This window comes from Nitrosomonas sp. (assembly GCF_024282095.1).
GTDB lineage: Bacteria > Pseudomonadota > Gammaproteobacteria > Burkholderiales > Nitrosomonadaceae > Nitrosomonas.
Window position 1 is genome coordinate 1 of record NZ_JAMWZS010000005.1, and the last position, 93,050, is coordinate 93,050.

78 protein-coding genes, 1 tRNA gene, 5 pseudogenes, 1 riboswitch and 2 other annotated features are annotated in these 93,050 nt (G+C 44.7%); of the genes and pseudogenes, 48 read left to right on the plus strand and 36 right to left on the minus strand.

Annotated elements, in window-relative coordinates; all coding sequences use genetic code 11:
* Positions 1 to 244 precede the first annotated feature (244 nt).
* The 13 genes from Q0K92_RS02460 to Q0K92_RS02520 all read left to right on the plus strand — a co-directional run bounded on the left by Q0K92_RS02460 (position 245) and on the right by Q0K92_RS02520 (position 11,544).
* Entirely contained in the window at positions 245 to 997 is a 753-nt protein-coding gene (locus Q0K92_RS02460; RefSeq protein WP_297324225.1) for a hypothetical protein, read from the plus strand.
* Positions 998 to 1,076: 79 nt separating this feature from the next.
* Positions 1,077 to 2,984 carry a threonine--tRNA ligase gene (thrS, locus tag Q0K92_RS02465; RefSeq protein ID WP_297324226.1) on the plus strand — a complete coding sequence of 636 codons (1,908 nt, stop codon included), beginning with the start codon at positions 1,077 to 1,079 and terminating at the stop codon, positions 2,982 to 2,984.
* Between the two features lie 140 nt (positions 2,985 to 3,124).
* Complete coding sequence (gene infC / locus Q0K92_RS02470; RefSeq protein ID WP_297324294.1) at positions 3,125 to 3,682, plus strand: translation initiation factor IF-3; 558 nt, start codon at positions 3,125 to 3,127, stop codon at positions 3,680 to 3,682.
* Between the two features lie 114 nt (positions 3,683 to 3,796).
* Positions 3,797 to 3,994 (plus strand): 50S ribosomal protein L35, encoded by a 198-nt coding sequence (rpmI, locus tag Q0K92_RS02475; RefSeq protein WP_110342024.1) that lies wholly within the window; start codon positions 3,797 to 3,799, stop codon positions 3,992 to 3,994.
* A 12-nt stretch (positions 3,995 to 4,006) separates the two neighbouring features.
* Positions 4,007 to 4,366, plus strand: a complete 360-nt coding sequence (gene rplT, locus Q0K92_RS02480) for a 50S ribosomal protein L20 (protein ID WP_110342022.1) — start codon at positions 4,007 to 4,009, stop codon at positions 4,364 to 4,366.
* 113 nt (positions 4,367 to 4,479) lie between these two features.
* Complete coding sequence (gene pheS, locus Q0K92_RS02485) at positions 4,480 to 5,499, plus strand: phenylalanine--tRNA ligase subunit alpha (RefSeq protein ID WP_297324227.1); 1,020 nt, start codon at positions 4,480 to 4,482, stop codon at positions 5,497 to 5,499.
* Positions 5,500 to 5,543: 44 nt separating this feature from the next.
* Positions 5,544 to 7,910, plus strand: coding sequence for a phenylalanine--tRNA ligase subunit beta (pheT, locus tag Q0K92_RS02490; RefSeq protein ID WP_297324228.1), 2,367 nt, complete (start codon positions 5,544 to 5,546; stop codon positions 7,908 to 7,910).
* A gap of 172 nt (positions 7,911 to 8,082) precedes the next feature.
* Complete coding sequence (locus Q0K92_RS02495; protein WP_110342016.1) at positions 8,083 to 8,391, plus strand: integration host factor subunit alpha; 309 nt, start codon at positions 8,083 to 8,085, stop codon at positions 8,389 to 8,391.
* Positions 8,369 to 8,749: a MerR family transcriptional regulator gene (locus tag Q0K92_RS02500; protein WP_297324229.1), complete on the plus strand. Its 381-nt coding sequence runs from the start codon at positions 8,369 to 8,371 to the stop codon at positions 8,747 to 8,749. Before Q0K92_RS02495 ends, Q0K92_RS02500 begins: the two co-directional genes overlap by 23 nt.
* A 62-nt stretch (positions 8,750 to 8,811) precedes the next feature.
* Positions 8,812 to 8,888, plus strand: a tRNA-Pro gene (locus Q0K92_RS02505).
* Positions 8,889 to 8,986: 98 nt separating this feature from the next.
* Positions 8,987 to 9,730, plus strand: a complete 744-nt coding sequence (gene surE, locus Q0K92_RS02510) for a 5'/3'-nucleotidase SurE (protein ID WP_297324230.1) — start codon at positions 8,987 to 8,989, stop codon at positions 9,728 to 9,730.
* Between the two features lie 46 nt (positions 9,731 to 9,776).
* Positions 9,777 to 10,439, plus strand: coding sequence for a protein-L-isoaspartate(D-aspartate) O-methyltransferase (locus Q0K92_RS02515; RefSeq protein ID WP_297324231.1), 663 nt, complete (start codon positions 9,777 to 9,779; stop codon positions 10,437 to 10,439).
* 19 nt (positions 10,440 to 10,458) lie between these two features.
* Positions 10,459 to 11,544, plus strand: coding sequence for a peptidoglycan DD-metalloendopeptidase family protein (locus Q0K92_RS02520; protein WP_297324232.1), 1,086 nt, complete (start codon positions 10,459 to 10,461; stop codon positions 11,542 to 11,544).
* A 272-nt stretch (positions 11,545 to 11,816) separates the two neighbouring features.
* On the opposite strand, the pseudogene Q0K92_RS02525 reads toward Q0K92_RS02520, so the two are convergent.
* Positions 11,817 to 12,719, minus strand: a pseudogene (locus Q0K92_RS02525) (IS256 family transposase).
* Between the two features lie 730 nt (positions 12,720 to 13,449).
* Positions 13,450 to 13,536, plus strand: a riboswitch (cyclic di-GMP riboswitch).
* Positions 13,537 to 13,645: 109 nt separating this feature from the next.
* Between Q0K92_RS02525 and Q0K92_RS02530 the strand changes: the two are divergent.
* Complete coding sequence (locus Q0K92_RS02530) at positions 13,646 to 14,833, plus strand: glycoside hydrolase (protein WP_297324233.1); 1,188 nt, start codon at positions 13,646 to 13,648, stop codon at positions 14,831 to 14,833.
* Between the two features lie 800 nt (positions 14,834 to 15,633).
* Here the strand turns inward: Q0K92_RS02530 and Q0K92_RS02535 are convergent.
* On the minus strand, positions 15,634 to 16,197 hold the full coding sequence (locus Q0K92_RS02535; RefSeq protein WP_297324234.1) for a hypothetical protein: 564 nt from the start codon (positions 16,195 to 16,197) through the stop codon (positions 15,634 to 15,636).
* Between the two features lie 20 nt (positions 16,198 to 16,217).
* The gene (locus tag Q0K92_RS02540; protein ID WP_297324235.1) at positions 16,218 to 18,239 is read right to left on the minus strand and encodes a CopD family protein; all 2,022 of its coding nucleotides are present in this window, start codon (positions 18,237 to 18,239) and stop codon (positions 16,218 to 16,220) included.
* A gap of 433 nt (positions 18,240 to 18,672) precedes the next feature.
* Here Q0K92_RS02540 and Q0K92_RS02545 point away from each other — a divergent pair, with 433 nt between their 5' ends.
* On the plus strand, positions 18,673 to 19,065 hold the full coding sequence (locus Q0K92_RS02545) for a hypothetical protein (protein WP_297324236.1): 393 nt from the start codon (positions 18,673 to 18,675) through the stop codon (positions 19,063 to 19,065).
* 91 nt (positions 19,066 to 19,156) lie between these two features.
* On the opposite strand, the gene Q0K92_RS02550 is transcribed toward Q0K92_RS02545, so the two are convergent.
* From Q0K92_RS02550 to Q0K92_RS02570, 4 genes are all read right to left on the minus strand, one after another.
* Positions 19,157 to 20,533 carry an ammonium transporter gene (locus Q0K92_RS02550; RefSeq protein WP_297324237.1) on the minus strand — a complete coding sequence of 459 codons (1,377 nt, stop codon included), beginning with the start codon at positions 20,531 to 20,533 and terminating at the stop codon, positions 19,157 to 19,159.
* Between the two features lie 424 nt (positions 20,534 to 20,957).
* Complete coding sequence (locus Q0K92_RS02555; RefSeq protein WP_297324238.1) at positions 20,958 to 21,476, minus strand: CNP1-like family protein; 519 nt, start codon at positions 21,474 to 21,476, stop codon at positions 20,958 to 20,960.
* Entirely contained in the window at positions 21,473 to 23,470 is a 1,998-nt protein-coding gene (locus tag Q0K92_RS13020) for a DUF3501 family protein (RefSeq protein ID WP_366083946.1), read from the minus strand. The genes Q0K92_RS02555 and Q0K92_RS13020 overlap by 4 nt, the downstream gene beginning before the upstream one ends.
* A 115-nt stretch (positions 23,471 to 23,585) precedes the next feature.
* Positions 23,586 to 24,005, minus strand: a complete 420-nt coding sequence (locus Q0K92_RS02570; RefSeq protein ID WP_297324239.1) for a rubrerythrin family protein — start codon at positions 24,003 to 24,005, stop codon at positions 23,586 to 23,588.
* Positions 24,006 to 24,507: 502 nt separating this feature from the next.
* Between Q0K92_RS02570 and Q0K92_RS02575 the strand changes: the two genes are divergently transcribed.
* Together Q0K92_RS02575 and Q0K92_RS02580 are read left to right on the plus strand one after the other, a co-directional pair.
* Positions 24,508 to 24,789 carry a hypothetical protein gene (locus Q0K92_RS02575; protein ID WP_297324240.1) on the plus strand — a complete coding sequence of 94 codons (282 nt, stop codon included), beginning with the start codon at positions 24,508 to 24,510 and terminating at the stop codon, positions 24,787 to 24,789.
* Positions 24,790 to 25,225: 436 nt separating this feature from the next.
* Positions 25,226 to 26,077: a glycosyltransferase family 25 protein gene (locus tag Q0K92_RS02580; RefSeq protein WP_297324241.1), complete on the plus strand. Its 852-nt coding sequence runs from the start codon at positions 25,226 to 25,228 to the stop codon at positions 26,075 to 26,077.
* Positions 26,078 to 26,119: 42 nt separating this feature from the next.
* Here Q0K92_RS02580 and Q0K92_RS02585 read toward each other — a convergent pair whose 3' ends face one another.
* Positions 26,120 to 28,642 carry an EAL domain-containing protein gene (locus tag Q0K92_RS02585; protein ID WP_297324242.1) on the minus strand — a complete coding sequence of 841 codons (2,523 nt, stop codon included), beginning with the start codon at positions 28,640 to 28,642 and terminating at the stop codon, positions 26,120 to 26,122.
* Positions 28,643 to 29,047: 405 nt separating this feature from the next.
* Here Q0K92_RS02585 and Q0K92_RS02590 point away from each other — a divergent pair, with 405 nt between their 5' ends.
* Both Q0K92_RS02590 and ftsH read left to right on the plus strand, forming a co-directional pair.
* Positions 29,048 to 30,349, plus strand: coding sequence for an outer membrane protein transport protein (locus Q0K92_RS02590; RefSeq protein ID WP_297324296.1), 1,302 nt, complete (start codon positions 29,048 to 29,050; stop codon positions 30,347 to 30,349).
* A gap of 127 nt (positions 30,350 to 30,476) precedes the next feature.
* Positions 30,477 to 32,297, plus strand: coding sequence for an ATP-dependent zinc metalloprotease FtsH (ftsH, locus tag Q0K92_RS02595; protein ID WP_297324243.1), 1,821 nt, complete (start codon positions 30,477 to 30,479; stop codon positions 32,295 to 32,297).
* Positions 32,298 to 32,312: 15 nt separating this feature from the next.
* On the opposite strand, the gene Q0K92_RS02600 is transcribed toward ftsH, so the two are convergent.
* The 4 genes from Q0K92_RS02600 to Q0K92_RS02615 all read right to left on the minus strand — a co-directional run bounded on the left by Q0K92_RS02600 (position 32,313) and on the right by Q0K92_RS02615 (position 36,454).
* Entirely contained in the window at positions 32,313 to 33,314 is a 1,002-nt protein-coding gene (locus Q0K92_RS02600; protein WP_297324244.1) for a diacylglycerol kinase family protein, read from the minus strand.
* A gap of 17 nt (positions 33,315 to 33,331) precedes the next feature.
* Positions 33,332 to 34,375, minus strand: a complete 1,044-nt coding sequence (locus Q0K92_RS02605) for an MJ1255/VC2487 family glycosyltransferase (RefSeq protein WP_297324245.1) — start codon at positions 34,373 to 34,375, stop codon at positions 33,332 to 33,334.
* Positions 34,376 to 34,642: 267 nt separating this feature from the next.
* Positions 34,643 to 35,557, minus strand: a complete 915-nt coding sequence (locus Q0K92_RS02610) for a patatin-like phospholipase family protein (protein ID WP_297324246.1) — start codon at positions 35,555 to 35,557, stop codon at positions 34,643 to 34,645.
* 87 nt (positions 35,558 to 35,644) lie between these two features.
* Positions 35,645 to 36,454, minus strand: a complete 810-nt coding sequence (locus tag Q0K92_RS02615; protein WP_297324247.1) for a UDP-2,3-diacylglucosamine diphosphatase — start codon at positions 36,452 to 36,454, stop codon at positions 35,645 to 35,647.
* 208 nt (positions 36,455 to 36,662) lie between these two features.
* Here Q0K92_RS02615 and Q0K92_RS02620 point away from each other — a divergent pair, with 208 nt between their 5' ends.
* Positions 36,663 to 37,691 (plus strand): M14 family zinc carboxypeptidase, encoded by a 1,029-nt coding sequence (locus tag Q0K92_RS02620; RefSeq protein ID WP_297324248.1) that lies wholly within the window; start codon positions 36,663 to 36,665, stop codon positions 37,689 to 37,691.
* Positions 37,688 to 38,434 (plus strand): alpha/beta hydrolase, encoded by a 747-nt coding sequence (locus Q0K92_RS02625; protein ID WP_297324249.1) that lies wholly within the window; start codon positions 37,688 to 37,690, stop codon positions 38,432 to 38,434. The genes Q0K92_RS02620 and Q0K92_RS02625 overlap by 4 nt, the downstream gene beginning before the upstream one ends.
* A gap of 7 nt (positions 38,435 to 38,441) precedes the next feature.
* On the opposite strand, the gene Q0K92_RS02630 is transcribed toward Q0K92_RS02625, so the two are convergent.
* The 4 genes from Q0K92_RS02630 to Q0K92_RS13030 all read right to left on the minus strand — a co-directional run bounded on the left by Q0K92_RS02630 (position 38,442) and on the right by Q0K92_RS13030 (position 39,292).
* Positions 38,442 to 38,654 (minus strand): type II toxin-antitoxin system HicB family antitoxin, encoded by a 213-nt coding sequence (locus Q0K92_RS02630; protein WP_297324250.1) that lies wholly within the window; start codon positions 38,652 to 38,654, stop codon positions 38,442 to 38,444.
* Positions 38,655 to 38,657: 3 nt separating this feature from the next.
* Positions 38,658 to 38,762 (minus strand): type II toxin-antitoxin system HicA family toxin, encoded by a 105-nt coding sequence (locus Q0K92_RS13025; protein ID WP_366083949.1) that lies wholly within the window; start codon positions 38,760 to 38,762, stop codon positions 38,658 to 38,660.
* A 67-nt stretch (positions 38,763 to 38,829) separates the two neighbouring features.
* Positions 38,830 to 39,075 carry a DUF2442 domain-containing protein gene (locus Q0K92_RS02635; RefSeq protein WP_297324251.1) on the minus strand — a complete coding sequence of 82 codons (246 nt, stop codon included), beginning with the start codon at positions 39,073 to 39,075 and terminating at the stop codon, positions 38,830 to 38,832.
* The gene (locus tag Q0K92_RS13030; protein ID WP_366083951.1) at positions 39,056 to 39,292 is read right to left on the minus strand and encodes a DUF4160 domain-containing protein; all 237 of its coding nucleotides are present in this window, start codon (positions 39,290 to 39,292) and stop codon (positions 39,056 to 39,058) included. The genes Q0K92_RS02635 and Q0K92_RS13030 overlap by 20 nt, the downstream gene beginning before the upstream one ends.
* A gap of 340 nt (positions 39,293 to 39,632) precedes the next feature.
* Between Q0K92_RS13030 and Q0K92_RS02640 the strand changes: the two genes are divergently transcribed.
* The 4 genes and pseudogenes from Q0K92_RS02640 to Q0K92_RS02655 all read left to right on the plus strand — a co-directional run bounded on the left by Q0K92_RS02640 (position 39,633) and on the right by Q0K92_RS02655 (position 46,041).
* Positions 39,633 to 41,390: a lysophospholipid acyltransferase family protein gene (locus Q0K92_RS02640; protein ID WP_297324252.1), complete on the plus strand. Its 1,758-nt coding sequence runs from the start codon at positions 39,633 to 39,635 to the stop codon at positions 41,388 to 41,390.
* Positions 41,391 to 41,992: 602 nt separating this feature from the next.
* Entirely contained in the window at positions 41,993 to 42,856 is an 864-nt protein-coding gene (locus Q0K92_RS02645) for a DNA adenine methylase (protein ID WP_297324253.1), read from the plus strand.
* 624 nt (positions 42,857 to 43,480) lie between these two features.
* Positions 43,481 to 44,611 (plus strand): DUF3616 domain-containing protein, encoded by a 1,131-nt coding sequence (locus tag Q0K92_RS02650; protein ID WP_297324254.1) that lies wholly within the window; start codon positions 43,481 to 43,483, stop codon positions 44,609 to 44,611.
* 210 nt (positions 44,612 to 44,821) lie between these two features.
* Positions 44,822 to 46,041 (plus strand): annotated as a pseudogene (locus Q0K92_RS02655) (IS3 family transposase).
* Positions 45,100 to 45,216: a sequence feature (AL1L pseudoknot), on the plus strand. It overlaps the preceding pseudogene by 117 nt.
* Positions 46,042 to 46,122: 81 nt before the next feature.
* Here Q0K92_RS02655 and Q0K92_RS02660 read toward each other — a convergent pair.
* Positions 46,123 to 46,404, minus strand: a complete 282-nt coding sequence (locus tag Q0K92_RS02660) for a transposase (protein WP_297324255.1) — start codon at positions 46,402 to 46,404, stop codon at positions 46,123 to 46,125.
* A gap of 67 nt (positions 46,405 to 46,471) precedes the next feature.
* Here Q0K92_RS02660 and Q0K92_RS02665 point away from each other — a divergent pair.
* Positions 46,472 to 47,037 (plus strand): annotated as a pseudogene (locus tag Q0K92_RS02665) (transposase); the annotation flags it as partial.
* Between the two features lie 415 nt (positions 47,038 to 47,452).
* Here Q0K92_RS02665 and Q0K92_RS02670 read toward each other — a convergent pair.
* From Q0K92_RS02670 to Q0K92_RS02690, 5 genes are all read right to left on the minus strand, one after another.
* Positions 47,453 to 48,670 (minus strand): class II fructose-bisphosphate aldolase, encoded by a 1,218-nt coding sequence (locus Q0K92_RS02670; RefSeq protein WP_297324256.1) that lies wholly within the window; start codon positions 48,668 to 48,670, stop codon positions 47,453 to 47,455.
* 38 nt (positions 48,671 to 48,708) lie between these two features.
* Positions 48,709 to 49,053, minus strand: a complete 345-nt coding sequence (locus tag Q0K92_RS02675) for a hypothetical protein (protein ID WP_297324257.1) — start codon at positions 49,051 to 49,053, stop codon at positions 48,709 to 48,711.
* A gap of 22 nt (positions 49,054 to 49,075) precedes the next feature.
* Positions 49,076 to 50,017, minus strand: a complete 942-nt coding sequence (gene cbbX / locus Q0K92_RS02680; RefSeq protein ID WP_297324258.1) for a CbbX protein — start codon at positions 50,015 to 50,017, stop codon at positions 49,076 to 49,078.
* Between the two features lie 158 nt (positions 50,018 to 50,175).
* A complete protein-coding gene (locus Q0K92_RS02685; RefSeq protein ID WP_297324259.1) occupies positions 50,176 to 50,610 on the minus strand; it encodes a ribulose bisphosphate carboxylase small subunit in 435 nt (144 codons plus the stop codon).
* A gap of 20 nt (positions 50,611 to 50,630) precedes the next feature.
* Entirely contained in the window at positions 50,631 to 52,091 is a 1,461-nt protein-coding gene (locus tag Q0K92_RS02690) for a ribulose-bisphosphate carboxylase large subunit (protein WP_366083963.1), read from the minus strand.
* A gap of 179 nt (positions 52,092 to 52,270) precedes the next feature.
* Here Q0K92_RS02690 and Q0K92_RS02695 point away from each other — a divergent pair, with 179 nt between their 5' ends.
* From Q0K92_RS02695 to Q0K92_RS02705, 3 genes and pseudogenes are all read left to right on the plus strand, one after another.
* Positions 52,271 to 53,224 carry a LysR family transcriptional regulator gene (locus Q0K92_RS02695; RefSeq protein ID WP_297324261.1) on the plus strand — a complete coding sequence of 318 codons (954 nt, stop codon included), beginning with the start codon at positions 52,271 to 52,273 and terminating at the stop codon, positions 53,222 to 53,224.
* A gap of 122 nt (positions 53,225 to 53,346) precedes the next feature.
* Positions 53,347 to 53,619: pseudogene (locus Q0K92_RS02700) on the plus strand (transposase); the annotation flags it as partial.
* Positions 53,604 to 53,716: a sequence feature (AL1L pseudoknot), on the plus strand. It overlaps the preceding pseudogene by 16 nt.
* Positions 53,655 to 53,981 (plus strand): IS3 family transposase, encoded by a 327-nt coding sequence (locus tag Q0K92_RS02705; protein WP_297324262.1) that lies wholly within the window; start codon positions 53,655 to 53,657, stop codon positions 53,979 to 53,981. (Overlaps the previous feature by 62 nt.)
* Positions 53,982 to 54,047: 66 nt before the next feature.
* On the opposite strand, the gene rapA is transcribed toward Q0K92_RS02705, so the two are convergent.
* Both rapA and Q0K92_RS02715 read right to left on the minus strand, forming a co-directional pair.
* Positions 54,048 to 56,948 (minus strand): RNA polymerase-associated protein RapA, encoded by a 2,901-nt coding sequence (gene rapA / locus Q0K92_RS02710; RefSeq protein WP_297324263.1) that lies wholly within the window; start codon positions 56,946 to 56,948, stop codon positions 54,048 to 54,050.
* A gap of 265 nt (positions 56,949 to 57,213) precedes the next feature.
* Positions 57,214 to 57,969 carry a DUF2490 domain-containing protein gene (locus tag Q0K92_RS02715; RefSeq protein WP_297324264.1) on the minus strand — a complete coding sequence of 252 codons (756 nt, stop codon included), beginning with the start codon at positions 57,967 to 57,969 and terminating at the stop codon, positions 57,214 to 57,216.
* Positions 57,970 to 58,811: 842 nt separating this feature from the next.
* Between Q0K92_RS02715 and Q0K92_RS02720 the strand changes: the two genes are divergently transcribed.
* Positions 58,812 to 59,123 (plus strand): cytochrome c, encoded by a 312-nt coding sequence (locus tag Q0K92_RS02720; RefSeq protein WP_297324265.1) that lies wholly within the window; start codon positions 58,812 to 58,814, stop codon positions 59,121 to 59,123.
* A 43-nt stretch (positions 59,124 to 59,166) separates the two neighbouring features.
* On the opposite strand, the gene hemN is transcribed toward Q0K92_RS02720, so the two are convergent.
* Entirely contained in the window at positions 59,167 to 60,600 is a 1,434-nt protein-coding gene (gene hemN / locus Q0K92_RS02725) for an oxygen-independent coproporphyrinogen III oxidase (RefSeq protein ID WP_297324266.1), read from the minus strand.
* A 206-nt stretch (positions 60,601 to 60,806) separates the two neighbouring features.
* On the opposite strand from hemN, the gene fnr reads away from it, so the two are divergent.
* From fnr to Q0K92_RS02795, 14 genes are all read left to right on the plus strand, one after another.
* Positions 60,807 to 61,547 carry a fumarate/nitrate reduction transcriptional regulator Fnr gene (gene fnr, locus Q0K92_RS02730; protein ID WP_297324297.1) on the plus strand — a complete coding sequence of 247 codons (741 nt, stop codon included), beginning with the start codon at positions 60,807 to 60,809 and terminating at the stop codon, positions 61,545 to 61,547.
* Positions 61,548 to 61,841: 294 nt separating this feature from the next.
* The gene (gene rpsB / locus Q0K92_RS02735) at positions 61,842 to 62,564 is read left to right on the plus strand and encodes a 30S ribosomal protein S2 (protein WP_297324267.1); all 723 of its coding nucleotides are present in this window, start codon (positions 61,842 to 61,844) and stop codon (positions 62,562 to 62,564) included.
* A gap of 150 nt (positions 62,565 to 62,714) precedes the next feature.
* Complete coding sequence (tsf, locus tag Q0K92_RS02740) at positions 62,715 to 63,596, plus strand: translation elongation factor Ts (protein WP_297324268.1); 882 nt, start codon at positions 62,715 to 62,717, stop codon at positions 63,594 to 63,596.
* A gap of 37 nt (positions 63,597 to 63,633) precedes the next feature.
* Positions 63,634 to 64,350 (plus strand): UMP kinase, encoded by a 717-nt coding sequence (pyrH, locus tag Q0K92_RS02745; RefSeq protein WP_297324269.1) that lies wholly within the window; start codon positions 63,634 to 63,636, stop codon positions 64,348 to 64,350.
* Between the two features lie 52 nt (positions 64,351 to 64,402).
* Positions 64,403 to 64,960, plus strand: coding sequence for a ribosome recycling factor (gene frr / locus Q0K92_RS02750; RefSeq protein ID WP_297324270.1), 558 nt, complete (start codon positions 64,403 to 64,405; stop codon positions 64,958 to 64,960).
* 1 nt (position 64,961) lies between these two features.
* A complete protein-coding gene (gene uppS, locus Q0K92_RS02755; protein WP_297324271.1) occupies positions 64,962 to 65,729 on the plus strand; it encodes a polyprenyl diphosphate synthase in 768 nt (255 codons plus the stop codon).
* A gap of 14 nt (positions 65,730 to 65,743) precedes the next feature.
* Positions 65,744 to 66,568: a phosphatidate cytidylyltransferase gene (locus Q0K92_RS02760; protein ID WP_297324272.1), complete on the plus strand. Its 825-nt coding sequence runs from the start codon at positions 65,744 to 65,746 to the stop codon at positions 66,566 to 66,568.
* The gene (gene ispC / locus Q0K92_RS02765) at positions 66,565 to 67,752 is read left to right on the plus strand and encodes a 1-deoxy-D-xylulose-5-phosphate reductoisomerase (protein ID WP_297324273.1); all 1,188 of its coding nucleotides are present in this window, start codon (positions 66,565 to 66,567) and stop codon (positions 67,750 to 67,752) included. Before Q0K92_RS02760 ends, ispC begins: the two co-directional genes overlap by 4 nt.
* Positions 67,753 to 67,899: 147 nt before the next feature.
* Positions 67,900 to 69,267, plus strand: a complete 1,368-nt coding sequence (gene rseP, locus Q0K92_RS02770) for an RIP metalloprotease RseP (protein ID WP_297324274.1) — start codon at positions 67,900 to 67,902, stop codon at positions 69,265 to 69,267.
* 3 nt (positions 69,268 to 69,270) lie between these two features.
* Positions 69,271 to 71,589 carry an outer membrane protein assembly factor BamA gene (gene bamA, locus Q0K92_RS02775; RefSeq protein ID WP_297324275.1) on the plus strand — a complete coding sequence of 773 codons (2,319 nt, stop codon included), beginning with the start codon at positions 69,271 to 69,273 and terminating at the stop codon, positions 71,587 to 71,589.
* Positions 71,590 to 71,649: 60 nt separating this feature from the next.
* Positions 71,650 to 72,153, plus strand: a complete 504-nt coding sequence (locus Q0K92_RS02780) for an OmpH family outer membrane protein (protein WP_297324276.1) — start codon at positions 71,650 to 71,652, stop codon at positions 72,151 to 72,153.
* A gap of 61 nt (positions 72,154 to 72,214) precedes the next feature.
* Positions 72,215 to 72,658 (plus strand): 3-hydroxyacyl-ACP dehydratase FabZ, encoded by a 444-nt coding sequence (gene fabZ, locus Q0K92_RS02785; protein ID WP_297324277.1) that lies wholly within the window; start codon positions 72,215 to 72,217, stop codon positions 72,656 to 72,658.
* A 35-nt stretch (positions 72,659 to 72,693) separates the two neighbouring features.
* Positions 72,694 to 73,353, plus strand: a complete 660-nt coding sequence (rnhB, locus tag Q0K92_RS02790) for a ribonuclease HII (RefSeq protein ID WP_297324278.1) — start codon at positions 72,694 to 72,696, stop codon at positions 73,351 to 73,353.
* A 278-nt stretch (positions 73,354 to 73,631) separates the two neighbouring features.
* Positions 73,632 to 74,117: a peptidylprolyl isomerase gene (locus Q0K92_RS02795; protein ID WP_297324279.1), complete on the plus strand. Its 486-nt coding sequence runs from the start codon at positions 73,632 to 73,634 to the stop codon at positions 74,115 to 74,117.
* A gap of 37 nt (positions 74,118 to 74,154) precedes the next feature.
* Here the strand turns inward: Q0K92_RS02795 and mutS are convergent, their stop codons facing one another.
* The 4 genes from mutS to Q0K92_RS02815 all read right to left on the minus strand — a co-directional run bounded on the left by mutS (position 74,155) and on the right by Q0K92_RS02815 (position 78,009).
* A complete protein-coding gene (gene mutS / locus Q0K92_RS02800) occupies positions 74,155 to 76,749 on the minus strand; it encodes a DNA mismatch repair protein MutS (RefSeq protein ID WP_297324280.1) in 2,595 nt (864 codons plus the stop codon).
* A 144-nt stretch (positions 76,750 to 76,893) separates the two neighbouring features.
* The gene (locus tag Q0K92_RS02805) at positions 76,894 to 77,268 is read right to left on the minus strand and encodes a YceK/YidQ family lipoprotein (RefSeq protein ID WP_297324281.1); all 375 of its coding nucleotides are present in this window, start codon (positions 77,266 to 77,268) and stop codon (positions 76,894 to 76,896) included.
* Positions 77,252 to 77,599, minus strand: a complete 348-nt coding sequence (locus Q0K92_RS02810) for a nucleotidyltransferase domain-containing protein (protein ID WP_297324282.1) — start codon at positions 77,597 to 77,599, stop codon at positions 77,252 to 77,254. Before Q0K92_RS02810 ends, Q0K92_RS02805 begins: the two co-directional genes overlap by 17 nt.
* The gene (locus Q0K92_RS02815) at positions 77,596 to 78,009 is read right to left on the minus strand and encodes a nucleotidyltransferase substrate binding protein (protein ID WP_297324283.1); all 414 of its coding nucleotides are present in this window, start codon (positions 78,007 to 78,009) and stop codon (positions 77,596 to 77,598) included. The genes Q0K92_RS02810 and Q0K92_RS02815 overlap by 4 nt, the downstream gene beginning before the upstream one ends.
* A gap of 301 nt (positions 78,010 to 78,310) precedes the next feature.
* Here Q0K92_RS02815 and Q0K92_RS02820 point away from each other — a divergent pair, with 301 nt between their 5' ends.
* On the plus strand, positions 78,311 to 81,064 hold the full coding sequence (locus Q0K92_RS02820) for a TIR domain-containing protein (RefSeq protein WP_297324284.1): 2,754 nt from the start codon (positions 78,311 to 78,313) through the stop codon (positions 81,062 to 81,064).
* A 20-nt stretch (positions 81,065 to 81,084) separates the two neighbouring features.
* On the opposite strand, the gene alaS is transcribed toward Q0K92_RS02820, so the two are convergent.
* From alaS to recA, 4 genes are read right to left on the minus strand one after another with little or no spacing between them, the layout of a single operon-like run.
* Positions 81,085 to 83,673, minus strand: a complete 2,589-nt coding sequence (gene alaS, locus Q0K92_RS02825; protein WP_297324285.1) for an alanine--tRNA ligase — start codon at positions 83,671 to 83,673, stop codon at positions 81,085 to 81,087.
* Positions 83,670 to 84,038, minus strand: coding sequence for a hypothetical protein (locus Q0K92_RS02830; protein WP_297324286.1), 369 nt, complete (start codon positions 84,036 to 84,038; stop codon positions 83,670 to 83,672). The genes alaS and Q0K92_RS02830 overlap by 4 nt, the downstream gene beginning before the upstream one ends.
* Positions 84,035 to 84,493 (minus strand): recombination regulator RecX, encoded by a 459-nt coding sequence (gene recX, locus Q0K92_RS02835; protein WP_297324287.1) that lies wholly within the window; start codon positions 84,491 to 84,493, stop codon positions 84,035 to 84,037. The genes Q0K92_RS02830 and recX overlap by 4 nt, the downstream gene beginning before the upstream one ends.
* 5 nt (positions 84,494 to 84,498) lie before the next feature.
* The gene (recA, locus tag Q0K92_RS02840) at positions 84,499 to 85,557 is read right to left on the minus strand and encodes a recombinase RecA (RefSeq protein WP_297324288.1); all 1,059 of its coding nucleotides are present in this window, start codon (positions 85,555 to 85,557) and stop codon (positions 84,499 to 84,501) included.
* A 223-nt stretch (positions 85,558 to 85,780) separates the two neighbouring features.
* On the opposite strand from recA, the gene adk reads away from it, so the two are divergent.
* From adk to Q0K92_RS02855, 3 genes are all read left to right on the plus strand, one after another.
* The gene (gene adk / locus Q0K92_RS02845; RefSeq protein ID WP_297324298.1) at positions 85,781 to 86,434 is read left to right on the plus strand and encodes an adenylate kinase; all 654 of its coding nucleotides are present in this window, start codon (positions 85,781 to 85,783) and stop codon (positions 86,432 to 86,434) included.
* 138 nt (positions 86,435 to 86,572) lie between these two features.
* Positions 86,573 to 87,832: a 6-phosphofructokinase gene (locus Q0K92_RS02850; protein WP_297324289.1), complete on the plus strand. Its 1,260-nt coding sequence runs from the start codon at positions 86,573 to 86,575 to the stop codon at positions 87,830 to 87,832.
* A gap of 228 nt (positions 87,833 to 88,060) precedes the next feature.
* Positions 88,061 to 90,118 (plus strand): sodium-translocating pyrophosphatase, encoded by a 2,058-nt coding sequence (locus Q0K92_RS02855; protein ID WP_297324290.1) that lies wholly within the window; start codon positions 88,061 to 88,063, stop codon positions 90,116 to 90,118.
* Between the two features lie 92 nt (positions 90,119 to 90,210).
* Here the strand turns inward: Q0K92_RS02855 and Q0K92_RS02860 are convergent, their stop codons facing one another.
* The 3 genes and pseudogenes from Q0K92_RS02860 to Q0K92_RS02870 form a co-directional block, all read right to left on the minus strand.
* On the minus strand, positions 90,211 to 90,933 hold the full coding sequence (locus Q0K92_RS02860) for a Crp/Fnr family transcriptional regulator (RefSeq protein ID WP_297324291.1): 723 nt from the start codon (positions 90,931 to 90,933) through the stop codon (positions 90,211 to 90,213).
* Positions 90,934 to 91,039: 106 nt separating this feature from the next.
* Positions 91,040 to 91,510 (minus strand): hypothetical protein, encoded by a 471-nt coding sequence (locus tag Q0K92_RS02865; protein ID WP_297324292.1) that lies wholly within the window; start codon positions 91,508 to 91,510, stop codon positions 91,040 to 91,042.
* A gap of 12 nt (positions 91,511 to 91,522) precedes the next feature.
* Positions 91,523 to 93,050: pseudogene (locus Q0K92_RS02870) on the minus strand (TonB-dependent receptor); the annotation flags it as partial.

Genomic DNA, 93,050 nt, shown 5'->3' on the forward strand with positions numbered 1-93,050 from the left:
GATGTACAGTTATCCCCAGAATTCATCGTATAGCAAGAGCATCATAAAGAGAAAAAATCTTTTTCGATAGAATTTGTACTGAATTATGTTTCTTTATATTGTGTTTCAATAATTGCTTTCTGTGCACTGGTAGTTTCTTAGTGCCACAGAGGAGAATATCCCTTCAGCTTACTTCGTAACTCAGGAAAAACTGAATAACCCGCTGATGGCGGGTTTTTTATTACAATGTAGGGTTTTTTGTATTATGTTTGACCATTTTCCTAAACCTGATGTGGCTTATCCACATAGAAATCGGGATTATTTTATTGCTGGTTTTACATTCTTTTGTGTAGCGGTAAGCTTGGTAATTGATGGAAGTGCGAGTATTCAAGTCCAGAACCTATTGGGTGTTATTGCTTGGATTTTTCTAATCGGATTATTAATTGGAGAGAATAGAGAAATAAGAATGCAGGTCATTATTGCTGTGGCATTTGCTACTGCAGGGGAACACTTTGCATCTATTTATATGGAAGGCTATACCTATCGATTTGGAAATGTACCGTATTATGTACCTCCGGGACATGGAATGGTCTATCTGACAGCTGTTAAGCTTGCACGCTCAAGATTTTTCTTAATGAATGCAAAAAAACTGGCTTTCTTTGTGATAGCGATTGGTGGATTATGGTCGCTATGGGGTATTAGTGGGATACCTGAACAAGGAGATCAAGTGGGTGCATTTTTGTTTTGTATTTTTGTTGTTTGTATTTTTAAAGGGCGGTCACCGATGGTTTATCTTGGTGCTTTCTTTATTTGTACTTGGTTGGAAATTATTGGTACGGCAGCCGGAACATGGAAATGGGCATCTATTGAGCCGATTTTTAATTGGACGCAAGGAAATCCACCTAGCGGTGTGGCTGCTTGGTACTGTTTGGTTGATGCAGTGGCTATTGGTTTTGCTCCAAAACTTCTAAATGGTTTGCAAAAAATGAATAACTGGTATAAAACAATTGCTCATTGAAGAAAAGTTTTTACGAATTACAAGGTAATTAATAGAAGTCATTGTTTTGTTGAATAACTGTGAGACGGAAGGAATATTTGTGACTGTTGTTCGTTTACCAGATGGCTCTGAGCGCATTTTTGATCAGCCTGTAAGCGTTATAGACGTGGCTTCAGCAATTGGATCCGGTTTAGCTCGTGCAGCGATAGCAGGGAAGATGAACGGTAAGCTGGTTGATGTTTACAGTCAAATTGACGGGAATTGTGAGCTTGCCATTATTACGGAGAAAGATGCTGAAGGATTGGAAATTATTCGGCATTCCTGCGCTCATTTGCTTGCTCACGCTGTCAAGGAATTATTTCCTGATGCGCAGGTTACCATTGGACCTGTAATTGATGATGGATTTTATTATGATTTTTCTTATAAGCGCGCATTTACTCCTGAAGATTTGATTGCTATCGAGAAGCGCATGCTTGAAATCAGCAAACGAGATTTAAAGATAGAACGAAAAGTATTGGAGCGTTCTGATGCGATTGACTTCTTTAAACAGCAAGGGGAACACTACAAAGCACAGATCATTGAGTCCATACCAGGTGATGAGGATTTGTCGCTTTATTCTCAGGGTAATTTTACAGATCTTTGTCGAGGGCCGCATGTTCCTACGACTTCAAAGATAAAAGTTTTTAAACTCATGAAAGTGGCAGGAGCTTATTGGCGAGGTGACTCCAATAATGAAATGCTACAACGTATTTATGGAACAGCCTGGACAAACAAGGATGATCAGAAAGACTATTTACATCGTTTAGAAGAAGCGGAAAAGCGAGATCATCGGAGACTTGGAAAACAGCTTGACCTGTTTCATGTACAGGATGAAGCGCCGGGCATGGTATTCTGGCATCCCAAAGGATGGACACTATGGCAACAAATTGAACAATATATGAGAAGTATATTGAATCAAAATGGCTATCAGGAAATACGAACACCACAAATACTGGATAAGAATTTGTGGGTACGCTCTGGGCATTGGGAAAATTTTCGTGAAAATATGTTTACTACGAATTCGGATGAACGAGATTTTGCCATAAAACCAATGAACTGCCCGGGGCATGTTCAAATATTTAATCAAGGTTTGCGAAGCTACCGGGAACTACCGATAAGATTGGCTGAATTTGGTTCATGCCATCGGAATGAAGCATCCGGCGCACTACATGGTATTATGCGGGTGCGTGCATTTACACAAGATGATGCGCATATCTTCTGTACAGAAGATCAAATACAAGATGAGGTTGTAAGATTCATTGATTTACTGAAATCTGTTTATGCTGATTTTGGTTTTAAAGAGCTCTTGGTTAAGCTTTCAACGCGTCCACAAAAGCGTGTAGGATCAGAAGTACAATGGGATAAATCTGAAGCAGCACTTGAGGCAGCTGTAAATGAGGCTAAGCTTGAATGGGAGTTGCAGCCTGGTGAAGGTGCATTTTATGGACCCAAAATTGAATTTTCTCTAAAGGATTGCATTGGGCGTGTATGGCAATGCGGTACATTGCAACTGGATTTTTCTATGCCCGACCGTTTAGGCGCGGAATATGTAGCAGAGGATAATTCGCGCCAAGTACCAGTTATGCTGCATAGAGCTATTTTAGGGTCTCTGGAGAGATTTATCGGCATACTGATAGAAAACTATGCAGGTGCGTTTCCGCTATGGTTGTCACCCGAGCAAGTTGTTGTATTAAATATTTCCCGGGGACAGGCTGATTATGCTCAAGAAGTAGCTACTCAACTGAAGTATCATGGAATTAGAGTCGGATTAGACTTGAGAAATGAAAAGATAACCTATAAAATTCGCGAGCATAGTTTACAGAAACTTCCTTATCAGATTATTGTTGGAGATGAAGAAGTACGAACAAATAAAGTTGCTGTTCGTAATCGTGTAGGAGAGGACCTTGGTCAAATGACATTACAAGCCTTAATAGAGCGCCTTAAAGAAGAACTTTCCTCGAAAGTATAAATTTTCTTTTAATTTCATCAGGGTTTATTTCGCCGCTCCTTGTGGAAGAGGGACGGTAGAAAATCAGCAGCCTGAAGAGTGCTCTTAAAACCTCGCTGCTGAGCGGGGTGCTTTATTAAACTAAACTTAGGGGATTTACCATAGCTCAGGAAAAAACAGCGCGCGTCAATCATGAGATAGATGTGCCAGAAGTACGCTTGATTGGTGTGAATGGGGAGCAAGTAGGTATCGTTGCACTTGCTGATGCAAATGCATTAGCAGATGAAGCAGGAGTTGATCTGGTTGAGATCGCGCCGACAGCGCAGCCCCCTGTTTGTCGCTTGATGGATTATGGCAAGTTTCGCTACCAGGAAAGTAAGAAAAAACATGATGCGAAGCTGAAGCAGAAACAAGTTCAGATCAAAGAAATTAAGTTTAGACCGAATACGGATGAAGGCGACTACAATATAAAATTAAGAAATTTAACTAATTTCCTTAATGAAGGGGATAAGGTTAAAGTGACACTACGCTTCCGAGGACGAGAAATGGCGCATCAGGAATTTGGTATGCGCTTATTAGAGCGTGTGAAGGATGACTTAGAGTCATTTGCAGTGGTGGAACAGTTTCCTAAAATGGAAGGTCGGCAAATGGTTATGGTGTTATCACCGAAGAAAAAAGAGCCTAAAGTAAAGATGGAAACTTCGACCACAGTATCGTAGTTCTTGTCTTAGTAATTTTCTGTTGTCAATGTGGTGAAATAATAAGTGATCACTAGGTTGGAGAAGTTTTTCAATAATGAAAACACCTAGCTTCATGTTAAATAGGGAGTATTTATGCCAAAAATGAAAACCAAGAGTGGCGCGGCGAAACGCTTCAAGTTTCGAGCAAATGGAAGTATTAAACGCTCACAAGCTTTTAAGCGTCATATCTTGACAAAAAAGACGACCAAAAATAAGCGTCAATTACGAGGTGTGGTTAGTGTTCACTCCACTAATGTAACTTCAGTGCGCGCTATGATGCCGTACGCATAAAGGAGAACGATCATGCCAAGAGTTAAACGTGGTGTAACCGCTCATGCGCGGCACAAGAAAATATTAGATCTGGCTAAAGGATACCGTGGACGTCGTAAGAACGTCTATCGTATAGCTAAGCAAGCTGTTATGAAGGCTGGTCAATACGCCTATAGAGATCGCCGTCAACGTAAAAGACAATTTCGGGCTCTATGGATCGCACGTATTAATGCGGCTGCTCGTGAATGTGGCTTGTCGTATAGCGTATTTATGAATGGTCTTAAAAAGGCAAGTATCGAAGTAGATAGAAAAGTATTGGCTGATTTGGCTGTATTTGATAAGAAAGCTTTTGAGAGTATTGCGGAGCAAGCAAAAGCCAGTTTGGCCACATAACTAACTGTAATGAAAAAAATATCGGGAGGTCGGGGTATAAACCTGAGCCTCCCTTTTTCTTGTTAAATGTAATGATCGTAATTCTGCTCATTAACGCTAAATGTTGAATTTACATGAAAAACCTGGAAGAAATAATTAGTGAAGCAACAGATTTGCTGGAGGGTATTGAAGACCCTGCTGAGTTAGAAAATGTCAAGGCGCGCTATCTTGGTAAGGGCGGTGTACTGACAGAATTACTTAAAGGATTAGGAAAGCTTCCTGCTGAGGAGCGTCCTGCTATGGGGAGTCGGATAAACCAAGCAAAAGATCAATTAGAGGCAACGCTTAAGACTCGGCGAAATGCGATACAAGCAAAAGAGCTGGAAGCCAAATTGACTGAGGAAGCATTGGATGTCACGTTACCTGGCAGAGGACTGAGAGTGAGTGGTTTACATCCAGTAACACGAACTTTGCAGCGTATTGAAACATTGTTTCATTCAATCGGTTTTAATGTGGCTTCAGGTCCCGAGATCGAAACGGATTTTTATAATTTTACTGCGCTGAATATTCCAGAGAATCATCCTGCGCGAGCAATGCATGATACTTTCTATATTGATAATGGCAATTTGCTGCGCACACACACATCGCCAGTCCAGATTCACTATATGCAAAATAATGAACCCCCGATCAAGGTAATTGCACCCGGGCGTGTCTATCGGTGCGATTCTGACGTAACGCATACGCCAATGTTCCATCAGGTTGAAGGGCTATGGATCGATGAGAATGCCAATTTTGCTGCATTAAAGGGTGTTTTGGCTGATTTCATGGCGCGTTTCTTTGAGCGTGGCGATTTACCTGTAAGATTCCGACCATCCTTTTTTCCGTTTACTGAGCCTTCTGCTGAGATGGATATTGGTTGCGTGATGTGTGACGGAAAGGGATGTCGTGTTTGTAGCCATACCGGTTGGCTAGAAGTGCTGGGCTGTGGAATGGTTCATCCTAATGTTCTCAAGCATGTTGCAATTGATAGTGAACGATATATTGGATTTGCTTTTGGTATGGGAGTGGAGCGCTTGGCTATGCTTAGGTACGGCGTCAATGACTTAAGATTATTTTTTGAAAATGATTTGCGTTTTCTTAAACAATTTAATTAAACCTGATTAACTTACTTATCTGTTGTAATTCATAGTAGATTCACATGAAATTTTCTGAAAACTGGCTACGTACCTTTGTTAATCCACCTTGCTCAAGTAATGAACTGGCACATGCGCTAACCATGGCGGGGATTGAAGTTGAAAGTATCCAACCGGTAGCGGCAATCTTTGATAAAGTTGTTGTGGCTGAAGTGCTTTCGGTCGAGAAGCATCCTACCGCAGATCGATTGAAAGTCTGCAATGTCAAGACAGGAAATGCCGAGACAGACTTGCTGCAGATTGTCTGTGGCGCACCTAATGTCAGCGTCGGTGTGAAAGTGCCTTGCGCACTGATTGGAGCGACTTTGCCGGGTTTTACGATCAAAAAAACGAAGCTGCGTGGCATTGATTCTGCCGGTATGTTGTGTTCTGCCAAGGAATTGGGTATTACTGATGCGACTGACGGCTTGTTACTGCTTCCTGAGAATGCTGCGGTAGGCGCAGATTTTCGTAGTTATTACGGACTTGACGATAATGTTTTTACGCTGAGTCTGACGCCCAATCGTGCTGATTGTCTTGGCGTGTTGGGTGTGGCGCGCGAGGTGGCTGCTATTACAGCTGCTGAGTTAACCTCGCTAGCGATAGATCGGGTTCCTGGAGAAATTGAAAATACACTGAATGTGAACGTGATGGCTCCTGCAGCCTGTCCCTTGTATTGTGGCCGGATAATACGTGGCGTCAATCTCGATGTATTAACGCCACTATGGATAACGCAGCGGCTGGAGCGTAGCGAGATACGATCTATCAATCCAATCGTCGATATCACTAATTATGTACTGCTGGAAACGGGTCAGCCCATGCATGCTTTTGATATGGCCAAGATCGCGGGCGCTATTCAAGTCCGTTACGCACTGCCGCATGAAAAGATGCAATTATTGAATGATAGCCAGGTAAACCTAACTTCAGACATGCTGTTAATCGCTGATGAACATAAACCGCTCGCACTAGCCGGTATTATGGGTGGACTGGACAGCGGTGTAACGTGCGGTACAACAGACATTTTTTTAGAAAGCGCATTCTTTAACCCGAATGTGATCAGCGGCAAATCATTTCATCTTGGATTCAGTTCCGATTCTGCTTATCGTTTTGAACGTGGTGTAGATTTCGCCGCAACCAGAGATGCATTGGAGCGCGCTACCTATCTGATACAGGCGATATGTGGCGGTAAAGCAGGGCCTGTGACCGAGGTGAGACATGCATTGCCGCGAAGATATTCTGTAAATGTACGCGTCGATCGAGTAAAGCGAGTATTGGGCATTGATATGACTAAACAACAAATCAGTGACTACTTTAAACGCTTGGGATTTGAGTTCTCGATAAGAGAGGATATTTTCAATGTTATACCTCCAAGCTATCGTTTCGACTTAGTGATTGAAGAAGATTTTATAGAAGAGCTGGCACGCATTTATGGATATGATCACATACCTATTCATTTCCCGCGCGCCGATATGGCGATGCTGCCGACATCGGAAGCCAAGCATTCCACAGCAGAGATAAAGCAGTTACTCGTCGTTCGTGATTATCAGGAAGTCATTAATTATGCGTTTGTAGATGCAGAATGGGAACTTGATTTTGTGGATAATGGTAAAGCGATTGCATTAAAGAATCCGATTGCGAGCCAGATGAGCGTGATGCGCAGTACATTGATTGGTAGCTTGATATCCAACTTGCAATTTAATTTAAATCGTAAGCAAATCAGAGTGCGTTTGTTTGAAATGGGGTGTTGTTTTGTCAGGAGTGATGTAAGTGACTGTGAGCAGATAGAGAAACTTGCGGGGCTCTGTTATGGAGATATGGCGTTTGAGCAGTGGGGCATGCCGGCTAGAAACGTTGATTTCTATGATGTCAAAGCAGATATAGAAGCTTTGTATAGAAATCAGAATATTCAGTTCAAGAGATTCTCTCATCCGGCGTTGCATCCTGGAAAAGCAGCACAAATCTGTATTGATGATCAAGCAGTTGGATGGCTGGGAGAACTGCACCCGCGTTGGCAGAAGAAATATGGTTTGCAAAAGAATGCAATAGTATTTGAAGTGAGTTCAGAGAGCCTGATACCGAAATCATTACCCGTTGCTAAGGAAATTTCTAAATTCCCGCCAGTGCGGCGCGATATTGCGATAATCGTTGACAATGATGTTACGGTGCATTCATTGTTAACCAGTATGTACGCAGAAAAATCAGCGATTGTAGCGGATATTTCATTGTTTGATATTTATCGCGGCAAGGGTGTGGAAAACACCAAAAAAAGTCTTGCATTCCGTGTGTTGTTACAAGATACTGAGAAAACATTGACCGATGAAGAAGCTGATTTTGCAGTAACAAGCTTGATAAAAATTTTGGAAAATAAGTTTTGTGCAACATTACGTAACTGATGATCATTCAAAAGTTGTATTAATTAGTCTATATGGGGCGAAGTTTATTCTTCGCAAGCCTAGTATATGAGATGAGTGATTAATCAGTTTTTATTAAAAGTGCTACTGTTTGATGAATTTAGCTATAAATGAATTAAAAGTTACAAAAATTGATGACTAAATGGAGTGAAGTATGGCGTTAACGAAAGCTGAATTAGCAGATTTATTATTTGAGAATGTAGGGCTTAATAAACGTGAAGCAAAGGACATGGTTGAGTCTTTTTATGAGGAAGTACGTAATGCTTTGCAAAATAACGAAGGTGTTAAGCTCTCAGGATTTGGTAACTTTCAATTACGAGAAAAACCCCAGCGTCCTGGTAGAAATCCTAAAACGGGAGAGGAAATTCCTATTACCGCACGCCGCGTGGTTACATTTCATGCCAGCCAGAAACTAAAAACCTTGGTTGAAAAGAATTATCATGGAAAACAAAAAACCAAGTAATGTATCACTTCCAATCCCGGCAAAACGTTATTTTACAATTGGCGAGGTAGGCACTCTTTGTGGTGTTAAACCGCATGTATTACGCTACTGGGAGCAGGAGTTTACACAATTAAAACCTGTTAAACGTCGCGGTAATCGACGTTATTATCAGCATCAAGAAGTATTATTAATTCGGCGTATTAGAGAACTGCTTTATGATCAAGGTTTTACGATTAGTGGGGCACGTAACCGACTCGATCATAGTGAAGATAAATCAACGCATATAAAATCAACCGATATCAATATATCTCCTTCTAGCGCAGATTTACAACACATTCGACATGAGATTAAAAGTGTGATGTCACTACTTCTTTCCTAAGGAATATGTTTTTCAGCGTTAGTTTAGAAGTTAGAGCGTTTAATTTGTTATAATTTCCTGTTCGGGGCGTAGCGCAGCCTGGTAGCGTACTTGCATGGGGTGCAAGTGGTCGGAGGTTCAAATCCTCTCGCCCCGACCATTGGGTAGGTAACGCTCAATTTAAATAGAATTGATACTGAGTTTACTGTGCAAAAAGTATTTATTTGACTATTCACTGATTATCATGGCCTTATAGAAATGCGCATATTACTTAGTAATGATGATGGATATTTTGCACCTGGTCTTGCATGCCTTGCTGAATTACTTTCTGAAGTTGCTGAAATCATTGTAGTTGCCCCTGAAAGGGATCGCAGTGGATCCAGCAATTCACTCACATTAGATCGTCCACTAAGCTTACATAAATCCCATAATGGTTTCTATTATGTCAATGGAACCCCCACGGATTGTGTGCATCTTGCTGTTACCGGTATGCTGGATGTTATGCCAGACATGATAATTTCGGGTGTGAATAGTGGCGCTAATATGGGCGATGACACAATTTATTCAGGTACGGTGGCTGCGGCGACAGAAGGCTTCTTGCTGGGAATTCCCTCGTTAGCTGTTTCTTTGGTCGATGCATCCAAGGGAAATTTCGTGACAGCAGCCCGTGTTGCAGTTGATATGGTAAAGCGGTTCCGAGAAAATGAAATTCATGACCCAGTTTTATTAAATATCAATGTGCCGGATATTGCATATCAGCAACTGGAAGGGATTGAAGTTACCCGATTGGGCCGACGCCATAAAGCAGAACCAGTCATTAAATCGCAAAGTCCGCGTGGTGAAAGTCTATATTGGGTTGGTGCGGCGGGTGCTGCGCAGGATGCAGGTAAAGGTACAGATTTTTATGCTGTGCAGCATAACCGGGTTTCGGTAACTCCATTACAGATTGATTTGACTCGATACGATCAATTGGATCTTATAACAAGGTGGCTTAATAATTAGGTACTTGTTGTGTTTCAGTAATATAAAATTTTATGGATACTAATTGGTGAGTGTTCGTCATTCTGGAATTGGTATGACTTCGCAGCGCACACGAATGCGAATGATTGAGCGTTTACGCACATTGGGTATTGCTGATGAAGTGATTTTGTCTGCCATGGGCGCTGTTCCCCGTCATATTTTCGTTGAAGAAGCCCTGGCAAGTCGTGCTTATGAAGATGTTTCTTTACCGATCAATTATGGGCAAACCATATCCAGTCCTTGGATTGTTGCACGCATGAGTGAGTTATTGCGTGCTCATTCTGATTTGGGAAAAGTCCTGGAGATTGGCACCGGCTGTGGTTATCAGACGGCAATATTGGCACAAATTGCGCAGAAAGTTTACTCAATCGAACGTATTGGGCCATTATTGACCCGCACCCGGATCCGATTGCAGGAATTGCAGATCAGAAATGTGCATATGAGACATGCCGACGGTCTGCACGGATTAGCGGAAGCTGCGCCATTTGATGGTATTATCATGACAGCTGTAACGACGCATGTCCCTGCTTTGTTGTTGGAACAATTAGTTGTGGGGGGTAGAATGGTTTTTCCCAAAGGAACTCAGAAACAGAATTTGTGTATTATTGAACGGAATTCCCAAGGTTATACTGAAACCATACTGGAAGAGGTAAATTTTGTACCCTTATTATCTGGTGTCGTAAAGAAATAACGATACAGGGAATATTAAAATGACAAACAATCCAACCGGGCTAATCGATATTGCTATCAGTAGCTGTACCATCAAGGTAATTCGCCCTTTGAAAAATCGGTCGCAGGCACTATCTTTGAAGCGCTACTTGTTGCTATTTATGATCTGTTTTGTACTGATTGGCTGTAGCACAACGCAGCCTCCGGTACCCGTGGTGGATCGCGTAAAAACTGACTCGTCTGGATTAGCGAATAAAGCAACCGAAGCAAATAATCTAAATAATCAGTTTTATATCGTACAGAAAGGGGACACGCTATACAGCATTGCACTGAATCATGGTATCGATTTCAAGAAAATAGCGGAATGGAATAACATTGCCGACCCCAAAGCCATTAAACCAGGGCAGAAAATAAGTTTGTTTGCTCCGGAAAATGAGGCCCGCCCTGTTTTATTTGCGCTACCTCAGCAACCCATAGAAACAACGATCGAACCCAACGAACAGCCCTTCGCGGCGGTTCCTGAAGAAAGCGAGAGTCGTGCCGGCAGTAATGTGAAAGCAAACCTGAAAACAAGCCCTAAAGCGCTCAAGTTGCCGTTCTCAGAACAGAATGTGGCACAGTTAAGAAAACCAGTAAATGCATCGTCTGCGGCAGTGGCGCCTTTACCTTCTCGGCCGGTGGAAGTAGCAAAAAATAACAGGATTGAAGTTGCTCCTCAGCCAGAACTGCAAAAATCTGCTGATAAGGCGGCTAATCAATCTGATACTGAATGGATATGGCCGACAACGGGTAAATTACTATCGTCCTTCTCAAAAAACTCCAAAGGTGTAAAGATCTCCGGTCAGGCTGGGCAGCCGATCCTGGCATCTGCTGCCGGTGAAGTGGTTTATAGTGGTCATGGATTGCGTGGTTATGGAAACTTGATCATCATTAAACACAATAATACTTTCCTAAGTGCCTATGCGCATAATAGTAAGATACTGGTGAAAGAAGGAGAAGCGGTGACAAAAGGTCAAAAAATTGCGGAAATGGGTAATACCGATACAGATACAATACAACTGCATTTTGAGATACGGAAACATGGCAAACCAGTCGATCCGATGGAGTACCTGCCTAATCAGTCGTGATAGTAGCTACCAATGTAAGCGTCCAGCGCAACTACCTGTCATTCATTCAGTTTAAGTGATTTAATAAATTCCGGCATTAGAGGCACCACAATTCGTCGATACGGCTATTCGGTCGGGTGGGGAGTTTTATGAGCGTGTTTTGGGCCATGAGGGAGGATCGATACCGTTGAGCTGGGCGGTGTCGAGCAGGGTTTGCATTAGCCGGTCGTATAATGCAGCGAATACCGGCAGGCTTTTCTCAGGGGGTTTCCTAGATTTTGTGTAAACGGAGTTTAATAGCGGAGGGGGATTCTCTCCTCGAATTGAATAGTAAACCTGTTTAACGCAGGCTTCCAATCTTTAATTGGCATAGACCATTTTTTGGCGATATTGCTGAGAGCCAAATAGAACAATTTGATTACAGCGTTATCGTTAGGAAACGATCCGCGGTTTTTGCTGACTTTGCGTAGGCTTATGTTGACTGATTCAATCGCTTCCGGAAAGCCCTTCAAGCCATCAACACAGGCGATAAAGATATCCTGCACGCCACGGTTCTTGAGTTCAGTGACAACGCTGAGCCAGAACTTGGCACCCTCGGCCTGAGCAATCCATAAGCCCAGTATTTCTTTATGGCCCTCCATATGTTATGCCGATCGCCAGGTAAATCGCTTTGGTACGAACGCTACCCGCGTCACGAACTTTGGCATGGATGCAGTCAAGATAGATAACAGGATACACCGCATTGAGAGGCCGAGATTGCCAGTGACCGTAGAAATAAGCGAAGGCGATACTTTCGGCGCCATACATTTCGGTGAAGTGCTGCTGGGTCTCACGCACTGTCATGCCACGGGCATACAGCGAAAGAATCTTGTCATCAAATCCCGCCCAGCGGGTTTGATGCTTGGAAATGATTTGCGGTTCAAAACGGTCTTCACGGTCACGGGGAATCTCGATGGGCAATTCACCTTCAGGGTCTTACGACTTTTACCATTTCTGGCAGTGCCAGTGGGATTGGTTACCGTTTCGTAGTTATCGTGACCAAGATGCTCGATCATTTCTGCTTGCAGAGCACGCTCAACCAGCGCTTTGGTGAGTTGCTTGAGAACACCATGCTCACCGATTAAATCTTGCGGTTTTTTGTAATCGGCCAGCAGGCTATCAATTAAGTCGGTCGACAGGGATTTGGGGGTAGTCATTTTTACTCCCAAAAAAGTATATAAGCAGTTTCCATGCTAAATGGCCATCTACACAAAATTATTTACACCCCCATTCCAACATCAGTGGGCGTCCATTCCATTACTTCACCTCCTGAAAATAACCTGAAGATATCAGGAGTGATTTTTGATTTTTAGACGGTGAGGTTGGATGCTTACAAAATACTCCTATTTTGTCGGTAAGTAACAAAAAGCGTCATATTGCCATCTGAGTATTCGTCAATATCTATTTTCTTAGATATCGCGCAGAATTATTCAAATTGATATCTGGCGTATTAATTAAAATGAATTTATTTATCATTCACAATTCCATCAACTGATTGAATCATTGCTCTTTGATAAAAGAACTCCGCCATACCATCCGAGTGATAAAGTCTGTTACATAACCGCATTTAAACACATCAATATTACTTTACTCACGCTAAAGAGCAATCCAATCTGTTCGAGCGCCGCTTCAAAACTCTCCCCAACTACCTATCTAGGACGGTGCCCTGCTACGTAATCCATATCGATTCTCACAGCTCGTATCAAACAGATATACCCAGCAGCCATATTGTCCATAGCGCAAATGGATTAATAATTACCTCAGCTACGCTGAAAAGCTTATAACACGCATTCCAGCTTATACAACTGCAATATCCAAAGTTACTAGTTGTAGTTATTTATCACAATAATATTATATTGGCACAATTTGTGCTTTATTAGCACTGCAGTATGAAAAAGGCAAACTCTGCGAAAGCAGAGGACGCAAAGTCACTGATCTAACGGGCAAATGCCCCATGATGGCAGGACTGCCAGATAACGCCACTCGTCTTATCGCACATGTGATTTGGTGAGTATCGAGCAATAAAACTTCGATACACGTATCCGCGCAGTTCCGTCCTTTTAATTTTAAGGAGGAATCTAATATGAACACCAGTAATAAAGCACTACTGACTACCAGCTTGCTACCACTTGCTACCATAAAACCCAATCTGCTCATTGCACATAAAAAAGCGCATCAGGCCATCCTGATTGCACTTATGTGCTTTATTAGCATGATCTCCATGTCTTGGGAAACAGCGCATGCCGGTGCTACAACACCGCCAGTAACCACGCCAGTTAAATGGCACCCAGGCCATTATTACTCGCTTATGGATCATGGAAAAGATGCTTCTTGGTATTTGTCGATGGTGTACAAAGAACTCAAAGCAACGCCAGCGTTACGTGGAATACATATTCGTTACTCATGGGCAGAGCTAGAAACATCTGAAGGCGTATATAATTTTTCGTCGATTGCAAAGCGTCTTACTGAGCTCAGTGCAATAGGCAAGCGCCTGATTATTATGTTGGATATGAGAACCTTCGATCCTTTAGAAGAGCTCGTGCCTGACTATGTAAAAACGGCTAAGTACGAAGAAGGCGTATTTACTTATGATAGTGTCAATCAAGAAGGTCAACAAGGGAGTAATATTAAGTTGTGGAATCCGCTAGTACGTGACCGCTTGACCGCACTAATCCGTGCATTGGGAAATCGTTTCAATTCTAACGCTTACTTTGAAGGCATCGGCTTAACCGAAACTGCTATGGGACAGGCAGTAATACCATTAACCAGTGCTCAAATAAACGACTATTACGCCAATATGCTCAACCTGCAACAACAGATGCGTAATTACTTCCCCAATACGGTGACATTCCAGTTCACGAATTATCCACGCCCTATTCTAGAATCATTTATCGGCAGCTTGAATACAATGGGAACAGGGTTGGGTGGACCGGATGTTTTCCTAGAAGAACCAGGACTTCAGTACCCAGGCACTCCAAAAGGAGTCTACAACTACTATCCTGAACTTTCCGGGGTTGTGCCTCTAACGCCTTCGGTAATGTCAGGTAATTATAAAAATACCAGAACCGACGGAACTGGTTATCAACCTACCATTTCAGAACTCCTAACTTTTGCTCGGGATACGTTGAAAGCTAACTACATTTTCTGGACACGCAATCCAGATTATTATTCCAAGGTACTGGAAACGTTGAATATGAAAGCTCAGAAGATCACACCTTCAGGTGGATTGGATGCAACTTGTCCCAGTACTTATTCCTCTTGCGTCAACTAGAAATTTTCTGAACGACCTTGCTGCGAAGAACATACTTCCCAAAGTATGTTCTTCATCTTGATTATTGAGCCAGCCATTAAATAGTCGCCCCTGCAAAATTTACGCAGTCATGCCAGCATAAGGTTTTTCTGCGTAAAAGCTATTGATCAGCAAAAGCAATGCAAGCTGCAATAAAGCATTCTTTAGACCCAAACGGTGTATTGTTCTCTTCAGTTGCACAAGCTGTAACTTGCCGCATATACCGCAGAGCGCAGTACATTACCCAACTTGCCCGGTAAACCAACGGCGATCCATTCGATGACCCGATTTCAGATGTCCGATTGCAGGTTCTATGATCTATCTGCGCTTGAGCCGCGATCCTGCGATTTCATCAACGACTTGTACTTGCCACGAGTGATTTCCAGTAATCGGCTATCCATCGGATGGCAATCGCCTTTTCCTGGATTGCCGTATCAACAATGACTCGTTTGAATTCGGCTGGTTTGATCGCCTGGGGTGTGCACCGCAGTGTCAATAGCTGCCTTCGGCAGTGCTTTTAACACCGGCCTCACCAATGATGGCGCGGAACAACTGATCTGTGTGGCATCGCAGGGCAATTTCGGTATGAAGTACTCCTGGCTTCAAACACCTTTTTGCCAGTCTCAAATAACTCTCGTGGTTGTGATATAAGGTCAAGTGCAATTCCCTTTTAAAGTGCTTTGGGATTTAATTCTCCGCTCTTTGGAGTTAAGGCTGGTAAAAAAACGGCGATTTGAAGTGCGTTTTCAATATTGCGTTGGTTGCGGCGAGGTGCTTTATTATTACTTGGTGTACTTTATTTCGATTATTGTGCTTGCATCCGTTGCGTCGAGTAAAACAGCAAAACGTTCATCAATATAGATAGATTGACCATGACCAAATCGGATACTGCTTGGTGTTGGCGATTCGCAGAATCTTTCTTTTCGTATTTTTTCTGACATATCGGTACAGACAGACTGATACAGTTGTTGCGCCATACCGATTTCAGCAGCGGGAACCGGTGCATCGCGAACAGCGGGACTTTTTACCCGCCCGCCGCCAAGGCTTCTGGAATAAGTGATTTGATGGAATATGGCATTGTTTTCGGTGGTTATGCGATAGATGGCGTTACGCCCGTTTTGCAGTTGTTCTTGTTTGGTATACAGGGACTCATTGACCGGTGTGTAGCCTTGCGCCTGCAGAATCCCTGCAATCATTTCCGCTGGTGTACTCATAGAGATACCTGCGATTTCAATTGCTTGTAATGGTTGTTCTGCAATGTTGCCAGCATGATTGTGAGACGTAAACACGAACAATGCTGCAACCATCCATCGCAACAAAGGCCTCGGTAGTTGAATGGGGTTCATGATGAAATCCTTGGCAAAAATTAGTGCGCATGCTCACCGGGAGGTGGCATGATTTCATTTTCCTGATTGAGTTGGGTCAACTGCAGAGTCATGGCACCTACGTTTTGCCAGCCGTATCCCTCGAATTGAGCGACCCATCGTGCACGCAAATATCCGAAACGATCGGTTATAAATTCCATATGCCCCGGAAACATACCTTTACCCGATAAATCGGGGACGGTCCTGACCCGCCGGTATAACCAATAACTGTCTTTGATTTCCGGCCACCCTTCAGTGATGATTGGAAAAGGAACAATCTCGGCAATTTGTTCCAATTCCTGCTCACTGAGCGCACGAATCGGGATCGCCAGGATCTCAGTGTTGAGCGCTTGGATTCTGTCATAAGCCGCGGCCAGCTGGAAAAAGCGTTCCTTGGATTGCGGCCAGGAAAACAGCACCATCAACACATTTTTTTGCAGGCGGAAATCCTTTAAATTACCGCTGGAACCATCATGCGCAGAATAGTTGAATACAGGCGATGCAATCGCCGGATTCTCGGGGACGATCATACTACCGAGTAAGCGCGCATCAAAGCCGCGTGACAAGGCGTGGAGATAATTGATGAGATCCCAGCGATTTTCTTCCGACAGTGTGGTGGAAAAACCGGGCATAGTAGTTCCCGGAATTCCATGCGATAACTGGTGAAAAATGTTGCCGACGGTATATTTCGCGGTATGTGGTTCGGTCAACAGATCCGTTGGGTCTTTTATTTCCGGATCGGTAATCACCCCAGCGCCCTTGCCTTGCGGGCCATGACAACTGGCACAATGTGCAGCAAATAACTGAGAGCCATTGGATATTGAAATGACATCAAAGGGGACCGTCGGTTTGAGGTAGGTTTCGGGGTAAGCTTCAATCGCCAGGGGCGGTAAAGCGATTGCCATTGAACCGATTCCCAGCAAGCCCGGTATCAGGATTTTTTTCGTACTATTCCAGTTGCTTCGTATGCCTAGCCAAACCATACCCAGTGCAACAAAAAACAATGCAATACCAGACCACACCATTTCCTGCACATTCGGCTCATCCCACGTTGCATTCAACGAGAAACGGAATGGATAAGGCCAGTTATCAATCATGGTATGCTTGGCGGGAAGCGTATTGGCCAGAATGGTTGCCAGTAGTACTAGGAGTAGTGCCAAAATAAATTCAACACTGACCCATTTTTTTAAATGAGCCGCACTTCCATCGCTTTGCTGAGTATCTTCCTTGGAAAGTATGGGAAGCCACTGATAGCGTGCCCGATAGGCGATCACCAAAATAATTGCCAAAATACTGAGCTTGGCATTTAACAGCCAACCGTAAGGACTGGCAACCAACGTATGATAATAGGTCTCAACCAAGCGATCAGTGACAATTAAACCGGTTACCGCCAGCAGTACCATCACCGGCAATGCAATTGCCGAGAATTTCGTTAGATAGGCTGCGGTTGTCAGATTCGATGTTTTGTCGGATTTGCGATGATCGCTCAATAGAATAAACAAAAAAGCCGGCAGCGCGCCAAACCATACTCCTGCTAACAAGATATGCAGCGCATACGGCGCGACTGCACTAAACGACATTTCATCCGCGCTGGAGTGACTCATCAGCGTACCTGCTATCAGGGGCAGCGCTGCGGCGGCGGCACACAAACCGTAATGCCATCGCTGCCGATCCATACGTCCGATAACCAGAGTGACGCTCAATAATAACACCGCTAGTAGCGCCCGAGCCGCCCAGATATATCCGATCTGTGTCTGTTGCACGATTTCAAACCATGCGTGCGGGTTCCAGACGTTGGAAACTTCCCCCGTTGCTTCACCGGTTGTGGTGGCTAAAATTCCCACTAATCCCAGCAAGATTACACCTGCCAGCCAGGGAAATCCCTTTTCCAGGCGGATCGCCCAGGAAGCCTCAAACACAGTCTTTTGCTGTCCGACGATGACGAGAAAAACACAACTGCCAAACAAAATCAGATTGGCGGTTAGTTGCGACCACCGGGCAAAAGTAGCAATGATTTCAATCATGATTTTGCGCCAGGAATATTATCAATATCAGTGACATAGGTTGTAATGGTGTCAGTCAATTCAGCAGGCAATTTGCAACACTCTGGATTCAGAAGAAAATTCTCAGAATATTTTACCTTGAGTTAAAGGATATTCAAATCGGTTTGCAACATCATGGAATCAAATGAATGATCACGGACGAGCTGGCAATATAAATAATGTCGTCAATAAATTTGTTACGGACAGTGGCTACAATCAATTCTAATTTGGCTATAATTATGAGGCTTTACGTTGTTTAAAGTATAAGAATTATCAGTAATTTGAATGTGGAATAGCCGGTATTCTCTTAAAGTAAAGCAGAATTTATCAATCGGCAAATCTCTATAGAATACGCGCATCAATGATCTATTGATTAAGTTTGCATTGTCATCATTTATTTTAAAGGAAGAGAAATATGAGTATGGAAAGTGAGATTAAAACGAGATTTGGAGGTTTCTGGAATTCCCTTATTCTCTTTGTCGTGATTGTGATTTGTCTGCGCTTCTCAAGTCTTGAGCTAGCTGCGGAAAGTTTAGCGGAAAGGGTTCATTGCGCGATACACCTGTTCTTGGGATGTGTGGCGGCCGGTGTTTTGCTCGGTATATTAAGAATATTTCTGGCGTTCTCGAATCAAACCTATACACGTGCACCTGCATCAGCGAATTTTGTGTCAGGATTGAAATATGGCATAGTCGGTGGTGGTTTATTGATTCTGATTGTGGGTGTGCTGCAATTGAATAATTTCTTGGGTGTATTTCAACCGATAATCAATGGATTATTGGCAAAATTAACCAGTATTTTTGCATAAAAACAAATCAGGGTCAGCAATTCACTGACCCTGAGTGGATACTCACTGAACAACCTCGTCTCAAGCAACGAGGAATTCAACGCTTATAAGATTAATGCTGAGGTTCCGGTTTTTCTTCGATATTTGAAGTTTGTGTAGCTGCAGCTTTCCCTTCCAATACCATGATGCGGGCTTCCAGTCTTGCCACCAACGCTCTTGTTTCAGGTGATTCAACCGGAGCTTGTGGTTTTATCGTAGCAGCGCGGGTTTCCAAAACTTCTATGCGTGTTTGTAATTGCTGTGGCAGATCTTCCGACTCAGGTCCTGCCAGGTGTGTAAATTCCACACTGTCTTCATAAGGCTCACGTGTGGTACCGGTCGCTTTGATGATCGCACCTGCAGTCAGCCCCCCCACGATTGCTATGACGAGGGTAATGGCTATGCCGTTGAATTGCGCGATTGCAATGTCGGGGACAACCAAGAAAGCACTGAGACCTCCTAATAATCCGGGCATGCCGTGCAAATTGTGAACGCCGCAGGTATCAACGATTTTGAATTTTGACTCTAATAGGGGTTGCAGGAAAACATAGCCCAGCACGGAAACTGTACCTGCCAACAAGCCTATACCAAATGCACCGGTTGGCGACACGACGTCACACACGGAACCGATGGCTACCCCTCCGGCCAGTGCGGCATTGGCCATATCGACCATGGATGTCTTGCCATGATGCAACTTGGAACTGAGAAAATAAGTGGCAATGGTGGCACCTGATAACGCGAGTAATGTATTGGCTACAGTCTGTGGCATATTTTCCAAAGGAACCAATGCAGTGGCAAAGCTTGGCCAGAATAACCAAAGTACCATTGAACCCAGCATCGCGAAGCGATCAGAAGTGTGGTCCGATTCGATGGGCTTGCTGCGCTGATAGACTGTGGTCAGGACAATAGACATACTCAGTCCAAAATAGGCACCAAATGCATGGATGACGATTGAGCCGGCTGAATCTTTGAATCCGGTGGTATAGCCTATTGCATCATCAAGCACAATCCATTCGTTCAATAGATACAGCGGAACAACCAAGAGTGCTAGCAATGCATACTGGAAAACGCGTAAACGGCCCAGTACAGCGCCCATAGCAATTAATGATGTTGCTACCGATAGCTCGGCAAACAGTAATGCATCAAGCGTATGCGGTGACAATTGATGACCGAAAATACCGTTTGCGCGTAACAGGATATAGAGTGGAAGTCCAACTGCAACGACCAAATAGGTGCCGGTTACCGCACCAAATCCATAACGACGAACAAATACCATCAGAAAACCGAACCCGACCAGCAACATGGCCAGGATATGGATAATGTAATTATATTGCGCAACAATGCGTGCTTCACTCAAAGCCGGTGCAGCTTCGGCACTCACCCAACTACTGAAACTTAGGAGAAACAGGCTTATTGCTCCTTGCAATAACAAGCTAAAGCTTTTCTTCATGTGATTCTTCCTTATTTTAGTGATGTTTCGGGTTATTCCTCGGTGAGATCCTGAGGAAGGAAATATACCTACCAGCCCGTTGAAAAACGATCTGCGCTGCTACGGTGTTAAAAACAGGCTCAAGAATGCGCATGCATCACGCATAAACTGCGTTTTATCGCCGTTTTTGGCCTGGTACCGGCTGCCTCGAAAAAGTTCTTCAACGGCCTGCTACATGCAGGTTGTTTCCCCGACGAAGTGTGAGCTTTAATTACCATAAATACAATGGGGTTTAAGTAACTAATTATTGTTAATGCTTGCGTGCTGGAAAGAATAGCGATCCGTTATCATCCAAATTAATGGATATATATATTAAAAACAGATGGTTGTGGAATGATTGCGATGTCGGAGCAGACTGGTTGGCGCGGCGATACTGTATTTTGTGTCAGCGAATTATGCTGCGATGCATACCTGCTTGCAGAGCCTGAATAGCTTCTTCAGTGTTGCTGACAATTTGTCGATGCGGACAGAAGATATTTTTTGCGAGTTCTCGCTGCGCATAAAATTGTCGGACAAAATCGAGTTTTTGCCATTCCGATGCGCGGGGTTGGATCCAGGTTTTGTTATCTCGTCCCAGTGCATATAATTTTCTTTCGCCGGTGGCGCAGCGAATACCTTCATAGCTGACATTCATAGCAGCTGCAGAGGATTTAATAACCAGAGTAAAGCGGATGACGCCATCTTCGCCTATCTTGATGGAAGTTGTATCAACCAAATATTGATTACTGGTGGCAGAACCGGCGTCGAATGCCAGCAGATTTTTTACGTCCGGGTAGGCGGGCAGTTGTGTCAGTTGCTCGATCCAGGGTTTATCACTTTCAAATTCATCCTTGAATGGTTGCTTACCGGCACAAGCCGTCAGCAACGAAGTGCAAATCAGTGCAAGGAGTATGATTTGCTTCATGTGATGGATAAATCGTTCAATAACGAGGTACGAATGTTGACATCAACGATATCAGTCGATGCCTGATACGCAGGATGATCGACACCCATACTGAGCGCGGCACCCTGATGCAATGACTGGATCATTTCGGAGGTAAGCTCAAAGCGCAGGAAATGAACCGACGAAGTTTTTTCGCTGGTTTCCCGTTCCAGATCTTCATCAGCAATCGCGTAAACTGGTGCAAATCCGGCAATTCTGACCCAGACCTTATCTTCGATGCCCACCATAGTGGCGAGTTTGGCTGCACGTATCGCCGGATCGGGGTATTCGATCATCATGGTGGTCTTCCAGTTGCTGCCATTGGGGATTAATGGAGTATAAGTTTCAAATTCATGAATAATTTCTTCTTCCTGAAATATACGTTCTACGTGCAACATCTCCTGAATTTGGTAACGAATGGTTAGCGCATCTTCAAAGATCAGCGTGATGTTTTCTCCCAGAAAGATTTTGCGGTTTTTTTTATGCGTCATTACTTGAGCGCGGAAATCCTTGCGTATTTTGGCATAGGCTTCCAGCGTCAACAGGCTGTCACGGGTCATTGGGGTCATGAGTTTTTCATCGCGTTGAATGGTATTGATAACGGGTGGATCAGAATCGACCGGCAGCTGGTGATCGGTATTGTCGGTATTGGTGCTATAGGCCATCCATAATAACGTGAGCGGGTGTAGCTTCTGCGCTTTACTTTCACCGATGCCTTGTTCGATATGCCGTGCGGCAATCGCACAATCCGAACTGATGTAATCCGGATTTGAAGCAGCCATTTGTTTGAAAACCGGGCGACCGATTTTCATCGAGTCTGCGAAGTGTTCGCTTTTTACACCCCAGGTACCATCATGGCCTGAGCAACGCTCGACGACATTGATGGTGGTATCCGGTATAAGCTGCAAAATATCGCGGGTTTTCTTGCCAATATTTTGTACGCGTTGATGACAGGGGATATGATAAGCCACAGTGCCCAGTGATTTCTTGAAATTCGTTTTGAGTAAATTATCCTGGTTTCGTAACGACAAGTATTCAAACGGATCAAACATGGCGGCAGCAACAGCCTGAACCGATTCATCATCAGGAAACATGAGCGGCAATTCTTGTTTGTACATCAATGTGCAGGAAGGTACTGCGGAGAGAATGGCATAGCCTTCTTGCGCGAATTTCAGTAAATGGGGAATGTTTTTGTTTTTAAGTTTTTCCACCGTTTCCAAATCGCCCAGTTCCAGTTTCGGCATGCCGCAACAAGCCACTTTCTCTACCAGACAGGTTGGAATTTCGTTGTGTTCCAGTATCTTGAGTAAATCATGCCCGATGCCGGGTTCGTTATAATTAACGTAGCAAGTGGCATAAATGGCAACTTTTCCGGGCGTGCGTGCGCCATTGATGACTGCAAAAGTATCGTTAGGATGCGCGCTGGAACGAAATTTATCCGCTGCATACTCGGGCAATTTTCTATCGGCATGAATTCCCAGCATGCTATCCATTAACTTGCGGGTAGCCGGTGTTTTGTTAATGGCATTGACTGTTTGAACTACCACTGGGATGGTTGCCAGCTTGCCCATCAAATCGGTGTTAGAGAGTAATTGGTCGCGAAAACCGGCACCTTGGTTTTTATATTTAACTGCTTTGGCGCGCAGCATCAGATGCGGGAAATCAATATTCCATTCATGCGGAGGCACGTAAGGGCACTTGGTCATGAAACACATGTCGCAGAGATAGCAGCGATCGACAACCTCTCCGAGCTGATTTTTATCGACACCATCGAGTTCGCCGGTGGCGCTTTCATCAATCAGATCAAACAAGCGCGGGAAAGCTGTGCACAGATTGACGCAACGCCGGCATCCGTGGCAAATATCGAAAACCCGTTCCATTTCCTGATTCAAACTGAGTTCGTTATAGAAATCAGGATTCTTCCAGTCGATCGGGTGACGTTTGGGGGCTTCAAGACTGCCTTCACGAGTAGCCATAGATGAATATCATTGTGTCAGAAATTGTTGAACCAAACTGGGATTTAACCGAATGACACGATGCCATGGATAAACCCCAGTGCTGCTAAGTACGACGATCTTGCTGTGTGACGGACTAATCGGCCAAGCTATCCAATGCGCGTTGGAAGCGGTTGGCATGAGAACGTTCAGCCTTGGCCAGCGTTTCAAACCAATCAGCAATTTCATCAAATCCTTCATCGCGTGCTATTCGTGCCATGCCTGGATACATATCAGTATATTCGTGCGTTTCACCCGCGATAGCTGTTTTCAGGTTGTCACGGGAAGCGCCGAAAGGCATACCGGTTGCCGGGTCGCCGCAGTTTTCCAGATATTCCAGATGACCGTGCGCGTGGCCGGTTTCGCCTTCAGCGGTGGAGCGGAATACAGCGGCTACATCATTTTGCCCTTCCACGTCGGCTTTAGCTGCAAAATATAAATAACGGCGATTGGCTTGAGATTCACCGGCAAAAGCGGCTTTCAAATTTCCTTCGGTTTTAGATCCTTTGAGTTCCATAATTTTCTCCTTTTTAATTGTACGAGCTTAACTATATTTATTATTAGCAAGCCGTTGAAAAACTATCTGCGTTGCCGCTACGGTGTTAAAACAGGCTCAAAATGCTCATTTATACGCATAAACTGCGCTTTTTCACCTGCTCTTGCCTGGTACCGGCTGCCTCGAAAACGTTTTTCAACGGCCTGTTAGTCACACAAAAAACAATTTTGATTAGCTGAGAAACGCAGACATGAAGTGATGAGTGTGCATCTTGCCAACGTTAGCTTCAGTGTAATCAGAGCATGGCGAGTGCGTAAAAATACAAAGTTTAGTGCGTGCGAAGAGACTATCGAAGGGCTTATGGATTGTCAACTATTAGCGTTGTTTCGATGTGTTTTACCGTAGAGAGATGGCGAAGAAATTGTGCTTGATACGCAAATTATTTGAGACAGAATGGTATCGTATGATGTAATTGGTTATCTTGTTAGGGTTTTTATTAAATAATTTATAGGGTATTGCACGGATGCAACCCACCGTAATCATCGATCAACATCGCCATACGGCAATAATCGTTGCAGCACAAGGCAAAAATTTGCTTATTATCAAATTAGGCAAGGGGAAACTGACAGTCACCCCACTGTCTCCGGAAAAAATTAAGATTCAGGGCTATACGACCAGTGATTATTCACCGAAACTTGCGGCACAGTCTTATTTGCAGCACGGAGCAGGCGTGAGCGAGAGAGCCAAAAAATATCTTGAAAAGATTGCCTGTGGAGAATATTCCAATAGTTTGATATTTACTTAAATCTTGTTGGATTATATTTGCTGTTGTTTATAGTCCGCGTAGTCACATGGTTACAAAGCATGCTTGACTAAACATCTACCCCTACGTATATTGGTCTTGCAGAAGGGATTGTTTTTCATGCAATTCTTTTGTTTTTCCAAAGAAAACCATGACACAACAGAATTCAAGTCCTATGATATTAGGCGTATAAAGCCAGAGTATTTTTAGATATTTCAGTTTACTTCGTACTGCCAATTACACGATACAATGAAGCTGTTACTAGTGAGCGGCGGCCTATTTTTCCGAAAAGGATACCTGCGAATTCCATCCTAGTTACGTCCAGGATCCCGGCAACAATGCAGAATGAAACCAGGATGGCTGTAAGAGAGGGATCCGGGTAATTCAAGGAAACACTTAGATGCTTTCGTTACCCGAACTTCATGTCTAATGCCTCATGATGAGAAATTCTAATTTATATAAAAAGTATGTTCGCCCGCATCGTGGTTCTAGGACCGGGCCATGGCGATTGCTTTTTGGTACCAAGAGAGCGTTGCAATCGGTGTTTTCAGCCGGGTTGCTAGCATTGGATCGCTTGCGTTTTGCTTTGGGGCGAGATGACATCAAATTGTTATATGCGCAGACCGATTCGATTAACTTCGACATCACTTGCATTAATCTGCTTCGCAGGCCGGACAAGAGACAGTTTATTGAGAAGCAACTTGACGGAGCGGGTTTTAATTTTAAAATTTTTCCTGCAATCGATGGATTGGAAATTGATACCGATCAATTGATAAAGGATGGCATATTAGCACCTGATAATTTTTGTCCGGCCACAGGTATACCGCTGATTCCAGCGCAGATAGGCGCATATCTTTCTCACTACGAATTGTGGAAAGCAACGCTCAACTCACCCAATAAAGTATCGCTCATTCTGGAGGATGATGCCTTATTGGTCTGTGATAAGCCGACGCTGGAAGAGTTTGTGCGTCATATCCCGGCAGATACCGATTTGTTTTTTATAAACCGTAGAAAAAATAAAATAAAGCATATTAGTTTGCATGCATCGAAATTTGCATGTGATTTTTGGGGACTGACTGCTTATTTTCTGACCAAACAAGGCGCGGAGAAGCTCATAAACTTAGCGCTACCCATTTATACAAGCGCTGATGAATCAATTAGTGAGCTAAACAAAAGCGGCATGATCAACTGCTATTGTTCACGGCAGGAACTGGTAGTGGAATGCAGCAACTCCAAAGATGCGCAGAACTTTCGTTTTGCCAGCGATATTATCGATCGAACGGGAGAATGATTTCCGAGGATTTGCCAGTGCTGTAGAAGTGATAGGGAATGTTCATTTTTCGGCTGCCTTTAAAGGTTTGGCAGACTCTGATCGAAACAGATAAGGCGTGGCGAGTTCGTATCCCTGAACATAGTCGACACCGATTTCTTCAAGTAACTTTAATGTTTCCGCATTTTCAACCCATTCAGCGATTGTTTTCAATCCCATCACGTGCCCAATGTGATTAATGGACTCGACCATCGCCCGGTCAACTGGATCGCTGAGTATGCCTTTAACCAGCTGCCCGTCAATTTTGAGGTAATCCAGCGGAATATTCTTCAAATAACCGAATGACGATAAGCCGCTACCGAAATCATCCATCGAGAAATGACAACCCAGTGCTTTAAGGGTCGAGATGAATTTCATGACATGTTGTAGATCCGCCAGTGCAACATTTTCGGTAATTTCAAAACAAATGCTGGATGGATCGCTGTTGTGGATCTTCAGATTCTCTACTACAAAATCAAGAAAATCTTCGTTTCCCAATGCATGCGCTGATAGATTGATCGCGTACATATTTTTGGACCGGCGCTGCGAACGAGTTTTGAGTAGCTTAAGTGATTCCTCGATTACCCAACGGTCAATCGCCAGCATTTGATCATATCGTTCGGCAGAGGGGAGAAATGAACCGGGAAAGATCAATTGATTGTGCTCACCTCGTAGCCGCAGCAGAAATTCACCGTGTTCTTCAAGCTCATTCTTATTGGAAATGGCGATGATCGGTTGAAAATATAAACATAGCCGCTGATTTGCGATAGCTTTTTGCAGGCGTGGTAACCATTGCATTTCGCCGGATCTTTTTTGCAACACATTATCATCGGATTGATAAATATGAACTCGGTTCCGCCCTCGATCCTTGGCAGCGAAACAAGCGCTATCCGCTGCACTCAATGCGCTCACTAGGCCTTCATTATTATGGGTAATCGGGAACAATCCGATACTGACGCCAATTGTGAAAGTTTTATCCTGCCACTGAAAGCGGAAGTTTTGCACTAATTCACGCAGTGCATTGGCAACTTGTACCGCTTCATTTTTCGGGCAATGCTCCAAAATGATTCCGAACTCATCACCCCCTAGTCGTGCCAGAGTGTCGCGCGCGCGCAGCTTGGAATGTAACAGTGCCGTTACCTGACGCAGCAATTCATCACCTGCGTTGTGTCCACAGGTATCATTGATGACTTTAAACTGATCCAGGTCGAGATATAACAGTGCGTGGATATCGTGTTTACGAGTCGATGTTAGAATTTTGTTGAGGCGATTTTCAAATTCATCGCGATTTAACAAGCCGGTTAAGGAATCATGTGCTGCTTGATAAGCAAGTTTTTGCGTCAATTTGCGTTGTTCCGTGACATCCCGAAAAGTCAATACAGCACCGATCACGTCTTTCTTATGATTTAAAATCGGCGCTACGGAATAATCGATAATGCACTCCTGTTTATCTTTTTGGACCAGTAGGCATTCTTGGTTTCTACCGGATTTGTCGGATTTATTCAGGCAATCCGTGAGTGGGTTTTCGATCAACACCTGTGTCGTCACATCTTTAATACGAAAAATATCCTGTAACGAAGCACCATGTGCATCGCTATTACGCCAGCCGGTAAATAATTCCGCAATTGGATTCAGATAAGTGATCTTTCCTAAAGAATCGGTAGTGATGACTGCGTCACCAATACTGGCCAATGTGACCTGAAAGAGTTCTTTTTCCTGATGCAGGATTTCATTGGATAAGGCAAGTGCTTCAGTGCGCTCAGCCACGCGTTGTTCCAGCTGTTCCTTGGCGTCTTGCAAGGCTTTCTGTGTAAGATCCTTTTCCGCGATTTGTGTTTGCAATTCCTGATTCATCGCATTCAGATAATCTTTGGCCCGGAGTAAGCGGTTTAATAGATCGAAATTATCAAATCGAAATTTAAGGGCATCGATAATGGTGTAGTGCAGTTGACGCGAAATCTTGCCTATCAGGATAATAAAAAGTAGATACGTGCATGCTATTGCAATATAGGTATCACTTTCATGGGTGACTACTTGGTAGAGATAAGGAAAAATAACGGGTACTGAGAAAACCAGAAAAGCATTTTTGTACGATGATAAGGTAGACATCGCTCCCGCGATCATGCCGCCAAGCAGGAAGGCCAGGAATAATTGGTGAACCGCGCTGTCTTCAACAAAAAAAATGCCTCCCGCTATACTCCAGACTACGCTCGAAAGAAATACACCTAATACAAAGAGGCGGCCCCAAGCGGCTGACTCGGCTACCGAAGGATTTTTTCGAAAATATGCCCTGACGAGCAGGAATCTGACAAAAGTAAGTAGACAGACCGTTGTTAACCACCCCAGAAGCCAGCTCTTGGGAACATAATCCCAAAAAACCAAGACGAGCGCCAACGCGATGAAGAGCGTACCAAGAAAAGCAGATGTAGCTTGTTGGTGAAGCAGCTTTATCTGTTCTGCAAGCAGGGCGGCAGAGTAATTGGATTGCTGAAACTGAGAATCTTCGTTATGGTTGTCCAACATTGATCCCTTGTAATCATTTTTCATTGTTGGTTGGTGATATAAATTGTACGCATTTTGCTGATCAATTTCCTATTAATCCGCGCAATTAATAAGGAATTAATTGAAATGAAAACAGGCTTAATCTAAATTAGGCGAATTGAGTTGTTAAGAAGTATAGCCATAATCAAATTAAGCCGCTCTCGCGAAATAGGTTGATTTTATACTTCTGATTGTCGGATATGTCTTATTGACAATAGGAAAATTATACCCAAGAATTCCAAGCAATGACACAGCCGATCAGATGATCAGCGATCTTAAGAAAGTCGTTGTGCGGTCATGCTGATTGTTTCGCATGATGACGAGTAGAAAAACTACGGGGAGTAAAATCTCAAATTGAATAATGCTACAGCTCGTTTTTCTCATAGTGGTATCTATTTTATAAGTTTTTTTATCGTTTTCTTTTCGATACCGACAATGAGTGCCGGTATCGCAGTAATGGAGCAGAGTGTTAAAGAACTGGGACAGGCATTTTCCGGCGCTCCGACCAACATTACTGACGGCAGCATGGTGTTTTTTAATCCCGGTGCGATGAGCCAGGTTCGGGGCAGATTAGCCTCGATGGCAGGCTATGTTGTCGCACCGTCTGCAACCTTTCACAACAGCGCTTCACAGTTGAGTCCGGCACTTGGCGGCGCGCCGCTCAGGGGAAATGAAGGGGGTGATGCAGCGAATCTGGTATTTGTTCCCAATATTTATTATGTCCAGGAATTGACCAAGCGGGTGGCATTCGGCTTTGGAATTAATACGCCTGTTGGTATGCGAAACAGCTATGACTCTGGCTGGAAAGGGCGCTATCAAGCGCTTGACTCGGAAATTGCAGTGCTGAACTTTAATCCATCCCTATCCCTGAAAGTAACAGAGAAGCTTTCACTGGGCGCCGGTTTTAATGTGCAGTACCTGCGAACCAGATTAACCAATGCCGTTGATTTCGGATCCATTTGCCTGCAAGCTTTGGGGCCGGCGCCTTGTGCCGGTCAGGGGTTGCTACCGCAAGCAGCGGATGGACATGCCTCACTCAAAGGCGATAGTGTAGGGTTTGGTTATAACTTTGGCGCTTTTTATGCGTTGAATCAAGATACGCATTTGGGTGTGAGTTATCGTTTTAGAGTTGCGCATGACGTGCATAGCAATGCAAATTTCTCTGTACCCGATAGTGCCGCAGTATTAACACAGGGCGACCGTTTTGTTGATACGCATGCGCGCACCTCGGTCACACTGCCCGATAATGTATTGTTTGGTTTTTCTCATCGCCTCAATCCGCGCTGGGCAATTTCTGCAGATGCTTTGTGGACACATTGGAGTCTGGTGCGCGAACTCAGAACGGATTTTTTATCGGCGCAACGCGATGACGTGGTGGATATGAAATGGCAGGATACATGGCGCTATGCCTTTGGTATCAATTATCTGTCCGAAGGCAATAAATGGATGCTGAGAACCGGATTTGCATACGACCAGACACCGGTTCCGAATGCGCAGCACAGATCGCCAAGAATCCCTGACAGCAGTCGCTACTGGTTAACAGCAGGTGTGACGTATGCAGTGCTGAAAAATGTCAATATACACGCTGCTTATGCACACTTGTTTATGGACGATGCCACGATTAACCGGCGCGGAGCAACCGCAGACCTTCTTGCCGGGCAATATTCCGAACAAGTCAATATCGGCGGTCTGCAGATGGATTGGCGTTTCTGATTTGAGTGTCGATACATCACATCAATCAATGGATTGCTGAAAATTATCACTGATTGAGGTATCTTATTGTGCCAAGGGATTCTGGCATGACAGGAAATATGATCACCGATAAAAATTGAGGCAATCCATGGATAAAAAAGCACAAGTCAACTTCTGGTTTATCATTGTGGCGGTACTGAGTTTGCTGTTGATACAGAATTTATATACGCAATACACTCAGATTAAGCCTATTCCGTACAGTCAATTTCAACATTTCCTGGAACAGGGACGTGTTGCCGAAATCGCAATTACGCAAAATCAGATCTATGGCACGCTCAAGGAACAGCATGCAGACGGATTTAAGGATTTTGTGACTACGCGCGTAGAGCCTGGGTTGGCTGAGATACTGGACAAACACAACGTGGTTTATACCGGAGTTGTGCAAAGCACTTGGTTGCGCGATTTACTTTCTTGGATTGTACCCACGGCCATTTTTATCGGTATTTGGTTTTTTATTATGCGGCGTATGGGCGGCAATATGAGCAGTGGATTGATGTCGATCGGTAAGAGCCGCGCCAAAGTGTTCGTGGAGAAGGAAACCAAAGTAACCTTTAATGATGTGGCGGGTGTTGATGAAGCCAAGGAAGAATTGGTTGAAATCATCAATTTTTTGAAAAATCCTGTTGATTATGGCCGTTTGGGCGGTCGCGCACCCAAAGGGATTTTGCTGGTAGGGCCGCCAGGTACCGGTAAAACATTACTGGCACGCGCCGTGGCAGGTGAAGCGGGAGTGCCGTTCTTTTCCATTTCCGGTTCGGAATTTGTCGAAATGTTTGTCGGTGTGGGGGCAGCCAGGGTGCGTGATTTGTTCGAGCAAGCGCGGCAAATGGCACCAGCCATTATTTTTATCGATGAATTGGATGCGCTGGGTCGTGCGCGCGGTGCCTACGGATTGGGCGGAGGGCATGATGAGAAAGAGCAAACACTGAATCAATTGCTGGCCGAATTGGACGGTTTCGATTCCAGCAGCGGAATTGTGTTACTGGCCGCGACCAATCGTCCGGAAATTCTTGATCCGGCGTTATTGCGCGCCGGACGGTTTGATCGGCAAGTGCTGGTGGATCGACCCGATAAAATCGGGCGTGAGCAAATCCTCGTGGTGCATGCAAAAAAGGTGAAGTTGCATACTGATGTGAAAATCGAGCAAATTGCGGCTTTGACGCCCGGATTTACCGGTGCGGATCTGGCAAACCTTATCAATGAAGCCACACTGCTGGCCACGAGACGCGGTGCTAACAATGTGGCCATGGAAGATTTCAATAATGCCATCGAACGTATTGTCGCGGGATTGGAGAAACGCAATCGTCTATTGAATCCTGATGAACGGCGCGTAGTGGCATTCCATGAACTGGGCCACGCCATGGTGGCATTGGCACTGCCGCGCACTGACGAAGTGCACAAGATATCGATTATTCCGCGCGGCATCGGCGCATTGGGTTATACCATTCAACGTCCGACGGAAGATCGCTATCTGATGACGCGTGTGGAATTGCAAAATAAAATGGCGGTGTTGCTGGGTGGGCGTGCCGCCGAGCAAATCGTGTTCAGCGAAGTATCCACAGGGGCTGCGGATGACCTGGTGCGCGCTACCGATATTGCCCGAGCCATGGTGCTGCGCTACGGCATGAGTGAAACTTTGGGCAATGTGGCTTATGATCGGGAACAATCGGTGTTTCTACAAACGAATATTCCGATGCCGCAGAATCGTAATTACAGCGAAGAAACCGCCAACAAGATTGATATTGCCGTACGTGAACTGGTCGATCAGGCACTGGAGCGCGCAATCAATATTTTGCAAACCAATCGAAACTTGCTGAATCAGACTGCGGAAGAATTATTGCAGCATGAAACACTGAATCAACCTGAGATATATAAACTAAAGCAGGCGATTGCTTCGAATGCGTTTTAACGACCTGTTAACAGGTCAGTTATTGGCAACCTGAAGTGCATCGCTATGCAGATAAGGTGGAATCAATACGCGAATGGGTCTTGGGCTGATGCAGAACGCAACGGTGCTTTCCGCCTCGATATCGCGATTGCGGAAATAATCGCCATCCACTTGCAGCGGGTAAGATTGCTGATGCAGGGTACATGCAATATGTTTTCCTGAAAAATACTGCATGGGCAGATTTGCGGGTTTGTGTTGCAGGATTTTCATGGCTTTGATCAACTCATGCTGATGCCGTGCTCCCGGTAGGAAACCCAAAACAAGCTCGTTTTTTGATGGATCAGCAGTTGGCACGAGTTGCAAATTTCTGGCATACGCTGAATTGTTGGCCACTATGATATATCCGGACCCATGATCAATGACTTGTTTTCCATCAACGCTGACCGATACCGTCGGATGATGCAAGGCGCATAACGCTTTCAGTCCATGCCAGATATAAATCGAATCATTCAACGGTCCTTTCCGTTTACCGATATTCTTGACCGTCAGCGAATCCAGACCCATGGATGCCATATGAAAGAAAGGCTTTTCCCCTTGGATGCCTTGACCGCTGATTAAGCCATAGAATTGCTGCAGGCATGTTCCTGCATCAATGGCCCGAAGCAAGTCATCGGCGCTGGTACTCATTTCATAGGAACGTGCAAATAATGATTCATTGCCACCCGGGATGGCATAAATCGGCGTGCCCGTTTGGTTGATGGCATCCAGCAATTTTCTGATGGTGCCGTCTCCGCCGACTACCACGACAAGATCACTGGCTGCGATATCGTCTGTAATGCGCGTGTAACCTTTCATCTTTTTTTCAGAGGTGCGCACGGTAACGACTTTTCCTTGCAAAGCCAATGCCATTTCCAGCTTGCAGGCGAGTGTTTCGGTATTGCCTGCACTGGATATCGGGTTATAGATAATCAGGATTTTCTGTGGTGACGGTATTTTGATGATCAGCTGATCGGGTTGAAATAGGGAATTATTTTTCATCAAAGTCTAATATTCAGTTAAGCACATGCAACGGGTGATACGGTTACCCCAGACCAAATCTGCTGGTACCATGATCGATCAATCGGCGGCATGCCATCCTTGATCCATTGCACCAGATACCGGGCGGTATTCGGATAAGTGACGCGAACGGCTTGGGTTGCATAGAGCCATTGCTCAATCAGTGCAGCATCCATGACGTGCATCATGCGTCCGTAACCTAACGTTTGCAGCGCCAGTGCATTGGATACCTGCTCCATCTGTGCATGTACCGGTTTTACCAGGATTTTCTTGCCCAGTTGTAACGATTCGCTGGCCAGTTCAAAGCCGGCGTTGCAAATGATGCCCGCACAATCCGCCAAATCGCTTTGAAAGCCTTCCAGCGATAGCGGCTTGCAGTGAATGTGTTCGTGCGCGGAGGGGATGACCTCAGGGGAGTAGTTGAAAAATTCGAATGCTTTGAAGGGCGCCAAAATTGCCATCACACGATGCTGATCTTCAAACGGCAGGTAGACGACGATTTTATTTTTTTGTGTCCGCTGTTGCGCGATGGGTGTTTCAATCACCGGTGGCAGAATGGGCTGATCAAAATGATGCCAATGCAAACCGATGCCGGTACTCACCGGCGCAAAATTGCTCATGACAGCTTCAGACAACGGATCATTACCCGCGCGCGGGATGTCGTATTGAAACGCATATTGATGGCTGATGCCGATAGTTTTCTTGTTTTGCCGGCGTGCCGCCCAAGCGGTTACCGGTTCGTAATCGCAAATAACCAGATCGTAGCTACTCAAATCCAATTGTTTGATGTCTCTCAGGAAATGTAGCGGTTTGGATTGAAATACTGTTTTCAAGTGATTGATTTTGCCGTTCTGAGTACTGAAAGTCAGGCCTTGGCGCCATTGATAACCGTTAAAAACATGCATGTCGAAAAACTTATCCTGCGGCCTGCCGCTAAACTGATAAGTCACTTCAAAATTCGCAGCTTGTAATTCCCTGGCCATAATCCGGCCGCGCGTGATATGACCGTTACCTGTTCCCTGAATACCATAAAATATTTTCATATTAGTGTGACTTCCCAACGGATTGGCGTGGCATTGAATGCGAACCTGAATCAGCCAGTGTATTAATATTCTTTGGTGGCATCATCATGGTCATATTCAACGAGACCAACAAAGTTTAGCGATCTGCGATGACAAAAAAATGACGGTTTTTTGGCGTTTATGTGACAGTTTGATGGATATTGGATTATTGAATCGACACCTAGAGTGACAGTCATCCGGTGGTTCATGAGTGACATGTTGCAGTGAATCAACGACGCTTCTGGTCAGTTAACTGTTTTGCATCCATTGATGGATTTGTTGGCGCTGATCGGCGTACCATAATTTGCCGACATCTAATGCTTTTTGCTGCATGACCGCGTTATTGGCGGAATCCATACTGTCCGGCATATCGAAGTTTTTCAGACAATGATTGATATACAACAAGCGATTGCCCAGCATTTCCCCGGTCATTCTGACATTTGCCATCATCTTCTCTCTGAGAATGATGGACGCGATTCCTTTCGCCGACCATTGTAATCCGCCATAGCCGCACGCCTTGGCGCCGTTCACTGCAAAGCTGCGCCAGCCTGAGCCGATGGAGAGCACTTTGATTTCGCAGGCATGCCAATATTGCTTGGCATGGAGATAGCTGCTGAGCCCGGGGTTATTCATGCCGACACCGCCATCGATGCGCCAGTCGCCATCCGCCATTTGCACGGGCGGGTAAAACGATGGTGCCGCTGTACAGGCATCGGCGATTTCGCTTAACAGGAAATCCGGCTGGTTGTCATTGGTGAAAACTTCCAGTTGATCCTGATTGAGGTTGAAACAGGGAATCAATATGCGCTTGCTGAGCGATGACAGCCTCAAGCTTCCCAGTTCTTTTTGTAACGCCAAACGCTTCGAAGTGCCTTGATACTTTGGGCGGATTTGCAGTTTATTGAATAACCGATTTACCCAATGTTCTGCCATTATTTTTTCCAGCAATTTTTCTTGCTCGACTAATCGGATGATTGCTGTTGCACTCATGCCGCGTCCCATGATCAGGCAGGTAATCAATCCCCCTGATGAGGAACCGGCCATCATGTCAAATAGATCGTAGGTTGAGGTGCCGGTGTCTTGTTCCAAACAAGCCAATACGCTCAATTGAATCAGCAAATGACTGCCGCCGCCGTCCAGACTGAGGACATGCTTAACTTGCAATGCGCATCTCCGATATCATCCAGTGCCTCCAATATCATCCTGAGTGATACAGTTTGCAGCGGTTTGGAAGCTTGTCATGTTGCGGGCTTACGCAGCTTTTTTACTGGCCAGCAATTCTTCCTGCACATAGTTTTTGTGTTGCTCAAACCGCTCGGACCAGAAAACCAGTTCCAATGATCCATCGTTATGTTCCAGCAATGTGGAGCAACTTTCCACCCAATCACCGTCATTGCAATACAGTATCGAGTTGATTTCTCTCAATTCAGCGTGGTGGATGTGACCGCAAACTACGCCATCGACGCCACGATCTTTTGCCAGATGCGCCAATGCATCCTCAAAACTGCTGATGTAGCTGACTGCGTTTTTTACCCGCAATTTTAGATAGGCTGCGAGCGACCAATAAGAAAACCCGAAGTATTTGCGTAAACCGTTGATGTAGTGATTCAGATCCAGCAACGTATCGTAGGCGACATTGCCGAGTTTTGCGAGCCAGCGGCTATTTTTGACGATGACATCAAATTCATCGCCATGCATGATCAACAGCTTTTTACCTTCGGCTGTAGTGTGTACATAATCCTGGTGAATTTCCACATTACCGAAAACGTGACCAACGCAGTCCCGCATACCTTCATCATGATTACCCGGTATATAAATGACTTTGGTGCCATGTTTGGCTTTGCCTAAAATGGACCGGACCACATTGGTATGCGCTTGCGGCCAATAAGGACTCTTTTTGATACTCCAGAAATCGACGATATCGCCGACCAGGAAAAGGTAATCGGTTTCAACCGAATGCAGAAAATGCAGCAGCGCTTCCGCTTGGCAACCGCGGAACCCGAGATGCACATCGGAAATCCAAACACTTCTTACTTTGATAGGGGCTTTATTTTTTAACATACATGCCTTTTTAAGTGGATAAGTGACGGTTCCACAGCATAAAGTGTGTTTGTTAAGCTTCCTTGAAGTATTTGTTAAATATTCATGAAATCTTTGTGAAAAAAGCTTGGGGAGTGATTTTTGCTATGAATCTTTGATGCCGATCAGCGGATTCAAGTAAGATTTGTTTTCGACAACATCTTAACCGGCGACACTACACCCGAACATAATGCATAGCACACCCACTTTGAAACAGGCATTACCCGAGCTGCAGCAAATTGAAGCCATTATTCAGCAGGACAACGCCGTGCATTTACATACTAGGGTGCTATGCCGCGTAGCTTGTGGTGATAGTGAATTGCCGGTGTATGTGCTGACACTCGGCAATAGTGCGCAAGATATTCCGTGTGTGACGTATGTCGCCGGTATCCATGGGTTGGAGCGTATTGGCACGCAAGTGGTCATTGCATTTCTTGAGGGCCTGCTGGAGCGTTTGAAGTGGGATCGGGTTCTGGCTGAAATGCTGCAGCGGGTAAGAATTAACATCCTGCCCATCGTCAATCCAGTTGGGATGTTGAATAACACTCGCGCAAACGGGCAAGGCGTCGATCTGATGCGCAATGCGCCGGTGGACAGTCACGAAAAAACCATTCTACTGGCCGGCGGGCACCGCATTTCATCCCGATTGCCGTGGTACCGCGGCAAAGCGGATGAGTCCATGCAACCGGAAGCGCAGGCGTTGTGCGATTTTATTGCGCAAGAAGTTTTACCTGCGCCGTTCAGCCTGGTTCTGGATTGTCATTCCGGTTTCGGTTTTCGCAACCAAATCTGGTTTCCTTATGCCAGAAGCCGGCTTGAGCCGATCAAACATTTAAAGGAAGTGTGTAATCTGCGCAATCTCTTCATGCAAACCTATCCGCATCAGGATTATCTGTTTGAACCGCAATCGCAGCATTATCTGGTGCATGGCGATCTATGGGATTTTCTGTATCTGAAATCGCTGCAGAACGATAACGTTTTTCTGCCATTGACACTGGAAATGGGGTCGTGGCGATGGATACGCAAGAATCCGCTGCAGTTACGCCGATTGTCGGGGCTATATCACCCGATCAAGCTGCATCGACTCAATCGGGTGTTGAGAAGCCACTTAATTCTGATGGAATTTTTGTTGCATGCAACGTTATCGTATCAAAACTGGATTAATGACAGTGATGCGCTGGAATTGGAGCAACAAGCGCGGGTGCTCTGGTATTCATGATGCAACGTGAACATTTTGTGCTGATCCGCGGATTATTGCGTGAAGCCCGGCACTGGGGGGAATTTACCGGCAATCTGCAGCAACAATTTTCCGATGCCGTGATCAGTACACCGGATATCCGAGGCAATGGCCGGTTGCATCAGCTCACCAGCCCAAAAACCATCGCGGGAATGACCGAAGCACTGCGCCAGCAAATCGACACAACCCAACCGCTCAGATTGATCGCACTCTCGATGGGCGGAATGATCGCGATGGATTGGATGACGCGCTATCCCCATGAAGTGGCAACAGTTGTTTTAATCAACACCAGCGCGAGACCGCTATCGCCGTTTTACCATCGCTTGCGCTGGACGATCTATCCTCAAGTGCTCAAGATGATTACCCATTCTGCTGCACAAAGGGAAGCGGATATTCTGAATCTGACTTCAAACCGCCATCAGCACGACAGTAAATTGCTGGGGTCCTGGCAGCAGTGGCGGCAGCAAAATCCGGTGTCAACGGCCAGCGCCAGGAATCAATTTCTGGCAGCGCTAAAATTTTCCATCGCAGCCAAGCCGCAACAGCCCATACTCGTTGTGACCAGCCAAGCGGATCGTCTGGTGGATTACCGTTGCAGCCTGAAACTGGCACAAACCTGGCAAACCGGCTATGTGCAGCATGAGTCGGCGGGGCATGATTTGCCGCTGGATGAGCCGGAATGGTTGGCTGAAATCATCAGGAAGTGGGTTGATCAGAAAATTTAATTTAAATTTAGACGGTTATTTCAGCATATGGAACAATACTTGTTGGCTGCGGTACAGGCAAACCATCTTCAATCATACCTTCGATATGCAGTTCAATCGCGTCACGAATTTCCTGTTCTGCTTCCTCAATGGTAGCGCCGGTTGCTATGCAACCAGGCAAATCGGGCACATAGGCTGAGTAGTTATTTTCCGCTTTTTCGACAACGATTGCGTAATGCATGATTTACTCCTTCAGTTTCGCTTGCTTGAATTGTCGATGACTGCCTCGTGTTGTGACAAGATACCAGCCATCTCGTTTCAGCATGCTCAAAATTTCATTTACTTTCATGAAAATAGGATAACAGATTGCAATAGCTTTTCCACAATGCCCAATGTTCGATAGTTATAAGATGCCGTTAATGATTTCCACGCAGTAAGCCAGACACACTGAGGTCTTCATCGATATCTGGCCAATGGATACCTTCACCATCGCCCAGAAGTTCGTAGTTCGTTCGCTGATTTTTCGTGGCAGCTGCCAAGCGAGGAAACCACACTAAAGGAACAATGATTTTTCTTCCATCCACCAGAGAGACAATCATATCGTCATCTGTAAATTCAACACCTTCTGCTAAAGCATATGTTTCAACTGCCAATATACTCATTCCATGCCTCCATAAACATCTGTCGATTTTCGTCAACGTGCTTCTGTATCGCTCGTAACTCATGTGAAGAAAAGTGCTTTGAGCTTGCTAACCCGACGGGATTTAACCAGAATTTAGCAAGAAATCTCTCGCGTTGCACGTGAATGTGTGGTGGCTCGCCTTTTTCGTTGCTGTAAAAGAAGAAACGATAAGAACTTAACCTGAGTATTGTGGGCATATTGTTACCTACTTCATCCTTTTTTAGGCATAAAGTTTGAGTTATCTGTTTTCATGAAGAGTGGATTCTCAGCTTGGTTTCTGCCTCGCGCAGGAGTGAATGGTAAGAGCGTATCTGTACTTCAGGTATATTACGATTCCACGCGGTTCGCGAAAACTCTTTAGGCGAAGTTGATCGCGCAAATATGCCTGCGCTTCAGCGCAGGCATCGATATCATCATATCAAATTCGCCAATCTCTCGGAAATTCAGTTAATAAATCAGTAAAAAGTTAACGTCATTTTTCTGTCACATTAATCCTCTATCGTATCCAACATTCAATTCCCGTAATGGAGTCGGTTTATGCTGAATGTCGATGCCTTGCTGAAAGATTATTTTCAGAATACGGATGAGGCCAATGACAAGCCGCTGATGAAGGCGGCTTCCTCAGTCTTAAAAAAGCTTTTTCATCAGAAAGAAATTAACGATTTCATTGAGACTCACCAATATCTGGAGGGATTGGAGTTTAACGATGCGGTACTGGAGCATTTTAATTTTACCTTTCAGGTTTCCAGCAAAGACCGCGCACGCATCCCTGATCAACGTCGTTTGCTGATTGTCGCCAATCATCCCATCGGCTCGCTGGATGGATTGGCGCTGCTCAAGCTGGTATCGGAGATCAGAACCGATGTGAAGGTTGTTGCAACGGCTTTGTTGAATTGTATTGATCCGCTGAAAAGCTTGTTTCTCTCGGTGGACAACTCGTCAGAATCAGCCAATCATCGCGAAAGCATGCATCAGATAGTTGAGGCACTGGAAGCGGAGCAGGCGGTCATTTTATTTCCAACCGGAGAAGTTTCGCGAATTTCCCCGATGGGCGTACGCGATGGTAAATGGAAAACCGGTTTCTTATCGCTAGCCAAGAAAACCAAGACTCCCATTGTTCCAGTCTATATCGGTGGCAAGAATTCAACGCTGTTTTATGGCCTTTCCAGTATCTATAAACCGTTAGGTACAGTGATGCTGGTCAATGAGATGTTCAACCAAAAGGGCGGTGAAATTTCATTTCGGATCGGCAAACCGATCCCGTGGGAATCGATTGCGGCAATGGATTTATCCAAAAAAGCTGTGGCGAAACTGATGCGCAAGCAGGTCTATTTATTAGGTAAGAAGAAGAAAAAAGAACTGTTCAAACCGATTGAAAATATCATTCACCCAGTTCGCACCCAATTAATCCGCAAGGAATTGAAAGCTTCGCAACTCATTGGTAAAACCCAGGATGGCAAGCACATCTATTTATTTGACTATATGTCGAATTCCAGTGTGATGCGTGAAATCGGCCGGTTGCGAGAATTATCTTTCAGGCAGGTACAGGAGGGAACCGGTAATGCTCTGGATATCGACAGTTATGATCGCTATTACCGGCACCTGATTCTCTGGGACGAAGACGAATTGGAAATTATCGGCTCCTATCGCATCGGAGAAGCCGCCAGGATTCTCAAGGAACATGGAGAAGCAGGGCTGTACACTCATAGCTTATTCGAGTTTAGTCCAGCGTTTAGGCCTTATCTGGAGCACGCGATCGAGTTGGGGCGCAGTTTCATTCAACCCAGATATCAGGGGAAACGCAGCCTGGATTATCTGTGGTATGGAATTGGCGCTTATCTGTATCAGCATCCAGAGATACGCTATATGGTTGGGCCGGTTTCGCTGAGCACTTCTTTGCCTGAGTCTGCGCAGAGAGTGATTGCAGGTTTTTATACAGGGCTTTTCGGCAAAGACGAATTGCTTGTTCGTGCCAGACTTCAATTTGAATTTGATCTGATTGAAGATTTTTCACCATTCAATAAGGTTTCGGATGCAACTGAATATAAGCAAGCCTATGCGGTGCTTAAAGAAAAAATGGAAGAATTTGGCGTAAAGGTGCCGGTATTGTATAAGCAATACGTGGAGCTATGCGAGCCGGGTGGTTGTGAATTTCTGGGTTTTAATATTGATCCTAGTTTTTCGAACTGCGTGGATGCATTGATTCTGGTGCATATCAATGCCATTAAAGAAAAGAAACACCAGCGCTATATTGAAAGCCATGCAGTAGTTACGCAGAATCTGCATTCTGCATAAATCACTATTTTGAATATTAAGAATGATGAATTGGAGTTGATATTATCGTCCCATTATTTGTGCCAAATAAGACGCAAAATTTTATATTTTTGTTCTATTCTTTGATATTTTGTACCAAACTGGTTTTTGTTTATTTTTCTGCGCTAATCCCTAATTGATGCACTTTTCAAGCATTTTTTCTTTCCTCTTATCTAGTGCTGGTGGCTCTGGTGGTGCAAATGGTCAAATTACTACTAGGCGCATAATGAATCCAACACTATCAAAAGGAAGTAGCCCGGGGTATCCTCGTGGTTGCTTCAAGTATTAAATTCAGCATCTTCTAAACCGCAAGGTGTAGATCCATATACTGGAAACACGCTATCCAACGCACAAACGCATTTTCTGAGGTTTGTTGCTTAATGCAGTGTTTGTCAGTGTTGCGGCAATGCGTAAGATATCAATGGCTATATCATTTTTCATAAGATTCTCCCGTGTTAAATTAAGATTGCGTTTCTGAGTTGCGATAGCAGTTTAATACAGGAATATGTCATCTAAATGTCACACAAGATAATTAACAAATAAGCTACACTCTCAAGCGAAGCAATCAAATTGGGAAATATGCTATGAAGTTCGATACCCCACTACGTTACCCGGGCGACAAAGCCAGATTGGCAGACTTTTTCAAGATGGTTTTTAGGCACAATGCCTTGCTGGACGGTCATTACGTTGAGCCATATGCTGGCGGCGCTGGGATAGCGCTAAACTTGCTTACTCAGGGCTATGTATCCTGTATTCATCTGAACGATTTGAGTCCTGCTGTATTTGCTTTCTGGCATAGCGTTATCAATCAACCGGAAGAGCTTTGTAGAGCCATTCATGATGTAAAAATAACAAAAGAAGAATGGCTTAAACAAGAAGCTATTCTTAATACGCCTGCCGATCATAGTCTGCTTGAGGTCGGATTCTCGAACTTTTTTCTGAATCGTACTAACCGACCAGGAGTGCTCTGGAAAAATGCATTCAGGGAAATAAAACAGAGCGAGCTTTGGGCGGTTGATCCGCGTTTTAACAAAAATGAGTTGATTCGCCGGATTGAATGGATTGCCATGTTTCGCCCACGGATTCGCTTGTATAACCTGGATGCAGAAGAATTTATTAAATCCGTATTGCCTGCACTTCCAAGTAAAACGCTCGTTTATCTTGATCCTCCCTACTATGTCAAAGGATGGTGGCCTTATGAAGGCGACTATTCACATGATGACCATATAAACATCGCAAAGCTGGTCAAGGAACAGATCGACCAGTATTGGATGGTTTCATACGACAATGTACCAGAAGCCATTGAAATGTATAAAGGTTACCCATCTATAGTCTATGATATGAAGCATCGTGCGCGAGATAGCTACATAGGTACTGAGATCATGTTTTTTAGCGATAGACTGATTATTCCTGATGTAGATAATCCTGTGGATCTGAAGGCAGCTTAATTGCGCACCAGGTTACATGGGAGCGGTGGGCCGCGCTATTTTATGGACAAAATTGTCCTGCTAAAGCCATAAATACCTGACAAGATAGCTAAAGGCATTTATTGATACGCACTGGCTGAAATATTGAGGAATTTCTGCCCTGGTGTTACCCGAGGGGCATTTCAAAGGGAGATTTTTCAGAGACACTGCTTGGGTGCATAAAACTGTCAATTAGAAAAACTGCCCAAAGCCATGCAGCCCAACGTCAAAAAAGCTTTGCATAATATCTGGCAGGCAGAGCCCGGAAAGAAGTTTACAAAGCATTGGATGACTGTATTGAACGGTTCAGTCGGAAATACCCCTAGCGCGATGGACTGTCTGGCCAAAGACAAAGATTCCATGCTGGTTTTTATGATTATCCTACCGAGAATTGGCAGCATATCAGAACCACCAATCCGATTGAGTCTGTATTTGCTACTGCCAGACTAAGAACTGCCAAAACGAGAAATTGTGGCAGCCGGACAACAATACTGACTATGGCTTCTAAATCAATGAAAAATGCACAGAAAAAATGGCTCCGGTTGAGAGGGTATAACTTGCGAAGGCTGTCTTGTTCGTTAAGAAAATTTTTACTGGAGTGAATCAATGAAAAAGATCAAGCTTCAATTTGAGAAAGAAGGGGAGGGAATATCGAAGTCTCTGTCTGCGTTTGTACGTTTAGGGGATTCGATTTTCGCAGCAGGCGACGAAGGGGGCGATCTAGCCAGACTTAAAGAATTTGATGATGGCACTTGTTTTAGGCTCAAGGAATTGATCAATTTGAGTAATTGGTTTGATTTTCCAATCCCGCCACAAAAAGACCAGACAAAACAGGTGATGGAAGTTGATCTTGAAGGGATGGATTTTGACTATACCAATCAGCTCTTATGGCTGGTTGGCTCGCATAGTCTGAAACGCGGTAAGGCGGATGCAACGTTTGATACAAAGAAGAATTTGGAACTACTTGGTAAAGTGAAACCAGATGCAAATCGATTTTTTCTAGGTTGCATGTTCCTGCATAAAAACAAAAATAATCAGTTTCGACTTTCTCTGAATGAGGGTGCCAACAACACACGTGCAGCTCAGCTTAGATGTGATGCAACCACAAGCGAACTGCTGGACGAGATTAGACGCGATACGCTATTCACTCGTTTTTGTGACCAAAATGGTGGAATTCCTGGCAAGGATAATGGCATTGATATTGAGGGCTTAGCATGTGTGCCCAATGGAAGAGTGCTTGTAGGAATGCGCGGGCCAGTGTTACGAGGAATCGCAACTATTCTTGAATTAGCGCCGGAGCGGATTGATTCACCTAGTACGAAAGCCGATCAGTTGCAACTGACAAAGATTGGTCCCACGGGGCTTAAATATCGTCGCCATTTTTTGGATCTGGCTGGGCATGGAGTTCGTGATTTGTGCTGGGATGGTGATGATCTGTTAGTTCTTGCCGGACCAACTACAGGTCTTGACTCACCACCATTAGTTTTTCGATGGAAAGCAGCGATCAAGGCATTTGGGAAAATGAGTGGTGATGAAGAAAAGTTCGTTTGGCGTTCAGAAAATGTGCTTGTGCAACAATCCCTAGGCTCAACCTGGAAGCAGGTTGAGACAGGTGCTGATCATGCTGAAGCGATTACATTGTTTGACAAGAAGCGCCTAATGATCGGTTACGATTCGCCCAGCACAAAACGTTTCCACAAACCGGCTTCGGTTATAGTGGATATCGTTGATTTGTAGAGCTACAGTAAATTAGAATTTTTTTTGATTGCTGATGAAAAGTTACTGCCAGTCAATACTGGCGGATTCAACTTTGAAGTGCAATTTTTGTAAGGAAGTTTATAGGCAAGCTGCGATAGTATCGGAGCTACTTAAACGACCAAGTAAAAGGAGCACAGATTGAATCGCACCGGATTTTCCGGAGATAAAATGATTTGAGAGGAGGAGAAGATGAAGAATCAAATCAGTTATTCACCGGAAGTACGAGAACGAGCGGTAAGATTGGTATTCGAGCAGCAAAAGGAGCATGGATCGCAGTGGTCGGCGATCAAATCGATTGCATCAAAGATTGGCTGCACAGCGGAAACATTGCGGACATGGGTAAGAAGAGCGGAGACCGATCAGGGAATTCGGGGAGGCATGTCGACTGCGGATCGGGAAAGGCTCAAGGAATTGGAGCGGGAGAATCGGGAATTAAAGCGAGCCAACGAGATATTGCGTAAGGCATCGGCTTATTTTGCCCAGGCGGAGCTCGACCGCCGACCGAAATAATGGTGACATTTGTCGATAGCAACAAAGGGGAATACGGGGTCGAGCCAATCTGCAGACAAATATAGATTGCTCCGTCGAGTTATTACGAACACAAAGCGCGCGAGCGAGATCCCGATCGATTGCCTGGCCGCATCAAGCTGGACATGAGACTAGAACTTGATATACAGCGGGTATGGAAAGACAATTTCCGCGTTTATGGTGCTCGCAAAGTATGGCGACAGTTGTTGCGAGAAGGCATTGGCGTTGCTCGTTGTACGGTCGAACGATTGATGAAGAAGCTTGGAATGCAAGGTGTCCGGGGCGGTAAGAGGTGCCGGACAACCATTGCAGATGACTTACTTGCCTGTCCAGCCGACAAAGTCAATCGGCAATTTGCAGCCATTCGTCCGAATCAGCTGTGGGTCGCGGATATTACCTTTGTTGCAACGTGGACGGGATTTGTTTATGTGGCTTTTATCATCGATGTTTTTGCCCGGTATATTGTTGGTTGGCGGGTCAGCCGGTCATTGCATACCGATCTGGTACTCGATGCATTGGAACAGGCACTATGGGCGCGGCGGGAAACCGCAGGATTGATTCATCATAGCGACCACGGTTGCCAATATTTGTCGATTCGCTATACGGAACGTTTGGCAGAAGCCAATATTGAAGCTTCTGTTGGTAGTGTCGGAGATTCTTATGACAATGCACTGGCCGAAACAATTAACGGGTTATACAAAACTGAGGTCGTAAGGCATCGCGGCCCCTGGTGCAATATTGACGAAGTGGAATTTGCCACTTTGGAGTGGGTGGACTGGTTCAATAATCGCCGGTTATTGGAGCCGATTGGAAATATTCCGCCAGCGGAATTTGAAATGGCATATTATCGCCAAATAAAGGAGTCAGCTGAGGCAGCTTGACTCAAAACAAACAGTCTCCGGAAATACCGGGGCGATTCAGTTTGTCGTTAAGCTCAATCATCATCTTGCGTTCCGTTGCGCTTAATGATCGAGCTTTCTGGCTAAAAAATCGCGTTCTACCGTCAGTTGCCCTATGACACGATGTAAATCGTCTGTGGTTTGTCCGCTTGCTTTGCCAGCACTGTTGTTCCTGGAAAACAACTCGGCCGCTTGTTCTATGAGTTGCCGTTTCCAGCTATTGATCTGCGTGGGATGTATCCCATAACGTGCTGCCAGTTGCGCAATGGTTTCATCTTCCCGTATCGCCGCCAGCGCTACTTTCGCCTTGAATTCAATGGAATATTGTGTGCGTTTCTTGCTCATGATTATGATCCTCGGATTGTCCATAGCAGAGCTTAACAACCTGTACAGTTTTGCGGTACCACTTCAGCTGGAGCGAGCACAGCGGATTCACAAGCAGCAGCCGAAAGACAAAAACAAACTCTACGCGCTGCATGTGCCGAAAGTCGAATGCATCGGCAAGGGCAAGGCGTGCAAGCCGAACGAATTCGGTGTCAAGACCAGCATTGTGGTCACGCACAAGAACGGCCTGATGGTCGGTGCAAAAACCTTCCCCCGCAATCCCTACGATGGCCATATTCTTCATAAGCAGCTCACACAGACACAGATTTTACTCGAAGATGCAGGATCAACACCGAAGCAAGTCATTGCCGATCTCGGATTTTGCGGGGTGGATGCCGACAACCCGGACGTGAACATCATCCATCGTGGCAAGTACAAGTCACTGACAATGCCGCAGCGACGCTGGCTCCAGCGTCGACAGGCCGTGGAGCCTGCGATTGGGCACCTGAAGTCGGATCACCGAATGGATCGCTGCTGGTTGCAGGGCAGGAGATGCGCTGCATGCTGTGCTGTGTGCGGCGGGATACAACCTGCGCTGGCTGATTGTGGGCATTACTCCGCTTGGGGCTAAAGAGTATTTTGTTGCGCCTTGTGTTACTTCAGTTGATCAACCGCTTCCGCGCTAAACAGCCATATATTGACGAAGCTTGCTTAAATACGCCTGTCATTGCTAAGGCAGGGGCGACTACCAAGTATGCACTTGCCGGATGAACCAAACATTCGATCTTCCCGCTAAATTCACACCCATTTTCTCACCTTGAAATTCCTAATGGAAAATCTGGGATGAGTTGTGCGAAAAGAACTTTCATAACCGCATATTCGACAGTATTGGCGTGCTCAAATCTCATTTGGTCGATGCAATTCGACGTATGGAGGAATCCTCGGATGTGGTGAAATCAATCACCGGGTGGGATTGGAAAATTAATTCACTTTGTAACGCTAATTAGAATAAGGGGGGTGATTTTGTTCTGACCAGAACCGGATTTTGACAGCTAGGTGCAAGCACAGGCTATGCATCTACTAATTCCTTCAATCCAAATTCCGTACTTGATAAAGTCGGAGCAAAAGTAATACTGATTTTTTCAGGGTCAACGGATCGGGATAATTGATTGAAAAAATATATATACTCCGGATGGGATTGTAAGTTGCTAATGGCATCGGTATGGGCTAGCTGAATACGCCAGCATAAGCGATATTGATTCAATTCAGATAATGCCCAGCCGGAGAAAACTTGGCGCACACCAGGAATAGCCGTTAAGGTTTTGCGGCCTAGTTCAATCAGGGCATCCAATTGTCGTAAGCGATGGCTTTCAACGTAGCAAAGGATGATCTGTTCTGCGGGTTGCCAAGGACGGCACTGAATCAATACTTCCGCTGCACGGCCTGCCGAACCCCAAAGATGCATCCACTGCTTGATTTGTTCAAAGAGGCTCTCCGTCACTCCATGAAGAACCTCAATATAGCCTTTTCTGGCGCGCGTTTGAACATTGGAACGAATTGTCGCGGCTGCAATATCGGAAAGCTCCGTGTAACAATTGATTTTGGCAACGCCATTTAAGATTAACTTATGGTATTGGTCTTCAACCAAACCGCTGCCGCCATGCAATACCAGCGGAATTCCAATTTCATCATTAATTCGTTTCAGACGTTTGAAATCTAGTTTAATCCGGCTATGCTGACGGCCATGCAGGGTGCCAATGGATACGGCGAGAAAGTCTATACCGGTGCGGTCAACATATGCTTTTGCCTCTTCAGCTGAAGTATAAATAACTTCGCCAAGGTGATTGTCCGCATTTTCCCCTTCTGTGCCACCTACAAAACCAAGCATTCCCTCAATTGCAGCGCCGCATGCGTGCGCTATTTCTGCGGCACGGCTAGTCTGAGTGATATTGTCGGTAAACGACTCTAAGGAAACATCCAGCATGACACTATTACATCCCAAGTTAATAGCCTCGGTAATAGATTCGTGTTTTTTTGCATGGTCAAAATGTATCGCTATCGGTACCTTAGCCTGATGTGCGGCTCGTTCAACCGCTGGAATGATTAGCCTGAAATCATGTGCTTTGAAGAGCGGCTCGGAAAGATTAAGAATGGCGGGTGAACGGCAGGATTCGGCTGCCATGATAATAGCTTCCATGAAATCCAGACTTACCAGTCCAAAACCACCAATTGCATAGTTATTTTGATAAGCATGATCCAACATATCGCGCATATCTACAAGTGGCATTTTTATCCTCTGAAATTTAGGGGTGTGAAAAAATTAGCTCAATGCATAATTTTTTCAAGTGCCTGATCCAAATCATCCAGAGCTGAACCCATGATAAGACCTGCACAGCTATGGTATAACCACAATTCACAAGAAATGGGCAGGTGTAAACTATGTCGTCCACGAATCTGAAACTCGCGCCATGCCAAAATGGGCTGATCCTCTGTGTTGCTGTCAACACATAACCACATGGTACTGTCTAGAATGACTTCTAATCCACGATGCTGCTGTAATGTAACTCGCAGTGGATAGCCTAATCGCAGCAGCGCAAGCCGCCCGCGGTTATAACAAGCCGCTTCGATCGTTTTAGGGAAAATTCGCCAGGGGAGAGTTAGCGTTTCCATCGCCATCCAGGTACTGTAAATTTTATTTTTTATTTTTTGTATTGCGCTCACTATCCAGCGTACTTTCAAGAAAAACACGACTCGCTAGAATATCTTCCGCTTCTAATGTGATGAGATCAGTTTTGGATAACGATTTCTTTGTTCCAGAAAATAATCGATTTGCTTGTCGCAGTCGAGCACGATCAAGCGCATTGCGAACCGAACGGGCATTGGCAAAATGCTCCGACTTCATACGCAGGCGTATATATTTCCCGAAGGCCTCTTCCCCGGCTGCACTGAAACAGTAATTCTGGCTTGCTAACATTAATTTAGCGATTGCAACTAATTCATCTGGGCCATAATCCGGAAAGTCGATATGGTGCGCTATACGCGAGCGCATGCCGGGATTGCTATGAAAGAATTTATCCATGCGATCTTTGTAACCTGCCAGAATAACGACCAAATCATCACGGTTATTTTCCATCGTTTGCAGCAGAATTTCTATTGATTCCGCGCCATAATCACGTTCGTTCTCTGGTTTATAAAGATAATAAGCTTCATCGATAAAAAGAACACCCCCCATCGCTTTTTTTATTACTTCTTTTGTTTTGGGTGCGGTATGTCCAATGTATTGACCGACCAAGTCATCCCGGGTTACCGAAACCAGGTGCCCTTCACGTACATAGCCCAGGCGGTGTAAGATTTCCGCCATACGCAGAGCTACTGTCGTTTTTCCAGTACCAGGATTTCCAGTAAAACACATATGTAAACTGGGTGCACCCGCAGATAATCCCAGTTGTTTACGTACACGATCGACAAGCAACAATGCTGCAGTCTCACGAATACGAGTCTTCACAGGGATTAAACCAATCAGCTCACGATCTAGTTTATCCAGCACTTCCTGGATATTAGATTCCCGGAACTCTGCATCCAAATCAATCAATGTGTCTTTGGACGAGGTTAAGTTTTTAGATTGCTTAGACATGTTTGATCACTCATCGAGGTCTCATGGGATAGAGACTGGCATACATTAATTATATTAATTTAATCTTTAAGATAACTTCTATTTAATGCTATCACCCTTGCATTGTTACTATTTCTCTCCCTCCTTTATGGGGAGAGAGAAACCTTACTCTTACTACTCTAATAGCGCTCAGCTTCCGGTTTGTCGGTCGCATAGGAGTGAATAGTATAACTAATGCTCCGTCCAGCTCCTTCTTGACGCACCAAACCAAAACCTGGTTCTTTCTTAGGCCGGTTGACAATATAGGACATAGTTGGACTTTCCACTCCACGTGTCGAGTTAAATGCAGTTACGCGGATATAGTGGTTTGGAAAAGTTTTACGACAGCTATTGATTTCCATCAAAATTCCAGCAGGGTCCTTCAAATCAAACATTGGATTACCAAACATTTCCCAATAGGTATTCCGTGGATGAGGGTCATCCGTGTATTCAATTCCGATTGCCCAGCCATTTTTCAACGCATATTTGAGTTGTGTTGAAATTTGCTTGTCGGTCAACGGAGGCAAGAAAGAAAATTGCCCCTGTGTGAGTATATTACCTGGATTAGTCATCATAATTGTATCTCCTAAAATGGTTAAACGCTTGCAGTTGTGGATGGCACAAAGTCAGCGGTATCAGTAGAATCGTAGTTAAAGGTGATATCTTTCCAGGTTTCCAACGCTTGTTTGAGCGGTGTACACCACTTTGCAGCTTCTTCAAGAATTTGCGGACCTTCTTTGACGTAATCACGGCCTTCATTACGAGCCAGAACCATAGCTTCTAGTGCTACACGGTTTGCTACTGCCCCAGCCTGAATGCCTTGAGGGTGCCCAATGGTGCCGCCACCGAACTGCAATATCACATCTTCGCCGAGATAATCGAGCAATTGATGCATCTGGCCTGCATGAATACCACCTGAAGCGACTGGCATAACTTTATTAAGTGATGCCCAATCTTGATCAAAGAACAGACCGTGTTCTAGATTTTTTTCAGTCTGCGTGTCACGCAAGGTATCGTAAAAACCCTTGATCATGAGTGGATCGCCTTCAAGCTTCCCAACAACCGTGCCCGCATGAATGTGATCTACTCCAGCCATACGCATCCACTTGCAGATAACACGGAAATTCATGCCATGGTTTTTCTGACGCGAGTACGTGGAATTACCCGCACGATGCAGATGCAATATCATGTCATTTTTACGTGCCCATTTAGCCATTGACTGAATTGCGGTATAGCCGATAACCAGATCAATCATGACAATGACTGAACCTAAGGATTTCGCAAATTCTGCACGTTCATACATGTCTTCCATAGTTCCAGCAGTAACATTCAAATAATGCCCCTTGACTTCACCTGTAGCCGCAGATGCTTTGTTCACTGCTTCCATGCAGTACAGGAAGCGATCACGCCAGTGCATAAAAGGTTGTGAGTTAATATTCTCATCATCTTTCATGAAATCCAGACCACCTTTAAGTCCTTCGTATACAACGCGTCCGTAGTTACGTCCAGAAAGACCCAGTTTTGGCTTGGTCGTTGCACCCAGTAACGGGCGACCAAATTTATCTAAACGTTCACGTTCTACCACGATACCTGTTGCAGGGCCTTGGAAAGTTTTGAGGTAAGCAACGGGAATGCGCATGTCCTCCAGACGCAATGCCTTGACCGCTTTGAAACCAAACACATTCCCGATAATGGAAGCGGTTAAGTTTGCGATCGAACCTTCTTCGAATAGATCTATATCATAGGCGATATAAGCAAAGTATTGCGCTTCGTTTTTAGTGCCTGGACCTGTATTGGGAACAAGTTCAGACTTATATGCTTTGGCACGATAGAGTTCACATGCAGTCAGTCGATCTGTCCATACCACGGTCCATGTTGCCGTAGAAGATTCACCTGCGACTGCTGCTGCTGCTTCTTCATGATCTACTCCCGGTTGTGGAGTAATGCGAAATAGCGCAATAACATCTGTATCTTTGGGCTTGTAATCGGGTTCCCAGTAACCCATCTTTTTATATGGAATAACACCAGATTTGTAACGCTCTTTACCTTCTTTCATCGTTTCTGTAGCCATAATTATCTCCAAGTTATTGAAAAGTCCACGCTATAAACATTAGTTAGGAAGTAGCCATCAGCGGGGAAAAACTATAGTAGAATCTTTAAACCATAAATAACAATCAATTGTTTCGATGATTGTGATAGATTTTTATCTATATGTGAAAATACAAGGAGAATTTCATGCGCCACAGCACTTTGCGGCAACTTGAGGTTTTTGAAGCGATTGCTCGCTTGAAAAGCTTTACCCGTGCGGCTGAAGAATTATTTCTGACTCAACCAACGGTATCGATGCAAGCCAAAAAACTGGCGGATGAGATTGGCCTACCTTTATTTGAGCAAGTCGGCAAGAAAATTTATCTGACCGATGCAGGAAAAGAGTTTTATCAAACGTGTCTTGTCATATTTGAGCATTTTTCCCGTTTCGAAATGATCGCATCCGACATGAAAGGCCTGAAATCAGGAAAACTGCGGCTTGCGGTGGTCACTACGGCGAAATATTTTACGCCACGTTTACTGGGCATGTTTTGCCAGAAATACCCTGGTATAGACGTTGCACTGAAAGTGACGAACCGCGAGCGTGTACTAGAGCGACTAACCAATAATCAGGACGATCTCTATATCTTAGGTCAAGTTCCAGATGCAATTGATGCCGTAGCGGAAGTATTTTTGGACAACCCATTGGTTGTTCTTGCCGCGGCAGATCACTTGCTTGCCAATGAAAAAAAAATTACTGTTGATCGCATCTGTGATGAGCCCTTTATCATGCGTGAGCCAGGTTCTGGAACAAGAATGGCTACAGAACGGTTTTTTTTAGAACATAATCACAAACTGAAAGTTCGCATGGAATTGGGGAGTAACGAGGCGATTAAACAAGCTATTGTTGGCGGATTAGGTATCGCCGTCTTGTCGCGGCATACTCTGGCGCTTGATGCACCGATGGGGCAGCTTGCGATACTTGATGTTGAAGGATTTCCAATTGAACGTCACTGGTATTTTGCTTATCCATCCGGCAAGCAATTGTCGATTGTGGCGCAGACGTTCTTGGAGTATTTGCGGCAGGCATCTGATTACCTGGAAGATTTATCATGCCGCCATGCGATTTCTGGACATTGTCCCTTGTTAAAAAACGAATAAGGTATCATCGGATGTAGCGTATTAATTGATAGGGTTCAGAACTTTAGCAGGCTGTTAAAGTGAATCCCCACGGGTTTCCCGGAGATTAAATGATTTGAGAGGGGGAAAAGAAGAAGAGTCAAATCAGTTATTCACCGGAAGTACGAGAACGAGCGGCAAGATTAGTATTTGAGCAGCAAAAAGAGCATTGGGATGCGATCAAATCGATCGCATCGAAGATTGGCTGCACAGCGGAAACATTGCGAACTTGGGTAAGGCGGGTGGAGACCGATCAGGGGGTTCGTGCAGGCATGTCGACATCGGATCTGGAAAGGCTCAAGGAATTGGAGCGTGAGAATCGGGAATTAAAGCGGGCCAGCGAGATATTACGGAAGGCATCAGCTTATTTTGCGGAAGGATGCTCGACCGCCGGCCGAAGTGATGGCAATATTTGTCGATCAACATAACAGTACGGGGTCGAGCCGATCTCGCTGGCAAATTCAGATTGCCTCGTCGAGCAACTCATGAGCATAAAGCACGACAACGCGATCCTGATCGGCTAACCGATCGCATCAAACGAGACTTGGCGCTTGAACGCGATGTGCAGCGTATCTGGGAAAAGAACTTCAAAGTCTATGGCGCTGACAAAGTATGGCGGCAACTATTGCGTGAAGGTATTCGCGTTGCCCGTTGTACAGTTGAACGGTTGATGAAGAAGTTCCGATACTACCGCAGCTTGCCTATAAACTTCCTTACAAAAGTTGCACTTCGAAATTGAATCCGCCCTCTTCCACTTCATTGAGCACATCCTGTTATGGTGTTTATTTTGTTTAGCCACTGCAGCTTACGTCGCCACAATCACCCGCACGGCGTCGAGCCGCAGATTGCTGGACTTCAATGCATTGGTCAGTTGCAGCAATTGCTGTTCAAAGAATTGAATTTCTTCTGCGCGTACGTTCGGATTGACTTGTTGCAAGGCTTTGAGGCGTTCGATTTCCGGGAAGAAGGTTTGTTTTATTCGTGTTTCAGCCTGCGCAATGAGTTGCGGTGCTTGCGCATTAGCTTTTTGCTCGCTTAAAGTCAGCAAGGCCTTTATCGCATCTTCTTTCAGTTGAATCACCTGTTTGGCGATACCTGCCGCTACCGCTGCCAAATGCTGATTGATCGCATCGTGCTCCAGGTGCGGATAATCGTCGTTACCCTGTTCATCCAGCAAAACACGAATCAACGCGGACGGCAAGTAGCGATTACCTTGCTGCACACCTTGCCCGCCCGCTTCCAGCACGAACAGGCTTTCCAGAAATAAGGTGCCCGGTTGTACTTTTTTATGTTTCATGGCAGAAACCACGGCGTTACCGGTTTCATGATTCAGGATTCTTTCCATCGCGTGGATGACCATCGGATGTTCCCACGTCAGGAAGTGCATATCTTCATTGGCGAGCGCAACATTCCTGGCATACGTAATCACCGAGCCTTCATCCTGCAAGCCGGGAAACGGCATGCTCATGTGTTCGCTCGGCTCAATCAGAAAACTACCGGCGCGGTGTTCTTCGACATGGACGCCACAACAATCGAACACCGTCTCCATGTATTGCAGCAGTACGGGATCGTCATCCTGAGCGCACGCTTCCTGATACAGTCTTTCCGCAATAGCGGGACGAAAAGAATTATATTCCAGCAGCTTATCGCGCCCGCGATCCAACGCCTCGTTCAATGCCTGATTGACCGATTGTGTAACAGCGATCAGATCGGACAACGTGTCACCGTGGGTTTGACGCTGATGCAGCGCAGCGATAAGCGCGCCTTCCGTTTGCGAGAAGACGGTTTGGCCTGCCGGGCAGGTTTTCTCAAACGCATTCAAGCCCTCGTGGTACCAGTGAAACATCACCGCCAGCGCGCTGTTTTCCAGATAGGAAACATGAATCTGAATGGTTTCCGTCTGCCCGATACGATCCAATCGGCCTATGCGCTGCTCCAGCAAGTCAGGATTGAGCGGCAAATCAAATAACACCAGATGATGGGAAAATTGAAAATTGCGCCCTTCGCTACCGATTTCCGAACAAATCAATACCTGCCCGCCAGCATCCTTATCGGCAAAATAGGCCGCTGCACGGTCACGTTCAATCAAACTCATGCTCTCATGAAATACCGGTATATATTGGCCAGTCAGAATCTTGAGTGCCTGAGCGATATCCCGGGCGGTTTGCGCATTAGCGGTAATAACCAGCACTTTTTCCGGTTTCAACTGCTTGAGCGTGACAGTTAACCAGTGAATACGCGGATCTACGTCTGTCCAATAGGGATCTTCCGGCTCGGCTCTGACCTGATAGAGCAATTCAGGGCACAACAACAATTGGGGTTTTGACAGGTTCGTTGTTTCAAAGGTGGTCAAACATTGCTGATATTGTGCCGGTAACATCAGGGGAACCGCGTTAAGTTTGCGCTCAGGAAATCCTTTAACCGCAGCACGCGTGTTACGAAACAATATGCGACCGGTTCCATGCCGATCCAGCAATAATTCAGCCAACATTTTTCTTGCCCGCCGGCTTTGTTCCCCATCTGCTTCCTGGCCTTGTAGCTGCGCAAGCAATTCTTTGCATTGCGCGGAATCGACGGTCGAAATAATCATCTGCCGGATTGCGTCATTCAGCTTCCGGCCTTCCAATAACGCTTCGACTGCTTTGGCAATCGGCTCATAGGATTGTTCTTCAGCAACAAAAGCCGCAAAGCTGTTGAAGCGATCCGGGTCAAGCAAGCGCAGGCGCGCAAAATGACTGGCTTTGCCTAATTGCTCCGGGGTCGCTGTCAATAACAGCACGCCCTTGATACAGGACGCCAATTGCTCAATCATGGCATACTCCGGGCTGATCTCCTGTTCAGACCAGCGTAAATGATGCGCTTCATCGACCACCAACAAGTCCCAATTGCCTGCCAGTGCAGCCTGAAATCGTTTTGGGTTTTGGCACAAAAAATTCAAGCTGCACAGTATGAGTTGCTCACTATGAAATGGATTTTCCCACTCGCCACCTTCTTCCAGTGACTGGCAGCGTGCTTCATCAAATATGCTGAATTGCAGATTGAAACGCCGCAGCATTTCCACCAGCCACTGGTGTATCAAGGTTTCCGGAACCACAATAAGTACGCGCTTGACACGTTCTGTCAACAATTGCTGGTGTAGTATCAATCCCGCTTCAATTGTTTTTCCCAACCCCACTTCGTCCGCCAGTAAAACACGGGGCGCATAACGACGCGCAACTTCATGCGCAATATAGAGTTGATGCGGAATCAGGCTGGTACGAGTACCAATCAGTCCGCATAGCGGCGCATGCGCCAGTTGATTACGCATCAGCAAGGTTTGATAGCGAATCCGGAACCATTTGTCCTGGTCAAACTGGCCGGTAAATAAGCGTTCTGCCGGACGGTTCAATTGCAGATGATGTGCTAGCTGTTCTTCGGCGAGTTCAAGCCAATCTCCGCGCTCACTTACGCCGGAATAGACAACCAGGCCATCATGCTCATCCACTTGCTCGACTTTCAATGAAATGCCGTCATGGCTACTGATGACATCGCCCACCTTGAAAATAACACGTGTCAACGGTGCTGAAAGCCTGGCGTATGCGCGAGTTTCGTTCACCGCTCCAAAAGCGATAATTATCACTCTATGTTCAACATTCCGGACCGTGCCCAGACCCAGTTGTAAATCAACATCGCAAATCCAACGTTGACCCGGCTTAAAATCGTGCATGTGATGCTTTGTGATTAGAAAGAGAGCAGTATAGTAATGGAAACAGAAAAAAAATATGACTATTTCTTGGATCTGTTCAGATTACGAATAGACAATGAATTCAGGAAAAAAACCAGGAAACGGGAAATCCGTTGACAGATATACTCTGTGATACAAGCTTGGAAACAGAAAAATTTTGGCCGATTAATTTCTTGAGTTAAAGGAAATTAATCGGCCGAATAAGAAACAGACACTACTGTTATATAAAGCAGTACAGCAAATCAGTTTAGAAATTCAGAAACAAATTAGCTACCAGATTGTGCATCATTTGATCAGGACGAGCGCTATGCGGTCTGTTGATGAATTGGTTCATATAACCCAATTCAACGGTTGCATACTGATTGATTTTGTAACCCAATCCAACGAATGCCCGGTTCTGATCGTAACCACGAGAAATGAAACCAGGATTATCAACGGTCGTCATGGCGATAAACAATTCGCTTTGAACGATAAAACTGAGATTCGGATCTATTGCCGGCATTGGAACCGCCAGTTTAACCAATTGGCGGAATCGATGAGCCACATCATCACTACCAGCAATGGGAGCGTTATGGTCGAAGAATCGCTGCTCAAAACGGCTACGTGCTGATAATCTACCAAATGAGAAATTATCCGCCCAGGTCACTTGCTCCCAGATTCGGTGCTCATTAAATGGATGCGCGATCGATAACGGTTCAGCTGTTGGTGCCCAAGCGTAACCTGCCCACACAACAATTTTATCGGTTATCGCATAACCTAAACCAGGACGTATCAGGGATTGCGTAAATTGAGTAGCATCATTACCAAAACGTCCTTGTCCTTCCATCCACCATCTGAATTTTTTTAAGTCCGGATTATTCGGGTTAATCGCACCAAAATTACCCAGTGCTGTAATATTTCCCCAAACTTCAAAATCTTCTACGGTCCTGTCAGCAGCGGCCGGGTTACTAAAAATCAAACCAAACGCAACCAATAAAATAAATTTGTTTATTTTCTTAAACATGCAATCTCCCTTTAAAACAATATAATTTTCTGAAGCTGTTAGTTAATATAAAAAAGCAACCTCTACGCATGCAACCACTCACTATTTATTGAATGTAAGCAGTTGCTTGCTTCACTTTCTCGCCTGAAAAATGAATTTTCACGCACACCTTACTAATTACACAGTCGCGCACATTAACACAATAAATGTCAAGAAAATGTTAAGAAAAACGACCGCAACAAACCATATTATTACAGCTAATTACAATTAAGATTTAATAACCTAGATTAGAAATCCAAGAACTCTAATGACATTTTTTTATGACACAGCTGCGCACAATAACACGGCAATTGTTAAGAAAGTGTCAAGAAAAAACCACAATGTGTGATAGTACTTCTATTGTTCTCATTAACAGACAGGCCGTTGAAAAACGTTTTCGAGGCAGCCGATACCAGGCAAAAACAAATGAGAAAGCGCAGTTTACGCGTGATAAATGAGCATCTTGAAGCTGTTTTTAACACCGCGTAGTGGCGACACAGATAGTTTTTCAACGGCCTGTTAAGGCTCAGCACCTTAAGCCGGCATTATTTTCCTGAGAATTTTCACCTTTATTAAAATAATATACTTCCTTAAACCACAAATTACTTTAATAATCAATGCACTAAATATCTCAAGAAAGATGGATACAAAGTAACTGATAACCAACTTAAAACATTTGTTTGACAAGTTGTCATGACACTGGGTATGGTAGGCTGGTTATATGGCGACTGATTATATAATGCTAATGTAGCTAATTTTTGGACGGAATTTTTTCCGTGTCATTGAAAATTGAATTGAATAAAACTGCAAACTGGAGTTAGAAAATGAAAAAATTGAATTGTGCGTTAACGATGTCGGCACTACTGATATTAGTCGGCTGCGGAGCGAGTAAAGACTATACTCCTCCAGCAGATGCTTCTGGTGAAACGATCTTCAGCTCAGCGTGTACAGAATGCCACAAACCGATAAGCGCTAATGTTGCGATGGTGCTGAGTGAAAAAGTTGCGAATAAGGAAGCGATTATTAAGAAATTTCAGTCGGGAAGCATGAGAATGCCGGCATTCAAAAATATTCAAGGTGAAGCCGCAAATCGTTTAGCCGAGTATGTTCTGACGAATAGTCAAGTCAGCAAATAGTGTTTCACCCGGCAGTCTGGATAGACGCGTAGGTGAAATTAAATCATATCAGCAGCGAATGATTTTTGCGCTGCTGATGGGTACGCAGATATTTATCAAAAATTCCGCAAATACTACTAATCAGCAGCTGCCCTCTCGGTGTAACAACAATCTCTTCATCATCCAACGTTATCAATTCAGCTTGTGCATACAACAGAAGTTCTTTTAATTCCGTTGCGAAGTAGTATTTAAATTCAATTGGAAAGAAAGTTTCTACCGATTCGAATGAGAGTACTGAGTGACAAATAAGCGCTTGCATAACGGAACGGCGCATCAAATCGTCAGCACTTAATTCAATCCCACGCATTATTGGAAGCATGCCGTGTTCTAGCTTGTCGTAGTAGTGCAGAAGATCACAATGATTCTGGCTTAAGGTCGGCCCGACACTTCCGATTCCTGAGACACCTAATGCGATATGATCGCAATCAGGATAAATCGAATAACCTTGTAAACCGTAATGCAACCTGCCTTGTCGTTGTGCAATGACTAACTGATCGTCCTGTTTAGCAAAAAGATTCATGCCAATATGCGTATAACCCGCATCAGTCAAACGAGTAATTGCAAGCAACAACATCTCAAGCCTGGTTTCTTCATTTGGCAAATCTTCTAAGTTAATGCTTCGCTGTGGCTTGAATTTCTCCGGTAGATGCCAATAATTCAATAAATTAATTTGAACCGGATTTGCAGCAATAATGCTTTCCAAAGTATAGGCAAATTTTTCTAGGCTCTGTTTGGGTAATCCGTAAATCAATTCAATTCTGATTGTTTTAAAGCCTGCTTGTTGCGCATCGCGAATAGCACACAATGTAGCATCTTCTGTTTGAATACGATGTATGGACTGCTGTACCAGTTGATCAAAATCCTGTACCCCGATAATTGCGCAGTTAAAACCGATTGCTTTCAATGCGGGCATAGAAAGTTGAGCAATTTGCCGCGAATCAATCTCTATGCAAAACTCCCCCGCTTTTATTAAATTAAAATTTTTCTGGATGTCATTGATGATGCCACTTAATTGCGCATTACTCAGAAAAGTAGGTGTACCGCCTCCAAAATACAATCGCTCAACTATGGGAGCATTTTTAAGTAACTGGCCTTGGAGTCTTATTTCACGTGACAAATAATTAAGATATTTTTTTATACTGCCATGATTATCAGAAACAATCTGATTAGAATGGCAATAAAAGCATGCAGAATGACAAAAAGGAATGTGCACATACAATGACAACGATCTACGAAAAGATCCAGTCTTACGACGACTAAACCAAGCTGAATATCGATGCGCATCAAATGTTTCAACAAAATAATCTATTTCCGGATACACGCGATAGTCTGCATAATGACATCCGAAATGGCGCATAAAGTCCAAATTAATTTCCAGCAAAGCAGCAGCCGATGGCGAATGCACTAAGATATTTTCCTTTGTAACGATTGAAGTCAAAAGAAATTAAAATTGATGTGTAATAAGTAAATCTACTGACGCCTATCCGCATGATCTTAAATACTGTTCAAATCAAAAAAGAAACTCCACTTTCTTGGATAATATCGGTAAGATTATGCATAAATCACAAATATCAGCTTTGATTCAAATCAACCGGAGTATGAATACGCAGTTCCTTACATTTGGAAAATACTTTGCCTCTAGAAATCTCGACATGTAATCATCTTGACATCTCACACGTCAGATCAAGCTGTGCGACCTGTAGTTTGCGCGAACTATGCTTGCCAGTCGGCCTAAATGAGCAAGAGATACAAGCGCTCGGCGATGTAGTAAGCCATAAGCGTAAAATTCAACGAGGCGGATCGCTCTATCGCACAGGTTCAAAGTTTCAATCACTATTTGCCATTCGTAGAGGATTTTTAAAGACCTGCATACTCGAACAAGACGGGCGGCAACAAGTTACTGGTTTTCATATGACAGGCGAATTGCTGGGATTGGATGCTATCAGCACAGAAATACATACGTGTGATGCGATCGCCCTTGAAGATAGTGAAGTATGCGAGATTCCTTTTGAGAAATTAGAGGAAATCAGCCGCGTTATCCCGTCACTGATGCGTCATTTTCATAAAATCATGAGCCGTGAGATAGTGCGGGATCACGGGGTTATGCTGCTGCTAGGCAGTATGAAGGCGGAAGAGCGCCTGGCGACCTTTCTGCTCAACTTATCGCGCCGGTTTCTAATGCGTGGCTATTCCGAATGCAATTTTAATCTACGCATGACGCGCGAAGAGATTGGCAGCTACCTCGGCCTTAAACTAGAAACCGTTAGTCGCGCTTTTTCTAAACTCCAGGATGAAAATATCATTACAGTCGATAACAAGCACATACAAATAAACGATATTGCTCGCTTAAGAATGAAAATGGGAAACACAACCTGTGATACCTAGCAAACCTTGACGATCTTTGCCACGAATCAACAGAACATCTTATCAGATCAGTCCCCTGGAAAAGTTTCCATCACAACATAAAAATCGTCAACACGCTTATTCTATTTCATGTCAACTTGAGTAAGTATTGGAAAATGCTATAATATACAAATAATTTGACTCTAAATTATTGGTAACTGGCTGTAATGCCTGCATTATATGCAAGTCAAATTAAATTCGCACATTCGCCTACAAAATACACTCTGCATATGGAGTGATTGCGGTGAATGGAGGCTCAATCCTAAAGGAGAACTTATGTCTGTAACCATGCGACAAATGCTGGAAGCAGGTGTTCATTTTGGACACCAAACACGCTTCTGGAATCCCAAAATGGCCCCGTATATATTTGGCCATCGTAATAAAATTCACATCATCAACCTTGAAAACACTTTGGTGATGTACGAAGAAGCCATGAAATACGTACGCCAATTATCAGCGAACAAAGGTGTTATCCTGTTTGTTGGCACCAAGCGGCAGGCGCGTGACATTGTGCGCGAAGAAGCGATGCGCTGCAATTCCCCTTATGTAGACCAACGCTGGTTAGGCGGAATGCTGACTAATTTCAAAACTATAAAGCAATCTGTCAAACGCTTACAAGATATGGAAAATATGGCTCAAGATGGCACACTGGATAAGTTAGTAAAAAAAGAAGCGCTTGATCTCCAAAGAGAATTAGAAAAACTCAACAACAGCTTAGGTGGCATCAAAGACATGAAAGGCCTTCCCGATGCTTTATTTGTCATTGATGTTGGATATCAAAAAGGTGCTATTACAGAAGCCAGAAAGCTTGGCATTCCAGTCATTGGCGTAGTGGACACCAATCATAATCCGGATGGTTTACAGTACATCATTCCAGGAAACGATGATTCAAGTCGGGCAATACGCTTATATGCCCGTGGTGTAGCTGATGCTATTCTGGAAGGACGTAATCAAGCCATTCAAGAAATTGTTGAAATGAGTACTGCAGAAGCTGAATAAGCAAAAAACTGCTTTTCTTTAGTATTCATCAGACATATGGACTATATATGTGCAACTTACCAGATTTGTATAGAATGTAAGCGTACTCTCTATCTGGTAAGTATCTGTACCCCATTCGTAAACTAATTTTGTATCTGGAGTAAAGTAAAAATGGCGGAAATTACCGCAAGCATGGTAAAAGAACTGCGTGAGATGACAGGGCTCGGCATGATGGAATGCAAGAAAGCCTTGGCAGAGACTGCTGGTGATATGAAGGCAGCTGAGGATTTGTTGAGAATTAAAAGTGGTGCCAAAGCAAGTAAGGCAGCTGGCCGAATTGCAGCGGAAGGTGTCGTTGGCGTATATATCTCAGCAGATAGTCGTTGCGGTGCACTCGTTGAAGTCAATTGCGAGACGGATTTTGTTGCCAAGAACGACGATCTCATTCATTTTTCCAAAAACCTGGCTGAACTCATAGCAACCAAAAGCTTGACTGACATCGCAGCATTAAGTGATGCATCGCTACCTTCCGGCGAAACTGTGGAATCAACCCGCAAGGCACTAATCATGAAATTGGGGGAGAACATCAGTATCCGCCGTTGTGCACGCCATACGACACAAGGCCAGCTGGCATCCTATCTTCATGGAACCAAAATCGGTGTCATGGTGGATTACACGGGTGGAGACGAAGTACTGGGCAAGGATTTGGCAATGCATATTGCGGCCAGTAAACCTATGTGCGTATCCAAGGAGCAAGTGTCGGCAGATGTGCTGGAACATGAACGTCAGATTTTTACTGCACAAGCCGCCGATAGTGGTAAGCCGGCGAATATTATCGAAAAAATGGTCGATGGTCGCATTGCAAAATATCTTGCAGAAATCACACTATTAGGCCAACCCTTTGTTAAAGACCCAGAGCAAACCGTGGAAAAATTACTGGCCAAAAAATCCGCCAAAGTAAATGGTTTTACTATGTTCGTTGTCGGTGAAGGTATAGAAAAGAAATCTGAGAATTTTGCTGAGGAAGTAAAAGCACAGATGGGACAAGTATAATCATTCAAGTTACGGTACTCTCAAAAAGCCATCCGCTATGACCACAACTGCCTATAAACGTATTTTACTCAAACTATCCGGTGAAGCCCTGATGGGCGAAGACAAATATGGCATTAATCACGCGGTAATGGGAAGAATCGTTGCTGAGATTGAAGAAATCAGTAAGCTAGGGGTTGAAATCGCAATCGTTGTAGGTGGTGGTAATATTTTTCGTGGCATGCAATCGGCTAATAGTGGACTTGAGCGTGTTACTGCAGATTATATGGGGATGCTGGCTACCGTCATGAATGCTTTGGCATTGCAAGATGCCATGAAATTGGCTGGACTGGTGCCGCGTATACAATCCGCTTTGCGCATCGAGCAAGTGGTAGAGCCTTATATCCGTGGAAGAGCGATACGTTATCTGAAAGACGGTAGAATAGTCATTTTCGCAGCAGGAACCGGAAATCCTTTTTTTACCACAGATACTGCGGCTGCATTACGGGGCATGGAAATGAATGTCGATATTATGCTTAAAGCTACCAAGGTGGATGGCATCTATACCAGCGACCCAAAAATCAATCCGGAAGCAACGCGTTTTCATAAGTTATCTTTTGATGAAGCGATTGCCAAGAATCTGCAAGTGATGGATGCAACAGCATTGACACTCTGTCGTGACCAGAAATTACCATTAAATGTATTTAGTATTTTTAAGGCCGGAGCGCTTAAACGTATAATCATTGGAGAAGATGAAGGGACGTTAGTAACAGTCTGATCCGAGTTTGATTGCAATCTCTTGAAATAAAGATGCAAAAGGGATAAATATTATGATTGCTGATGTAAAAAAGTCTGCTGAACAGAAAATGCAAAAAAGCCTCGAAGCATTAAAAGTAGATTTAAGTAAGGTCAGAAGTGGACGAGCACATACTGGTTTCCTTGATCATATTACCGTTGACTATTATGGAACGCCAACACCAATCAACCAAGTGGCCAATATCAATTTAATTGATGCACGAACCATCGGCGTTATTCCTTGGGAAAAAAAAATGGGCAGTCCAATTGAAAAAGCAATTCGGGAATCTGATTTAGGCTTAAACCCAATGCCGGTTGGTGAAACCATCCGTGTTCCTATGCCAGCACTCACTGAAGAACGGCGCCGAGATCTTATTAAAGTGGTAAAACATGAAGCGGAAGCTGTTCGTATTGCAATGCGCAATATACGTAGAGATGCCAATGCACACTTGAAAGAATTACTGAAATCCAAAGAAATATCGGAAGATGATGAACGCCGCGGTCAAGATGATATTCAAAAACTGACTGATCGCTACATCACTGAGATCGATAAAGTTTTACAAGTCAAGGAAGCCGAACTGATGGCTGTTTGATATGCCTCAAGGCCCAAGTTCAACGCTAGAGATACCTGAAACAGGTTTAATACCCAAACATATCGCTATTATCATGGATGGTAATGGACGATGGGCTCGAAATCGCTTCATGCCTCGTATGGCTGGACATCAGCAAGGCGTTGAAACCGTTCGTGGCGTTATAAAAGCCTGCATAGAGCGCAATGTTGCCTATCTCACTTTATTCGCATTCAGCAGCGAAAATTGGCGCCGACCCGCAGAAGAAATTTCTTTTTTGATGCAACTTTTTACAGGCGCATTGGAGCAAGAAATTACCAAGCTGCATGAAAATGGTATTCGATTTAAAGTAATCGGCGATATATCAAAGTTTGAACCTAAAATAATAGAGTTCATCCAGAGCGGCGAGCAGTTAACTGCTCAAAATACACGACTAACATTCACTATCGCCGCCAATTACGGAGGGCGCTGGGATATCATGCAGGCTATGCGTAAAATGATGGCGCAATCATCCGAGGTACCGCTTAACTTCGAGGAAGAAAATCTGGCACAATATCTTTCCCTAAGCTATGCGCCCGAACCTGATTTATTTATTCGCACCGGCGGAGAATGTCGCATTAGTAATTTTTTGCTATGGCAGCTCGCTTATACTGAATTATATTTTACGAATACGCTATGGCCTGATTTTAATGAACATGAACTTGAATTAGCCATTCAATCTTATCAACAGCGGGAGCGTCGGTTTGGTCGCACCAGCGAGCAGCTTCAGATGGCGTTATCTGCTGAAGGATAGGAAGAGCAATATACATGCTTAAAGCTCGCATTCTCACCACAATCATCATCTTGCCTTTATTTCTATCCGCAATATTCTATTTGCAAGACATTTTCTGGGTAACTTTTTTACTGGCGCTGACAGCCATCGGCGCACGTGAATGGAGTAAATTAGCACAACTCTCGGTCCGAAATACCATCGCTTATATGCTACTCACGGTATTAGTAGGCGGAGAGTTATTGTTTCTATTGCGTGAATCTGTACAAATCAGTATCTATTCATCGGACCTACTATGGGTATATATCTTGTCAGTTATTTTTTGGATAGTGGGCGCACCACTCTATCTAAAACAACTTTATACCATTAAAAATCCCGTGATCTGGATGTTGATTGGCTGGATAGTATTATTACCGACCTGTTTGGCGCTATATCAATTACGCGTTATCAGCCCATTGCTCTTACTGGGCTTTATGGCAACCATCTGGATTTCAGATACTGCAGCCTACTTCACCGGACGATCGTTAGGTAAACATAAACTTGCCTACACGATTAGTCCGAATAAAACCTGGGAAGGTGTCGCGGGCGCTTTAATTGCTGTATTGATATATGGTTTAGCTTGGAATTTCTGGATAGCTGAAGCATCTTCAGCGATAACATTGATACCATTACTGATGGCTATGGCCATCCTAGGCATTATCGGAGATTTATACGAATCACTGATAAAGCGTCAGGCGGGCGTTAAGGATAGTGGCAACATTCTGCCAGGTCATGGCGGCATACTTGATCGCATTGATGCGCTGACGTCTTCATTGCCACTTGCTACGTTGGCATTACTCATTTATTACTCCCCTTCGTTATGAAAACTATCCGCCAAATAACTATACTCGGATCTACCGGTAGTATTGGAGAAAGCACACTGGATGTCATCGCGCGTCACCCTGATCGTTTCCAGGCTTTTGCACTGACTGCCAACAATAGTGTTGAAAAGATGCTGTCGCAATGCCAACGTTTCCGACCACGCTATGCGGTAATGTTAAACGCGGACAGTGCTGAACAATTGACTCAAGCAATACAAACAGCCGGAATCGATACCGAAGTCTTATCAGGCATTGAATCACTAGAAAAAGTAGCCTCCCTGCCAGAAGTAGATGCTGTCATGGCAGCCATTGTAGGCGCTGCGGGTATTCGTCCGACGTTTGCGGCAGCTCGTTCAGGAAAACTGGTGTTACTCGCCAATAAAGAAACGTTGGTTATGGCTGGACGGATTTTCATGGATCTGGTCAAGCAAAACAATGCCACGTTGCTACCGATCGATAGCGAACATAACGCGATCTATCAATCATTGCCGCATCACTTTAATGGTAACTTAGCTGCAGCAGGCATCAGTCGTATACTGCTTACCGCTTCGGGCGGGCCATTCCGATGCGCCCCTTTAGCTTCCTTAGAGAAAGTAACGCCTGAGCAGGCTTGCGCGCACCCCAATTGGGACATGGGCCAGAAAATTTCAGTGGATTCAGCCACCATGATGAATAAAGGCTTGGAAGTTATTGAAGCGCATTGGCTGTTTGATGCAGCGCCGGATAAAATCCAGGTGGTCATTCATCCACAGAGTGTGATTCACTCGATGGTTGCCTATGTCGATGGCTCGGTCATCGCGCAGCTTGGTAACCCTGATATGCGTACACCGATTGCGCATGCCATGGGCTATCCGGATAGAATTGAAAGTGGGGTACCCGCTTTAGATATGTTCAAAGTTGCTCATCTTGATTTTGAAGCGCCTGACTTTAATAGGTTCCCATGTCTAGGATTAGCCTATCAAGCACTTGCCACGGGTGGAAACATGCCCGCAGTGCTGAATGCCGCCAATGAGGTCGCCGTGGAATCTTTTCTTAAAAAGCGCATGGCATTTACAGCGATCCCAACTATGATTGCGCATGTTATGCAAACAATACAACGGGAAGAGATGACTACGCTGGATGATGTGCTAAGAACAGACGCGTTAGCTCGTGACAAGGCGCAAGAGTGGCTTGCAAATCTGCAATAGATGATGCGAGAAAACTTGTTGATAATGAAGATGGATTCAATTTTCCTTAATTAATGATAGTATCTGCCTTGCATTCACTCAATGAAGCCATGAAATAATCAGCATCATGCAGCAATACACCTTCTCGGACGCGCACAATAACTTGACATGTCAATAACTTATACAATCATTTCTTTCATTGTCGCCTTAGGCGTCCTGATTACATTTCATGAATTTGGTCATTATCTGATAGCCCGCTGGAATGGCGTCAAAGTATTGCGATTTTGCATTGGATTCGGTCAACCCATTTTTCGTAAACGCTGGGGAAAAGATCAAACAGAGTGGGTGATTGCAGCAATCCCACTGGGCGGTTACGTCAAAATGCTGGATGAGAACGAAGGAAAAGTAGCTCCCGAAGATTTACCTCGTGCGTTTAATCGTCAACCGGTTGCGCGTCGCTTTGCCATCGTTGCGGCCGGCCCGATAGCCAACTTTCTGTTAGCTATCGCGCTATATTGGCTACTATTTATACTGGGTGTTAATGGTATGAAACCAGTATTGGGGCCAGTTGAACCGGCCACACCTGCTGCCTATGCAAAATTTGAAGCGGGTGAAACCATTGTCAGTATCGAGAATGAAGCGGTCGCCAGCTGGCAGGATGCCCGCTGGACTTTATTACGATACGCAATTGATCAATCGGCGAACGTCAAAGTACAAACCGTCAATAACAATGGCGAGATCAATTGGCGACATTTAGACCTGAGTCATATTGATCCCGATAAATTGAATGAAAATTTGCTTGGACTTATCGGATTAAATAGTTATCAGCCCACGATCAAGCCTGTTATTGCTGAAGTAGTTCCTGATGGCGTTGGTTATCATGCCGGCTTGTTAGCAGGGGATGAAATTTTAGCCGTCAATAATATCGAAATCGAAACCTGGATGACGCTGGTGCAAGAAATACGCGCCAATCCAGGACGCACTCTGGAGTTGGAAATTTTACGTGACAATCAAGTGATCATGCTGGCCATCACACCCGAGACAGCCACAGAAAATGGCAAGCAAATCGGCAAGATCGGCATAGCACCTGTTATCAATCAGGCTGAATTCCAAGAATTAATGATCACCGTCAGTTATCCGCCCGGTAAAGCGATTCAGAAAGCCGTTGAGAAGACTTGGGAAACAACCATCCTGACATTACAAATGCTATCTAAAATGATCACGGGGGATGTGTCCTGGAAAAATGTCAGCGGCCCCATCTCAATTGCTGACTATGCTGGCCAATCTGCACAAATGGGATTGGTATCCTATTTGGCATTTCTTGCTTTAATCAGCGTCAGCATCGGTGTGCTGAATCTGCTACCCATCCCCATTCTTGACGGCGGACATTTAATGTATTATTTCATCGAAATGATCAGAGGGGCTCCGCTTTCTGACAAGATTATGCTGATTGGCCAGAAGATCGGTCTGACGATGTTGCTTACACTGATGGTTTTTGCCATATATAACGATATTAATCGGCTTATCACTGGTTAGATAATGAAATTCAAGTATTTTGTTGCACTGGCTGGCTTCTTCTTTGCTATCTCATGCTGGGCAAGTGAATCCTTCGTAGTTAAAGATATTCGCGTTGAAGGTATACAACGCACTGAAGCCGGTACTATTTTCAGTTATCTCCCGATTAAAGTCGGCGATACGCTGGATGAAGCAAAAGCAACAGAAGCCATCAAGGCACTCTATGCAACAGGCTTCTTCAAAGATGTCAGATTAAAATCTGAAAACGGTGTGTTAATCGTAGAAGTCGATGAACGGCCGGCTATCGCGCAAATCAGCATCAACGGCGCAAAAGAGTTTGAAAAAGATAAGCTTGTTGAAGGCCTAAAACAGGCGGGCATATCGGAATCCAGAATTTTCAGCCGCTCACTTTTGGAACGCGCCGAGCAAGAACTAAAGCGCCAATATATCAGCCGCGGCAAATATGCCGTCAAAATCACCACCACGACTACACCGTTAGAACGTAATCGCATCGGCATTAATTTTGATATTAATGAAGGCCGGACCGCCCGCATCAAAAAAATAAATTTTGTCGGTAATGAGAAATTCAAAGACAGCGAGTTACGTGGCCTGCTTGTTCTCAGGAAACCCGATTTATTGAGCTGGTTTACCAAAAATGACCAATATTCAAAACAGAAATTAGCCGCCGATTTAGAAACACTACGTTCCCATTATCTTGATCGCGGTTATCTGGAATTCAACATTGAATCCACGCAAGTGTCCATAACACCCGATATGCGTGATATTTACATCACCATCAATGTTACTGAGGGGGCTCAGTATAAAGTCTCTGATATCAAAGTGGCTGGCGAGCTCCTGATACCGGAAGAAGAAATTCGCAAATTGATATTGTTTAAGGCTGGACAAGTATTTGCACGCCAGAAATTGACGGAATCCATTAAATTAATCACAGATCGTTTAGGCGACGATGGTTATGCATTTGCCAATGTCAATGCGTCACCGGAACTGGATTATGAAAACCGGCAAGCAGCCTTCACATTTTTTATTGATCCGGGGCGGCGTGTATACGTACGGCGTATCAACATATCGGGCAATGATCGTACACGCGATGAAGTGATACGCCGCGAGTTTCGTCAAATGGAAGGCGCCTGGCATTCCACGAAAAATATTAATCTTTCCAAGCAACGCGTTGATAGGCTGGCTTTCTTTAACAGCGTGAATGTGGAAACGCCTGCTGTCCCTAACAAAACTGATCAGGTTGATATCAATGTCAAGGTAGAAGAAAGGCCCACCGGGTCTATTATGTTTGGTGCCGGTTACTCGGATCGCCAGGGACTGATCCTGAACGGTTCAATTTCTCAGAACAATATTTTCGGCACTGGTAATTTCTTTAGTCTTGATGTCAATACCGGCGCAATCAATAAAACCTATGCCGCATCATTTACTAATCCCTATTTTACAGTGAACGGGGTAAGTCTTGGATTTGATGTCTACAAGCGCGACGTAGACACACGACCATTAACCCGGTTTGGCGAGTTTAAAACCGAAACGGTAGGTGCGGGAATACGGTTAGGTATACCGATCGCAGAAAATGATATTGTATCGATCGGCTTGGCGGCAGAGAACACGCAATTGGGTATTTTCACGAATAGCCCGCCACGCTACAAAGATTTCGTTGAAGAATTTGGTACGTCGACCAACAATTTCCCACTCACGATCAGTTGGGCACGTGATCGCCGCGATAGTGCAATTTGGACAACTTCCGGAACAACGCATCGATTGTTTGGTGAAGTCAGCGCACCGGGTGGAGATTTAAATTACTATAAAGTGAGTTACCATCAAAAATGGTTTTATCCCATTACCGATAACCTGACCTTGATGGTGAATGGAGAAGTTGGTTACGGCGATGGCTATACAGGAAAATCGCTACCTTTTTTCAAAAACTTTTTTGCTGGGGGTAATAACTCCGTCAGGGGTTATGACTTAAATTCTCTGGGCCCTCGTGATACGGTTATCCCCAATATCCCCGGTGGTTCCTCTGCGATTAACTCAAGATTATTTGCAGTAGGTGCCAGTAAACGTGTTGTTGGTAATATAGAACTGATGTATCCCGTACCCTTTATGAAAGATGATCGATCGTTGCGTTTGAGTGCATTTCTGGATGGCGGTACGACATTTAACAATTTCAATGAGCTTAACAATTTCATACGTTACTCCGCTGGGATTGCGCTTACCTGGGTATCGCCGATGGGACCGCTGAAAGTCAGTCTTGCAGAACCACTCAACGACATACCTGCTGACAATTTGCAAAGATTCCAATTTATGTTCGGCCAACAATTCTAAATTCAGTTGAGATCCTGTCAGGTGAAAATACCGAAAAAAATCAATCGATGGTGGTGCCATATGATGATAGTCCTTATCATCATGGCTTTCGCCAGTGGATTGGCTGGCGGTATTGCGTTTGCCGGCGATATCAAAATTGGTGTGGTAAATACCGAAAAAATTTTGCGAGAATCTTTGCCGGCGATACAAGCACAGAAAAAAATTGAACAGGAATTTGTGCCGCGTGACGAAGATATCAAAAAAATTGCTGTACAAGCTAAGACACTTCAAGACAAGCTTGAGAAAAACGGCATGACCATGGAAGAAACTGAACGGCGTCACTTAGAAAGAAATCTGGCCAATCTTAGTCGGGAATATCAACGCGCACAAAAACAAATGCGAGAAGATCTCAGCGTGCGTCAGAACGAGGAATACGGCATCATTCTGGAACGCACCAATCGGGCGATCAGTAAAATCGCCGAAGCAGAAAAGTATGATCTGATTTTGCAACTGCAAGACTCTGTTTATAGAAGCCATCGCATTGATATTACAGACCAGGTCATTAAAGCACTCGATAGTGAATAACCCATCATTTATGGAACCCAGCCGTCTATTAAGATGGATATTGCGTTAAAAGGAAAACAATATGAGCACCATGAATATTCACGAAATCCTGAAATATCTTCCGCATCGATATCCACTGTTATTGGTGGATAGAGTGATCTCTTTCGAGGCGGGCAAGGATATCGTTGCGCTAAAAAATGTCTCTATCAATGAACCCTTCTTTTCAGGACATTTCCCGCATTATCCTGTCATGCCCGGCGTTTTGATTGTAGAAGCATTAGCGCAAGCTGCCGCCATTCTGACACTTAGAACAGAAGACACGACCAATACGGACGACAGAGTTTATTACTTTGTAGGCATTGATGGCGTTCGCTTTAAAAAACCCGTTATGGCCGGCGATCAGTTAATACTCAAGGTAGCCATCGAACGGCAAATAAAAGGCTTATGGAAGTATTCGGCGCGCGCTGAAGTCGATGGACAGCTCGTCACTGAAGCCAAACTGATGTGTACCTCGAGAAATATATAATACTTAACCACCCCCGGCTGTTATAGCTGCCGCGAATGGAAAATCCAGGAATCGAAACAACTGGTACCAATACGTTGATTTGCGGTACCGACGAGGCTGGCAGAGGACCATTGGCCGGACCTGTTTTTGCAGCATGCGTTGTGTTGGATGCCGACTACAAAATAGACGGACTGGCTGACTCTAAGACATTGAGCGAAAAAAAGCGTAATGCGCTGGCGATCACGATCAAAACATATGCTAAAGCATGGGCAATCGCTTCTGCTTCGGTACAAGAAATTGATCAGCTCAATATTCTACAAGCAAGCTTGCTTGCCATGAAACGCGCTGTCGAAAGCTTACCCTTCACACCGCATCTGGTATGGGTCGATGGCAATCAAAGTCCACGCCTGAAATGCCCGGTACGCACCATCATACGAGGTGATAGCCTAATACCCGAAATCTCAGCCGCCTCGATCCTTGCCAAAACAGCGCGGGACGCAGAAATGCAAAGACTGCATCAATGTTTCCCATTATATGGATTTGATCAGCACAAAGGATACCCCACCAAACAGCATTTGGCCGCGCTACAACAACACGGTGCCAGCGAGGTACACCGGCAAAGTTTTGCGCCGGTCAGGAAAAGCGTATTGTCCCGTAATACGCTCACACAAGCAGCAGTATCAAACGCTGGTAACCCGGATTTGCTTAGCCAATAACTGAATTCGTCTGACAATGGAATAATAAACAACCCCATGGCAAGCAAGGCCACGGGGATTGTTTATTACCACTACGAAAACAGCATTTGCACTGGAGGCGCTGTAGCCAAGAAGCAGCAAATAAATTAATTGCAGTGCTGTGGATAGCATTTTCACCGAGCATTTATTTCTCAAAGCAAGGCAAAAATTTGCTTTGTGCGTATAATGGCGTTTATTCAATTTCATGTAAGTTTTAGACAAACTTTTTGAGTATTAGATTAGATAAGGATAAGCCTGCTATGCGCATCGAAAAAAATACCGTGGTCTCTCTCAATTATGAATTGTCAGATGCCACAGGAAACATTCTGGAGAAAACAGATACGCCAATCAGTTACTTGCACGGTGGCTACGGTGGCATTTTCCCTTTGGTCGAAGAAGCTCTGCATGAAATGGAAATCGGTTATTCCTGCTCCGTTTCCATGGAACCGGAAGATACTTTTGGTGAATATGATGCCGAATTGATCCGCGTAGAACCGCGCAGTTCTTTTCCTGCTAATGTGGCGGTAGGTATGCATTTTGAAGGCGGTGCAGAAGACTCGGATGACGTCATCGTCTACAAAGTCACCGATGTGACTGACGATAGCGTCATTGTCGATGGCAACCATCCTTTTGCAGGTATGCGGTTGAATTTTTCCTGCACAGTGACGGCAGTTCGCCCAGCCACGCTGGAAGAAATTACTCATGAACATGTACATGGTGCGCATGGTCACGGTCATGAGCATTAACAGAAAACCGGTATCCGGTTGCTCCAAAGATTAACGGTCATTTTGCAGTATCAACTGCTTTCTTCAATACATAAAGCTGCTCGAGTGCTTGCTTGGGGCTGAGTTCATCCGGTGCAAGGTTTTGCAACATCGCAATCACCGGATGCGCTTCTACAGTATCTTGTTCCGGCTCAGGAACGGAACTGGAAAACAAGTCCAGTTGCGGTGTTTTCCTTACACTCTCCTGCTCCAGTTTAATCAGGTGCTTTCTCGCCACTTTAATGACTGACTCGGGAACGCCTGCCAGTGCGGCGACTTGCAAGCCATAACTCTGGCTTGCCGGACCCTCGGCTACTTTATGTAGAAAAACAATGCGGTGTTTATACTCCACCGCATCCAAGTGAACATTCTTGATATGTTTAAACTCTTCCGCAAGTTTTGTTAATTCAAAGTAATGCGTTGCAAACAATGTAAAGCTGCGGCTTTTGGTCAGCAAATACCGGGCAATTGCAAACGCTAGTGCCAAACCGTCAAAGGTAGAAGTACCGCGCCCGACTTCATCCATCAGCACCAGACTATGCGCCGTCGCGTTATGCAATATATTGGCTGTTTCCGTCATTTCCACCATAAACGTCGAACGGCCGCCGGCAAGATCATCGGCAGCGCCAATCCGGGTGAAAATCTGATCCAGCACACCGATGCGCACTTGTTTGGCAGACACATAACTGCCGCAGTGAGCCAATAAGGCAATGAGCGCGATTTGCCGCATGTAGGTGGATTTTCCACCCATGTTGGGACCGGTAATCATCAACATTTGCGGTTTTCCGGTAGGCTCGGCGCCTAACTGAACATCGTTGGCAACAAAGTTTTCTATCTGGCTCTCCACAACGGGGTGACGACCGGTCTCTATGGTAAAAACATCCTCATCGGATAAATGCGGGGCGGAATAATCAAGTGCTTGCGCACGTTCCGCCAATGCGCACAGAACATCGATCTCAGCAATGCTCACGGCTATTTTCTGCAGTGCATGGACATACTTTAATAGCGCTTGCAATAATCCATCATATAAATATTTTTCCCGCGCCAACGCCCGATCCTGTGCGGATAATGCTTTATCCTCAAAAGCTTTCAGCTCCGGCGTAATGTAGCGTTCAGCACTTTTTAAAGTTTGTCTGCGCCGGTAATCGTCGGGGATTTTTTCGCTGTGCGCGTGTGTGACTTCGATATAAAAACCATGCACGCGATTATATTCCACCTTCAGATTAGGAATACCGGTGCGCTCCTTTTCGCGCATTTCCAGCTGCAACAAGAATTCCCCGCAATTGTTTTGCAACGCACGTAATTCATCGAGTTCAGCGTCATAACCATCGGCAATCACATTGCCTTCGCGCAGCACCACGCCGGGCTCTTCCAATAAGGATTTAGTCAATAATTCAACCAGCGCAGGTTCGATCTGCATGGTTTGGATCAATTGACTGATTCTCTCACTGCAACACGCTGCAACGGTCTGGATAATTTCCGGTAATCGTTGCAAACTGTCACGCAAACCCGACAAATCCCTCGGGCGTGCAGACTTGAGCGCAATGCGCGCGGTAATCCTCTCCACATCGACAATCTGCCGCAACAGGCTGCGCGCGGTCAGATAATGGTTCTGCTCATTTTCTCCGATCAAAGCTGCAATGCTATCGAGCCGTTTTTGTATGGCTGCACGATCGCGTAATGGATGATGCAGCCAGAATTGCAGCAAACGGCTACCCATATTGGTCGAGCACGTGTCCAGTAATGACAACAGCGTGGGTGATCGTTCACCGCGAATGGTTTCAGAAATTTCCAGATTTCGGCGTGTCGCGGCATCCATGCGCACATAGATACTCTCCCGCTCAGCTTGCAATGACGTGATATGGAGCGCAGCCGATCCTTGCGTCAGGCGGGTGTATTCCAATAAGGCACCAGCGGCGCATAGCGCGGTCGATAAATCCTCACAACCAAAACCGGACAAATCATGCGTTGCAAACTGCCGCGTAAGATTATTAACCGCACTATCGTTATCAAACTGCCACACAGGTAAGCGCTTTAACGCCCAATTTTTTCCTTGTAGCTCAGTCAGCGTCAACGTTTCAGGTAACAGAATTTCTGCCGGCTGCAATCGCTCCAGCTCGCTGAGCAGATTTTGAGATGACGTTTCCATCACACGCAATTGCCCAGCCGCCAGATTCAGCCACGCCAACCCCAAAGTCGACTCATGCAAAAACAAAGCCAATAAAATGCAGTCGCGCTTATCCTCGAGCAATGCCGCATCAGTCAACGTTCCAGGTGTGATGATGCGAATCACTTCACGGGCTACCGGCCCCTTACTGGTAGCCGGATCCCCCACCTGCTCACAAATAGCGACGGATTCACCCGCCTTGACCAGTTTTGCCAAATACTGTTCAGCCGCATGATAAGGCACCCCCGCCATTTTAATCGGCTCCCCGGCAGAAGCGCCGCGCTGCGTTAACGTGATTCCCAACAGTTTTGACGCTTTCTCCGCATCGTCAAAAAACAACTCGTAAAAATCCCCCATGCGATAAAACATCAGCATGTCCGAATGCTGCGCCTTAATGCGCAAGTATTGCTGCATCATGGGAGTATGTTGGTCTTTTTGGGTTTTCATCGGCTCTACAGAAGATTATTGTTGCATTGGAGAAACCAAAATGGCAGATATCAAGCGCTGATTATGGTATAAATTTTAATTGTCCGGAAGTTAGCATTAATTAGTGATTGTAAAAGCTATACTAACCAATAGCTTGTTATTGCTTTACTTGAGATGGATCGAACCTGTATTCATTTGCTCATAGACTGTGTAAGGCAAAACAACGGTATCCAATACTGCTGATAGCGCCAAATCAACAAGCATTAATTCCGGAATCGCCCCTACCCACAATGCCGTACGCGATGGTTTCCCACGTAACACACACATATCATAGGAAACACCGCTATAAATTCGCGGTATTATTTCGCAGGGCGACTTCACTTGACTGAGATTACGCCGCGCAACCGCATCATCCCTGACAACCGTATTAATTGTTCCACACCCCAACAGCATCAACGCGATTGAGTAAATGAGCGCACTTCTAAACTTACTGTTTATGCGACTGACTCGCAGGAATACCGGTTTATTGCGTAGCCGCATGAACAACACCTCCCTTCGCTCGGGTATAAATCGCCACACCGATACGATCAATATGCGCAATCAGATCGGTATTTTCCAATAGATGGTATTGGGATAAATCCACGGTGTAAGGCAGCATTAAATCATCAATCTGATTTTCAATGTGTATGAATTCAGCAAATGGAATTTCATCGCCCTTAATGGTCAGGTCAATATCGGAGCCCGCTCGATAATTGCCTTTGACCCGCGAACCATAAATTAAAACGGAGTTAATTGCAGGGTGCTGCGCAAAAACACTGTTCAGTTTGTCCAGCGTCGTGGACGATAAGCCAAATGGACGATCCTGAATCATGACAGGTATTTTTCCATTTCCGCTTTTAGCGCGACAAATAACGGATAGTAGTGCTGAATAATCACGCTAACCAACTGCTCAGCGACACGATCATCATAAGTATGCGATGAGATATTTCGACTTTGTATCATTGCCATCCATTGCTCACCATCTGCAATGAGCGCTACTTTAAATGCTTCACGGGTGGCGTCTTTTGAACCTTTGACATTCTGATTGCCTTGATCCTGCAGATAATCTCTCAGTACGTTCCAGGCCAACTCATGGGTGAATTCGAACGCTTGAATCACACCCTGCTTTTCCAGTTGCGTGAGTGTGCGTTGTTGGTTCAGGTCGACTGCATTTTGCAGTTGCAGCAACGCTTTTTTGTAACTAGCAAAACGCTGTTGCCATCGAATACCCGAGGTGATCATGATAATTTTCGATAATGGATAGATCTAATTTTTTTATTTTACTGGATAGAACGGTCAATGCGGAAAGTATCCGGTTGAATTGCAGCATAGACGAAAATCGCTGTGATGAGAATGATCATGATGAAAGCAGCTTTTTTAATAACATATGAGCCAGAATGGCTCATAGAATGATATTGGTAAATAGCCGATACATGAAAGCGTTGTTTGCACATCATTTACCCTTGGATTAATATGGCCTCTAAGTAGGAATTGCATGGAAATAACCCCATAAAATTGTGAACATCTTCTGAACTAAGTATCCATGGATAACAAGAATACAAAACCTAATTCATTTGATGTATTTCTTTGCCATAACAGTGATGATAAAGCCGAGATAAGGCACATCGCCGATGAACTGATAAAGCAAGGAATCAAGCCTTGGTTAGATGAAAGAGAAATACCTCCCGGTACTTTATGGCAAACAGCACTTGAAGAACAAATTGCCAACATAAATTCTGCAGCAGTCTTTGTGGGTAAAAGCGGCATTGGTCCTTGGCAGGACATAGAAATCAGAGCCTTCATTAATGAGTTTGTCGAACGCAAGTGTCCTGTTATCCCTGCTATTTTACCTACTACTGAGAAAATACCTTCTTTGCCCATTTTACTAAAAAATCTGCACTATGTAGATTTTAGAGAACCGGATCCTGACCCATGGCTGCAAATACAATGGGGCATCACCGGAAATAAGCCCGATTCTCAAACATCATCGAATAGCGAACCAAGCGATAAAGCAGAGCTTCTTCCTGAAAAAGAAAAACAACTCATTGAGCTTAGATTACCAGGTAACCTCGATGATTTTTCAAACGAACACAAAGAAGAATTACTCGCTGCACTTAGTGCGCTTCTTAAAATTGGTGGCGGCATTAAAATCACAGAAAGTAAACCAGGTAGTGTTAGGGTATTTCTTGAATTAACCCCAGAGCAAGCTGATAAGATCTATGCGGCAGCCAAAAATGGCAAGCTTGATAATTTAGGGATCACAGAAGCACGGCTTTACCCTTCTCTTGCTGACCCTCCCAATGCAGAAGAACGAACTCAACTGCTTATCCTGCTAAATCATGTTAAGGAAAACTGGATTGATGGTGTATTAAAACAGTCTCTTTATCACCAGACGCTCATTTCACTGGGCAAGCATGCCATGGATGATGCCGTTGAGACACCGTGGAATAATACAGTTAATCTGCCAAAGCAGCGCCAGCAATTGCACTTAGATGACACTCAGATTGATACTGTATTTGATGCCACGGGTTTATTACTGATCTTGGGCGAACCAGGTTCTGGTAAAACCATCACATTACTCGAACTAGCATCACTACTTATCAAACGTGCCGCAGTCGATTCCAAGGAGCGTATTCCGGTTGTATTAAATCTATCAAGTTGGCAAAAATCGCAATCTTTGGTGGAATGGATTGCTGACAAGATGCGCAGTGCTTATCAAGTGCCAAGTAAATTAGCGCGAACATGGTTAGATCAGGGCTATATAGTTCCATTGCTTGATGGTTTGGATGAAGTTAGAACAGAAAACCAACCGAATTGTGTTGAAGCGATCAATAAATACATTGATGAATTTCATCCTTCGGGTCTGGTTGTGTGCAGTCGCTTGAAGGAGTATCAATGGCTTCCTGAGCGACTTAAAATGAATGGGGCAATCTGTATCGAACCGTTGAACCAGCAACAAATTGATAGTTATTTTGCCGCATTAGGGGATGAACTCAAATCGTTACGAATGGCTATACAAGAAGATACCGCTTTGCAGGAATTAGCCCAATCTCCACTGATGCTGAATATCATGAGCATGGCGTACCAATCGGCAGATTCAGAAAGCCTGGTTGAGAAGGAACTGCCGGTAGAAACTCGGAGGACGAAAATCTTTGATGCTTATGTGGAAAAGATGTTTCAACGTAAAGAATCGACAAATCAGATTTTTCCAAAAGAAAAAGTAAAATTGTGGCTGAGTTGGTTAGCCAAGAAGATGCAGGAGCAATCACAATCAGTTCTTTTTGTTGAGAATATACAGCCGAGTTGGTTGGATAATTGGAAACAACGATTTGCTTATGGAGCAATATTATCTCTAAATATCGGACTGTTTTTAGGATTGTTTTTTTTCTTGCTTGGTCTTCTGATTTCTCTGCCAGATACCACCATCAATGACGTAAGACTGGTTGGTAAGTTGAAGGCTGGACTAGTGTTAGGTTTTCTGATTGGGTTATTTGCTAGATCGAGCTCATCCACTCTTAACGGTATTATTTGTGCATTAATTACTGGCTTAGTTAGCTTCTATTCCCCAGAGGGACTGCTGGGAAATGGATCTGCTAGCGGAGCTGTATTCATAGGATTTGCCGTAGGACTAATTACTTCTAGTTTAGGTCCATTAAACAACATCAAGGCTACTGAAGAGTTAAGCTGGATGGCAGATGCATTTTTTAATAACCTCAAAATATACTTACTGATAAATATACTATTTTGGGGATCACTTGCCGAGTTTACATCCGATTCAGGACTTATGGGGGTCTTTCTTGGATTTTTTTTCGGGATTGTTACCGGAATTTCTGGAGGCTATATCGAGAAAATTAAAACTGATAAAAATACGCCTAATCAAGGTATTATATTGAGCATAAAAAATAGTATCTTGACTGGGTTGGTAGCCTTAATAACTTTTATATCGGCCTACAGCCTATTATTCATCTTTATCGCATTTTATTTGAAGAGAACAACAGCGGAAATTTTTACCTCTGGAAATACTGTCTTGGCTACAGGCCCATTAGTTACTGGACTATATATTGCTTCGGTTATGACGTTTAAGCATGGATTAGGATCCGCTCTTAAACATTATACTCTACGTTTGGTTCTTTGGTGCAATGGAAAAACACCCCTCAAATTTATACCTTGCCTGGATCATTGCGCAAAACTTATCCTGCTCAAGAAAGTAGGTGGTGGTTACATTTTTATACACCGTATGTTGCTAGAGTATTTCGCTAAACTGGAGCCCACGAATAGTAAATCAACAAAAGTATAAATCTTGTTGCATTTATTTTATTAATTTTTTTCCACCCAATCGATCACACTGGCAAGCGCCGCGGGCAGCCGATCCGGCTGTGTGCCGCCCGCCTGCGCCATATCCGGCCGACCGCCGCCTTTGCCGCCGACTTGTTGTGCGACAAAATTAACCAATTCTCCGGCTTTGATCTGACTGGTCAGATCAGCGCTGACACCGGCGATCAGGGTTATTTTCCCGTCTTCAACGGTACTCAGCACGATGGCGCAGGGTTTCAGCTTATCTTTGAGCTGATCCAGTGTTTCACGCAAAACTTTAGCATCGGCGTTTTCCAGATTGGCAGCCAACACTTTGATGCCTCTTATTTCCTGCGCTTGCGCTGCTAAATCATCGCCTTGAGAGCTGGCAAGTTTGGTTTTTAAGCGCGCCAGTTCTTTTTCTGTTTGCCGCACATTGTCGATAATCTGGGCAATTTTTTGCGTGACTTCCTGTGGACTGGTTTTTAAGCTATGCGCGATTTCCAGCAATTGCGCTTCGCGTTGTTGTACATAGTCGACGGCTGCTTTTCCCGTGACTGCTTCTACGCGGCGGATACCGGCAGCCACGCCCGATTCCGTTACAATTTTAAAAAAGCCGATTTGTCCGATTTGCGGCACATGCGTACCGCCACATAATTCGGTAGAGAATTCACCCATGCCGATGACGCGCACGACGTCCGAATATTTTTCACCAAACAGCGCCATGGCGCCGCGCTTGATGGCGTCGTCATATTTCATCGTGGACGCTTCCACGATAGCGTTGTTACGGATTTGTTCGTTGACCAAACGCTCGATGTCACGAATTTCATCCGCAGAAAGTGGTGCGTTGTGGGCAAAGTCAAAGCGTGTGCGGTTGGCGTCGACCAACGAGCCTTTTTGCGTCACATGCGTGCCCAGTATCTGGCGTAGCGCAGCATGCAGCAAGTGGGTCGCTGAATGATTGTTCGCGGTGCTGGTACGGGTTAACGGATTGACTTTGGCCAGCACGGTATCCTTGATCACCAGCCGGCCGCTACGCAATAAACCTTTATGGCCAAACACGCCGGCTTGTATTTTTTGCGTGTCCGCTACGGCAAAAGTGCCATTCGCCACCAACAATTCGCCGCTGTCGCCGACTTGTCCGCCGGATTCGGCATAAAAAGGGGTCTGATCCAGAACCACCACCGCTTCATCACCGGCTTCGATGAAATCCACCGCACTGCCTTGCTTGTAAATCGCCAATACCTGCCCTTCATGCTGCAACGTCTCATAACCATAGAAAGTGGTTTGATTGCCGCTGTATTCAATGCCTTCCTGCATGGTGAATTTGTTGGCGGCGCGCGCTTGTTCGCGCTGGCGTGCCATGGCCTGCTCAAAACCGGCATGGTCGACGCTAATGCCTCGTTCACGCGCGATGTCGGCGGTCAGATCAATAGGGAAGCCGAATGTGTCATAGAGCCGGAATGCGGTTTCACCATCCAGTACCTTGATTTTCTGACTGAGTGCAGTTTCCAGAATCTGCATGCCGTTTTCCAGCGTCTCGGCAAAACGCTCTTCTTCTTGCTGTAACACGGCGGCAACACGTGCTTTGGCGGCAACCAGTTCCGGATAGGCTTGCCCCATCACTTTGCTTAGATCTTCCACCAATTGATAAAAGAAAGGCTGTTTTTGTCCGAGTTGGTAACCATGGCGGATAGCGCGGCGGATGATGCGCCGCAGCACATAACCGCGTCCTTCGCTGCCGGGAATGACGCCATCGGTAATCAAAAACGAGCAGGCGCGGATATGATCGGCAATCACTTTTAAGGAATTATCCGCAAGGTCTTTGGTATGGGTGACGCGCGCGGCGGCTTTGATCAAGCTTTGGAACAGATCGATGTCGTAATTGCTGTGAACGTGCTGCATGACCGCGGAAATCCGTTCCAGTCCCATGCCGGTATCCACCGATGGCTTGGGCAGCGGGTGCAGTGTACCGGCGCTGTCGCGGTTATATTGCATGAATACCAGATTCCAGATTTCAATGTAACGATCGCCATCAGCATCGGCGGAACCGGGCGGTCCGCCTTTGACTTCCGTGCCGTGATCATAAAAAATTTCGGAGCAGGGGCCGCAGGGGCCGGTATCTCCCATTTGCCAGAAATTATCCATGGTGGCAATCCGTACCAGGCGGGAAGCATCGACACCGACTTCGTTCAACCAGATATCCGCAGCTTCATCGTCTTCCGCATAAACAGTCACCCATAATTTTTCGCGTGGGATTTTCAGTGATTGGGTTAAAAAATCCCAGGCAAACAGAATGGCATTGCGTTTGAAATAATCGCCAAAGCTGAAATTTCCCAACATTTCAAAAAACGTATGATGCCGCGCCGTGTAGCCGACATTCTCCAGATCATTATGTTTACCACCGGCACGCACGCAGCGTTGTGAGCTGACTGCACGCACATAGGGACGTTTATCCTGACCCAGAAATACATCCTTGAATTGCACCATACCCGCATTGGTGAACAATAAGGTCGGGTCATTGTTCGGTACCAACGGACTGGAGGCTACGATGGTGTGACCGTGTGATTCGAAAAACTCGAGGAATTTTTGTCGTATTTCGCTGCTTTTCATATTTTTTGCTGTTGCTCGTATCGTTCTAGTTCAAATACCGTCAAACCCACGGCTTCACCTTTGACGATGGCCAGGCTTTTGACTTTAACGCGGATGGTGATTTCTTCGTTCATCTTGGGTAAATCGAGTTCGGTTAGAACCGTAATCTCACCGCTTTTATCTTCCAATACATAGGATTTTAGATTGACCATCGGTAGACGTGTGGGGTTTTTTGCAATGCCCTTCAGTTTAACTTCTTTGTCATCAAAATTGACGGGGGATTCATTGATTTCGTTGATGGATACTATTTCATCCGCACTGGCCTGGTTGCCTGCCAACAAAAAAATTGCCAGTATGAACATCGTTTGCATGAGCAATTTTTTCATTGGTTCTCCTCATTTGCTTGTGATAAAACCTGCTGTATTACTTCCATTGAAAACCCCCTGCTCATCATGAAACGCATTTGTTTGCCACGTTCTTCTCTGGTGCCGGGCAACTCGCCAAATTTTTTTTGCCAGATTTCAAGTGCTGCATCCAGCTCGGTTTCTTTCAGCGATAGCAATGCACTGTGAATCAAATGTTCATCAATGCCTTTTTCTTTTAACTCATAAACAATACGCTGGCTACCAAATCGGGATCTGCGCGTGCGGATGATTTGTTCAACAACCCGTTCAGCCGATAAAAAACCATTGTGTTCCAGCTTGTCCAGTACGATCGACAAAGCTTCCGGAGAGAACGAACGTGCATAAGCGGAAAGCTTTCTCTCCAGTTCCAAACGAGAATATTCACGTTGAGCCAGATAACGCAGCGCGCGCATTTCCAGGGGGGAACGGGTTTCCACAAAGCTTATTTCTCTTTATCCGTTTTTTCTTTCTCGACTTTCTCAGCTTTCTCTTTTACTGGTCTGGCTTGATCCACAATGCCTACAATCGACCGAATCTTCTGTTCAATTTCCTGGGCGATATCTTTGTGCTCTTTCAGGTAATCACGCACATTATCTTTGCCCTGGCCGATTTTCTCACCTTTATAAGCATACCAAGCGCCCGATTTGTCGATGAGCTTATGTAATACGCCCAGTTCGATAATCTCGCTATCACGCGAAATGCCTTCACCATACAGAATGTCAAAATCCGCCTGCTTGAACGGCGGTGCCACTTTATTTTTAACCACTTTCACGCGCGTTTCGTTGCCGATGACTTCTTCACCTTTCTTGATCGATCCGGTACGTCGGATATCCAGGCGCACAGATGCATAAAATTTCAATGCGTTGCCGCCTGTCGTGGTTTCAGGGTTGCCGAACATCACACCAATTTTCATGCGAATCTGGTTAATGAAGATGACCATGGTATTGCTGCGTTTGATATTGGCGGTAAGCTTGCGTAAAGCCTGTGACATGAGTCGTGCCTGCAATCCCATTTGCGGATCACCCATATCGCCTTCAATTTCTGCACGGGGCGTCAGTGCCGCGACTGAATCCACCACCACAATATCCACCGAACCTGAGCGCACCAACATATCGGCTATTTCCAGCGCCTGCTCGCCATTATCAGGTTGAGATATCAGCAATTCCTGAACATTGACACCAATTTTCTGCGCATATTGGGGGTCCAGTGCATGTTCTGCATCAATAAAGGCTGCGGTTCCTCCGATTTTTTGCATTTCTGCAATCACTTGGAGTGTCAACGTGGTTTTGCCGGAAGATTCAGGCCCATAAATTTCAATGACCCGGCCGCGCGGCAATCCTCCCACCCCCAGCGCAATATCAAGCCCCAACGAACCGGTAGAAACAACTTGTATATCATAGGCGACATCATTAGCGCCCAATCGCATGATTGAACCTTTGCCGAACTGCTTTTCGATTTGGGCCAGAGCAACATCAAGCGCTTTACTTCTATTTTCGTCCATGATTTTTCCTGTTAAGAGTCAATCAAATTATCGCATAACCTGTGCCGCATCAATGTAACTTGTGATGAAGTTGTTTAACTTCACCAAGATTACTGTAGTAAAAAACTCGAGTATCTGCTTTGCCTGCGATATAATCGCACGATGTCATTGAAGTGGCAGACATAAATTCGTCACTACACACTACATTTAATAAATTTTAATTGGTAACAAGGGGAGAATTGCTATCCGAGTCATTTTATTAGGTGGCCCTGGTGCCGGAAAAGGTACACAGGCCAATTATATTAAGGAACATTTTGGTGTTCCGCAAATTTCTACTGGCGATATGTTGCGCAGTGCTGTCAAAGCCGGTACTGAATTGGGTGTCATGGCAAAAAAGATAATGGATGCCGGTGGATTGGTTTCTGATGACATTATCATTAATTTAGTCAAAGAGCGCATTGCACAATCCGATTGCGCCAATGGTTTCTTGTTTGATGGTTTTCCACGCACGATCCCGCAAGCCGATGCCATGAAAGCGGCCGGTGTGCCGATTGATTTCGTGATTGAAATTGATGTCGCAGACGCTGAGATTGTTAAGCGCATGTCGGGTCGTAGAGTGCATCCGGCATCAGGTCGTACTTACCATATCGATTTTAATCCGCCCAAAGTACATGGTCAGGATGATATCACCGGCGAACCGCTCATACAGCGTGATGACGACAAGGAAGAAACGGTCAGAAAACGGCTGCAAGTCTATCACGAACAAACTGAACCCTTGATTGGCTATTATTCGAAGTGGTCGGCAGACGGTGGAAACGGTGCGCCTCGCTATATCAAAATAGCTGGAATAGGGACGGTTGAAGAAATACGTGATCTGATTTTTGCAGCATTAAAATAAACTTAACTGACCTCATTTTCTGGTTCAAATAACAAATTCTAAATTCAGGATACCGGTTAATCGCGCCTGAATTCTTGCATGTACAAATGAGCAGAATACAAATAACTTACTTACGATTTGATCAATCAGGAGAAAAAAATGGCAATTAAAAATGCATTTTATGCCCAATCGGGTGGCGTTACAGCAGTTATCAACGCTTCTGCCGCGGGTGTTCTGGAAACGGCACGGCAACATTCCGATAAAATCGGTAATGTGTATGCAGGTCGCAATGGCATCATCGGTGCGTTGACCGAGGATTTGATCGATACCAACGCAGATTCAGCAGCTTCAATCGCTGCACTGCGTTATACCCCATCGGGTGCTTTTGGTTCTTGCCGCTACAAATTAAAGAGCCTGGAACAGAATCGCCGCGAATATGAACGTCTGATCGAAGTATTCAAAGCACACAATATCGGTTATTTCTTTTACAACGGCGGCGGCGATTCCGCTGATACCTGTCTTAAGGTCTCGCAAATAGCGGATACCCTGGGTTATCCGATTCAGGCGATTCACGTTCCCAAAACGGTTGATAATGATCTGCCGATTACTGATTGTTGCCCTGGTTTTGGTTCCGTCGCCAAATACATTGCAGTCTCTACACGCGAAGCGAGTTTTGATGTCGCCAGCATGTCCAAGACCTCAACCAAAGTTTTCATACTGGAAGTAATGGGTCGCCATGCGGGATGGATCGCTGCGGCGGGTGGATTGGCTTCCAGTCCGGATTGCGAAATTCCGGTTGTCATTCTGTTCCCGGAAATCACCTTCAACAAAGAAAAATTTCTTGTCAAAGTGGATCGCTGCGTCAAGGAATATGGCTATTGTTCAGTCGTGGTATCGGAAGGCGTTAAAGGAGAAGACGGTAACTTCCTGTCCGACCAAGGATTACGCGATGCTTTTGGTCACGCGCAATTGGGTGGTGTTGCACCCGTCGTCGCAAATATCATCAAAGATGGTCTGGGATTGAAATATCACTGGGGTGTCGCTGATTACCTGCAACGCGCTGCGCGCCACATTGCCTCTAAAGCCGACGTGGAACAAGCTTACGCCATGGGTAAAGCTGCGGTGGAATACGCCATTGCCGGACATAATTCCGTCATGCCGACGATAGTTCGTGAATCCAATACACCGTACCGCTGGAAAGTGGGTATGGCCCAGCTTGCAAATGTCGCCAATGTCGAGAAAATGATGCCGGCTGATTTTATCAGTGAAGATGGTTTTGGTATTACTCAAGCATGCCGTGAATATCTGGCGCCACTGATTGAAGGTGAAGATTATCCACCTTATAAAAATGGCTTGCCTGACTACGTTCGGTTAAAAAATGCTGCGGTTGCAAAGAAACTGGGTGAGTTCAAGATTTAAGGATTAATCTGGATTGCAATTGCATGAGTGTTGTATCGAAGTCAAACGACACCGATCAAGTCAATGAGCAATCCAAATTTCATTAATATTTAATGCACTCGGGTAACAAGAACATATAAAATACGTCCTGATTGTACTTAGGTTGTTAACAAGTGTTTAATAATGTGGAATTATTAGGCCAAGATTCTACATGTGATTTTGGTGGTCTGACTTTAATTGGAGTTCTTTATGGCTAATGGTTTAGTTATCGCAATAGGTAGCGCGATTTTAGCCCTGATATTCAGTGGCATATGGATTAGGGGCATATATGTTCAATCGACTGGTAACCAGCGCATGCAAGAAATTGCTACCGCTATACAAGAGGGTGCATCTGCATACCTGAAACGCCAGTACATGACGATTGGTATCGTGGGTGTTGTCTTATTTATTGCTCTTGCAATAGCACTCAGTTTGGACACAGCCATTGGCTTTGCTTTGGGCGCGCTTCTATCGGGTGCGGCCGGTTTTCTCGGTATGAACGTTTCAGTTCAGTCGAATGTGCGTACCGCTCAGGCTGCAACCATCGGATTGAATGAAGCGCTCGCTATTGCTTTCCGTGGCGGTGCCGTGACCGGAATGCTGGTAGTCGGTTTAGGTTTGCTGGGCGTTGCTGGCTATTGCGCCATGTTATTTGATGGTGCCGATCCCAATCAAGCAGTCAGCGATGTGATTAAACCTTTAATTGGTTTTGCATTTGGCGGATCATTGATTTCTATTTTTGCTCGTTTGGGTGGCGGTATTTTCACCAAAGGCGCGGACGTAGGTGCTGATCTGGTTGGAAAAGTGGAAGCCGGTATTCCGGAAGATGATCCACGTAATCCGGCGGTGATTGCTGATAATGTGGGTGATAATGTCGGTGACTGTGCAGGTATGGCGGCTGATTTGTTTGAAACCTATGCGGTAACCATCATCGCTACCATGATCCTGGGTGCGCTGCTATTTTCAACCAATGCCATGGATGCTGTGGTTTATCCATTAATGTTAGGGGCGGTTTCCATCGTCGCATCCATTATTGGTTGCTACTACGTCAAGATGCGCGAAGGCGGCAAGATTATGAATGCGCTCTATCGCGGACTGGCTGTTGCTGGCGGTATCGCTTTGCTTGCTTATCTTCCAGTGACCGTTTGGTTCATGGGCGATATGTCTTTGAATATTGATGGCACCGAAGTTGCCGGCGGCATGCTGGTGATGCGTATATTCCTGGCTGCAACGATCGGCCTGGTACTTACCGGGCTCATGGTTGTCATTACTGAGTACTACACGTCAACGGATTTCCCACCGGTTCAACATGTTGCTGAAGCATCAACCACTGGACATGCAACCAACATCATTGCAGGTTTGGGTGTTTCAATGCGCTCAACCGCAGCACCTGTGCTGGCTGTTTGTATCAGTATTTTATTGGCGTATGCATTAGCAGGCTTGTACGGCATTGCGATTGCTGCAACCGCAATGCTTTCCATGACCGGTATTATCGTAGCGCTGGATGCTTACGGCCCAATTACTGATAACGCCGGCGGTATTGCTGAAATGTCAGAAATGCCTGATTCAGTTCGTGCCATTACCGATCCTTTAGATGCTGTTGGCAATACCACAAAGGCTGTTACCAAAGGTTATGCCATTGGTTCTGCCGGCTTAGCCGCATTGGTATTGTTTGCTGATTACACCCATGCACTGGAACATGCCGGACATGCGATAACCTTTGATTTATCCAATCACATGGTCATTATCGGCCTCTTCATTGGCGGCATGATTCCCTACTTATTTGGCGCCATGTCGATGGAAGCTGTTGGACGTGCTGCCGGATCAGTCGTGATTGAAGTACGCCGTCAGTTCAAGGAAATTCCCGGTATTATGGAAGGTACAGCCAAGCCTGACTATTCACGCGCAGTGGATATGCTGACCCAGGCAGCGATCAAGGAAATGATGATTCCTTCATTATTACCTGTACTGATTCCTTTATTAGTCGGTGTGATTCTGGGACCACAAGCTTTAGGTGGTGTGTTGATGGGTTCTATCGTAACCGGCCTGTTTGTTGCGATTTCCATGACAACCGGTGGCGGTGCTTGGGATAATGCTAAGAAATATATCGAAGATGGTCACTTTGGCGGTAAAGGCAGTGAAGCGCACAAAGCCTCGGTAACCGGTGACACTGTAGGCGATCCTTACAAAGACACGGCAGGCCCAGCGATCAATCCACTGATCAAGATTATTAACATTGTGGCATTGCTGATTATTCCACTGCTGTAATAATCTGTTACGTAAGTTAAAAAGCACACCATAAATTGGTGTGCTTTTTTTATTTGATTGCCCGGGATTACCACAAGGCGTCAGCAAGTTTTTTACATGCAGCGAATACTCTCAACCAACTCGGTTAACCTTGCCACATCGAGAATATGTATCACATCACCTTCACGCAGAATGATATTTTCAGCTTCCAGATCATTAAGCTCCCGCGTTACAGCTTCACGGTGCGTACCAATAAGACACGCTAATTCAACATGCGTGGGTACTGCTGAAATAATTGCCTTATTGTTGGATATAGCTGCTTGTGTTTTGGCAAGATGCAGCAATTTAGCACGGATACGATTGGGCACTTTCAATGTATCGGATTCAAAAACCCGCTCGGTCAATCGACGTATTTGCCCAGTCAATCTTTGCAAAATTGCCGCTGCAATCTGCCGATTGCTGAAAATTAATTCCTGGAAGGCTGATGAGGAAATAGATGCCAGTAACGTACTGGTTTTGGCGACAACATTAGCCGATCGTGATTGACCATCAATCGCCGTCAATTCACCAAATATCTCACCCGCAACCAGATCGCACAAAATAACTTCTTTGCCCGACATAGAATTATAATTCACACGCGCCTCACCTTGCGTGACGAAGAATACACTATTGGAATCATCGTGATACCGAACAATCTCCTCTCCAGCTTCATAGCGATGCCAATGACAGGCTTGCGCGATAGCTTCCAGATCAGTTAAAGACAGGTCCTTAAATTCCTTAATGACCGAAAGAAATGCACAGGCGCGATCAGGTGAAATTTGTCTTGCAGTCGTCATCCTTCTAAAACCTTTCCAAACAGTCAATATAACAATTGATTAAAGAATTGAGCTACTAGATATCTAATATAGATCGGAAAAATCGCTCATTAAAAATGCATGGTTTTTACTTGCACCAGCAATTTTGTCTCACATACCCCAAATTATCTATGTAAGTACCCGAGCAATCAACAGTAGCTTGATATGGATTACAACGAGCAGCATATGCATTGCCACTACCACTTGCTATTTGCATTAATAAATTTTGCACGCTTTTATCATCGCCATAGTCAGTCGCAATTTTGGTACCCTCAGGCCTTATTAATTTATATTCTCTATTATCTGATTTCTTAACAACAAGTATATAACTCGTATCTTTATCAATTGGAATAGTAATGTCTCTTTCTCCAAGACCTGCTGCTGTGGCATTTATTACTTTTTTTTCTTCTGCAAATAATAAATCATCTGGTGAAACTTCAATTCTTTTGAGTTTCTCTACTAGAAAGAGTGCCAGTAAGAATCCAATAACCAATATAAATACAGTTGTCATTTCTTTTTTTGTATATGCCAACTTTTTCTCAATTTCTGTGTCTTTCATTTATCTCTCCATTTAAAAATTTAAAGTTAATCTAACAAAAAAAGTACGACTTGGTATATAACTTGATGCTACTGGTTCAGATATATAAAATTGTGTATTTCTATAAAAAAAGCTTTCATCCAGAAGGTTTTTTACTTCAAAACTAAGTAACCCTCTTCGTGAAGGTAGTCTATAACCTGCTATTGCATCCAGCAAGAAAAAACTATCAAACCCTTCGGTTTTCCCAATCTTTGGATCAAGAAGAGTATGGCTTCTTCTTTCAAAATCTTGACTAATAAATGTTCCTGTCAAACTAGAAAATAATCCGTTCGGATTAAAATACTTGATACTGATAGGAGCACTTAGCGTTTGAATTTTTTTTGGACTAACATCCAGAGGGCTAGTATGCTTATCATCATCGCGAATAAATTTCTCGAATTGAAACTCACCCGTCATCGACCAATTTGAATTAAAAATTGCGTAAAGATAAGAACGATAGACCTGCTCAGCTTGTTTCTCAAACTCCCGTGTAGTCAAATTTGGGACATCCAAGTTTCGTATTGCAGCCTCTACACCACCATACAAATGATCCAAAATGCGAGCATCTAAGCCAACTCCTCTACGCCTTGATTTTGTACCATTAGGATCATCAAAGAATTGATTAAAACCAGCTACTTGTGTTGGTTCGATAGTTTGTTGCGTAATCAAATCAGTTTTTACAGTTTCAAACCATGCTAATCGCAACCGTAAATCATCAGAAATATTCCATTGCAATCCAAACTTTGGATCCAGCTCCTTTATTCTTAAAGGAGCTGATATAGCAGTACTAGAAGTTTTATATGAGCTATAACTAAAACCGAGTGTTGCGGTAACGTTTCTCGGTAGAAGCCAATGTGAATACATATAAGCATTGCTACGTTCATTTTCTATTTCTGATATTAAAGGATGGCCTTTATTGGCTGTATCAGATTCTACGCGAGATACTCCACCACCACTTGTTATATTAAAGAATTTCTCACGAAACAAGTGCTGAGTTTCAAATTGATATCGATCACTGCTACTTGATTCACTATTCGCCGGATTAAGGGTACTATCTACTTTATTATTTGCATAAATTGTAGAAATGATAACATCTTGGTTGGGAGTAAAAGCATACCTTGCTCCTAACCGTACGGAATCCTCTTGTAACTTTCTTCTTCCCTTACTAGAAAATAATTTCGGATTAAAATCTAGTTGAATATCACCATGCTCTTTCTCACGTGTACGTAGTTCAACTTGAACATTAAATTTTGAAGTAAATGCATGCTGTATAAATGCACTATAGATGTTATGTTTCTGATCATTATTTGCGCGAAAGCCATTAGTTTCGTAATGAAACTGCCCCAAACTGATGGAAGTACGCTCATTAAACTTCGAAAAAACCATTTCATTGCCTAAGGTGCCATTGCTACCTACAATCCCTGAGGTCACCAATTGCGGCTTGCTACGTTCCATGAGTGGTGCAAACTCATTAAATCCGGTCGAAGAAGGACCTGTGTTGGCAATAATATTGAGATCCGCT

Excerpts from the sequence above, each read along its gene's own strand:
- Q0K92_RS02865 (WP_297324292.1), bottom strand. The coding sequence starts at position 91,510 with ATGAAAGACACAGAAATTGAGAAAAAGTTGGCATATACAAAAAAAGAA.
- Q0K92_RS02545 (WP_297324236.1), top strand. The coding sequence starts at position 18,673 with ATGAGTATGGAAAGTGAGATTAAAACGAGATTTGGAGGTTTCTGGAAT.
- recA (WP_297324288.1), bottom strand. The coding sequence starts at position 85,557 with ATGGACGAAAATAGAAGTAAAGCGCTTGATGTTGCTCTGGCCCAAATC.
- rpmI (WP_110342024.1), top strand. The coding sequence starts at position 3,797 with ATGCCAAAAATGAAAACCAAGAGTGGCGCGGCGAAACGCTTCAAGTTT.
- Q0K92_RS13020 (WP_366083946.1), bottom strand. The coding sequence starts at position 23,470 with ATGGCTACTCGTGAAGGCAGTCTTGAAGCCCCCAAACGTCACCCGATC.
- Q0K92_RS02635 (WP_297324251.1), bottom strand. The coding sequence starts at position 39,075 with ATGAGTATATTGGCAGTTGAAACATATGCTTTAGCAGAAGGTGTTGAA.
- pheT (WP_297324228.1), top strand. The coding sequence starts at position 5,544 with ATGAAATTTTCTGAAAACTGGCTACGTACCTTTGTTAATCCACCTTGC.
- Q0K92_RS02780 (WP_297324276.1), top strand. The coding sequence starts at position 71,650 with ATGATGATAGTCCTTATCATCATGGCTTTCGCCAGTGGATTGGCTGGC.
- Q0K92_RS02820 (WP_297324284.1), top strand. The coding sequence starts at position 78,311 with ATGGATAACAAGAATACAAAACCTAATTCATTTGATGTATTTCTTTGC.
- Q0K92_RS02535 (WP_297324234.1), bottom strand. The coding sequence starts at position 16,197 with ATGAACCCCATTCAACTACCGAGGCCTTTGTTGCGATGGATGGTTGCA.
- Q0K92_RS02695 (WP_297324261.1), top strand. The coding sequence starts at position 52,271 with ATGCGCCACAGCACTTTGCGGCAACTTGAGGTTTTTGAAGCGATTGCT.
- rnhB (WP_297324278.1), top strand. The coding sequence starts at position 72,694 with ATGGAAAATCCAGGAATCGAAACAACTGGTACCAATACGTTGATTTGC.
- Q0K92_RS02550 (WP_297324237.1), bottom strand. The coding sequence starts at position 20,533 with ATGAAGAAAAGCTTTAGCTTGTTATTGCAAGGAGCAATAAGCCTGTTT.
- Q0K92_RS02860 (WP_297324291.1), bottom strand. The coding sequence starts at position 90,933 with ATGACGACTGCAAGACAAATTTCACCTGATCGCGCCTGTGCATTTCTT.
- Q0K92_RS02855 (WP_297324290.1), top strand. The coding sequence starts at position 88,061 with ATGGCTAATGGTTTAGTTATCGCAATAGGTAGCGCGATTTTAGCCCTG.
- cbbX (WP_297324258.1), bottom strand. The coding sequence starts at position 50,017 with ATGTCTAAGCAATCTAAAAACTTAACCTCGTCCAAAGACACATTGATT.
- Q0K92_RS02815 (WP_297324283.1), bottom strand. The coding sequence starts at position 78,009 with ATGATCACCTCGGGTATTCGATGGCAACAGCGTTTTGCTAGTTACAAA.
- rapA (WP_297324263.1), bottom strand. The coding sequence starts at position 56,948 with ATGCACGATTTTAAGCCGGGTCAACGTTGGATTTGCGATGTTGATTTA.
- Q0K92_RS13030 (WP_366083951.1), bottom strand. The coding sequence starts at position 39,292 with ATGCCCACAATACTCAGGTTAAGTTCTTATCGTTTCTTCTTTTACAGC.
- Q0K92_RS02670 (WP_297324256.1), bottom strand. The coding sequence starts at position 48,670 with ATGCCACTTGTAGATATGCGCGATATGTTGGATCATGCTTATCAAAAT.
- Q0K92_RS02795 (WP_297324279.1), top strand. The coding sequence starts at position 73,632 with ATGCGCATCGAAAAAAATACCGTGGTCTCTCTCAATTATGAATTGTCA.
- Q0K92_RS02620 (WP_297324248.1), top strand. The coding sequence starts at position 36,663 with ATGCATAGCACACCCACTTTGAAACAGGCATTACCCGAGCTGCAGCAA.
- ispC (WP_297324273.1), top strand. The coding sequence starts at position 66,565 with ATGAAAACTATCCGCCAAATAACTATACTCGGATCTACCGGTAGTATT.
- Q0K92_RS13025 (WP_366083949.1), bottom strand. The coding sequence starts at position 38,762 with ATGAAAGTAAATGAAATTTTGAGCATGCTGAAACGAGATGGCTGGTAT.
- Q0K92_RS02645 (WP_297324253.1), top strand. The coding sequence starts at position 41,993 with ATGAAGTTCGATACCCCACTACGTTACCCGGGCGACAAAGCCAGATTG.
- Q0K92_RS02830 (WP_297324286.1), bottom strand. The coding sequence starts at position 84,038 with ATGAAAAAATTGCTCATGCAAACGATGTTCATACTGGCAATTTTTTTG.
- frr (WP_297324270.1), top strand. The coding sequence starts at position 64,403 with ATGATTGCTGATGTAAAAAAGTCTGCTGAACAGAAAATGCAAAAAAGC.
- Q0K92_RS02625 (WP_297324249.1), top strand. The coding sequence starts at position 37,688 with ATGATGCAACGTGAACATTTTGTGCTGATCCGCGGATTATTGCGTGAA.
- Q0K92_RS02540 (WP_297324235.1), bottom strand. The coding sequence starts at position 18,239 with ATGATTGAAATCATTGCTACTTTTGCCCGGTGGTCGCAACTAACCGCC.
- Q0K92_RS02650 (WP_297324254.1), top strand. The coding sequence starts at position 43,481 with ATGAAAAAGATCAAGCTTCAATTTGAGAAAGAAGGGGAGGGAATATCG.
- Q0K92_RS02760 (WP_297324272.1), top strand. The coding sequence starts at position 65,744 with ATGCTTAAAGCTCGCATTCTCACCACAATCATCATCTTGCCTTTATTT.
- Q0K92_RS02605 (WP_297324245.1), bottom strand. The coding sequence starts at position 34,375 with ATGAAAATATTTTATGGTATTCAGGGAACAGGTAACGGTCATATCACG.
- Q0K92_RS02640 (WP_297324252.1), top strand. The coding sequence starts at position 39,633 with ATGCTGAATGTCGATGCCTTGCTGAAAGATTATTTTCAGAATACGGAT.
- uppS (WP_297324271.1), top strand. The coding sequence starts at position 64,962 with ATGCCTCAAGGCCCAAGTTCAACGCTAGAGATACCTGAAACAGGTTTA.
- Q0K92_RS02600 (WP_297324244.1), bottom strand. The coding sequence starts at position 33,314 with ATGAAAAATAATTCCCTATTTCAACCCGATCAGCTGATCATCAAAATA.
- rseP (WP_297324274.1), top strand. The coding sequence starts at position 67,900 with ATGTCAATAACTTATACAATCATTTCTTTCATTGTCGCCTTAGGCGTC.
- Q0K92_RS02660 (WP_297324255.1), bottom strand. The coding sequence starts at position 46,404 with ATGAGCAAGAAACGCACACAATATTCCATTGAATTCAAGGCGAAAGTA.
- surE (WP_297324230.1), top strand. The coding sequence starts at position 8,987 with ATGCGCATATTACTTAGTAATGATGATGGATATTTTGCACCTGGTCTT.
- Q0K92_RS02720 (WP_297324265.1), top strand. The coding sequence starts at position 58,812 with ATGAAAAAATTGAATTGTGCGTTAACGATGTCGGCACTACTGATATTA.
- Q0K92_RS02630 (WP_297324250.1), bottom strand. The coding sequence starts at position 38,654 with ATGCATTACGCAATCGTTGTCGAAAAAGCGGAAAATAACTACTCAGCC.
- Q0K92_RS02690 (WP_366083963.1), bottom strand. The coding sequence starts at position 52,091 with ATGAAAGAAGGTAAAGAGCGTTACAAATCTGGTGTTATTCCATATAAA.
- Q0K92_RS02520 (WP_297324232.1), top strand. The coding sequence starts at position 10,459 with ATGACAAACAATCCAACCGGGCTAATCGATATTGCTATCAGTAGCTGT.
- Q0K92_RS02805 (WP_297324281.1), bottom strand. The coding sequence starts at position 77,268 with ATGCGGCTACGCAATAAACCGGTATTCCTGCGAGTCAGTCGCATAAAC.
- mutS (WP_297324280.1), bottom strand. The coding sequence starts at position 76,749 with ATGAAAACCCAAAAAGACCAACATACTCCCATGATGCAGCAATACTTG.
- fabZ (WP_297324277.1), top strand. The coding sequence starts at position 72,215 with ATGAGCACCATGAATATTCACGAAATCCTGAAATATCTTCCGCATCGA.
- Q0K92_RS02615 (WP_297324247.1), bottom strand. The coding sequence starts at position 36,454 with ATGTTAAAAAATAAAGCCCCTATCAAAGTAAGAAGTGTTTGGATTTCC.
- rplT (WP_110342022.1), top strand. The coding sequence starts at position 4,007 with ATGCCAAGAGTTAAACGTGGTGTAACCGCTCATGCGCGGCACAAGAAA.
- Q0K92_RS02810 (WP_297324282.1), bottom strand. The coding sequence starts at position 77,599 with ATGATTCAGGATCGTCCATTTGGCTTATCGTCCACGACGCTGGACAAA.
- Q0K92_RS02850 (WP_297324289.1), top strand. The coding sequence starts at position 86,573 with ATGGCAATTAAAAATGCATTTTATGCCCAATCGGGTGGCGTTACAGCA.
- Q0K92_RS02555 (WP_297324238.1), bottom strand. The coding sequence starts at position 21,476 with ATGAAGCAAATCATACTCCTTGCACTGATTTGCACTTCGTTGCTGACG.
- alaS (WP_297324285.1), bottom strand. The coding sequence starts at position 83,673 with ATGAAAAGCAGCGAAATACGACAAAAATTCCTCGAGTTTTTCGAATCA.
- Q0K92_RS02685 (WP_297324259.1), bottom strand. The coding sequence starts at position 50,610 with ATGATGACTAATCCAGGTAATATACTCACACAGGGGCAATTTTCTTTC.
- Q0K92_RS02715 (WP_297324264.1), bottom strand. The coding sequence starts at position 57,969 with ATGTTTAAGAAAATAAACAAATTTATTTTATTGGTTGCGTTTGGTTTG.
- Q0K92_RS02585 (WP_297324242.1), bottom strand. The coding sequence starts at position 28,642 with ATGAAAAATGATTACAAGGGATCAATGTTGGACAACCATAACGAAGAT.
- Q0K92_RS02580 (WP_297324241.1), top strand. The coding sequence starts at position 25,226 with ATGAGAAATTCTAATTTATATAAAAAGTATGTTCGCCCGCATCGTGGT.
- rpsB (WP_297324267.1), top strand. The coding sequence starts at position 61,842 with ATGTCTGTAACCATGCGACAAATGCTGGAAGCAGGTGTTCATTTTGGA.
- Q0K92_RS02675 (WP_297324257.1), bottom strand. The coding sequence starts at position 49,053 with ATGGAAACGCTAACTCTCCCCTGGCGAATTTTCCCTAAAACGATCGAA.
- bamA (WP_297324275.1), top strand. The coding sequence starts at position 69,271 with ATGAAATTCAAGTATTTTGTTGCACTGGCTGGCTTCTTCTTTGCTATC.
- Q0K92_RS02500 (WP_297324229.1), top strand. The coding sequence starts at position 8,369 with ATGGAAAACAAAAAACCAAGTAATGTATCACTTCCAATCCCGGCAAAA.
- ftsH (WP_297324243.1), top strand. The coding sequence starts at position 30,477 with ATGGATAAAAAAGCACAAGTCAACTTCTGGTTTATCATTGTGGCGGTA.
- tsf (WP_297324268.1), top strand. The coding sequence starts at position 62,715 with ATGGCGGAAATTACCGCAAGCATGGTAAAAGAACTGCGTGAGATGACA.
- pyrH (WP_297324269.1), top strand. The coding sequence starts at position 63,634 with ATGACCACAACTGCCTATAAACGTATTTTACTCAAACTATCCGGTGAA.
- Q0K92_RS02575 (WP_297324240.1), top strand. The coding sequence starts at position 24,508 with ATGCAACCCACCGTAATCATCGATCAACATCGCCATACGGCAATAATC.
- Q0K92_RS02570 (WP_297324239.1), bottom strand. The coding sequence starts at position 24,005 with ATGGAACTCAAAGGATCTAAAACCGAAGGAAATTTGAAAGCCGCTTTT.
- pheS (WP_297324227.1), top strand. The coding sequence starts at position 4,480 with ATGAAAAACCTGGAAGAAATAATTAGTGAAGCAACAGATTTGCTGGAG.
- Q0K92_RS02495 (WP_110342016.1), top strand. The coding sequence starts at position 8,083 with ATGGCGTTAACGAAAGCTGAATTAGCAGATTTATTATTTGAGAATGTA.
- Q0K92_RS02460 (WP_297324225.1), top strand. The coding sequence starts at position 245 with ATGTTTGACCATTTTCCTAAACCTGATGTGGCTTATCCACATAGAAAT.
- Q0K92_RS02530 (WP_297324233.1), top strand. The coding sequence starts at position 13,646 with ATGAACACCAGTAATAAAGCACTACTGACTACCAGCTTGCTACCACTT.